Origin of the sequence: Actinosynnema sp. NPDC023794 (assembly GCF_040639675.1) — a bacterium.
Taxonomy (GTDB): Bacteria; Actinomycetota; Actinomycetes; order Mycobacteriales; family Pseudonocardiaceae; genus Actinosynnema; species Actinosynnema luteola.
In genome coordinates, this window is sequence record NZ_JBFAFR010000030.1 from 1 (window position 1) to 110,497 (window position 110,497).

94 protein-coding genes, 4 tRNA genes and 1 pseudogene are annotated in these 110,497 nt (G+C 72.3%); 29 read left to right on the plus strand and 70 right to left on the minus strand.

All coding sequences use genetic code 11. From position 1 onward, the window contains the following. Window positions 1-253: 253 nt before the first annotated feature. The gene (locus AB0H12_RS36455) at window positions 254-628 is read left to right on the plus strand and encodes an IS3 family transposase (protein WP_499629102.1); all 375 of its coding nucleotides are present in this window, start codon (window positions 254-256) and stop codon (window positions 626-628) included. Between the two features lie 163 nt (window positions 629-791). On the opposite strand, the gene AB0H12_RS36460 is transcribed toward AB0H12_RS36455, so the two are convergent. The 21 genes from AB0H12_RS36460 to AB0H12_RS36560 all read right to left on the minus strand — a co-directional run bounded on the left by AB0H12_RS36460 (window position 792) and on the right by AB0H12_RS36560 (window position 29,499). Beyond that, window positions 792-2,105, minus strand: coding sequence for a DUF6519 domain-containing protein (locus tag AB0H12_RS36460; RefSeq protein WP_499629103.1), 1,314 nt, complete (start codon window positions 2,103-2,105; stop codon window positions 792-794). A 13-nt stretch (window positions 2,106-2,118) separates the two neighbouring features. Continuing rightward, a complete protein-coding gene (locus AB0H12_RS36465) occupies window positions 2,119-4,227 on the minus strand; it encodes a hypothetical protein (protein WP_499629105.1) in 2,109 nt (702 codons plus the stop codon). Then, window positions 4,224-7,997, minus strand: coding sequence for a putative baseplate assembly protein (locus tag AB0H12_RS36470; RefSeq protein WP_499629108.1), 3,774 nt, complete (start codon window positions 7,995-7,997; stop codon window positions 4,224-4,226). Before AB0H12_RS36470 ends, AB0H12_RS36465 begins: the two co-directional genes overlap by 4 nt. Next, entirely contained in the window at window positions 7,994-11,149 is a 3,156-nt protein-coding gene (locus AB0H12_RS36475; RefSeq protein ID WP_499629110.1) for a putative baseplate assembly protein, read from the minus strand. Before AB0H12_RS36475 ends, AB0H12_RS36470 begins: the two co-directional genes overlap by 4 nt. Continuing rightward, window positions 11,146-11,517 (minus strand): GPW/gp25 family protein, encoded by a 372-nt coding sequence (locus AB0H12_RS36480; RefSeq protein WP_230572084.1) that lies wholly within the window; start codon window positions 11,515-11,517, stop codon window positions 11,146-11,148. Before AB0H12_RS36480 ends, AB0H12_RS36475 begins: the two co-directional genes overlap by 4 nt. After that, complete coding sequence (locus tag AB0H12_RS36485) at window positions 11,514-11,846, minus strand: PAAR-like protein (RefSeq protein ID WP_230572085.1); 333 nt, start codon at window positions 11,844-11,846, stop codon at window positions 11,514-11,516. The genes AB0H12_RS36480 and AB0H12_RS36485 overlap by 4 nt, the downstream gene beginning before the upstream one ends. 9 nt (window positions 11,847-11,855) lie before the next feature. Beyond that, a complete protein-coding gene (locus tag AB0H12_RS36490) occupies window positions 11,856-12,365 on the minus strand; it encodes a phage baseplate assembly protein V (protein ID WP_230572086.1) in 510 nt (169 codons plus the stop codon). A gap of 10 nt (window positions 12,366-12,375) precedes the next feature. Next, complete coding sequence (locus tag AB0H12_RS36495; protein WP_499629112.1) at window positions 12,376-13,506, minus strand: hypothetical protein; 1,131 nt, start codon at window positions 13,504-13,506, stop codon at window positions 12,376-12,378. After that, complete coding sequence (locus AB0H12_RS36500) at window positions 13,499-13,834, minus strand: LysM domain-containing protein (RefSeq protein WP_499629114.1); 336 nt, start codon at window positions 13,832-13,834, stop codon at window positions 13,499-13,501. The genes AB0H12_RS36495 and AB0H12_RS36500 overlap by 8 nt, the downstream gene beginning before the upstream one ends. Window positions 13,835-13,845: 11 nt before the next feature. Further along, the gene (locus AB0H12_RS36505; protein WP_499629116.1) at window positions 13,846-14,478 is read right to left on the minus strand and encodes a hypothetical protein; all 633 of its coding nucleotides are present in this window, start codon (window positions 14,476-14,478) and stop codon (window positions 13,846-13,848) included. Then, window positions 14,475-14,912, minus strand: coding sequence for a hypothetical protein (locus AB0H12_RS36510; protein ID WP_499629118.1), 438 nt, complete (start codon window positions 14,910-14,912; stop codon window positions 14,475-14,477). Before AB0H12_RS36510 ends, AB0H12_RS36505 begins: the two co-directional genes overlap by 4 nt. 82 nt (window positions 14,913-14,994) lie before the next feature. Next, the gene (locus tag AB0H12_RS36515) at window positions 14,995-20,748 is read right to left on the minus strand and encodes an eCIS core domain-containing protein (protein WP_499629120.1); all 5,754 of its coding nucleotides are present in this window, start codon (window positions 20,746-20,748) and stop codon (window positions 14,995-14,997) included. After that, complete coding sequence (locus AB0H12_RS36520) at window positions 20,745-20,981, minus strand: hypothetical protein (protein ID WP_499629122.1); 237 nt, start codon at window positions 20,979-20,981, stop codon at window positions 20,745-20,747. Before AB0H12_RS36520 ends, AB0H12_RS36515 begins: the two co-directional genes overlap by 4 nt. After that, on the minus strand, window positions 20,978-22,804 hold the full coding sequence (locus AB0H12_RS36525) for an ATP-binding protein (protein WP_499629124.1): 1,827 nt from the start codon (window positions 22,802-22,804) through the stop codon (window positions 20,978-20,980). The genes AB0H12_RS36520 and AB0H12_RS36525 overlap by 4 nt, the downstream gene beginning before the upstream one ends. 5 nt (window positions 22,805-22,809) lie before the next feature. Further along, the gene (locus AB0H12_RS36530; protein WP_499629126.1) at window positions 22,810-24,021 is read right to left on the minus strand and encodes a Pvc16 family protein; all 1,212 of its coding nucleotides are present in this window, start codon (window positions 24,019-24,021) and stop codon (window positions 22,810-22,812) included. After that, window positions 24,018-24,677 carry a hypothetical protein gene (locus tag AB0H12_RS36535; RefSeq protein ID WP_499629128.1) on the minus strand — a complete coding sequence of 220 codons (660 nt, stop codon included), beginning with the start codon at window positions 24,675-24,677 and terminating at the stop codon, window positions 24,018-24,020. Before AB0H12_RS36535 ends, AB0H12_RS36530 begins: the two co-directional genes overlap by 4 nt. Next, complete coding sequence (locus AB0H12_RS36540) at window positions 24,670-25,374, minus strand: T4 family baseplate hub assembly chaperone (RefSeq protein ID WP_499629129.1); 705 nt, start codon at window positions 25,372-25,374, stop codon at window positions 24,670-24,672. The genes AB0H12_RS36535 and AB0H12_RS36540 overlap by 8 nt, the downstream gene beginning before the upstream one ends. A gap of 3 nt (window positions 25,375-25,377) precedes the next feature. Next, window positions 25,378-25,902, minus strand: coding sequence for a phage tail protein (locus AB0H12_RS36545; RefSeq protein ID WP_499629131.1), 525 nt, complete (start codon window positions 25,900-25,902; stop codon window positions 25,378-25,380). 8 nt (window positions 25,903-25,910) lie between these two features. Further along, window positions 25,911-27,752, minus strand: coding sequence for a phage tail sheath subtilisin-like domain-containing protein (locus AB0H12_RS36550; RefSeq protein ID WP_499629132.1), 1,842 nt, complete (start codon window positions 27,750-27,752; stop codon window positions 25,911-25,913). A 723-nt stretch (window positions 27,753-28,475) separates the two neighbouring features. Beyond that, window positions 28,476-29,123: a hypothetical protein gene (locus tag AB0H12_RS36555; protein WP_499629134.1), complete on the minus strand. Its 648-nt coding sequence runs from the start codon at window positions 29,121-29,123 to the stop codon at window positions 28,476-28,478. 133 nt (window positions 29,124-29,256) lie between these two features. Next, window positions 29,257-29,499: a helix-turn-helix domain-containing protein gene (locus AB0H12_RS36560; protein WP_499629137.1), complete on the minus strand. Its 243-nt coding sequence runs from the start codon at window positions 29,497-29,499 to the stop codon at window positions 29,257-29,259. Window positions 29,500-29,787: 288 nt separating this feature from the next. On the opposite strand from AB0H12_RS36560, the gene AB0H12_RS36565 reads away from it, so the two are divergent. After that, on the plus strand, window positions 29,788-31,218 hold the full coding sequence (locus AB0H12_RS36565) for a recombinase family protein (protein WP_499629139.1): 1,431 nt from the start codon (window positions 29,788-29,790) through the stop codon (window positions 31,216-31,218). Window positions 31,219-31,478: 260 nt separating this feature from the next. Then, window positions 31,479-32,876, plus strand: a complete 1,398-nt coding sequence (locus tag AB0H12_RS36570; RefSeq protein ID WP_499629279.1) for a recombinase family protein — start codon at window positions 31,479-31,481, stop codon at window positions 32,874-32,876. Between the two features lie 5 nt (window positions 32,877-32,881). On the opposite strand, the gene AB0H12_RS36575 is transcribed toward AB0H12_RS36570, so the two are convergent. Further along, window positions 32,882-32,964: transfer RNA gene (locus AB0H12_RS36575), tRNA-Leu, on the minus strand. 374 nt (window positions 32,965-33,338) lie between these two features. On the opposite strand from AB0H12_RS36575, the gene AB0H12_RS36580 reads away from it, so the two are divergent. Continuing rightward, entirely contained in the window at window positions 33,339-33,581 is a 243-nt protein-coding gene (locus AB0H12_RS36580; protein ID WP_499629141.1) for a hypothetical protein, read from the plus strand. Window positions 33,582-33,662: 81 nt separating this feature from the next. On the opposite strand, the gene AB0H12_RS36585 is transcribed toward AB0H12_RS36580, so the two are convergent. Beyond that, complete coding sequence (locus AB0H12_RS36585) at window positions 33,663-33,974, minus strand: zinc-binding dehydrogenase (protein WP_499629143.1); 312 nt, start codon at window positions 33,972-33,974, stop codon at window positions 33,663-33,665. Window positions 33,975-33,982: 8 nt separating this feature from the next. Next, entirely contained in the window at window positions 33,983-34,294 is a 312-nt protein-coding gene (locus tag AB0H12_RS36590) for a hypothetical protein (protein ID WP_499629145.1), read from the minus strand. A gap of 222 nt (window positions 34,295-34,516) precedes the next feature. Between AB0H12_RS36590 and AB0H12_RS36595 the strand changes: the two are divergent. Beyond that, a pseudogene (locus tag AB0H12_RS36595) lies at window positions 34,517-34,928 on the plus strand (winged helix-turn-helix transcriptional regulator). Window positions 34,929-35,310: 382 nt separating this feature from the next. On the opposite strand, the gene AB0H12_RS36600 reads toward AB0H12_RS36595, so the two are convergent. The 7 genes from AB0H12_RS36600 to AB0H12_RS36630 form a co-directional block, all read right to left on the minus strand. Then, a complete protein-coding gene (locus AB0H12_RS36600) occupies window positions 35,311-36,561 on the minus strand; it encodes an arginine deiminase (protein WP_499629146.1) in 1,251 nt (416 codons plus the stop codon). 16 nt (window positions 36,562-36,577) lie between these two features. Further along, window positions 36,578-38,017, minus strand: coding sequence for a basic amino acid/polyamine antiporter (locus tag AB0H12_RS36605; RefSeq protein ID WP_499629148.1), 1,440 nt, complete (start codon window positions 38,015-38,017; stop codon window positions 36,578-36,580). A gap of 13 nt (window positions 38,018-38,030) precedes the next feature. Next, window positions 38,031-39,515, minus strand: a complete 1,485-nt coding sequence (nhaC, locus tag AB0H12_RS36610) for a Na+/H+ antiporter NhaC (protein ID WP_499629150.1) — start codon at window positions 39,513-39,515, stop codon at window positions 38,031-38,033. Window positions 39,516-39,695: 180 nt separating this feature from the next. Next, entirely contained in the window at window positions 39,696-40,655 is a 960-nt protein-coding gene (locus AB0H12_RS36615; RefSeq protein ID WP_499629152.1) for a calcium/sodium antiporter, read from the minus strand. 87 nt (window positions 40,656-40,742) lie between these two features. After that, on the minus strand, window positions 40,743-41,924 hold the full coding sequence (locus AB0H12_RS36620) for a hypothetical protein (RefSeq protein ID WP_499629154.1): 1,182 nt from the start codon (window positions 41,922-41,924) through the stop codon (window positions 40,743-40,745). A gap of 76 nt (window positions 41,925-42,000) precedes the next feature. Further along, window positions 42,001-43,446 (minus strand): class I adenylate-forming enzyme family protein, encoded by a 1,446-nt coding sequence (locus tag AB0H12_RS36625; protein WP_499629156.1) that lies wholly within the window; start codon window positions 43,444-43,446, stop codon window positions 42,001-42,003. 40 nt (window positions 43,447-43,486) lie between these two features. Then, on the minus strand, window positions 43,487-45,268 hold the full coding sequence (locus AB0H12_RS36630; protein ID WP_499629158.1) for a glycosyltransferase: 1,782 nt from the start codon (window positions 45,266-45,268) through the stop codon (window positions 43,487-43,489). Between the two features lie 67 nt (window positions 45,269-45,335). On the opposite strand from AB0H12_RS36630, the gene AB0H12_RS36635 reads away from it, so the two are divergent. Continuing rightward, entirely contained in the window at window positions 45,336-46,352 is a 1,017-nt protein-coding gene (locus AB0H12_RS36635; protein ID WP_499629282.1) for an alpha/beta fold hydrolase, read from the plus strand. On the opposite strand, the gene AB0H12_RS36640 is transcribed toward AB0H12_RS36635, so the two are convergent. Further along, entirely contained in the window at window positions 46,342-47,502 is a 1,161-nt protein-coding gene (locus tag AB0H12_RS36640; RefSeq protein ID WP_499629161.1) for a serine hydrolase domain-containing protein, read from the minus strand. The two genes, AB0H12_RS36635 and AB0H12_RS36640, sit on opposite strands and share 11 nt — an antisense overlap. Beyond that, entirely contained in the window at window positions 47,499-49,070 is a 1,572-nt protein-coding gene (dacB, locus tag AB0H12_RS36645; RefSeq protein WP_499629163.1) for a D-alanyl-D-alanine carboxypeptidase/D-alanyl-D-alanine endopeptidase, read from the minus strand. The genes AB0H12_RS36640 and dacB overlap by 4 nt, the downstream gene beginning before the upstream one ends. An 84-nt stretch (window positions 49,071-49,154) precedes the next feature. On the opposite strand from dacB, the gene AB0H12_RS36650 reads away from it, so the two are divergent. Both AB0H12_RS36650 and AB0H12_RS36655 read left to right on the plus strand, forming a co-directional pair. Beyond that, complete coding sequence (locus AB0H12_RS36650; protein ID WP_499629165.1) at window positions 49,155-49,829, plus strand: response regulator transcription factor; 675 nt, start codon at window positions 49,155-49,157, stop codon at window positions 49,827-49,829. Continuing rightward, window positions 49,826-50,992, plus strand: coding sequence for a sensor histidine kinase (locus AB0H12_RS36655; protein ID WP_499629168.1), 1,167 nt, complete (start codon window positions 49,826-49,828; stop codon window positions 50,990-50,992). The genes AB0H12_RS36650 and AB0H12_RS36655 overlap by 4 nt, the downstream gene beginning before the upstream one ends. Here the strand turns inward: AB0H12_RS36655 and AB0H12_RS36660 are convergent. The 5 genes from AB0H12_RS36660 to xynA all read right to left on the minus strand — a co-directional run bounded on the left by AB0H12_RS36660 (window position 50,956) and on the right by xynA (window position 54,276). Next, entirely contained in the window at window positions 50,956-51,435 is a 480-nt protein-coding gene (locus AB0H12_RS36660) for a SitI3 family protein (RefSeq protein WP_499629170.1), read from the minus strand. The genes AB0H12_RS36655 and AB0H12_RS36660 overlap by 37 nt on opposite strands. 21 nt (window positions 51,436-51,456) lie before the next feature. After that, window positions 51,457-52,701, minus strand: coding sequence for a CdiA C-terminal domain-containing protein (locus tag AB0H12_RS36665; protein ID WP_499629172.1), 1,245 nt, complete (start codon window positions 52,699-52,701; stop codon window positions 51,457-51,459). Beyond that, complete coding sequence (locus AB0H12_RS36670; RefSeq protein WP_499629174.1) at window positions 52,698-53,009, minus strand: type VII secretion target; 312 nt, start codon at window positions 53,007-53,009, stop codon at window positions 52,698-52,700. Before AB0H12_RS36670 ends, AB0H12_RS36665 begins: the two co-directional genes overlap by 4 nt. 14 nt (window positions 53,010-53,023) lie before the next feature. Next, complete coding sequence (locus tag AB0H12_RS36675) at window positions 53,024-53,494, minus strand: YbaB/EbfC family nucleoid-associated protein (RefSeq protein WP_499629176.1); 471 nt, start codon at window positions 53,492-53,494, stop codon at window positions 53,024-53,026. 104 nt (window positions 53,495-53,598) lie between these two features. Next, complete coding sequence (xynA, locus tag AB0H12_RS36680) at window positions 53,599-54,276, minus strand: endo-1,4-beta-xylanase XynA (RefSeq protein WP_230572024.1); 678 nt, start codon at window positions 54,274-54,276, stop codon at window positions 53,599-53,601. Between the two features lie 524 nt (window positions 54,277-54,800). Between xynA and AB0H12_RS36685 the strand changes: the two genes are divergently transcribed. Then, a complete protein-coding gene (locus tag AB0H12_RS36685) occupies window positions 54,801-58,796 on the plus strand; it encodes an nSTAND1 domain-containing NTPase (protein ID WP_499629179.1) in 3,996 nt (1,331 codons plus the stop codon). A gap of 3 nt (window positions 58,797-58,799) precedes the next feature. Here the strand turns inward: AB0H12_RS36685 and AB0H12_RS36690 are convergent, their stop codons facing one another. The 11 genes from AB0H12_RS36690 to AB0H12_RS36740 all read right to left on the minus strand — a co-directional run bounded on the left by AB0H12_RS36690 (window position 58,800) and on the right by AB0H12_RS36740 (window position 67,286). Next, window positions 58,800-59,030: a hypothetical protein gene (locus AB0H12_RS36690; RefSeq protein ID WP_499629181.1), complete on the minus strand. Its 231-nt coding sequence runs from the start codon at window positions 59,028-59,030 to the stop codon at window positions 58,800-58,802. A 41-nt stretch (window positions 59,031-59,071) separates the two neighbouring features. After that, window positions 59,072-60,796, minus strand: coding sequence for an ABC transporter ATP-binding protein (locus tag AB0H12_RS36695; protein WP_499629183.1), 1,725 nt, complete (start codon window positions 60,794-60,796; stop codon window positions 59,072-59,074). Then, window positions 60,793-61,239, minus strand: coding sequence for a lasso peptide biosynthesis B2 protein (locus AB0H12_RS36700; RefSeq protein WP_499629185.1), 447 nt, complete (start codon window positions 61,237-61,239; stop codon window positions 60,793-60,795). Before AB0H12_RS36700 ends, AB0H12_RS36695 begins: the two co-directional genes overlap by 4 nt. Beyond that, window positions 61,236-61,493, minus strand: a complete 258-nt coding sequence (locus AB0H12_RS36705) for a lasso peptide biosynthesis PqqD family chaperone (RefSeq protein ID WP_499629188.1) — start codon at window positions 61,491-61,493, stop codon at window positions 61,236-61,238. Before AB0H12_RS36705 ends, AB0H12_RS36700 begins: the two co-directional genes overlap by 4 nt. 12 nt (window positions 61,494-61,505) lie before the next feature. After that, a complete protein-coding gene (locus AB0H12_RS36710; protein WP_499629190.1) occupies window positions 61,506-63,338 on the minus strand; it encodes an asparagine synthase-related protein in 1,833 nt (610 codons plus the stop codon). Between the two features lie 16 nt (window positions 63,339-63,354). Then, window positions 63,355-63,468, minus strand: a complete 114-nt coding sequence (locus tag AB0H12_RS36715; protein WP_498780837.1) for a keywimysin-related RiPP — start codon at window positions 63,466-63,468, stop codon at window positions 63,355-63,357. Window positions 63,469-63,781: 313 nt separating this feature from the next. Next, window positions 63,782-64,162 carry an STAS domain-containing protein gene (locus tag AB0H12_RS36720; protein ID WP_499629193.1) on the minus strand — a complete coding sequence of 127 codons (381 nt, stop codon included), beginning with the start codon at window positions 64,160-64,162 and terminating at the stop codon, window positions 63,782-63,784. A 52-nt stretch (window positions 64,163-64,214) separates the two neighbouring features. Next, window positions 64,215-64,634 carry a response regulator gene (locus AB0H12_RS36725; RefSeq protein WP_499629196.1) on the minus strand — a complete coding sequence of 140 codons (420 nt, stop codon included), beginning with the start codon at window positions 64,632-64,634 and terminating at the stop codon, window positions 64,215-64,217. Further along, window positions 64,631-66,118, minus strand: coding sequence for a PAS domain-containing sensor histidine kinase (locus AB0H12_RS36730; protein WP_499629199.1), 1,488 nt, complete (start codon window positions 66,116-66,118; stop codon window positions 64,631-64,633). Before AB0H12_RS36730 ends, AB0H12_RS36725 begins: the two co-directional genes overlap by 4 nt. A gap of 54 nt (window positions 66,119-66,172) precedes the next feature. Next, the gene (locus AB0H12_RS36735; RefSeq protein WP_499629201.1) at window positions 66,173-66,565 is read right to left on the minus strand and encodes an ATP-binding protein; all 393 of its coding nucleotides are present in this window, start codon (window positions 66,563-66,565) and stop codon (window positions 66,173-66,175) included. A 70-nt stretch (window positions 66,566-66,635) separates the two neighbouring features. Continuing rightward, complete coding sequence (locus AB0H12_RS36740; protein WP_499629202.1) at window positions 66,636-67,286, minus strand: response regulator transcription factor; 651 nt, start codon at window positions 67,284-67,286, stop codon at window positions 66,636-66,638. A 220-nt stretch (window positions 67,287-67,506) separates the two neighbouring features. Between AB0H12_RS36740 and AB0H12_RS36745 the strand changes: the two genes are divergently transcribed. Beyond that, window positions 67,507-70,398, plus strand: coding sequence for a hypothetical protein (locus AB0H12_RS36745; protein WP_499629204.1), 2,892 nt, complete (start codon window positions 67,507-67,509; stop codon window positions 70,396-70,398). Between the two features lie 82 nt (window positions 70,399-70,480). Here the strand turns inward: AB0H12_RS36745 and AB0H12_RS36750 are convergent, their stop codons facing one another. From AB0H12_RS36750 to AB0H12_RS36770, 5 genes are all read right to left on the minus strand, one after another. After that, entirely contained in the window at window positions 70,481-71,662 is a 1,182-nt protein-coding gene (locus AB0H12_RS36750) for an MFS transporter (protein ID WP_499629206.1), read from the minus strand. Next, window positions 71,659-72,435 carry a DeoR/GlpR family DNA-binding transcription regulator gene (locus AB0H12_RS36755; protein WP_499629207.1) on the minus strand — a complete coding sequence of 259 codons (777 nt, stop codon included), beginning with the start codon at window positions 72,433-72,435 and terminating at the stop codon, window positions 71,659-71,661. Before AB0H12_RS36755 ends, AB0H12_RS36750 begins: the two co-directional genes overlap by 4 nt. Before the next feature lie 63 nt (window positions 72,436-72,498). Next, window positions 72,499-73,992, minus strand: coding sequence for a discoidin domain-containing protein (locus tag AB0H12_RS36760; RefSeq protein WP_499629209.1), 1,494 nt, complete (start codon window positions 73,990-73,992; stop codon window positions 72,499-72,501). Window positions 73,993-74,119: 127 nt separating this feature from the next. Continuing rightward, window positions 74,120-75,388: a multicopper oxidase family protein gene (locus tag AB0H12_RS36765; RefSeq protein ID WP_499629212.1), complete on the minus strand. Its 1,269-nt coding sequence runs from the start codon at window positions 75,386-75,388 to the stop codon at window positions 74,120-74,122. Window positions 75,389-75,456: 68 nt separating this feature from the next. Beyond that, window positions 75,457-76,275 carry a cupredoxin domain-containing protein gene (locus tag AB0H12_RS36770; protein ID WP_499629214.1) on the minus strand — a complete coding sequence of 273 codons (819 nt, stop codon included), beginning with the start codon at window positions 76,273-76,275 and terminating at the stop codon, window positions 75,457-75,459. Window positions 76,276-76,473: 198 nt separating this feature from the next. Between AB0H12_RS36770 and AB0H12_RS36775 the strand changes: the two genes are divergently transcribed. Next, a complete protein-coding gene (locus tag AB0H12_RS36775; protein ID WP_499629216.1) occupies window positions 76,474-77,379 on the plus strand; it encodes a hypothetical protein in 906 nt (301 codons plus the stop codon). A 27-nt stretch (window positions 77,380-77,406) separates the two neighbouring features. After that, the gene (locus AB0H12_RS36780) at window positions 77,407-77,931 is read left to right on the plus strand and encodes a hypothetical protein (RefSeq protein WP_499629218.1); all 525 of its coding nucleotides are present in this window, start codon (window positions 77,407-77,409) and stop codon (window positions 77,929-77,931) included. Between the two features lie 9 nt (window positions 77,932-77,940). On the opposite strand, the gene AB0H12_RS36785 is transcribed toward AB0H12_RS36780, so the two are convergent. Then, the gene (locus AB0H12_RS36785; RefSeq protein WP_499629221.1) at window positions 77,941-79,410 is read right to left on the minus strand and encodes a cellulose binding domain-containing protein; all 1,470 of its coding nucleotides are present in this window, start codon (window positions 79,408-79,410) and stop codon (window positions 77,941-77,943) included. Between the two features lie 108 nt (window positions 79,411-79,518). Beyond that, window positions 79,519-79,986 (minus strand): nitroreductase family deazaflavin-dependent oxidoreductase, encoded by a 468-nt coding sequence (locus tag AB0H12_RS36790; RefSeq protein ID WP_499629223.1) that lies wholly within the window; start codon window positions 79,984-79,986, stop codon window positions 79,519-79,521. A 257-nt stretch (window positions 79,987-80,243) separates the two neighbouring features. Between AB0H12_RS36790 and AB0H12_RS36795 the strand changes: the two genes are divergently transcribed. Continuing rightward, on the plus strand, window positions 80,244-81,938 hold the full coding sequence (locus AB0H12_RS36795; protein WP_499629225.1) for an HAL/PAL/TAL family ammonia-lyase: 1,695 nt from the start codon (window positions 80,244-80,246) through the stop codon (window positions 81,936-81,938). On the opposite strand, the gene AB0H12_RS36800 is transcribed toward AB0H12_RS36795, so the two are convergent. Together AB0H12_RS36800 and AB0H12_RS36805 are read right to left on the minus strand one after the other, a co-directional pair. After that, the gene (locus AB0H12_RS36800) at window positions 81,939-82,859 is read right to left on the minus strand and encodes a CU044_5270 family protein (protein WP_499629227.1); all 921 of its coding nucleotides are present in this window, start codon (window positions 82,857-82,859) and stop codon (window positions 81,939-81,941) included. After that, a complete protein-coding gene (locus AB0H12_RS36805) occupies window positions 82,852-83,427 on the minus strand; it encodes an RNA polymerase sigma factor (RefSeq protein ID WP_499629229.1) in 576 nt (191 codons plus the stop codon). Before AB0H12_RS36805 ends, AB0H12_RS36800 begins: the two co-directional genes overlap by 8 nt. A 417-nt stretch (window positions 83,428-83,844) precedes the next feature. Here AB0H12_RS36805 and AB0H12_RS36810 point away from each other — a divergent pair, with 417 nt between their 5' ends. The 5 genes from AB0H12_RS36810 (at window position 83,845) to AB0H12_RS36830 (ending at window position 90,502) form a co-directional block, all read left to right on the plus strand. Beyond that, window positions 83,845-87,027: a LamG-like jellyroll fold domain-containing protein gene (locus AB0H12_RS36810; RefSeq protein WP_499629232.1), complete on the plus strand. Its 3,183-nt coding sequence runs from the start codon at window positions 83,845-83,847 to the stop codon at window positions 87,025-87,027. 143 nt (window positions 87,028-87,170) lie between these two features. Beyond that, window positions 87,171-87,713 (plus strand): ClpP family protease, encoded by a 543-nt coding sequence (locus tag AB0H12_RS36815; protein WP_499629284.1) that lies wholly within the window; start codon window positions 87,171-87,173, stop codon window positions 87,711-87,713. A gap of 312 nt (window positions 87,714-88,025) precedes the next feature. Beyond that, window positions 88,026-88,982 (plus strand): phosphotransferase family protein, encoded by a 957-nt coding sequence (locus tag AB0H12_RS36820; RefSeq protein ID WP_499629234.1) that lies wholly within the window; start codon window positions 88,026-88,028, stop codon window positions 88,980-88,982. Continuing rightward, on the plus strand, window positions 88,979-89,617 hold the full coding sequence (locus tag AB0H12_RS36825; protein ID WP_499629237.1) for an alpha/beta fold hydrolase: 639 nt from the start codon (window positions 88,979-88,981) through the stop codon (window positions 89,615-89,617). The genes AB0H12_RS36820 and AB0H12_RS36825 overlap by 4 nt, the downstream gene beginning before the upstream one ends. A gap of 111 nt (window positions 89,618-89,728) precedes the next feature. Continuing rightward, complete coding sequence (locus AB0H12_RS36830) at window positions 89,729-90,502, plus strand: class I SAM-dependent methyltransferase (RefSeq protein WP_499629239.1); 774 nt, start codon at window positions 89,729-89,731, stop codon at window positions 90,500-90,502. 45 nt (window positions 90,503-90,547) lie between these two features. Here the strand turns inward: AB0H12_RS36830 and AB0H12_RS36835 are convergent, their stop codons facing one another. Together AB0H12_RS36835 and AB0H12_RS36840 are read right to left on the minus strand one after the other, a co-directional pair. Then, window positions 90,548-91,336 carry an MOSC domain-containing protein gene (locus tag AB0H12_RS36835; RefSeq protein ID WP_499629241.1) on the minus strand — a complete coding sequence of 263 codons (789 nt, stop codon included), beginning with the start codon at window positions 91,334-91,336 and terminating at the stop codon, window positions 90,548-90,550. A 330-nt stretch (window positions 91,337-91,666) separates the two neighbouring features. Beyond that, window positions 91,667-92,338 carry an AIM24 family protein gene (locus AB0H12_RS36840; protein WP_499629244.1) on the minus strand — a complete coding sequence of 224 codons (672 nt, stop codon included), beginning with the start codon at window positions 92,336-92,338 and terminating at the stop codon, window positions 91,667-91,669. Window positions 92,339-92,591: 253 nt separating this feature from the next. Here AB0H12_RS36840 and AB0H12_RS36845 point away from each other — a divergent pair, with 253 nt between their 5' ends. Continuing rightward, on the plus strand, window positions 92,592-93,284 hold the full coding sequence (locus tag AB0H12_RS36845; protein WP_499629246.1) for a class I SAM-dependent methyltransferase: 693 nt from the start codon (window positions 92,592-92,594) through the stop codon (window positions 93,282-93,284). Window positions 93,285-93,422: 138 nt separating this feature from the next. On the opposite strand, the gene AB0H12_RS36850 is transcribed toward AB0H12_RS36845, so the two are convergent. Beyond that, the gene (locus AB0H12_RS36850) at window positions 93,423-93,692 is read right to left on the minus strand and encodes a helix-turn-helix transcriptional regulator (protein WP_499629248.1); all 270 of its coding nucleotides are present in this window, start codon (window positions 93,690-93,692) and stop codon (window positions 93,423-93,425) included. Window positions 93,693-93,778: 86 nt separating this feature from the next. Between AB0H12_RS36850 and map the strand changes: the two genes are divergently transcribed. Next, the gene (gene map, locus AB0H12_RS36855) at window positions 93,779-94,603 is read left to right on the plus strand and encodes a type I methionyl aminopeptidase (protein ID WP_499629250.1); all 825 of its coding nucleotides are present in this window, start codon (window positions 93,779-93,781) and stop codon (window positions 94,601-94,603) included. A gap of 353 nt (window positions 94,604-94,956) precedes the next feature. Here the strand turns inward: map and AB0H12_RS36860 are convergent, their stop codons facing one another. Continuing rightward, window positions 94,957-97,152, minus strand: coding sequence for a rhamnogalacturonan lyase family protein (locus AB0H12_RS36860; protein WP_499629253.1), 2,196 nt, complete (start codon window positions 97,150-97,152; stop codon window positions 94,957-94,959). Between the two features lie 836 nt (window positions 97,153-97,988). Between AB0H12_RS36860 and AB0H12_RS36865 the strand changes: the two genes are divergently transcribed. The 4 genes from AB0H12_RS36865 (at window position 97,989) to AB0H12_RS36880 (ending at window position 100,989) form a co-directional block, all read left to right on the plus strand. Further along, window positions 97,989-99,467: a family 43 glycosylhydrolase gene (locus tag AB0H12_RS36865; RefSeq protein WP_499629255.1), complete on the plus strand. Its 1,479-nt coding sequence runs from the start codon at window positions 97,989-97,991 to the stop codon at window positions 99,465-99,467. Between the two features lie 473 nt (window positions 99,468-99,940). Beyond that, window positions 99,941-100,342, plus strand: a complete 402-nt coding sequence (locus AB0H12_RS36870; RefSeq protein WP_499629258.1) for an ATP-binding protein — start codon at window positions 99,941-99,943, stop codon at window positions 100,340-100,342. A 162-nt stretch (window positions 100,343-100,504) separates the two neighbouring features. Then, window positions 100,505-100,849 carry an SPW repeat domain-containing protein gene (locus AB0H12_RS36875; protein WP_499629286.1) on the plus strand — a complete coding sequence of 115 codons (345 nt, stop codon included), beginning with the start codon at window positions 100,505-100,507 and terminating at the stop codon, window positions 100,847-100,849. Window positions 100,850-100,854: 5 nt separating this feature from the next. Next, entirely contained in the window at window positions 100,855-100,989 is a 135-nt protein-coding gene (locus tag AB0H12_RS36880) for a hypothetical protein (protein WP_499629260.1), read from the plus strand. Between the two features lie 139 nt (window positions 100,990-101,128). On the opposite strand, the gene AB0H12_RS36885 is transcribed toward AB0H12_RS36880, so the two are convergent. Continuing rightward, window positions 101,129-101,404 (minus strand): hypothetical protein, encoded by a 276-nt coding sequence (locus AB0H12_RS36885; protein WP_499629261.1) that lies wholly within the window; start codon window positions 101,402-101,404, stop codon window positions 101,129-101,131. 259 nt (window positions 101,405-101,663) lie between these two features. Here AB0H12_RS36885 and AB0H12_RS36890 point away from each other — a divergent pair. From AB0H12_RS36890 to AB0H12_RS36905, 4 genes are all read left to right on the plus strand, one after another. Continuing rightward, window positions 101,664-101,737, plus strand: a tRNA-Ala gene (locus AB0H12_RS36890). A gap of 10 nt (window positions 101,738-101,747) precedes the next feature. Then, a tRNA-Ala gene (locus tag AB0H12_RS36895) sits at window positions 101,748-101,819 on the plus strand. A 26-nt stretch (window positions 101,820-101,845) separates the two neighbouring features. Further along, the gene (locus tag AB0H12_RS36900) at window positions 101,846-103,180 is read left to right on the plus strand and encodes an SDR family NAD(P)-dependent oxidoreductase (RefSeq protein WP_499629263.1); all 1,335 of its coding nucleotides are present in this window, start codon (window positions 101,846-101,848) and stop codon (window positions 103,178-103,180) included. Between the two features lie 5 nt (window positions 103,181-103,185). Next, on the plus strand, window positions 103,186-104,337 hold the full coding sequence (locus AB0H12_RS36905) for a leucine-rich repeat domain-containing protein (protein WP_499629288.1): 1,152 nt from the start codon (window positions 103,186-103,188) through the stop codon (window positions 104,335-104,337). Here AB0H12_RS36905 and AB0H12_RS36910 read toward each other — a convergent pair. From AB0H12_RS36910 to AB0H12_RS36920, 3 genes are read right to left on the minus strand one after another with little or no spacing between them, the layout of a single operon-like run. Next, a complete protein-coding gene (locus AB0H12_RS36910; protein WP_499629265.1) occupies window positions 104,328-105,149 on the minus strand; it encodes a hypothetical protein in 822 nt (273 codons plus the stop codon). The genes AB0H12_RS36905 and AB0H12_RS36910 overlap by 10 nt on opposite strands. Further along, window positions 105,107-106,177 carry a hypothetical protein gene (locus AB0H12_RS36915; RefSeq protein WP_499629267.1) on the minus strand — a complete coding sequence of 357 codons (1,071 nt, stop codon included), beginning with the start codon at window positions 106,175-106,177 and terminating at the stop codon, window positions 105,107-105,109. Before AB0H12_RS36915 ends, AB0H12_RS36910 begins: the two co-directional genes overlap by 43 nt. Then, window positions 106,177-107,616, minus strand: coding sequence for a vWA domain-containing protein (locus AB0H12_RS36920; protein ID WP_499629269.1), 1,440 nt, complete (start codon window positions 107,614-107,616; stop codon window positions 106,177-106,179). Before AB0H12_RS36920 ends, AB0H12_RS36915 begins: the two co-directional genes overlap by 1 nt. A 13-nt stretch (window positions 107,617-107,629) precedes the next feature. On the opposite strand from AB0H12_RS36920, the gene AB0H12_RS36925 reads away from it, so the two are divergent. Next, window positions 107,630-107,705 (plus strand) — tRNA-Gly (locus AB0H12_RS36925). 87 nt (window positions 107,706-107,792) lie between these two features. Here AB0H12_RS36925 and AB0H12_RS36930 read toward each other — a convergent pair. The 4 genes from AB0H12_RS36930 to AB0H12_RS36945 form a co-directional block, all read right to left on the minus strand. Beyond that, on the minus strand, window positions 107,793-108,629 hold the full coding sequence (locus tag AB0H12_RS36930) for a hypothetical protein (RefSeq protein WP_499629271.1): 837 nt from the start codon (window positions 108,627-108,629) through the stop codon (window positions 107,793-107,795). A 113-nt stretch (window positions 108,630-108,742) separates the two neighbouring features. After that, the gene (locus AB0H12_RS36935; RefSeq protein WP_499629273.1) at window positions 108,743-108,940 is read right to left on the minus strand and encodes a hypothetical protein; all 198 of its coding nucleotides are present in this window, start codon (window positions 108,938-108,940) and stop codon (window positions 108,743-108,745) included. Then, window positions 108,937-109,749 (minus strand): hypothetical protein, encoded by an 813-nt coding sequence (locus tag AB0H12_RS36940; protein ID WP_499629276.1) that lies wholly within the window; start codon window positions 109,747-109,749, stop codon window positions 108,937-108,939. Before AB0H12_RS36940 ends, AB0H12_RS36935 begins: the two co-directional genes overlap by 4 nt. 2 nt (window positions 109,750-109,751) lie before the next feature. After that, on the minus strand, window positions 109,752-110,264 hold the full coding sequence (locus AB0H12_RS36945; RefSeq protein ID WP_499629277.1) for a SigE family RNA polymerase sigma factor: 513 nt from the start codon (window positions 110,262-110,264) through the stop codon (window positions 109,752-109,754). Between the last annotated feature and the right edge of the window lie 233 nt (window positions 110,265-110,497).

Below are 110,497 nucleotides of genomic sequence, written 5' to 3' on the forward strand. Positions count from 1 at the left end.
GTACCTCATCACCCCTGCGTAGACCCCATGCCGGTCACAACCGCGCAGGACACGCCGAGAACCACGCGATCAACCCTGGTCTTTCAAGATCTGTATCTGGGTGGCCGCCCGCCGTACGGGTACATGCTGGTCGACGCCGGGCCGCACCCCCAACCGTGCGGATGCCCGGTGGGGACGGCGGGCGTGGAAGCTGGCGCCAGACCCGCGGACCGCCCCGCACGTGAAATGGATCTTCGCCCGCCGGGTGGAGGGGATGTCGGTGGCCGGGATTGCCCGCCTGCTCAACGAGCGGGCTGTGCCGTGTCCGTCCGCGGCCGATCCGGGGCGGAACCGGCATCGGTCGGGGGAAGGGTGGGGTGCGCCGACCGTGGCCACGATCCTGGAGAACCCGCGTTATACCGGTCGGCAGGTCTTCTCCACGCTGAAGATCGAGCTGGTCTACCGGCGCTCCTGGCGCACCCGCGACGAAGCCGAGAACGACCTCTTCGCCTACATCGACGGGTTCTACAACACCGAACGCATCCAGAAGGACCTCGGCTGGCTCAGTCCCGACGAGTACGAAGCCGCCTGGCACGCCGCCCAGGCCGAACCGACTACCATCCCGGCATCACCGACCCGATCCAGGTAACAACCACCCCGGGTTATCGGGGGAATCTCAGGTTGCCTTCGGCAGGTCATATGGGGACGGCGCAACCCGCCATCCTCGGCGATCTACCGCGCGGCGAGCGCACGCTTCAAATCCGAACGCAGAACTCAAGGTGCCCGAACGCTCGGTGCAGGATCTGGAACGCTTACTCCACCGAAGCGGCCAGGGGCACGAAGGCCCGCCGCAGATCCCGCGCCCGCCCCCCGTCGACGAACGCCAACGGCGCGTAGTGGTGCGACTCCCCATCCGGGACCCGCGACAACGGCCGACCACGCCCGTCCCGAGCCCACTCCACATCCCCGGTGACCGTGCGAGCAGGGATCAACCAGTAGTCACCGGGCCGCAACGTCCCACCCTCGAACCACACCTGCACACCGTCCTCCAGGTCCAGCCACTGCCCCTCCACCGCCTCGACCGCGCCGCCGACCGGCTTGGCGGGCCGGTGGTCCCACCGGCGCAGGAACGGGTGCCTGCCCGCCGCGCCGACCGCGACCGCGCCCTCCAGTTCCACACGCAGCCGCTCGGTGTCCACGTCCACCACCCGCAGCAGGTCCGCAGGCTCCTCGCGCGCCACTGTCGCGTCATCGAGCAGTTCCACCCAGTCGCCGATGTCCAGGTCGAGCTTGCCGTCGCGGCCCGCGTCCGACAGCATCACGGAGCCGCCGTCCACCGAGGCCACGCCGAACACCACCGAGCCGTTCTCCCGCGACCACTTGAACGTCCGCTTCGGCGTCACGCTGTGGATCTCCAGCCGGTAGAGCTGGTTCTCCTCGCCCCGGTACCGCGAGTCAGGCGCGGCCAGGCACGGGCTGTCGTCGCCCTTGGCCGGCCGCTCGGTGCGCGCGGCAAGCCGCGCGGTGGAGTTCTGCTCCCCCACCCAGGGGGCGAAGTCGTCGGGGGTGCAGGGGAGGGCCAGTACCTGCCAGGTCACCTTGAGCCGGGCGGCGGTGTCGGGCAGCGACGGGCCCAGCGCGGTCTCCCGGATCGCCGGGTCCTGCACGTACGTCACCAGTCGCTCGGTCACCTTTAGGTAGGCCACGAAAGGCTTGTTCGGCAGGTTGTCGGTCTCCGGCCGCTCCTTGTCCCGGTAGGCGTCGGGCTGGTCCCAGTAGGTCCAGTTGGGCGGGGGCAGGGTCGAGTGCTTGTCGTCCTCGACCGGAACGCCCGCGGCGGGCCGGGTGGCGTCGACCAGGATGCCGTCGACGTAGTAGCGGCCCGCGGAGATGACCAGGTCGGCGGGTTCGCCGTCCTTGGTCCGGTACTGGATGCCGAAGCCGAGCGCGTCGGCCGGACCGCCGTGCGGGCCGATCAGGTCGGCCGCCAGGGTGCGCTGCCGGTGCAGCTCCAGCAGCACCTGCTCGTTGGCGTCGGAGTCGAGCTGGACCCGGCCCTGCTGGGCGAGCACCGCGGAGTAGCGCCGATCGGGTCGGAAGCCCAGCTTGGAGAAGTCGCCGTGCATGGGGCCTTTCCCTTCATGAGACGAAGACGATGCCGGCGGCCGTGCCGGCGGGGAGGAACTCCTCCAGTCGGGCCCGGAGGTTGTCCTCCCGCTGCGGCTGGAACAGGTCGTGGAACGCGCCCAGCTCGGCCCCGTCCTCGGCGCCGCGGGCGATCTGCGGCGGACAGCCGGGGGCGAGCTGGGCGTAGCCGGGTGTGCCGTAGCGGGTCCTGGTGAAGCGCGGCCGGTGCTCGGACTCGCACCGGTAGCGCCGCGGCGTGCGCGATCCACCGGGCACGTAGCAGAAGCGCAGGCAGCCGATGCCCCGCCGGGCCACGTGGACGAAGCCGTCAAAGATGCTGTTCTCGGCGATGCGGATGGCGTGCGCGTGAACCTCGCCGATGACCGTGGTGTTGCTCAGGGAGAGCACGGCGTGCGCGTGCGAGCAGTCTGGACCCGCCAGCGCCTCGCGGTCGCGGCCGGTGGCGTCCAGGATGCTGTCCGCGATGTGGATTTCCAGCGGTTCGGTGCGCACTTCGTTGCCCTGGACCAGGATCGTGCCCAGGATGCTGCGCTCGACCTGCACGCAGGCGGTGGTGTTCTCCAGCACCAGGCTGGGTTCCTCGGGCTGCACCGGGTGGCACTGCGGGTCCAGCGTCCAGCCGGGGACCAGCGTGCTGTGCCGGATGACCACCTGCCCCACCGGTCCGCTGACGTGCACGCCGCGCCCGGTCACCAGCAGCCCGTCGAGCACCACGCGCGGCGGTCCGGGCGTGCCGCAGCCGTCGCGGTCCCGGTCGCCCTCCGCGGCCCGGATGATCAGCGCGTCCGGCCGGTTGCTGTACCAGTCCAGCAGCCGGATCACCGGCCGCGCCTCCTCCGCGGCGCGGACCTCCAGCCGGTCGCCGTGGTCCAGCACGAACTCGATCTGCTCCTGGTAGGCCAGGCTGCGGGTGATCTCGATGACGGCGTCGGCGGGCGCCTCGCCGGAGGCCTTCTCCCGCCGCCAGCGGCGGTAGGCGTCCATGATCTCCGACTCGTCCTCGTCGGGGCCGACCCGGTAGACCCGCGCGCCGGGCCGCTCGGGCCGCACCCGCGGGTACTCGCCGCCGCCCATGTCGTCGCTGAACCCGTGGTGGTAGCTCACCCACACCCCGCGCTTGGGCGCGGTGCGGGTGCCGAACGCGATCCGCCCCAGCACCGGGTCCACCACCACCTGCTTGCGCTGCGGCCGGTACCGCCACCGGGACAGGTCGGCCACCACGATGTCGGCAGGCGGCACCGGGCGGTCCTCGCCGTCGCGCCAGATCTGGAAGCTCTTGCCCGGCCCGTAGTGGTCGGCCAGCCGGTCGCGCAGCGCCCGGCGGCGGATGAAGCCGGGCACGTTGGCGGGCGTGGCGATGTGGGTCGGCGAGGGCTCGGGGACCGGCTTGGTCAGCAGCGGGGTGTCGTTGCCCAGGATGGAGAAGGTGTAGAGGCTGCGCGCCCGGTCGATGCAGTACGCGGGCGCCTTGGTGATCGACTGCGGCTTGAGCCGCCACGCGAACAGCCCCACGCTCGCGGGCGTGCGCCCCCGGCCCGCCAGGTGCGCGAACTCGTCGAACGCCGAGTCCACCAGGTCCAGCTCCGCGCCCCGGCGCAGGTCGACCGTGCGCGCCGGGGAGGCCAGGTGCCGCGCGGCGGCCCGCGCCGGGCTGCCGGGGTAGAGCCGCACCGGCTGCGAGCCCGCCAGCAGCGGCCCGAACTCCACCGCCCGCGCGGGCCACTCGGCCACCGTGCGCGCGGTGTTCTCCAGCAGCGGCAGGGTGCCCTTGCGCCGCCGGTTGGTCACCGTGGCCGCCACGTCCACCCGCGGCGCCAGGCGGGCCGCCAGCAGCCGGGCCGAGGCCCCGCGCCCGGACACCGCCTCCTCGTACCCGCGCAGCGCCCGATAGCCCACCAGGTCGCCCAGGTAGGGCACCGCCCAGTCCGCGCAGGTCTCGATGAACCAGTTGTCGTACAGCTGCTCCAGGTCGGTCTCCACCAGGTCGACCTGCTCGGTGATGACGCCCAGCAGCGCGCGCAGCGCCCCGCCGCTCTCCGCGTCGCGCCTGCGGTGGAACTGGGGCAGCAGGTCGAACAGGCGGTCGGGCTGCCGGCTCATGACCGGACCTCCTTGAGGATCAGCGTGTCCGGCACGGCCGGGGACAGCAGCGCCAGCTGCGCGGGCCGCACGCCGCGGAAGACCACCACCGAGCGGTCGGCCAGCGGGTCGCCGGTGGTGATGTCCGGGTTGAGCCGCAGCAGCTCCGCCACGGTGATGCCGTGCTTGGCCGCGACCGCGGTCAGCGTCTCCCCGCCTGCCGCGACCCGGTAGCGGGTCTCGTCGAACACCGCCTGCCGCGCGGGCACCACGGTCCTGGGCTCGCTCAGCGAACCGGCCAGCGCGTCCAGCTCGACCGGCGTGACGCTGCCGGGTATCCCGGCGAACACGTCCACGTCCACGTGGTCGACGCCGGGCACGGCCTGCGCGGTGGCCAGCACCTCCGACAGGTAGGCGGGCTGGCCCAGCTCCCGGTTGCGGAAGCCCAGGCGCTCCAGCAGGGCCGCGCGCACCGCGGGCTCCAGGACCTCCCAGTAGTGGTCCGGGTGCACCCCGATGTTGGCCGAGACCACCAGCAGCACCGGCTCCCGCACCGCCACCTCCACCGGCAGGCCGGTGTCGCCGTGCGCGGCCAGCGCGGCGCGCAGCGTGGTGACGATGTCGGAGTCGTCCTGCAGCGCGATGTCGTCCACCCCGGCCACGGTCAGGTGCACCACCTGCCGGACGCCGTTGAACAGCCGCCGCGCCGAGGCCCGCCCGATGCCCGCCCGCGCCCGCGCGAAGTCCTCGTGGTCGGGCACGGAGACCAGCCGGTCGAACGCGGTGACGCTGAGCGGGATGTTGCGGCGCAGCAGGCCCGCGTCGTCGCGGTCCGCGCCGCCGTGCGCGGGCAGCGGGTTGGTCACCCCCGACACGCCCAGCGGCCGGGTGGTCAGCTGGGTGATCCGGCCCGCGCCCACGTTGCCCGCCTCGCCAAGGCCGACCCGGTAGCGGGCCCGGACGTTCTCCACGCCGGTGGGCAGCCGCGCGCCGCGCACCCCGTCGCCGAAGGCCACCACCAGCGAGCCCTGCTCGCCGGGCCGGGTCACGAAGACCCGCTCGGTGGGGCCGCGCCCGGCGAAGCTGTCCACCTCGCGCCAGCGCACGCCGTCCACCCGCACCTCCAGCGTGCTCTGCGCGCCCAGCGGGTTGTCCGCGGCCAGCCAGGTCAGCGGCCCCTGGCGGAGCAGGAACTCCTGGTTGGCCCGCCCCTCGTCGCCGCTGCCGATCGGCTCGTCGCGGCCCGCGCCGTGGGTGGCGCGCACGACGTTGGCCAGCAGGCGCACCGTCTCCCGCCGGTAGGTGTAGGCCAGCGGCGTGGCCAGGGTGAGCGTGGTGTGCACCTTCTCGCCGGGCCGCCGCTGGTCGTGGTCCTGCTCGACCGCGGCGATCATGGCCAGCTCGGTGCCGGGCACGCCGGTGGGCCTGCCGGGCAGGTCGGTGCGCTCGCCGGTGACCACCAGCCAGCGGCCGGGGGCCAGCCCGTCGTAGAGCTCGGCCAGCTCGACCTCGCTGCCGGACACGTCGTTGGTGATCGGCTCCTCGGCCAGGGCCAGCCGCTCGCCGCGCAGGTAGACCGTGGTGTCGCGGATGTCGGACAGCCGGGTGTCCTGGGCGTCCAGCCACGGCCGGTCCAGCACCAGCTCGGTGACCTTGCCGCTGATCCCGAAGCCCTGCTTGGCGATCGTGCGCACCCCGGAGACCCGCGCGATGACCCGGTGCATCCCGCCGGTGGCGGAGCCCGGCTCGGCCTTGCGCGGCCGGTCGACCACCACCCAGCTGCCCACGCCCACGCCCTCGTAGACCGCGTCCAGGGTGAGCACGGTGGCGGGCAGGCGGGCCCAGGTGGAGGTGGTGACCGACACCGAGGGCCGCTGCGCGCCCTGCGCCGGGGTGGTGCGGGTGATCACGATGTTGGTCCACCGCTCGGTCAGCGGGTCCCAGTCCCACAGGTCCTGCCGGTCGTTGGCGACCAGCACGACGGGGGCGCCCAGGTCGTCGGGCAGCGTGACGGTCACCCGGTCGTCGGCGTTCACCTTGGACACCGCGATGCGGTGCGCGGGCAGGTGCGGCTGGGTCTCCAGGGTCACCTCGCCGTCGTCGGCCACGGTGTGCTTGATCCGCCCCGGACCGAAGTCCTGCTCGCCGTCGGTGGTCAGGTCGTCGATGGTGTCGCGCCAGGCGTTGGCGTCGAGCTCGAAGACCAGCGAGGCCGTCGTCGGGGTGTCCTTGGGCCCCGCCGCTTCCTCCTCGGGGTCTTCGGGCTCCTCGGCGACGTCGTAGAACACCGTGACCGCCAGCTTCTGCGGCACGTCGAGGTCCCACTCGACCTGCCGGGCGGGCTGGTCGGGCTCGATCACCGTCTTCAGCGGGGCGGTGGCCGCGAACGGGGTGGCGACCTGACGCATCGCCAGCAGCTCCTGCAACGCCAGCGGCGCGCTCAGGTCCACCCCGCGCCACGCTGTGTAGAGGTCGTCCTCCAGCCGCGGGTCCAGCGCGGCGAGCAGCTGGGCGGCCAGGTCCGATCCGGGCGCGTAGAGCTGGCCGACGCTGCGGCGCAGCTTGCGCGAGCTGCTGGGGGAGCGGCTGGGCGGGGTGCGCAGCGCACCCAGCAGCGCCCCCAGCCCCAGCAGCGCCGGGCTGCTCGACGGGGGCGTCGAGTCCAGCGCCAGCGCCTGGTACAGGGTGGGCTCCTGGTCGGCGTCCGGCTGCGGCGGTTCCAACTCGCCCGCCTTGGCGTGCTGGTCGGCGATCTCGGCCCGCACGTCCTCCAGCCACTTGCGCACGTGCGTGTAGTGCTCGGCCACGGCCAGCGCCTCGGCCAGCCGCTCCAGCACCTCGGCCAGCCGCCGGGCGTACCTGGTGGGGGTGGGCAGCTCGCCGGGGTCCTCCGGGGTGGCCCCCAGTGCCGCGCGCAGGGGCACCAGCACGCCGTCCACGAAGCGCTTGAGGATCACGCTGCGCCGCACCACGTCGCCGGGGTCGGCCAGCAGCGCGTCCAGCCACTGCTGCAGCGCGGCGCGCAGCTCCTTGAGGTCGTCCAGGACCGGCGGCGGCTTGCCGACCGTGGTGGTGTCGCGGTCGCGGTCGAGCGAGACCTGCGCCACGTCCTCCAGCACCTGGCTGCCCGCCTCGCTGCCGAACACGAACAGCAGCCGGTCGCCCGGCTTGAGGTTGGTGGTCACGCCCTGGAGCTGGACCGCCCGCCGGTCCCGCAGGTCGTCCGCGGTCAGCTGGTAGGGCCTGCTGGTGCGCACCCGCAGGTTGTTCCAGGAGTGCCGGGCCACCAGGTCCTCGACGCTCTCGAAGGCCTGCGGCTCCTCGCCGGGGCCGGGCACGCTCTGCGCCCGCGCCCCGCGCGGGACGTGCGCCTCCAGGTCGCGGCCGGGGGTCGAGTCGGCGTCGACGGTGTAGGACAGGTAGGTGCCCGCCGCCACGCCGGGGCGCGGCAGGTGGCCGACCAGGCGGCCCAGCAGCTCCAGCGACCGCTGCTCGGTCGCGGTGCGCAGGTAGCCCTCGTCGGCGATCCGCTCGGTGTAGAAGGTGAGCAGGTCGGCCAGCACCGCCGAGGCGTCCAGCAGGCCGATCGCCGGGTCGTCGAGCGCGCGCGTGGTCAGCGCGTTCAGCGGTCGGTAGCCGGGGCTGGACAGCCGGGCCAGCATGGTGGCCAGGAACTCCGCGTGGGTGCCCACCCGGTGCGCCAGCGCGGCCTGCGAGGGCGGGGTGAACACCTCCACCGGGGTTCGCGCGGACGCCGCCGCGCGGCAGTCCTGGCAGCCGCAGCCGCTCATCGCCCACCTCCCAGCACGATGGCCAACCGGCCGTTCTCCGGGCGGTCGGGGTCGTTGTCCAGTTGCGCGACCTCCAGCGGGCCCAGCCGCAGCAGCCCCGCCTCCAGCGCGCCCTCGTCCTGGCCGAACTGCCTGCGCAGCGCGGTCACCCGCGCGGTGAGCACGCCGGGCACCGCGGCCGCGGCGGCCACCAGTGCGCTGACCCGCACCGGATCGCCGAAGGTGAGCCGGTCGGGGTGGAAGAACCCGCGCCCGCCCAGCGCGGCGGTCAGCGCCGCCAGCACGTGGCCGCGCTGGTAGCCCTCGGCCACGCACACCGCCAGGCCCACCTCCAGCGGCACCAGCACGGCGGGGCCGACGCTGACCTGATGGCCGATCCGCCGCACCCGCGCCAGCGCCTGCGCCACCGCGTCGAGCAGCGCGGCGTCCGGCTCGTCGCGGCCCACCGGGTCCACGGCCACCTGGACCTCCCGGCCCGACCCGGTCCACCGCACCCGCGCGGCGGCCCGCTGCACGCCGGGCACCCGCGCGGCCAGCGCCGCGTAGTCCTCGGCGGTGACCGCGCGCAGCAGCTCCCGGCGCAGCCCCAGCGGCGCCAGCTGGCGCACCTCGTCGAGCGTTTCCGGCTCCACGCCGCCGACCGCGGCCAGCGGGTTGCGCACCCGGTCCACCGCGTCGTGCTGGTCCCCGCGGCACAGCACCAGGTGGTTGACCGCCTCGGCGCCGACGTTGCCCGCGGTGCCGTTGCCGACCCGGTAGCGGGCGCTCAGCCGCTTGCCCGGCGGGGGAGCGGCGCCGTGCGCGCCGTCGCCGAAGCGCAGCGCCAGCTGCCCGGACTCCTCGACCTCGCCGACGAAGTGCCGGTCGCGCGGCCCGCTGTCGAGCAGGTCGCGCCGCGGGGTCCACTCGGCGTCGTCCTCGCCCCGCAGCAGCACCGCGGGCAGCGCCGTGCGCGCGTCGGTGAGCAGCGCCGACCTCGCCGAGCCGCGCAGCGCCGCCTCGTCCGGGGCCAGGCCCGCCGCGTGCTCGCCGCCCCAGCTCTGCGCCAGCTCCCAGGCGATCCCGTCGTCGAGCACCCCGCCCGCCAGCGCGCGGGCGCGCAGCACGTCCAGTCGCCGGGTCTTGGCCGCCAGCAGCTCGGCGCGCCGGGCCAGCAGCTCGCGCAGCGCCCGCTCGGGCCGCTCGCCCAGCCGCAGCTCGGCCAGCACCCGCTCGCCGTACAGCACGGTCAGCGCGGCCACCTGGTCCCTGCTGGGGCGCCTGCCGCCGCGCACCTGCCGCCACAGCTGCTCCAGCCAGGCCCGCACCCGCTCCGGGATGGCGGCCAGCAGCCGGGCCTGGCCCGCGGCGACGTGCGCGGGCAGCGGGAACGGCGCCCGCTGCGTCACCGGCGCCTGCTGGAGCACCGGCCGGAAGCGCGGTCGCACCGCGGGGTAGGTGATCTGCGCCAGCAGCGCGCGCAGCGCGGCGTGCTGGTCCTCGGCGGTGTCGGGCACCACCACCTCCCGGTCGCCGTCCAGGTCGAGCACCAGCCCCGCGCGGTCGGTGGTGCCCTCGCCCAGCAGCCCCACCAGCTCGTGGACGTGCTCCGCGGTCAGCGGCTCGCGGTCGCCGGTGCGGCCGATGAGGTCCTGGACGAACGCGACGACCGGATCGACCGCGTCGTCACCGCCGCAGCCGAACTCCGGCGGGTCGCAGGTCGGCGGCACCACCGGCGCGGGCGGCACGGTGATCACCTCCACCGGGCCGCCGCACGCGTCGACGCTGCGCCCGTGGTCGACCAGCACCACGTTGCCGCGCGCCACGCTCACGTCCGGGATGGGGCAGCAGTCCTGGCCGCCGCGCGAGGACAGGCAGGCGGTGAAGGCCAGCGCGTCCTCGACGTCCCAGGTGACCTCGACCACCGGCTGGTCGTAGAGGTCGTCCACCCCCGGGGTGACGCTGAGCAGCCGCACCGCCTGCCGGTGCGCGGGATCGGCGTCGGCGGGCGCGCCGCTGTCCGGGCCGACGACCTCCTCGATGACCAGCACGTCACCCGGCCGCAGGCGCAGCGCGCGCCGCTTCGGGCGGGTGCTCTCGGCCTCGGCGTCCCCGGCGTCCCCGTCCTGCTCGCTGTCGTGCTCGGCGTGGTGCAGCCACTCGTCGCGCAGGGTCGCCGAGGTGGCGCCCTTGCGCAGGCTGCACTCCTGGTCGCCCCACGTCCAGAAGCGGATCTCGTTGTGCGCCGGGAAGATCCGCAGGTCGCCGGGGTCGACGGGCTCGAAGAACTCCCACGTCGCCGAGGTCGGCAGCTCCGCCACCACCTCCTCGGCCACCACCGGCCCCAGCTCGGGGCGGCGCAACGGGTCCACGTAGCTCAGGTCCACGGCCAGGAAGCGGAAGTCGCCCGCTTGCAAGGTGGCCTCGCGGCACGCCTCCAGCGCCACGAACGTGCGCGCGTTGCAGCCGTCGTGCATCGCGTAGTCGACCAGCCGGGCGTGCCTGCGCACCGAGGTCCGCCTGCGCGCGGTGTCCAGGTACGCCTCGGTGGCGATGGCGTCCTGCTGGTAGCTGAGCCGGTCGCCCACGTAGGCCAGCAGTTCGGCCACGGTGACGCCCAGGTCCGGCACGTGCCGCTCGACCCACCGCGGTGTGGTCAGCGTCAACCGGTCCAGCAGCAGTTGGCGCAGCGAGGCGTAGTCCCGCGCGGTGTAGTTGATGACCGGCCGCGGACCCGGCGGCGGTGGCGCGGCCCGCTCCGGCAGGCAGTCCAGCTCCGTCGGGCACATCCGGCGGAAGTCGAAGTCCGCGCCCGCGTAGCGCGGGTCGAAACCGGGGTAGGGCTCGGTGCCGGGCAAGCCGTGCCCGTCGGCCCGGACCACCGAGAGCCGGTAGGTCGAGCTGTCGCCGGGCCGGTCGACCCGCACGCGCACCCGGTCGTCCAGCTCCGGGTCCTCCTCGTCGTCCAACCGCACCGACACCGCGACGATGCCCCGGACGCGGCGACCGCCGTCGATACGGATGTTCTCCGGGCCCAGCTCGCGCGGCGCCCGGCCCAGGAAGGTGACGGTGAGGGTGCGCCCGTCATCGGAGACCTCCACGCCGTCGACGCCGTTGCGGTGCTTGGCGCGCACCCGCGCCCGCCTGCGGTCGGTGCGGCAGTCCTGCGTCATCGGTCGCCGCTCCTCTCGAACGTGTCGGTGCGCCGGGTGCCGGTGGGGCGCACGACGTAGACCAGGTGCACGCGCAGGGTGCTGTCCTCGCTGACGACCTCCAGCGCCTCCACGTCGATCACGTCGCCCAGCCACCGCTGCAGGCTGGCCTGGATGGACAGCCGCAGCGCGGAGGCGAACTCCGGGCTATTGGGCGCGAAGACCAGGTCCAGCAGGCCGCAGCCGAAGTCCGGCCGCATCACCCGCTCGCCGGGGCTGGTGAACAGCAGCTGCTCCACCATGTCCCGGACGTGGTCGTCGTAGCCGCGGTCGGCGGTGCGCCCGCGACCGTCGACCCGGAAGGGGAAAGCGATGTCGGTGCGGGTCATCGTCCCACCGCCCTTTGCTGCACCACGACGACGTTCGGCGGCCCCTGCGGGACCTGTTCGGCGCTCTGGCACAGGCCCACCGAGCTCTGCAGCAGCGCGGGCTGGCCGTCCAGGGTGATCCGGGCGGAGGGGGTGACCCACTTGATCGTCACGCACGGCTGGGGTTTACCGCTGACGTTGAAGGCGCAGCCCGCGATCGTGTGGACGTCCGCGAGCGTGGCCACCGGCTGACCACTGGCCAGCACGCGCGTGCGCGAGGGCAGCAGGGTGGCCTGCCCGCCGTGCGGGCACATCACCGTCGCGTTGACGTGCAACAAGTTTCCGGACATCGTTCCCCCTCAGGTGACGGCGAGTGCGCCCTGGTTGATCGAGACCGTCGGCCCCGCCAGCGAGATGGAGGCGCCCTGGCCGTTGCTGATGACGATCCCGCTGTCGTTGACCGTGATCATCGCCCCGGTCGCGGTCTTGAGCGTGATGCCGACACCGGGCACGTCCGACAGCACGATCGAGTGCTGCCCCAGCGTCTGCAGCACCATGTTCGGCGAGGCGGGCAGCCCCGCGTCTGCGGGCGCGGGCAGCTCCGCCTGGCTGCCGTACCAGCAGCCGGTCCAGATCGGGAAGTCCTTGTTGCCCTGCTCGAACTCGACCCAGACGCCCGCCCCGACCGGCGGCACGACGTAGTGGCCCATCTGCGGCCCGGCCACCGGCAGGCACGGCAGCGCGAACGTGGACGGCGTCGTGCCGTACACGTCGGACACCAGCGCCTGGATGCGCCCGCGGCGCTCCGGGTCGACGTTGTTGAACACGGTGCCGCGGTACTTGCCGAGGTACCTGGTCGGTTCGGTCATCTGGCTCCCCTCACGGCCGGACCACTGGGGCCAGGGAGATCAGGCCTTCCCTGGCGAGCGTGAAGTTCTGGGTGTAGCTGCCGCGCTGGAGGTTGTGCGTGACGCTCTTGACGTAGTACAGGCCGTCGTAGGTGATGCCCGCGCCCCGCACGCCGACCAGCTCCCGCGCCCGCAGCACGTGCCCGTAGCGCACCACGTCGAGCTGCCCGGAGCCGGACACCGCGTCGGCGGACTCGGCGGCCTTGGCCAGCGCCTCGGCCAGCGCCTGCGGCGCGTCCTTCTTCGCGGTGTCCTTGATGACGGTCTTCTTCAGCGCGGGCGCGGGTTTGAGCGCCATCGGCGGGCGCAGCACGCTCACCTCCGGCACGGGCAGGGGCAGGGAGATCTTGGTGGCCGGGATCTGCACCATCACCTCCGGCTGCTCCCGCGCGGTGCCGTCGAAGCTGAACGTCATCTGGTCCACGTTGGACGAGGCGTCGGAGTTGACCGTCAGCGCGGGCTGCGGGACGCCCAACCGCACCTCCGGACCCCAGTAGGCCAGGCTCATCCCCGGCGCGGGACCCGGTTCGAGGTAGAAGACGTACCCGTTGGCCTTGGCGATCTCGTTGAGGTAGGCCAGGTCGGTGCCCTTCTGCGAGGGCGTCTGCTCGGTGGGCAGCTTCACCTGCGGGAAGATCTCCGGCACCACCGCGGGCACGATCCCGTAGGTGGCGTACTCCGCGATCACCACCGCCGCGCGGGTCGTTGGTGAGGTGGCCGGGAACTGCCGGTTCTCCTTCTCCTCCAAGTCCATCAGCACCGTCAGGTCCTCGCCGGTGACCGTCAGCGTGGACTGGCCGGGCTCGTTGCTGATCCCGACCTCCTGGCGGATGCAGATCCCGTCCATGATCACGTTCGGCACGCCGCGCACGGTGACCACGAGCACCACGCGCGTCTCCGGGTCGAAGAACCCCGCGGGCAGCAGCGCGCTGCGCAGCACGCCCAGCCTCGACAGGTCGAACGCGAGCTGGAATCCGCTGCGCTGGCCCGCCGAGACGGTCACCTGCGCGGACAGCAGCGCGTCGGTGACCTCCCGCGGCACGGGCACCGGGATGCGGCGGCCCATGAGCAGGGTGAGGTGGACGGGGGCGAGGTCAGCCATTCGGCATCGCGATCCTGAGCAGGCGGCCCGGTGTGCCGGTCAGCTCCTCCGGACTTAGCACCGGGTTCGCGTCCGCGATCCGCCACCACGCCTCGGCGTCCCCGAAGTACCGGTGCGCCAGCAGGTCCGGCCGATCCCCCTCGCTGACCTCGTGCTCGGCGATGGCGGTCGTCGGTGGCGGCGGCAGCAGCCTGCGCGCCAAGTGGGGCACCTGCCCGCCGTCCGCGGTCACGTGCACCGCTGTGGGCACGCCGTAGTAGCGGCTGCTGCGCGGGTACGGCGTGGGCTGCGGCACGGCGGCGGCCATCGCGTCCGCGGGGTTGGTCATGGTGTGCTCCCTCAGATGTTCCGCAGTCCCAACGCTTCCAGCCGCCCCGGCACGGCGGAGCCCGCGAACCGCTCCTTCTGCGACAGGTAGGCCATGTAGAGGTCGGCCCCGCGGTGCCCTGCGGGCAAGTCGTTCACCGAGAGGACGCGCAACCCGATGCTGACCGTGGCCCGGTACGGGTTCAGCTCGGCGTCGAAGGCCTCCTCGGTGATGGTCAGCTCGGTCAGCCGCACCGGCATGACCCGCTTGGCACCCCAGACGAACAGGGTCAACGGGGTCTCGATCGGGGTGATCTCCAGCGTGCCCAGATTCGCCAGGCGCAGGTTGGTGTTGATCTGGGCGGTGGTGGGGTGGACCAGCATCTCCAGCGTGGCCAACTGCGGGTGGATGCCGAACTCGCTGGGGACATCGGGCTGGTCGGTGGCGTCGATCTCGGCCGTGAACCGCCAGGTCTCGATGGCCGGTCCCTTGAGCCGCAGCGCTTCGGTGCGGTCGCCCTGCTCGGCGCCGGACGCTTGCGGGGCGAGGCTGCGTTCGAGGGTGTCGGGGTTGAACTGCATGACGATGACCCGGCGCGTGCCCTGGTCGGGATCGACGACGATTCCGGCGCGGACCGGCTTAGGGATGTCCAAGTATCGGGTCACGAGGTACCCCCGACCGCGTCCAGCCCGTCCAAGACCATCCGAGCCCTTTCCCGGATTGACTTGTTCGGGTCGTGATCGGCGAGTTCGTGCAGCGTGGAGAGGTAGGCGGGCCAGGGCGAGTACGTGATCGACCAGAGAGCGACCTGGCGGAGCGGGTCCTCGGTCGAGCGGAGTTCCCCGTCGAGCACCCGGAAGATCGACCTGTCGACCGTTGCCGGGGCGGCGAGGCCAAGGCGGAGGACAGCTCGCGCGCGCGCCTCGATGTCGTCCGCTTCGCCGAGGGAGTCCACCAACTCGTCATACGTCCACGGATCGAACTCTCGACGCAGGTGGAGGCCCGGCGCCATCCTCCAGGTGAGTTGGCGAATCGCGACAGATTCGCGTTCGTCGTCCCCGGTGGGTTGCTCTGGCCACTCGGGGGCGCTGGTGTACAACCGAACCAAGTCCTCGGCCGGGCAGGCGCGCAAGACCAGACGTCGTGTGCGGTGTGGTCCCCTGGTCATCCTCTGGCCTCGATCACGGTAGTAGGTTCTTGTCGCCAAGACCGAATATTTTCAGAATCCGCGCCCTGATCTGCTGTTTCAGCTGGTTCACCTTGCTTTCCGCGGATGACTCGTCGTCGACCTTGATGTCCATCCGCTCCACCCATGCCTGGATGACCTGGATCTCGCGGTTCATCAGGAGTTGCGCCCCCTTGCTCGGTGCTCTCTTCGTCTGCTTCTCGCGGTTGAGGAACCTCTTGGCCTGGTCCGCGTGGAGTTGCGAATCCTCGGGGGCCATGGGCAGCATGCGCAGCGCTTCTGTGAAGTCCATCTTGCCCTGTGCCGCCATGTCGATCGCCATGGTGTGCGTGACCAACGAGGCGGGGTTGCGCATGCCTTCGACGTGGAGCGTCCAGGCCGCTGTTTCCAGCGCGAGGCCGGCGTGCTCACCGACCGGCATCCTACCGCCCATGGCCCCTAGGACATCTCGCGCGACCTGCTGCTTCCTGCCGGTGAGAGAAACGTCCTTGCGGAGTTGCTCGTAGGAGAGAGCCTCCTTCCTGTTATTGTAAGGGTTGTACATCAGCACAAGCATGTTGCGCGGCTTGCCTCCGCGCCCCTGCATTCGCTCCACTTCGACCGGGCCTTGCTGCACGCCTGGAAAGCGGATTATGTCTCGCCCCCACAGGGGCAGTCCCTTCTGCTCGGTCAGGTGGGCGTTCAGATCGGCTCCGGTGGCTCCTGCCGGGACACTCGTGACCCGCTTGGTGACCGTTTCCCCCTTCTTCCGGGCCGGGAACTTCTCGTCCTTGGATGCAAGTTGCGGCGGCTCACCTGTTTCAGCGGTTTGCTGCGCCTCCCGCTTGCGGCTGATCTCCTCGCCGACCTGTCTGATGTACCTCAGCAGGTCGTCGACGTCCACGGTGATGCCACCGATGACGGCAGAGCCGGGGTTGAGGACCGCGTTGATCGTGAATTTCTGCTGCCCGTCGGCTTTGAGCGAGGTCAACCGGTACCACGCGCGCATCCCGCCCAGCGCGGTCCCGAGCGCTCGGCCTGCGACCCCCAGATCGAGCAGGCGCTTCAGCTTCGGCTTGATGCGGGCGACGATCAGCTGGAGCCGCTTGTCCTTATCGTCCGGCTTCGGGTTCTTCTCCCGGGCCTTCTTGTCCTTCTTCTTCAGCTTGTTTTTGATGCGATCGCGGTAGTCCTTGTACTTGTCCCGCAGCTTCTTCGCGGTGTTCTTGAGCGACTTGCCGATCTTGCTGTTCGAGACCTTCTTTCCGACCTTCTTCAGCGTGGTCGCGACCCGCTTGACCCCGCTCGCCACGGCGTTCTTCGCCTGGTTCAGGCGCCCCCGAGGCGATCCGGCCGCAGGGCGGCCGGGGCGACGGCGGAAGGCGGCACCCGCGCGCTGCGCCCCGCGCCGAGCTGCGTTGACCGCGCGACCGGCTGCCTTCCGAGCACCCTTCCCGGCCCGCTTCAACCCGGCCATGATCTTCTTGGCCATCCCCTTGAGCGCGTTCCCCACGCCCTTGGCCGCTCCGGCCAGCTTGGCCATCAGGAAGTTCGTGATGAACTCCAGCAGCGCCACCACGCCGGCCGCCACCGCAGCGGCGAACAAGCAGGCGGCGGGGCCGGTCTTGACCGCCTTCACGAAGGCGACGAAGGCCCCGATGGCAGCGATGATCTTGCTGATCGACCCCCATGCCGCCATCAACCCCTGAACGACGGCGAGGACTGCGCCGGCGGCGGGGACGATCAGGGAAACCAGCCGCTCGACGACGACCGCCACGATCATCATGGGCAGCGCCGCGATGATCGCGTCCCAGACCATCTTGCCGATCTTGGTTATGTTGATGCAGCCCTTGACCAGCACGTCGATCACGCTATTGCCGAGCCCGATGATGGCCTGGACCTTCTCGTTGAACCACTGCCGCACGGCCGTCTTGATGGCGTCCCACAGGTGGTTTTGGATGCCCTCGACCGCTGCCGCGCCGAGCTTGCCCAGCCACGTCCCCACCCCCACGGAGGCGATGTCGGCGACGATCGCGGCGAACTCGCCGAGCATCTGGATCGCGGCCTTGGCGAACTCGATCGCGGCGTTGACCGCGCTGCGGACCAGCTCGACCGCCGCCTTGAGGCCCTTTTCCAGCAGGCGCAGCAACCCGGTCAGCGCCTCGGCGAGCTTGTTGAGCAGGAACTCGACGCCCGCCTTCAACGCGTCCGCGAGCTCGTTGACCGCGGCGATGGCCGTGTCACGCGCGGCCTCGATGCCCTTGCGTATTCGCGCGGCCAGCTCGGGGAAGAACAGCGCCAAGGCGTCGCAGAGCTTGAGCAGGATGTCGGCCAAGGCGTTGATCAGACCGATGATGGCGTCACGCGCGGCGTCGATCAGACCGGTGACCACCGAGGCGAAGGTCTTGATGATGCCGTTGACCACCGCGACGGCCGCGTCGAAGATCGCGGTGATCGCGTTGAGCAGGCCCTCGAAGAAGCTCTTGACCTTGGAGGCGATCCAGCCGAAGAAGCCGCCGTCGGACTCCTGCTTCTTGGCCTCTTTCTCCTTGCGCGCCTTCTCCTCGGCGTGCTCGCGCTCGTCATCGATCTTGTCGTTGTCCTCCTGCCGGCGCTGCTCGACCTCCTCGTCGGTGTCCTCCTTCTCCTGGTGGATGCCGGTCCGCGACGCCTCGTGCTCCTTGGCGGCCTCGCCGTTGCTCTCCTCCACCTCAGCGTCCTGCTCGGCCCGCCACCCCTCGCGCTGCGCCTGCACGTCCGCGGCCACCTTGCCGCGCTCGTCGGCCTGCGCGGCGCTGTTCTCCTGGACCTGCTGCGCCACCCGGGCCTCGTGGTCGGCCTTGGCCTGCGCCTCGCCCTGCTGCTTGGTCTGCCGCTCGGCGCCCATCCGGGACTGGCCCTGCACCACGCCGGCCTGGATCTCCGCGCCGCGCTCCTGCTGCGCGACGACGGCGACGCCCTGGTCGGCGCCGCCCGCCTGAGCCGGGCCACCACCCCCGCCACCCTCCGCCGAGGGCACCTGGGCGGTCAACGTCTCCGGCGGCGCGTTGGGGAAGACCTGGTCCTCGCCCAGCGGCTTGGCGGACTCCTCGCGGCCCGCGGTGTGCAGGGTCGTGGAGGCGTCGCGCAGCTCGGCGGTCTGCTCGTCGGTGCGCGCCGGGTCCTGCTCACCGGTCAGCTCGACCTGGGGCGCGGGGCCGACGGTAGTGTTCAGGGCCGGGTCGGTGGTGAGGACGCTGTTCACCGCGTTCTGGACGTCGCGGACCTCCTGCTCGGACATCTCGCCCCGGGCGTTGCCGGTGACGTTCGGGCGCGGGGTCCGTTGCGCCTGGTTCCCGCCCTCGACGTGCTTGGCCTCGGCCTGGCGCTGCTCCTCCGCGGCCCGAATCTGCTTGGCCTTGGTCAGCTCCACCTGCACCGGGTCGCCGGGTGGGGCGGCCTCGGGCGGTCCGGTCAGGATCTGCGGCGCGCCGGACGGGCGGGTGGTCGTCGGGGGAGCGGCCCGCAACGCCTGCTGCTCCTTCGCGACGTCGTTCGCCGCCGCCGCGTCCACCTGGGACAGCGAGGTCTGCAGCTGGTCCGGCGGCAGGGGTGCCACCGTGGTTAGCGCCGCCTCGGGCGGCTGGCTCGACAGGTCCGGAGGGGGTGCCTGCTGCTCCTCGGGAGTGGGCGCGGCTGCACCACCGCCTCCGCCTCCGCCTCCGCCACCGCAGCCGCCGCCACCGGCAGCGGCTTCGGGCTCGGCCGGGGCGGGACCACCGTCACAGCCGCCACCACCGGGTTCCAGCGACGCCTCGGGAGCCGGGCCCGCACCCAGCTCGCCGTCGGCCACGTCCGGCGTGGCACCTGGAGCGTCGACCGCGCCACCGGTCGGACCCGCGCCGCCAATAGGACCGCTGGGAGCCGCACCACCCGCCAGGTCCGGACCGGCCTCCCCGGCAGGATGAGGACCGGTTTCGGGACCACTCTCGAACGCGGTGGGTCCGGGGGGCTCCGCCAAGACCGCCGCACCGGCGGGTTCGGCGGCCTCCGCCCGGCCGTTGTCCGCGCCCACCGGACCGAGGGCTTCGGGTGCGGCGGTGGATGGCTCGGCGGTGGGTTCCGGGCCGACCTCGGCGTCCAGCGGCTGCTCGGCGGGTACCTGGTCCTCCTCCTCGCGCTCGGTGGTGGGCGGGGATTCCGGCGCAGGTTCCGGTGCGTGTTCGGGCGAGAGCGCCTCGGCCCGCTCCGGCGGTTCCTGCTCCTCGGTCTGCTCGGCCCTGGTGGGCGGCGGGTCGGGGAAGCCAAGCGCGTCCTGCTGGGGCGGTGGCGATCCGCCGGCGGGCAGCGTGATCCGGTCGGCGGTCGGGACGTTGGAGACGTCGAGGTCGGTGGCGGGCAGGTGGTCCTCGGGCTTGAGCTCCGGCTGCGCGGGACGCTCCTCGTCCTCGGCCCTGGGTTCCTCGGGCTCGGGGACCGGCACCTCCTCGTCTGCCGAGGACTCCAGGCCGATCGGCTTCTCCTGTTCCTCGACCCGCTCGTCCGTCTCCGGCCGGTCCAGCAGGCCGTGCTGCACCAGCGGGCTGTCCGGCGCCTGCGCGGCGGCCTCCACCCGCTCGGGGGCCACCTGGCCCTCCTGCTGCGCCATCGGCGCGACCTCGGGGGCGGGCGTGGCACCAGCCGGGGGTCCCTGACCCGGCGGTGGCTGCGCGCCCGGCGCGCTGGGCTGCTGCGCGGCGGGAACCTCTTCGGGGGGCGCGCCCTCCGAAAGGGCTTCCTCCTCGGCGGGATTCTCCTGCTCGCCTTCCTTCTTCTCGCCCCCCTCTCCGCCTTCTTCCTTCTCCTTCTCGGGCTTCTCCTCTTCCTCCTCCGGTGCGGTCTGCTCGGGCGCGGGCTCGCCAGGGGCGGGTTCCTCGGGCGAGGGTTCTTCGGGCGCAGGCTCCTCGGGGGACGGCTCCTCAGGCTGTGGTTCTTCGGGCTGGGGCTCCTGCGGCGTGGGCTCCTCGGGCACCGGCTCGGGCACGTTCGGCGTCTCCACCGGGCCGGGCGTGCTCTCCGCCTCCCGCACGTACTCCAGCACCCGCGCGTACTCCGCCGAGGACAGCCGCCGCTCCAACCGGATCAGCACGTCCTCGCGCAACTCGGGGGTGAACCGCGCCAACTGCGCCCGCACCCGCCGCGACGAGTCGGTGGGGTCGCCGCGCAGGCTGCGCAGCACGCCCGCCACCAGCCGGTCCACCAGCGTCGCCGGGTCCAGCCGCTCGGTGCGCAACCGGTCGGCGTTGACCGTGGCGTAGCGCAGCCACGCCGCCCCTTGCGCCACCGGGGACACCGGCTCCTCAACCCGGTCCGACCGCGCGACCCGCTCGGCCTCCTGCTCCACCGGCTCGCCCGGCATGGACACCGAACCGGTGTCGCGGCCCTGCACCAGCGCGCCCAACGGGTGCGGCACCTGCGCGGTGTGCAGCAGCTCGTGCACCAGCAGCCGCTCGCCGTCGGGGGTCTCGGGGCGGAACATGCCGTGCCCGAAGAAGATGTCCTGCCCGACGGTCACCGCGTCCGCGCCCAGCAGCTCGGTCAGCTCGGCCGCCTCGCGGTCGTGGTGCACGCGCACCGCGGCGAAGTCGTGGCCCAGCCTGGACTCCAGCTCCCGGCGCAGCCCGAGGTCGATCGGGTGGCCCGGCGCGGCCAGCACCTCCCGCAGCTCGCGCGGCTTGCGGGTGAACGCCGACGCGCCCTCCTTCTTGGGCTTGCCCGGCTCACCCGCCGGGCGCGCCACCGCCCGCGTCACGGCGCACCCCTGCGAAGTCCGCTGTGGACCGAACGGGCCAGCGCCACGCCCAGCAGGCGCGCGGAGGAGGTCCGGGGCACCACGGGCAGCCCGGCGACGACCTCGCGATCCACCGGCACCACCGGGGCGCGCCGCAGCAGCCGGGTCAGCTCCCGCTGGAACGACTCCACCAGCAGGTCCGCGTCCAGCCGGTCGAACCCGGTCAGCACCAGCTCGTCGATGCGCACCCTCACACCCACCCGGCCACCTCCGTGGAAGTCAGCGAGCGGTCCAGCTTCAGGTACTCGGTGCGGGCCGCGGCCAGCACGTGCCGCATCCCCAGCGGCGCGGCCTGCTCGGCGGCCAGGAACGCCGCGGACAGCGCGATGTTGCGGATGCTGCCGCCCGCCACGGTCAGCTGCGCCAGCTTGCCCGCGTCCACGCCCTCGGTGGGGGTGTCGGCCGGGATCACCCGCCGCCAGATCTCCGCGCGCTCCACCGGGCCGGGGAAGGGGAAGTCCACCACGAACCGGATGCGCCGCAGGAACGCGGTGTCCAGAGCCTTCTTCATGTTGGTGGTCAGGATCGCCAGGCCCCGGTAGGACTCCATGCGCATCAGCAGGTAGCTGACCTCGATGTTGGCGTAGCGGTCGTGGCTGTCCTTGATCTCGCTGCGCTTGCCGAACAGCGCGTCGGCCTCGTCGAACAGCAGCAGCGCGCCGCCGCCCTCGGCCGCGTCGAACACCCGGCGCAGGTTCTTCTCGGTCTCGCCGATGTACTTGCTGATCACCTGGGACAGGTCGATGACGAACAGGTCCAGCCCCAGCTCGCCCGCCAGCACCTCGGCGGCCAGCGTCTTGCCGGTGCCGCTGCCGCCGGCGAACAGCGCGGTGACGCCCAGCCCGCGCCGCAGCACGCTCTCGAAACCCCACTCCTGGTAGACCCTGGAGCGCTGGCGGACGTGCGCGACGATCTCGCGCAGCACCTGGCGCTGCGCGTCGGGCAGCACCAGGTCCGCGGCCACCGCGCGCGGCTCGACCCGCTGGCCCAGCTCGTCCAGCGCCATCCGGGCCTGCTCCAGCCCGGCCCGCCAGGCCAGCTCCGCCGGGTCACCCGAGGCCCGCCCCACCGCCGCCCCGGCCGCCCGGATGACGTGCGAGGGCAGCGAGAACTGCGCCACGATGTCGCGCAGCCGCCGCTCGGGCACCGAGGAGCCGCTGCCGTTGAGCGCGGACCGCCACAGCGCGCGCTGCTCGTCCCGGGTCGGCCGGGTCACCGGCACCCGCGGCCAGGTGCGCTGCCCGGAGGGCACCGGGTCCAGCGCGGAGACCACCACCGGCACCGCCAGGCCGTCGACGAACGAGCGCACCGCGGCGTGCTGCGGCCCGGACACCTCGACCAACAGCGCGGAGGGCAGCAGCAGGGCCTCGCGCTCCCACAGCCGCGACAGCGCCTCCCGCTCGGCCGCGCCGGTGGGCACGTCCTCGGAGGACATCGCGTGCAGCGCCACCCCGGCCTGCCGGGCAGCCGCCGCGGCGACCTCCCAGCGGGTCTGCTGGTCGGCGCCGACCAGGTGCGCCTGCGGGCCCTCGGACCAGCGCGCGGCCAGCGACTCGGCCACCGACCGGTGCGACTCGGGCAGGTCGCGCGGCACGTCGACGCGGGTCAGCGTGCCGTGCAGGCGGCTGTCCACGTAGGGCACGCCGACCAGGAAGTGCAGCACCCGCTCGTCCAGGCGCAGCCGGGCGGCGGTGAGCACCGGCTCGGGGTCCACCTCGACCAGCCGCCACCGGCGCAGCGGCGCGACCGGCGTGGCCGCGCTCCAGTGCGCCTCGTCGAACGCGGCGAAGGCGTGCGCGAAGGTCGGCACGGGCGCCTGCGGGCGCAGCTCCGCGGCGGCGGCCAGCAGCAGCACCTTGCGCTCGAACGGGCTCAGCCCGAAGCACGAGCACACCGCGTCCAGGGCGCTGAGCCCGTCACCGGGGGGTTCCTCGCGGCCCGCGAGGACGGCGTCGACGGCGGCCAGCAGCGCGCGCCGGTGCCGGTCGCCGTCCCCCTCGAACCCCTCGTCTCCCACCGCGCTCACCCCGCGATGTCGACGGTCGGCCCGGTGAACGCGCCGTCGGCGAAGGTCAGCGGGCTCTCCGCACCGTCGACCTGCACCCGCACCAGGTAAGTGCCCGCGCCCACGTCCCGGATCGGCACCACCTGGGCGGTGCCCAACGGCAGCGGGAACGGCGCGCTGAACTGGTGTCCGCGCGCCCGCCCCACCGGCGTCCGCTCGTCCAGCAGCAGCGTCACCCGCTGGTCGGGCCGCACCGGGATGTCCAGCTCCACCCGCAGCGCGCCCTGGCCCTCCGGCGCGGCCTGGAGCACCTTGGGCCGCCGCACGTAGGGCGCGGCGTTGGACTCCAGCCAGGGCCGCGCGGAGTCGCCGATCGGCACGTCGTAGCGCAGCAGCACCGGGTGGACGCCCGCGGGCAGGTCCGCGGGCTGGGCCAGCACGACCACGTCCTTTCGCGACCGCACCACCTCCGCCTCGACGCCGCCGACCAGCGCGCTCAGGCCGGGGCGGCCCAGGTTCGCGCCGCGCAACACCAGGCGCCGCTCGGCGGTGATCGGCCCGTCGTCGGGCGGAGTGCCCTCGGGCGCGTCGGGGGCCAGCGACAGCACCTCGTCGATGACCGGCCGGGAGAACGCGGTGACCGCGATCTGCCTGCGCAGCACCGGTTTGCCCGACGTGGGCAGGGACTGCCCGTCCAGCAGCACCGCGGTCGCCTGGTAGGGCACCGACAGCGCGTAGGGCGTCTGCAGCATCGTCGACCACAGCTTGGACAGGTCGTCGAGGTCCATCTGGGTCGGGGTGAAGCGCACCAGCTGCGGCGAGGCGGCCAGGTCCGAGCCCAGCAGCGGCGGGCTGCTCACCGCGTCCTGGATGTCCGAGCGGGTCAGCACCGGCTGCTCGTGCAGCGCGGCCACCACCGCGCCCAGCAGCCGCTGCGGCACGAAGTCCGACTCGTCGCCGTAGAAGCTGATCAGGTAGTGCAGGTCGATCGCGGCCTGCGGGCGCTTGAGCACCGTGCCGTCGCCCGCGCGGGTCACGGTGTCCCGGTTGCGCAGCGCGGCGTTGGGCACCACCTGGTACAGGAAGACGGTCACCAGCGCGTCGGAGGTCGGGTCGGCGGGCGGCTTGGTGGCGGCCACCGTCGCGCCGACCTCCACCGCGGCCACGGCACGGGCCAGGAAGGTCTGCAGCGCCCTGGTGGCGGTGGCCACGGCGAGGAAGTTGCTCATCGGCGGTCGTCCTCACGGGCGAGGTAGCGCTCCAGGCTCAGCACCGGCTCGGCCCGCCGGACCCGCGGGCGGGAGGACCGCCCGCGTTCCGGCTCCGCCGCGGTGACCTCGACCCGGCCGATGGACACCTGCACCAGCGGCTGCGGTGCCGGTGCGGCCACCGGCGCGAGCGCGGGTGCGGGGGCCCGCCGGGGTTCGACCACCGGTGGCGGAACGACCACGGTGGTGTGCCGAGGGCGCAGCTCGGCGACCGGGGCGGCGGGCCGCCCGGTCACCTCCAGGGTCGTGGAGTGGTTCTCCACCAAAGGTTCCCGGACCACTTCGTGCCGCGTGCGCTCGGTGCTGATCACGGTTTCGGTCACCCTCACCGGCATGGGGCCCGGTGCGGGCGGCCCGATCTCCGGCGGCGCTTGCGCTGCCGGGGGAGCGGGAACCCCCGGTGTGCCACCGGCCGGTCCGCGCGGCCCCTCCGGACCCCGCAGCCCTGTCGCGGGCCGCACGACCGGTGCGGGCGCAATGGGCCAGACCTCCACCTCGGTTTCCGGTTCAGCGTCGAACCGCTCGTAGAGCCGCGGCAGCCGCGGCCGGACCACCGGGTCGGCCGCAGGCAGGCCCGGTACGCTGCGCGCGAGCAGCCGGTCGAAGTGGTCAGCCATGGCCCACCAGCTCCAGGTAGTGCTGGCGCCGGGCCGGGCTCAGCGCCAGCACCTCCGGCTCGGTCCAGCCGTAGGCCGTGGCCAGCGCGTGCACCTCCAGCAGCAGTGCCCGCGCCCAGGCGTCGAGCTCGGCCCACAGGTGGGAGACGATGTCGATGGTCGCGGTGTTGTGCCGCCCGCACTCCACGCAGGGCATAGCCACCCACACGTCCGCCGCCGGGTCGGCCTCGGCTGCGGCGGCGGCCAGCAGCCCGACCACCTCTGCGGGCGGTTCGGCCCGCAGAGGTCGCCCGTCGCGCTGCACGGCGAGTGCGCACCGGGCCAGCAGCACCGCCCTAGCCGCCGGAGGGTCGGCCGCTGCGGCGAGTAGGTCGGCCGAGTTGGGCAGGCGCATCCGCACCCGCCACCCGCCAGACTCGACCTCCACCACGTCCTCGGCGGGCGCCGGGACGCGCAGCACGTTGGCCACGTCGAAGTCGAACTCCTGCTCGGTACCGCAGCCGGGGCAGGCCAGCAGCCCAGGCAGCCGCTCGCCGAACAGCGCTCGCCGCAGCCCGAACAGCAGCCGGTCGCGCGCGCCGACCGCGAGCTCCGCCGAGCGCTCGCCCGCCAGCGCCTGCAGCAGCAGCGCCCGGTGCACCGGTCCGGCCACCAGGCCCGCCTCCCACGTCGCGAGCAGCTCCGCCGGCGCGCGCATGGGTCAGGCCGGGAACTGGATGGACGGCTCTTCCGGCTCGGCGACCTCGTAGTCCCGGTCCCAGCCCTCGTGCTCCAGCTTCAGGCTCTGGATGGCCACGGCATTGGCGTTGGCGTCCAGCTCGCCGACGACCTGGTACTCGGCGACCCAGGCCCGGTAAACCTTGTAGGCCACGGCCACCTGCCCGGCCTCGTTGAGCACCTGGATCACGATGTCCTTGCGGAAGTCCCGCAGCGACGACTCCGACCCCCGGCCCTGCCCGACCATCCAGACCTTGTTGGCCCAGCGGTCGAATTCCACATCGTGGGTGATCCCGCGCTCCAGCGTGATGGCCTCGAACTCGGTGCGCCCGGCGGATTTTCGAGGTGAGCTGGCATCACCGCCGCTGCGGTGCTTGACCACCTCGGTGGTGCGCTTGAGCGGGCTGATCTTCGACACGCCCGCCACCGGGCGGCCGTCCCACAGCACGAGGAACTTGAAATTCTTGTACGGGTCGAACCGCTGCGGATTGACGATGAACTCGGCCATGCGAACCCTCACACCTCGATCTGCCCGGCCAGCTGCTCGATCTGGATGATCACGAACTCGGCGGGCTTCAGCGGAGCGAAACCGACAAGAATGTTCACGATTCCGGAGTTGATGTCGTTCTGCGTGGTGGTGTCCTTGTCGCACTTGACGAAGTACGCCTCGCGCGAGGATGTGCCCTGGAACGCGCCGCGTTCGAACAGCGAGTTCATGAACGCGCCCACGTTGAGCCGGATCTGCGCCCACAGCGGCTCGTCGTTGGGCTCGAACACCACCCACTTCGTGCCGCGGTACAGGCTCTCCTCGATCATCAGCGCCAGCCTGCGCACCGGCACGTACTTCCACTGCGAGGCCAGCGCGTCCGCGCCGTCGAGGGTGCGCGCGCCCCAGACCACCGGCCCGATCACCGGGAAGGAGCGCAGGCAGTTCACCCCGAGCGGGTTGACCAGGCCGTTCTCCGGGTCGTTGAGCGGCACGGTCAGCGCGCGGGCGCCCGCCAGGCGCGCCTCGGTGCCCGCGGGGGCCTTCCAGACCCCGCGCTCGCTGTCGGTGCGGGCCATGATCCCGGCGACCGTGCCGCACGGCGGGAAGGCCCGCAGCCGCCCGGTCAGCGGGTCGGTCTGCTCCAGGTGCGGGAAGTACAGCGCCGCGTGGTCGCTGCGCACCGGGTCCAGCTCGGTCAGCCCGGCGCGGGCCCGGTCCAGCGTCGTCCACGTCGCAGGGCTGTCCACCAGCAGGAACATCCGCTTGTCCGCGCACAGCCGCTCGGCCGCGGCGAGCACCTGGACCTGTTGGTCGATCGAGTCGAACCCGCACACCTCGGGCAGGCACAGCAGGTTGACGTCCTCCACGTCGCGCAGCGCGTGGATGCCGGTCTTGTCCAGTTCCGAGCCGATGATGTCGTTGGGGCCGGGCAGGTCGCCGTCGGTGCCCTTCTGCGTGGCGCCGACGGCGTAGGCGGTGGTGTTGGGGGAGGCGTTGAGGTTCAGCGCGGTGGCCACTTCGCCGCTGAACTCCAGCACGGTGGTCGGGTCGTCGGAACCGGAGACGACCTGCAGCCGGTTGCCCATGGGCGTCACCCGCGCCGCGCCGAAGGTCCTGGACCGAGGCTTGTCGGGGATCGCGCGCAGCGCCTTCTCCAGCGCCAGTCCCAACTCCACCACGTTCGCGGGCTGGCCCGCGATGCGGGTCTTGTAGATCTCGGTGCCGCCCTTGACCTTGACCTCCAGGTCCTTGTCCGGGATGGCCGGGACGTCCGTGCCGAACGGGCCGGAGACGGTGCCGTTCGGGTCGGGCCGCAGCATCGGGCCGTCCCCGCCGGGCGAGGAGACCTCGATCAGCGCGGAACCGGAGTTGACCACGTCCACGACGTAGCGCGGGTGGTCGGGGTCGGGGGAGACGTCGCTGAAGGTCTCGTTGCCCACCCGCAGGGTGAACGTCTCGTTGGGCGTCGGCGTGGCGTAGTCGACCGAGACCCGCAGGGCGTTGCCCCAGGCCCCCGGCTCCTTCGCCGCGACGACCAGCGCGTCCCCGGGGGACTGGGACGGGTCGGAGCTGTTCTTGAGCGTGGAGCTGGCCGTCGCCGAGCCGGAGGCCACCCGGACCACCACGCCGATCGACCCGCCGTTGAGGAAGAACTGCTGTACGGCGTAGCTGACCGGGCTCTTGGCGGCCAGGCCGCCGAACCGCCGCTCGAAATCGGCGAAACCGGTGATCGTGACCGGCTGGTCCACCGGCCCCTTGGCGGTGTACCCGACGAATGCGGTCACCGAAGTGGACACCGCGGTGATCGTGCGAACCCGACTGGGCAATTCTTCGATGTAGACACCGGGATAGGTCGGTGTGACAGGCATGTGCGCTCCACGGTCCTCGGCACGCTAGTGGTGAGAGGCGTGGGCGGGCGACACCCAGCTCCCCCCGTTCCCCAGCGCTCACGCGCCATCGGATGGGATCGATACTTGCCCCGTCCGCCGTTCGCGTCAAGAGATTACGCCGTGTACCGCTATTGATTACCCCGTATGGCTGATGATCGACAAGTGGCGTGCCTCGACCCGGAGTTGATACGGGCAATGGGGCCGTTTGTCCGGCTTCTGCCGTGTAGTCGTTGAATTCGCTGTCGAATGGCCCGACGAGGTGTCGAGCCGGTCCCACTGCCCTGGGGGACGGGTGCGAGTGCGGGGTCGGCTGCCCTCGCGAATACCTCGGAGGACATGCCCGGCGCGGCGTGAGTGGGTGGACCGCCGATGCGATCGACGCCCGAACGAGGCGAGGCGCATCGATCTGCTCCTCGGTACCGTCGCTGTGACCGGCGCCGCGCAAGGCCTCGGCCGAACCCGCCGTGGCGAGAGCTCCCGGCGCGCCATCTTCAATGCCGCCCTCGCGCTGGTCGGGAGGCGGGCTGCACCGCCACCACGATCGAGGACACCGCCGCCAGGGCGCGTTCAGCAGTCGTCGACGTGTCGTGCCCGTCCCGGCCCCTGCGCGTCGCGTGGTCGATAGCGGTCGTGCTGCCGGCAACCGCCGAGCGCACCGCGTGCGGGCAGCCCCCCTGCCCGCACGCGGTGCGCTCGGTTCGATCAGCCGTTCTGCAGGTACACCGACAGCCAGACCGACGAGCTGGCCGTGTTGGTGTAGTTCTTGACTTGGATGAAGCGCGTGCCGGCGGGCACGTCGAGGTTGTCCCAGGTCTGGTTGACCCGCATGCCGCCGCGCAGGCCGTCGCGCACCATGAGCACCGCGAAGCGGCCGCTGCCGTCCGGTTCGAGGGCGACCGGGCGGGCCTGGTTCTCGGCCAGGTACTGGTAGGCCTGGAGCTCGGTGATGCCGTGGTACCACCACCACGTGAGGCCGTCGACGCCGCTGTTCGGGATCATGATCGCGTCGTAGCGGCCGCCGCCGATGGGGCCGAGGTCGACCAGGCGGCAACCGCAGTCGCCGAGCTTCTCGGAGATCGTGGCCGGGGTGACGTTCAGCCACCACCACCAGCTCTTCGCCGCTTCGCCGGTGTTGTCGACCCACGCGGCGGCGAAGCGGGTCTCGCCGTCGACCGTGTGACGCTCCAGGTCGATCAACCGCTTGTCCGGCTTGGCGCTGATCTTGCTGCTCAGGCTGGCGCCCGTTTCGTGCGTGGTCCACGAGAATGACCCGCCGGGTGTCCGGGTGTACGCGGCATTGTTGTTCACCGACACCACGGAGAACCGCTGCCCCACGGCTCTACGTTCCATCTTCCCTGCAGCGACGGGGCTATCCGGCCGACTGCGGCATCGACATTAGAACGCCGTCGCCTCGACGGGCATCTCGTGGTGACAGGGGGATGTCGCGATGCAGCCGGATGCAGCGAGCGGTGAGGCGAGTTCGTCAGGGCATCGGCGAGTGGAACAGTTCGGGCGGCTGAACGCCGAGTGCGTCGGCGAGGACGAAGACGCGGTCGAGGCTGGGTGAGTGTCTGCCGTTCTCGATGCGGCTGACGGTCTTGCGGTCGAATCCGCCTGCCTCGGCCAGCTGTTCCTGTGTCCAGTTGCGTTGCAGGCGCAGGGCCGCGATGCGGTGGCCGAATTGTGTCCGGTTCTCCGTGAGGTGCGGGTGGTTCGGCGCGGGCATGGGATCCAGTCTGGGGCTTCGGGGCATGGATCTCGCTGGACGGGCCGGCTCGTCGCCGTCGCGCCGACTACACCAGGCATGTCGGGCCCGCCGATGGAAGCAGGGCAGGGTCCGACGCCGAATTTTCGCTGGGGTCCCTGCTGCCCGGCGAGTTGACCGGCAGGTGGTGGCCTGTTCGGGTGTATGTCCTGCTCTGTTCGGGTGGTGCTCGGGCGGTCCCGCGTCAGCCTGGTGGTGCGGAGCGGTCACGCAGGGCGTCCCCGTTCCTCCACGATGAAGGCGACAACGATGATCACGTCCAGGACCGACCAGGATCTGCTCGACGGCTGGTTACAGGCCAAACAGCGCCGAGGCGAGCGGAAACGCTCGCAGGACCCGTACCTGCACCTCGGGTTGCGGTTCGCGTTCTACGGGCGGATGTCGACCTCGGAGCATCAGGATCGGCATACCTCGCGGTTGTGGCAGCGGGAGATGTCGGAGCTGCTGGTCGAGGGGTATGGGCTGATCGTGGCGGAGTTCTTCGACGTGGGTGTGTCGCGGCGCCGTCGGTGGTCCAACCGGCCGGAGGGCGCGCGGTTGCTGGAGGCGTTGGCGGATTCGGACCGTGGGTTCGAGGCGGTGGTGGTGGGGGAGTACGAGCGGGCGTTCTACGGCCGTCAGTTCGACGAGATGGTGCCGCTGCTGGGGGCGGCGGGGGTGCAGATGTGGCTGCCCGAGGTTGCTGGCCCGGTGGACCTGGATGACGGTGAGCACCGCCGGTTGATGCGGTTCTTGGGGGCGCAGTCGCAGCGTGAGGTGATCCGGGCGCGGAACCGGTCGCTGCGGTCGATGAAGGTCCAGGCCGAACTCGGCCGCTACCTGGGCGGGCGGCCACCGTACGGGTACCTGTTGGTCGACGCGGGGCCGCATCCCAACCGCGCCGACGCCCGGTGGGGACGGCGGGCATGGAAGCTCGCGCCGGACCCGCGGACCGCCCTCCACGTGAAGTGGATCTTCGCGCGTCGGGTGGAGGGGATGTCGGTGGCGGGGATCGCCAGGGCTCTCAACGAACGCGGGGTGCCGTGCCCGTCCGCTGCCGATCCGGTGCGGAACCGGCACCGGTCGGGGGAGGGGTGGGGTGCGCCGACGGTGAAGACGATCCTGGAGAATCCGCGTTATACCGGTCGGCAGGTGTGGAACCGGATGGCCAATGATCGTGACGAGGTCGACCCGCGGACCGGACGGCCGGGCCAGTTCCCGAACCTGCCGGAGGACTGGGCGATCTCGCTGGACATCGCGCACACGCCGTTGGTGGGCATGCGGGAGTTCACCGACGTGCAGAAGGTGCGCGCCCGACGTCCGAACGGCGACGGCGGTGAGCGGCGGTACCTGCTGGCGGGGCTGGTGGTGTGCGGGGTGTGCGGGCGGCGGATGGATTCGCACTGGGTGAACGGCCGTCCCGGCTACCGCTGCCGGCACGGCTACAACAGTTCTCGTCCGCGTCCGGCGGGCACTCCGCGTCCGCTGTACCGGCGGGAGGACCGCCTGCTGGAGAACATCGCCCTCGCGGTGGCGCCCGACCGGCCGGTATGCGCCGAGACCGGTGCTGCGGCTGTCGCGTCGTGGAACGAGGGCACTCGAGTGATCTGCGGACGGGACAGCGTCGAGATCCGCGACGACCACGACGAGCACGGTCCCCGGGCAGCTGTCGGAGGGCGGCGGCGGAGGACCACGGTCTGATCCGGTTGTGCTGGTTGTCCGCACCATGGATCGGCACCCGCGTCAGCGGGTGGAGAGGGCCGTGGTGAGCGTGACGGGCCGGTCAGTGGTCCATCGATCAGGGATTGGGGCCTGTTGGCGCTTCGTCGGGCTGGCGCGCCGCCGCACCGGACCACGCTGCGGACCCCCGACCGCGACCACCATGAAATGATCATGATTTCGTGGTGGCACGGCACAAAAGGGCGGCGATGATGGCGGGTCGGGACATCCTGATGGCGTGGATGGGTCGGCAGGAGAACACGCTGCGGGGAAGTCACACCGGCTGTCCCGAGCCCGCGGGTGGTCTGCGGTTCGCGTTCTACGGCCGCACCTCCACCATCGACCACCAGGATCCGGAGACCTCGAAGGCGTGGCAGATGGAGGTGGCCTCCGAGGCGATCGCCGGGCATGGCCGCATCGTGAAGGTGTTCTTCGACGCCGGGCAGTCCCGCCGCGGTGCGTGGCGTGACCGCCCCGAGGCCGCCGAGCTGCTGGCGGCGGTGCGCGACCCGAACCGGGGGTTCGACGCGATCATCGTGGGGGAGTACGAGCGCGCGTTCGCCGGGGACCAGCTGCCGCGGCTGCTGGCGCTGTTCCGCCGCTACGGCGTGCAGGTATGGCTGCCCAAGTCCGACGGCCCGATCGACATGGACAACCCCGAGCACCGAGCCCTGGTCAAAATGCTAGGAGGGCAGTCGCTGCGCGAGGTCGTGCGTGCCCGCCATCGCGCGATGGCCTCCATGCGCGTACAGACTCTGGAAGGGCGCTTCCTCGGCGGCCGGGCACCCTACGGCTACATGCTCGTCGAGTCCGGCGCACACCCCCGGCTCGCCGACGCCCGCCGCGGCCGCATGACCTACCGCCTGGAGGTCGACCCCGAGACCGCGCCGGTCGTACGGTGGCTGTTCGCCGAACGCCGGGCCGGCCGCAGCGTCGACAGTCTCGTCCGCGACCTCAACGACCGCGGCGTGCCGTGCCCGGCCGCACACGACGCCGAGCGCAACACCCACCGCACCCGCCGCCGCTGGACCGCCGAGACGGTCACCGTGATCCTGCAGAACCCGCGCTACACCGGCTGGCAGATCTGGAACCGCCAAGGCGTCGACCACGACCACACCACCCCCACCGACCGCAGGCGCCGCCGCATGGTCAAACGCAACCCGACCGACCGCTGGGTCGTCTCCCGACAGCGCGCCCACACCCCGCTGGTCGGCGAACAAGACTTCGTTGCCGTACAGCGACTGCGCACCCGACGCGCCACCACTACCGGCGAGACCCGCGAGTACCTGTTCGCCGGTCTACTGCGCTGCGGAACCTGCGACCGACGCCTGGACTGTCACTGGGTCAACGGACGCGCCGGCTACCGCTGCCGCCACGGCCACACCGGACCACGCACCGACAACCGGCCAGCGACCCTCTACCTCCGAGAAGACCACCTGATCACCAGGATCGGCCGCGCCTTGCACCTGCCCGCCGCCGCGAGCCCGCGCACCGTGGCCGACCGGATCCGCGTGAACCGGGCGGTGGTCGTCTGCCACGCCGACGCGGTCACGGTCGACGGGACGCTCACCGGTCCCACGTGGGAAAAGGAAAACCCCACGGAGCCGGTCCACTATGCTGGAACCAACCCCATGGGGTAATAATGTGTCCGAGGGGGGACTTGAACCCCCACCCCCTTTCGGGGACTAGCACCTCAAGCTAGCGCGTCTGCCATTCCGCCACCCGGACTCGGCTCTCGCCGTGGTGTGCGCATAGATTACATGATCGTCTTCCGTGGTCCAAATCGGGGTGGTTGGTTGGATGGCGGAGAGTGTTTCTCCAGGTCAGGCGGGTGGTGGTGCAGTGGGGTGTTCGGGGTGGCGGCGAGGTGGTGCGTCTGGTCGGTGGCGGTCGAGGTAGTCGTGAAGGTGGGGGAGGGTGCTGGGGTGGGGGAGGGGCCGGTGGGGCAGGACTGTCGGGGGTGGGGGTGGTCGGTGAGGGCACGTGGTGGCGCATTGTGTTGGCCCTGTCGGCGTGGGGGGTGGGACCTGGGGCCACGGTCGAGTTCATCGTCAGCCTATCGGGCACTGGTATTTGTTGATCCGAACGGCGACGCTGGCGCGGTGACTAATGATGTTCCACCTCTCATCTACGACGACGTGACGGATCTGGTGCCGGTCATGCTTCCGGCCGACGTCGCGACTCGGCTTGACATCGAGACCGAACGTACCGCGCTGGTGCTGAGGAACCGCGTTCCTGTCTCGGTTATTCGCGCCACACTGCTCGCAGTGGGCCTGGATCGGGCTCACGTTGCGGCCAGTGCCCTGGTCGCGCGAGCGGCGAATACGGAATTGCAAAACCCCTGATCGGGTAGCGTCACGGCGCTGCGCCCGCCGGTCCCGTGTTCTGGTGAGCACGGGACCGGTTCGTGTTTGGCGGGATTGTTGTTACGGGAGCAGGAGCCAGCGGCCGCGTTGTCCGCCCGTTGCGACGTTGTCGTAGGCGGCCAGGGCTTCGGTTAGGGGTACGCGGGCCGCGACTCGCAGTTCGAGGACGCCGGTGACGGCTTGGGTGAGGAGTGCGGTCAGTTGGGCGTTGTCGGGAATGACGCTCACGATGCCGATGTCGATGCCCCGTTCGGGCGTCGCCGGGGAGGCTGACGGGACGCCGACGAACGTGCCGTTGTCGCGGACGGCGGCGAGGGCCGTGGCGTGGAGGACGGCGCCGTCGAGGACGGCGTCGAAGGTGGCGGTCGGCACGGTGGTGGTCAGGTCGTGGGCGCCGGGCCTGAGCGCGAAGTCGCGGTCGGAGTCGCGGGCAGTCCGGTGACGGCCCAGTCGGCCTGGGCGGCCAGGGCGACGGTGTAGCCGCCCACCGCGCCGGCGGCACCGGTGACCAGCAGGGTGCGTCCGTCGGCCGGGTCCAGGCGGCGCACCAGTTGAGCTGCGGCTTGGGCGTTGAGGGGCAGGGTCGCGGCGCCGACCGGGTCCAGGTCGGCGGGTAGGAGGGCGGCGGCGCGGGCCGGGACGACGGCCTCCTCGGCGTGGGCGCGGACCGGGGCCGTGAAGTCGGGGTGCACGGCGGCGATGGGGTCGCCGACGGCGAAGGTGGTGACATCGGCGCCTGTCCGGTGAGGACGCCGGTCAGGGGCATGCCCAGGCCGACCGCGCCGGTGAGACCGAAGATCGCCCTGGCCGGGCCCCGGGCGATGAGGGTGTCGACGGATGCCGCCGTGACGCGGACGCGCAGGTCGTGCGGGCCGAGAATTGGAAGCGCGACTTCGGTGAGTGCGGGGGAGGAGGTGCGGGGTTGGGAGACGAAGGCGAGCGTCACGGGCACTGGTGACGAGGCGGCACGATTCGATGCGTTCACGGCCTCGTGTCCCAGTCGGCGGTTGCTTGACACGATTGGTGACAAGTGGGCGAGTCTGGTGGTTGTGGCATTGGGGCCCGGGGTCGGATGCGGTATTCCGCGCTTTCCGCGCGGCTCGAAGGGGTGAGTCAGAATATGTGACGCAGACGTTGAGGGGACTGGAGCGGGACGGGCTGGTGACGCGCACGGTCATCCCGTCGGTCCCGGTCCGGGTCGACTACGAGCTCACACCGTTGGGCCAGTCATTGTTGGAGTCGATTTGCCACCTCAAGGAGTGGGTCGAGTCGCACATGGCCGAGGTCGATCGGGCGCGCGAGGAGTACGACCGGAAGATCGCTTGAGAGTTATTGACGAAGAAGGCAATGGCCGGATCCCCGCTGAGACGCCGTAGCGGCATTCGGTGTGGCCCGGTGCCCGTGTGCGAGGACGGGGAGTTCGATCTCGGCGATGTTGAGCCATGACCCCTGTCTGGGGTGTGGTGGATCTCACGTCCAACGTCCCGGCCCTCCCGATGTGCACCGTGCCGCCCGGGAGGTGGGGTGGGGCGATAGAGGCTCCAGCCCAGATCACCGGACACCGCAGAATCGAACTGGGTGAGCACGAACGCCTGCGCCACCACCACGAAGGTGCTGGGGGAAGTGGGAGTAGCGGACCACTCCTTCGATCGCGCATGGCCGGGACCCGTCTGGTAGGCGCACCATGCCGTTCCGCGTGCGGGCCGGGTCAGTAGTCGATCGGGTCGCGGGAGATGGGGCAGGTCATGCAGTGGCCGCCGCCGCGGCCCCTGCCGAGTTCGGCGCCGACGATGGTGATCACCTCGATGCCCGCCTTGCGCAGCCGCGAGTTGGTGTCGGTGTTGCGGTCGTAGGCGACGACCACGCCGGGTTCGACCGCGACCAGGTTGTTGCCGCTGTCCCACTGGCTGCGCTGGGCGGTGTAGGCGTCGCCGCCCGTTTCCACGATGCGCAGCTTGGGCAGGTTGAGGGCGTCCGCCACCACGTCCACGAAGGACTGCTTCTCCTCCGTCACCTCGATCGGGTCGCCGGGGCGCAGGGTGAACGGGTGGATGCCGTCCACGATGTCAGGGAACGTCGTCACGCAGTCGCGGTCGGCGAAGGTGAAGATGGTGTCCAGGTGCATGGCCGCGCGCAGCTTCGGCATGCCGGCGACGATCACGCGTTCGGCGGCGCCCCGCTCGAACAGGGTGGCGGCCAGCTGGGTGATCGCCTGGCGGGACGACCGCTCGCTCATCCCGACCAGCACCACGCCGTTGCCCACCGGCATCACGTCACCGCCCTCCAACGTGGACAGGCCCCACTGCCGCTCGGGGTCGCCCCACCAGACGGTCGAGCCGACGAAGTCCGGGTGGAACTCGTAGACCGCCTTCATCAGCAACGTCTCGTCGTGCCGCGCGGGCCAGTACAGGGGGTTGAGGGTCACGCCGCCGTAGAGCCAGCACGTGGTGTCGCGGGTGTAGAGGGTGTTGGGCAGAGGCGGCATCAGGTACTCGGGCACGCCGGTCGACTCGCGGGCGAGGGCGATGTAGCCGGGGCGGAAGTCCGGTGGCAGGTCGGCCGTGGACAGCCCGCCGATCAGGAACTCCGCCAGCCTGCGGTGCTCCAGCTCCTCCAGGAACGCGCGCGTGTCCTCCACCAGGCCGATCCCGACCTCGTCGGCGACGATCTTCCGGTCGAGCAGCCAGGTCTTGGCGCCCGGCACGTCGAGGGTCTCGGTCAGCAGGTTGTGCAGCTCCACGACGTCGACCCCGCGTTCCCGCAGCTTGGCCATGAAGTCGAAGTGGTCGCGGACGGCGTTCTGCACCCACATCACGTCGTCGAACAGCAGGGCGTCGCAGTTGGTCGGGGTCAGCCTGGCGTGGGCGAGGCCCGGCGCGCAGACGAGCACCTTCCGCAGCCTGCCGACTTCGGAGTGCACGCCGTACGCCGCGGACGGGCGCTGAGCCGTGTCGGTCATGTCCTTGTCCCTCTCGTTAGATGACGATCAGACCGGTGGCGAGGCCGAGCACGCCGAGCACGGCCAGGACGACCGCGAGGATGAACAGCGCCAGCTCGGCGGCGGAGAACACGCGCCTGCCCTGTTCCCGGCGCGCCATCACGAACAGGATCGTTCCCGGCGCGTAGATGATGAACGACAGCAACAGGAACTCGATGCCGGCCGCGAAGATCAGGAACGCGGTGTAGACGACCGCGAGGGCCGCGACCGCGACCTCCTTGCCGCGCCCGCCGCGGTCGTGCTCGTCGGTCCCGCCGCGGACCCCGATCCGCAGCGCGTACCCGGCCGCCAGCAGGTAGGGGATGAGCGACAGCGAGCTGCAGAGCTTGAGCGTGAACGTGAAGGCGTCGTCGGAGAACACCGTCACGACCAGCACCGCCGTGATGAGGGTGCTCGTCATCACCAGCGCCGCGATCGGCACGCCCTGGCGGTTCTCGCGCCTGAGGAAGCGCGGCATGTCGTCGTCCTTCGCGGCGACGAACAGCACCTCGGCGGCCATCAGCGTCCACGCCAGGTAGGCGCCGAGCACCGAGACGATCAGACCGAGGCCGATGAACGCCGAGCCCCACGTGCCCACGACCGACTCCAGCACGCCCATCATCGACGGCTGCCGCAGCCCCGCGAGGTCGTCCTTGCCCAGCGCGCCGTAGGACAGCAGCGTCACCGAGGCGAACAGGGCCAGCACGCTGAGGAAGCCGAGCACGGTCGCCCGGCCGACGTCGGTGCGCTTGCGCGCGTACCGGGAGTAGACGCTTGCTCCCTCGACGCCGAGGAAGACGAACACCGTGACCAGCATCGTCGACTTGACCTGCTCGAACAACGCGCCCGCCGACGGTTCGGTGCCGCCCCAGAAGTTGGCCGAGAACACGTCGGCCTTCAGCGTGACGGCCAGGATCACCACGAACACCAGGATCGGCACCAGCTTGGCGACCGTGACGATCCGGTTGATCGCCGCCGCCTCCTTGACGCCACGCGTGATCACGTAGTGGAAGGCCCACACGCCGACGGCCGAGATCGCCACCGCGATCACGGTGTTCCCCTCGCCCAGCCCGGGTATCACCGTGCCGAGGGTCGACTTGATCAACACCCAGTAGCTCACGTTGCCGACGCACGCGCTCGCCCAGTACCCGAAGGCGGAGAAGAAGCCGGGGAACTCGCCGAACCCGGCCTTCGCGTAGGCGTACACCCCGGCGTCGAGCTCGGGCTTGCGCACCGCGAGGGTCTGGAACACGAACGCGAGCATGAGCATGCCGACGCCCGCGACCACCCAGGCGACGATCGCGCCGAGCACACCGGTGGCCTGGGCGAAGTTGCGGGGCAGCGAGAACACCCCCGCGCCGACCATCGAGCCGACCACCATCGCGGTCAGGGTCAGCAACGGCATCTGCTGCGACTTCCTGGCTTCCGTCACGGTCATCGTCGTCACCTGTTCACGCGTCGGCCGGTTCGGGACCGGCAGGTCGCACTCGTTCGATCCGGAAGCCGGTGAACCCGTAGACCAAGCTCAGCAACGGGCTGGCGATGTTGAAGAAGCAGAACGGCAGGTACAGCAGCGTCGACACGCCCAGCGCCGCGCTCATGAACGCGCCGCACGAGTTCCACGGCACCAACGGCGAGGTGACCGTGCCGCTGTCGGCGGCCAACCGCGACAGGTTGGTCGGCGCGAGTCCCCGTCTGGCGAACTCGACCCGGAAGACCTTGGACGGCAGCACGAGCGCGATGTACTGGTCGCCCGCGACGACGTTGAGCCCGAACGCGGTGGCGAACACGGCGACGAACAGCCGCCCGGTGCCCTTCGCCGCGCGGATCATCGGGTCGATCAGGCGGTTGATCAGGCCGAACTCCTCCAGCACGGTACCGAAGGTGACCGCGCCGATGATCAGCCACAGGGTGAGCAGCATGCTGTCCATGCCGCCGCGGGACAGCAGCCGGTCGACGTCGCCGATCCCGGAGTCCAGGGTGAACCCGGTGGCCAGCGCCTGCCACACGGCCTGGATCCCGGTCCGCACCGGGTCGAGGCCGGGCGCGGCGACGAAGGCCCGCACGACGTCGTGCTGGGTGAACACGGCGAGGAGCCCGGCGAAGAGCGCCGAGGTCATCAGGGCGAGCGACGCGGGGACCTTGCGGGCGGAGAGGACCGCGAGGAGCACCAGCGGCAGCAGGTTGAGCGGGGTGATCCAGTAGATGTCGCCCAGCGCGTTCAGCTCGGAGGCGGTGTCGCCCGCGTCGGTCGGCGCCGGTCCCCAGAACAGGCCGATCAGCGCGAACAGGGTGAACGCGAGGCCGAACGCGGGCAGCGAGGTCCACGCCTGGCGTTTGATGTGCTCGTAGACGTCGACCTTGGCCAGCTGCGCGGTGAGGACGGTCGTCTCGGACAGCGGGGAGAGCTTGTCGCCGAGGTAGGCGCCCGAGATGACCGCGCCGGCGGTGATGCCCGGCGACAGGCCGAGCATCAGGGCGATGCCGACCAGGCCGACGCCGATCGTGCCCGCCGTCGTCCACGAGCTGCCGATCGACATCGCGACGATGCCGCAGATCAGCGCGGTCGCCGCGTAGTACCAGGTGGGTGAGAGCGCCTGGATCCCGTAGTAGACCAGCGTCGGGATCGTGCCGGACAGGTTCCACGTGCCGATCAGCGCGCCGACGGCCAGCAGGATGAACACCGCGCTGGTGATCGAGGTGAGCGCGCGTTGGTTGGCGGCTTCGACCTCCGCCCACCGGTGGCCGTTCTTGAGCACGACGAGCGTCGCGACCATCGCGCACAGGACGAGCGCGACCTGGATGGGGCCGTCGAGCGCGCCCAGTCCGAACAGGGCGAGCGAGCCGCCGATCAGCGCCACCAACGCGACCAGCGGCACGGTCGCGTCCACGAGCGACGGTGCGCGGACGTGCCGGTGGCTGCCGGTGTCGGTCATGTGCGCCTCGGCGGGCCGGGCCCGAGCACGCGGACCTCCGGTCGCGGCGCCCGCGGCCGGTGATCTTCGTGAGCAGGATCCGGCATGGCCCAATCACGGTAGGTCGGGGTCGGTGGGCGCGCAAAAGGGTCCTACCTGCATCGACGGCAAACGCCCCGATCGGGTGACGAGCTCGGGGCCTCACAGCCGCGTCGTGAGCAGCCAGGCCGTGTACACCAGGTAGGCCGCCACGAAGGCGCCGCCCTCGACGCGGCTCAGCCGTCTGCGGGTGAAGAAGGCGGGCACGCACACGACGGCGGTGGCGACCATGAGGACCATGTCCAGGGCCAGCACGTCGTCGGGCACCGGGACGGGCCCCGGTGCGGCGAGGATGGTCGGCCCGAGGATGAGGGCGATGTTGAACACGCTGGAGCCGAGCAGGTTCCCCAGGGCGAGCGAGCGGTCGCCGCGGAAGGTGGACACGACCGTGGTGACGAGTTCCGGCGCCGAGGTGCCGATCGCGACCACGGTCAGGCCGATGATCGTGTCGCTCGCGCCCCAGATGCGGGCGATCCGCACCGCGCCGTCCACGAGGAACTCCGACCCGATGACGATGACGGCCAGGCCCGCGACCAACAGGAGCACCTGAGGGCCCACCGGTCGGGCACGGGCGCTCGTCGTGGCGGCCGGCGCGCCTCGCGACGCCGCTGCTTGCCGTCTGGTGTGGACGACCATCAGCCCGAGGTAGGCGGCGCCGTAGACGCACAGCCACACCCCGTCGGTGTTCGTGAGCGAGCCGTCGAGCGCCAGCACGAGGAGCAGGACCGCGGCGCCGGCCATGATCGGCAGGTCGAAGCGCAGCGTCCTGCGTTCGAACACCACCGGTCGGATCAGCGCGCTCAACCCGAGGATGAGCAGGATGTTGACCAGGTTCGTGCCCACGATGTTGCCCACCGCGAGACCGGCGTTGCCCTGTCCGGCGGCGTTGATGCCGATCGCCAGCTCGGGCAGGCTGGTGCCGAGCGAGACGACGGTCATGCCGACCACGAGCGGGCTGACGCCGAACCGGGCGGCGAGCGCGGTGCCTTGGCGCACCACGAGCTCGGCGCCCGCGATCAGCATGGCCAGCCCTGCCAGCAGCGCCGCCGTGGAAGTCGCCACGGACCCTCCCCGGGCAACTCGACTGCGTCAACGGCCCGTGCCAGATCGTCATCGGCGCGGCGGCGACGCGCAACCGCGGCGACGGGCCTAGAGGGGCCCGGTCGGGCGACGCCCGTTCGTGAGGTCGGCGACCTGCCCGGGGGTGAACGGCGGGTCGAGGAGGTCGGCCCGGAGGGCGTGGCAGCGGAACATGTCGGCGATGTAGTGCATCCGGTCGGGCAGGTCGGACCAGTCGCGGGCGGCGGTGTCGAGGAGGCTGTCCGACGTCGGGTCGACGGTCTGGAGCAGCGCGAGCAGCTCGGGGTGCGACAGCCGGGCGAGCAGCGGCGGGAACTCGGCGGGGAGGTCCTCGCCGAGGTCGAGCAGGCCACCGCCCGGCAGGGCCAGCGTCATCAGGTGCTCGGTGACCGCTCGCCGGACCAGCGCACGGGTGTGCTCGGCCAGGTGCTCGCCCGCCAGGCGCACGGGCGTGCGTCGGCCGAGCACGGTCAGCAGCACGCGTCGCAGCCACTTGACCACGCGGTTGCCCGGCAGCAACAGGTCGAGCAGCCGTCGTTCGACCTCGCCCGGGTCGATGACCGGGGCCTGGAGCGCGGCGGTGATCTCCGGTTGGAGGCGGGTCTGCTCGTGCAGGCTGACCTCGATGTTGGCCAGGAGCAGGAGCTCGGCCCGCTCCTTCTCCTCGACCGCGGACATCGCCTGGTGGTAGCGGGTGAACGCCTGCCGCAGGTAGCGCTGGCCGTCGGGCGGCTCGCCGGGGCGCAGCGCGGCGCAGAACCGGTCGACGTCGTCGGCGGACTCGACCAGGAAGCGGGCGAACTCGCGGGCGATCTCCTCGAAGACCTTCAGGTTCCCGCGCGCCGCCGCGTCACCGGCCGCGTCGAACCGGGCGGTGGTCAGCACGGCCTGGCGCACCAGCCGTTCGGCGTCGTCGAGGACGCGGCCCGGGACGGCTCGCCGCAGGCCGCGCACCAGCAGGTCCACGGCGGCAGCCGCCTCGGGCGAGGACTCCAGCATCCGTTCCAGCGTGCGGGCCAGGTCCTCGTGCCGGATGGTCCGGCCGACCTGCTTGGACGCCCAGACGGCGAACGTGCACCAGTTCGCGGACCCGCCGGTGCGGTCCGCCAGCGCCCGGGACAGCTCGTGGTAGCAGTGGGTGATCAGGACGTTCCGGACGACGGGGTCGGCGTGCGCGGCGATCCGGTCGACGTCGCCGACCGTGGGCGGGACGCCGCCGGGTGCCCGCACGTCGCCACTGGTTCGCGTCATGGGTGGTCGACCTCTCTGCCCGGGGTGTACACGTGATTCGTCGTCACGAGGGCGACGAATGTGACACCGATCCGGGTCAGGGCCGCCAGGTCCGCACGACGTGGCGGCGCAGCTTGCCCGAGCCGGTGCGCGGCAGGGCGGGCACGAAGACGATCCTGCGCGGGGCCTTGTACGCCGTCAGGTGGCGGCGGGCCAGGGCGATCAGCTCGTCGGCCAGGTCGGCGTCGTCGAGCGGGCCCTCGGCGCGGACGACGTAGGCGCGCAGCTGGACCGATCCGTCGTCGTTGGCGACCGCGCAGACCGCCGCTTCGCGCACCAGGTCGTGACCGACCAGGAGGTGTTCGACCTCCAGCGGGTGGACTTTGATGCCGCCCACGTTCTCGATGTCGTCCAGGCGACCGGTGACGGTCACGTAGCCGTCGTGGTCGATCGAGGCCAGGTCGCCGGTGGCGTACCAGTCGTCGGTGCGCTTCGCCGTGCCGTCCTCGTGGACGCCGAGCGTGATCGTCGGGCCGCGCACCTGCAGGCGGCCGACCACGTCCGGCTCGACGGGATCGCCCCGGTCGTCCACCGCGCGCACTTCGTACGGCGGCAGGGGACGTCCCGCGGTGCCGACGCGGCGCGCCGTCCGGGTGTTGTGGGTGAACGCCTGGCCGACCTCGGTGGTGCCGATGCCGTTGAGCAGGCGGTCGCCGAGGACCTCCATCAGGCGTTCTTCGAGCGCGGTGGAGAGGACCTCGCCACCGGTGGCGGCGATGCGCAGGTTCGCCAGGCGGTCGCTGCCGGGGTGGGCGATGAGCCTGCCGTAGAACGTCGGCACGGCGAACAGGGCGGTGACGTCGTACTTGTCCACGATCGCCAGCACGTCGTCCACCAGCGGCGCCTCCGGGTTCAGCACCACGCGGCTGCCGCTCAGCAGCGGGAAGAACAGGGAATTGCTCAAGCCGTAGGCGAAGTACATCTTGGACACCGAGTGCACGACGTCGTCCGGCCCCAGCTCCAGCGCCGGCACGGCGAACGAGCGGTGGTGGATGACGGGGTCGCCGTGCAGCTGCGGGCACAGGCGGGGCACGCCGGTCGTGCCCGAGGTGAACGTCGCGTACACCTGGTCGTCGAGGGCACGCGGCACGACGGGGATCGGCTCCGCGCCGTCGAGCTCGGCGAAGGTGGTCACCGGGAACCCGGCCGCCGAGAAGCCGGGTCTGCCCACGACCAGCGCGGGCCCGGCGGCGCGCAGCACCTGGCGCAGTTCGTCGGGGTGCAGCCGGGGGTTGACCGGCACGGCCACGGCGCCCGCGTGCGCGGCGCCGAGGAACGCCAGGACGAAGTCCGGCCCGTCGTCGAGCACGAGCGCGACCCGGTCGCCGGCCCGCACGCCCGAACCGGCCAGGGCCCCGGCGACACGGCCCGCACCGGCGTACACCTCGGCGTGCGTCAGCACGGCGCCGTCGACCTCGTAGGCGGGCAGGTCCAGCCACCCTCCGGCGTCGGCTCCGGCACGCAGCACGTCGACCAGGTTCATCCCAGGCCCTTCCTGCTCGGGTCGCCCGAGGGCGGGAACGTCACGGGGTCGTGCGGAGCGCGGCCACTTCCGAACGCCACTCCAGCACCACGTCGAACAGGCCGGCGACGGCGTCCAGCTCGGTCAGCGGCGCCGGTCCGCCGCGCAGCGCGCCGACGAAGTCCGCGTACGCGCCGCTCACCGGCGGCGCGACCAGGTCCGCGGCCAGTGCGGCGCCCGTGGTGGAGAAGTGCAACCGGGGTTCGCCCCAGCCGAGCTCGATCGTCCCGGTCACCCCGCCCGCCACGGCCACGGCCCGCACCCGGGACCGGGTCGCCTCCACCGTCCGCACGTCGGTCACGGGCACGCCGAGCACCCGTTCGACGGCGTCCAGCGCGTCCGGGCCGAGTTCGGTGACGACGTCGTGGCCCTCGGGCCGGTCCAAGCGCACCGCGAAGCCCTCCGCGCCGCCTTCGGCGACGGCCTTGCCCAGCTCGACCAACTCGGGGTGGTGCGCCCAGGGCAGGTCGACCGAACACCGGCCGGGCGCCTGCCGCGCGGCCTCGACCAGGCGTGCCAGGTCGTCCACGGCGCGCTTGCCCAGCAGCACGTGCAGCCCTCGGCGCAACGCGGTCAGCGTCGCCGCGGTGTCCGGCGCACCCACCACGACACCCTCCGCGGGGACGGTCTCCACCAGCCGCGTGCCGTCGCGCAACGCCCACGGCGCACGGTGCGCGCGTGCTGCGGGCAGCAACGCGCGCACATCGGGATCGGCCACGCCGACCACGCGCACGCCGCGCACCGCCGGCACCGCGTCCGTGCCGACGACCAAGACCCGCACGTCGGCGGGTTCGGCGGAGGCCAGCGCGCGGTCGCTGGCGAAGAAGCTGAGGTCGGCCGAGGCGGGATCCGGGTCGCGCGGCGCCGACACGCGCGGCCGGTCGAGGTCGGAGTAGTCCTTCTCGACCGGCACCCACGCGAGGTCCGCGGCCGGGTGCGTCGGGCCGGTCGCGAAGATTTCGGCCCACCGGCCGCGGATCACGCGCATGTGGCGCTTCCAGATGGGCAGCTTGTCGTGGCCGACGTGGTTGAACGTGGTGCCCTCGAAGTGCCGCATCGCCACCGACCCGACGTAGCGCAGCCGTTCGCCGTCGGCACGCAGGCGGCAGCACAGGTCGACGTCCTCGCACAGCGAGACCGGGTCGAACGACTCGTCGAACCCGCCGACCCGGCGGAACGAGCTGTGCCGCACCATCAGCGCGGCGGTGGGCGCCCACGACTGGTCGCGGTGCTCGCGGTGCTCCGCACCGAGGGGCTTGCCCCGCCCGACGGGTCCGATGTGGCCGTCGGCGGTGGACGCGCCGCCCGCGCACTGCACCAGCTCGCGGTCGCCGGGGTAGAGCAGCAACGGCGACACCGCGCCGAGCCCGGGGTCGGCGGCCAGTTCGGCGGCGAGCACCTCGACCACGTCGGGGTCGTCGACGAGCACGTCGTTGTCGAGGAAGAACAGGAACTCGCCGCGGGCTGCCGCCGCGCCGACGTTGCGCCGTTCGCTGCCACCGCGGTCGTCCTCGTGGCGCAGGACCGTGAGCGCGCGCGGGTGGTCGAGCGCGGCCAGGTGCTCGGCGGTGCCGTCGTCGGAACCGTTGTCCACCACCACGATCTCGAACTCGCCGGACGCGCGGGCGAGGGACGCCAACGCCCGGCGCGTGTACTCCAGGCGGTTGCGGACCAACATGACGACCGAGACCAAGCCCGGCAACGGGGTCGGGTTCACACTGCGCCCTTCACCGACGGGGATCGCCAAGACGCGGCACCGCGCTGCGCCGGTCGAGCACGACATGGGTGGGGTGGTGCCCGCGCGCGGCGGTGGCGTCGCCGCCGACCACCTCGTCGATCGTGATTCCACTATGGTGGAATCCGACTGCGGTGAATCAGTGGTGGTCGTGCGGAAATCGGTGACAACCACCCGCCTGCCGGCGAGCTGGATCGTTACCGGCGCTGATCGTAGAGGGTGTTCGGCGGGTGCGCCAGCCCGTGACTCGGACTTCCGAAGGGAAACCGTGGACGTCATCGCCGACCTCGCGATATCCGGGCACGAGCCCTACTTCCTCAATGATCCAGAACAACATGGTGAGCCCATTCGGACGGCATTGTTCTGCCATGCGGCGGGCTTTACCGGCCTCGTTTGGCGGTCGTGTGTGAAAAGTCTGCGGACGCGGGTGCGCGCCGCCGCCCTGGACCTGCGCGGCCACGGTTGCGCGCCGCCGTTGGCCGAGGACGAGGACTGGGGCGTGTTCGCCGACGACGTCCTCGACGCCGCGCGCGCGGTGGGCGCCGGCCCGCTGATCGGCGTCGGCCACTCGTTGGGCGCGACGTCGTTGCTGCTGGCCGAAGCACGGGCGCCGGGCACGTTCGACCTGCTGGTCTGCTTCGAGCCGATCCTCGCGACCCGGCACGACCCCGCGTTCGCCGAGGCGGCGGCCCGGCGGCGCGCGGTGTTCCCGTCCCGGGCCGACGCGCTGGCCCGGTGGTCCGCCCGGCCGCCGCTGTCCCGGCTCGCGCCGGACGTCCTCGCCGACTACGTCGAGTCGGGACTGGCCGAGGAGCCGGGCGGCCGGGTGCGGCTGCGGTGCGCGCCGGAGGTGGAGGCGCAGCTGTTCCGGACCGCGATCTCGTGCCCGTGGCGGGAGGCGTTGCCGTCGGTGCGGTGCCCGACGGTGTTCCTGCGCGGCGGTGAGTCGGTGGTGGTGAGCGGCGACTCGCTCGCGGCGGCGTGCGCCGAACTGCCCGCGGGACGGTTGGGCGAGGTGCCGGACCTGGATCACCTGGGTCCCCTGGTCCGGCCCGGCGTGTTCGCGGAGGTCCTCGACGGGCTGCTCGCGGACTTCCGCGACCGGCCCGCCTCCCTCGGGACTACGCCGTGATGAGGTGCCGGGCCAGGCCGACGATCGGGTTGACGCTGGTGTCGTAATTGCTCAACACGACCGCCACCCAGCCGAGATCGGGGAAGACGTCCAGCCGGGTGGCCGTGCCGGGGCCGCTCCCGGAGTTCCCGACGACGCGCCGGCCGCTGGTGACGGTGTGGCGGAACCCGTAGCCGTAGAACTCGGCGTGGCCGGGCGGGTCCGCCGGTGGCAGGGCGACCTTGCCGCCGGTGACGAGTCCGGTGAACGCCGGGCCGAGCAGCTTGTCGGCGGTGAGCGCGTGGGCGAAGGCGAGCAGGTCGGACGCGGTGGCGTACGCGCCGCCGGCCGGGCCGTAGCTGAACGGCGCGTGCGGCGTGGTGATGAAGTCGCCGCGGGCGCCCGAGGGCAGCGTCCAGTAGGGCCGGGCGATGGTGTCGTCGGTCTGCACGCGCGGTCGGCCGTGGAAGTCGGCGCGGGACATCCCGGCGGGGCGGAAGACGTGCCGGCGGACGTGGTCGAAGACGGACTGCCCGGACACCCGCGCCACGATGGCGCCGAGCACGGAGAACCCGTCGTTGCTGCAGGTGTGGCGGGTGCCGGGCGCGAACTGCCGCGGTGTGCGGCGGATGATCGCCAGCGTGCCGTCCAGGACCTCGTCGAGGCTGGTCCACTCCAGACCCTGCGGTGGTCCGGCGCCGAGGGCGGGCCGGCCGATGCCGGACGTGTGGGTCAGCAGGTGGTGCACGGTGACGGTGTCGGCGATCTCGGCGGGGAAGCCGTCGAGGTGGGCGCCGAGGGTGTCGTGGAACGCCATCCGGCCCTGCCGCACCAGCTGCGCGATGGCCACCGCGATGAAGGTCTTCGTGATCGACGCGAGGCAGAAGGCGGTGTCCGGGCCGTTGGGCAGCTGCCGTTCCCGGTTGGCCATGCCGTGCGAGCGCAGCAGCACGGGGCGGCCGCGGTGGGCGAGCAACACCGTGCCGGAGAACTCGTCCCGCGCGGCCCGCTCGGCGATGAACCGGTCGAAGGCCCCGCCGGGGCGCAGGTCTTTCGGCGGAGCGGTGTCGGCCGGATCGGGCACGGTGTCGGCCGGACCGGGCACGGCCACGAGCGCGCCGCCGGCCAGCGCGCCGAGCAGGACTGATCGTCGTGGCGTCGGACGGGTCATCGCGGGCTCCCGCCGAGCGTCTCGTACACGGCGGTGGCGATCTCCGCCATCGCCTCCTGCGCCTGGCCGGCGAGGCCCGCCGCACCGCCCGAGGTCGTCTCCTGCGTCATGAACTGGGCGAAGGTGAGCCACCGGCCGTTCGGCAGCTCGACGTACCCGGCGACGGCCTTGTGGACCGACGCGCCGCCGGTCGGCGCGGTCATGACACCGGTGCCGGTCTTGGCGTAGACGTGGCCCGCGGCCGGCGACGTCGGCTGGTTGCCGCCGATGGTGCCGTCCCGGCCCATGACGGGCAGCGCCCGGTGGTAGCGGTCGAAGTGCGGCCGTTCCTTCATGTGCGCCAGGAACTTGGTGAACGTGTGCGCGGTGTACCTGCCGTCCGCCGCGCCGGCCGGGTCCGGGTCGAGGCCCGCGGCGCGGAACAGCTCGCGCCGGTACCGCTGGTACGTCGCCTTCGATGTGACCGGGCCACGCCCCGCGATCGCGCCCACCAGGTAGGGGAACGTGACGGTGTGCACGTTGGAGCTGGCCTTGAGCATCACCTTCACCTCCTCCGACAACGGCACCGAGACGTGCTCGGCGAGCGGAGCGCCCCGCCACTTGGTCGCGGTCTCCGCCGAGACACCGCCCCGCACCCGCACACCGTGGTCGTGCAGCGCGTCGGCGAACACCGTGGCGGCGAACAGCGACGGGCTCGGCACGAAGTACGCCACGTGCCGCGGCGGTCCGCCCAGCGCGACGTCGCCGGTGACCGTGGCGGTGTGGGTGCCGTCGGGGTGCGTGACGTCGTCGGTGAGCCTGAGCGGCCGTGCCGGTCCGGCCGCGGGCACCGTCGTGACCTGGCCGGTGAAGCGCACGTAGCCGGTTTCCGGCGCCGCCCGCACGACGGCCGGCGCACCGGCGGTGACACCCGGCGTGACGACGGCGTGCACGACGTGGTCGTTGACAATGATCGGGGACACCGTGATCTCCGCGCCGCCCAGCGCGACGCCTTCCCGCGCCTCGCGGAACAGCGAGCTGTCCACCACGACCCGGCCCTCGACGTGCCGGACGCCCGCCGACACCTGCCGCGCCAGGTCCCGGATCTCCCGAAACGGGTCCGGCAGCGGAGCGCCGCCCGGGTAGGTGGGGTCGGGCTCGGGCACGGCCGGCGTGCCGTCCGGTCGGGTGCGGCCGGACAGCAGCAGGTCGCCGCCCGCCACCAGCACCAGGTCGCCCCGGAGCACCCCGCGCACGACCGGGCCCGTCCGGTGCGCCCTCGTGCGGAACCGGTGGTCGGGGCCGAGCGCTTCGAAGGCCGTGCCGGCGATGAAGACCTTGAACGCCGACGCCGCGACGAACAACTCGTCCGGGCTCATCGCGTAGAGGACTTCACCGGTGTCGGGCGCGTGGAAAGCCATGCCCCACCGCGATCCGGCGAAGACCGGACGGTTGACGATCGCCCGGATCCGCGCCTCCAGCGCGGGCGCCGCGGCGTGGGCCCTGCCGCCGAACACGCCGGTCGCGGCCAGCGGCACGGCGCCCAGCACGCCGAGCACCGTCCGCCTCGACGGTGTGGTCCCGGTCATCACATCTCCCCATCGACGAGCGGTGTGCGGTCGCGGTCAGTACTACCGGCCGACCCCGATCGGGAACCGATCACGCGGCCATACGTGTTCCATAGGTCCGGGCGACGGGTGCTGCTGGTGGAGGACGAACAGCCGCTGGCCGGTTACATCGCCGCCGGGCTGCGCAAGCACGACTGCGCGGTCGACGTCGCGCTGGACGGCCGCACGGCCCTGGAGAAGGTCGACCTGGCGCCGTACGACGTGGTGGTGCTGGACCGCGACCTGCCGGTGGTGCACGGGGACACCGTGTGCCGGCGGGTGGCCGAGCTCGGCACCTCGCGGATCCTGATGCTGACCGCGTCCGGCGCGGTGCAGGACCGGGTGGACGGGCTCGGCCTCGGCGCGGACGACTACCTGGGAAAGCCGTTCGCGTTCACCGAGCCGGTCGCCCGCGTGCGTGCCCTGGCCGGACGGACCGGCCCCGCCCGGCCGCCGGTGCTGCGCGCGGCCGACGTCGTGCTCGACCCGGCCCGGCGCACCGTCGAGCGCGGTGGCCGGCTGCTGCACCTGACCCCGAAGGAGTTCGGTGTGCTGGAACAACTCCTGGCCGCCGGCGGCGCGGTGGTGAGCGCGGAGACGTTGCTGGACAAGGTGTGGGACGAGCACGCCGACCCGTTCACCAACGCGGTGCGGATCACCGTGGGCACGGTGCGGCGCAAGCTCGGCGAGCCGCCGGTCGTCCACACCGTGACCGGCGCGGGTTACCGGATCGAGCCGTGAAGGTGCCGGTCTCCGCCCGCGGGCGGCTCGCGATCCTCTACACCGCACTGGTCTTCGCCGCGGGGGTGGTGCTCGCCGTCCTCACGTACTTCCTCGTGCGCCGCGGTCTCGAGGGCCGGCCGAAACTCCTCATCACGTTCGGCGGCGCCGGCGGGCGGCCACCGACCGAGGCAGCGGCGGCGTTCGAGACCATCGACCGGCTGCACGACGAGATCCTGGCGCAGCTGCTGACCCAGTCCGCGATCGCCCTCGCGATCGTCACCCTGCTCGCCGCCGTGCTCGGTCGGCTGGTGGCGGGGCGGGTGCTGCGGCCGATCCGGGCCATTTCCGGCACCGCCCGTCGGCTGTCCGCGGAGAACCTGTCCGAACGGGTGCCGGTGACCACGCCCGCCGACGAGCTGGCCACGTTGGCGGAAACCGTGAACGGCATGCTCGACCGCATCCAGTCGGGCATCGCCGACCGCGACCGGCTACTGCACGGTCAACGCATGTTCGTCGCCAACGCCGCCCACGAGCTGCGCACACCGCTGACCACCATGCGCACCGCCATCGACGTGACCCTAGACGGCCGTCCCGGAGCCGACGAGCTGCTCGTCATGGCCGGTGACGTGCGCGACGCGATCGCGTGCACACCAACGCACCCTGGACGGCCTGCTCACCTGGCCCGCTGCCACACCGGGCCGTCCGGGCAGCACGCGATCGACCTGGCGGACATCGTGGCCGACCTCGTCGACATCGCGCCCGGGGACGTCGAGCAGCGCGCCGACCTGTGCCCGGCGCCGATCACCGGCGACGCCGTCCTGCTGGACCGCATGGTCGGCAACCTGGTCGACAACGCCGTGCGCTACAACGACAAGGGCGGCCACGTCACGGTGACCACCGGCACGACCGCCGGACACGCCCGGCTGCGCATCGCCAACACCGGCCCGCACGTCGACCCGGACGCGGTGGACGAGCTGTTCGAACCGTTCGTCCGGGGCACGGCGACGCACACCCGTGCCGACGGCCCGGGGTTGGGCCTCGGCTTGTCGATCGTGCGCGCCGTCGTGGAGGCGCACGGCGGCCGGCTGCTCAACACCGCGCGTCCGACGGGCGGCCTGGACATCACCGCGCTGTTCCCGGCAGCTCACTCGTCCGGGAACGCGGTGGTCTCGCGGCGGTAGGGCCGGCCGAGGAGGGCGAGGCGGTCGGGCGGCCAGAGGTCGTCCCGGTCGTTGACCAGCAGATCACCGCCGCGTCGCACCAGCCAGATCGTCTCGAAGTCGTGGTGCAGCACCGCGTCGCCCGGAACCCTCGCCAGCAGCCCGGCCACCAGGCGGACGACATCGCCCTGCTGGCGGCCGATGTCCGTCTTGGCCAAGCGGCAGGCGACGCGCACGGTGGGCGCGGCGCCCAGGACGTCCAGCACCGGGTTCCACGGCTTGGGCCTGTCCTCCACGACGCGCAGCCACGTGCCGCCGGTCGTCACCGCGTCCTCGCCGAGCAAGCGGTCGCCGGCGACGACCGGGTCGAGCAGCCCGGCGGCGACGCCGACGTCGCGCAACGCGTCGGCGACCTGCCCGACCGGTTGCGGCGTGGCGAGCGCGAGACTGTACGAAATGGACACTGGGCAATCCTCTGTCGCGGGCTAGGGGTACAAGTGAACCACGGCGCCGTTCTTGTCGATGACGATGACTTCCTTCAGGCCCTCGATCGGCCAGTCGTGCATCTGGCGGCGCAGCCCGTCCACGTCGACCGGGCTGTCGGCGAGGTTGACCACGACCCGGTCGGTCTGGCCGTCCTCGACCTTCTCCGCGATCCGGCTGTGGATGTTGCGGGGGCTGCCCGTCACCGGTGCGATGTTGTCGAAGATCCGGCCCTCGATCCGGTAGTCCGGGTTCTTGGCCCCGGGGACGTGCGGGTTCTGCTCGACGTCGTACCCGGCCCGGGCGAGGGTGGTCGCCGACTCGTTCTCCCGTTGCAGCGACCGCTTGGTGTCCGCGTCGTGCTTCGGGTCGATCTCGGTGCGCGTCCCGCCGGGCTGGGCGTCCGGGTCGGGGGAGCGGGACGGCCCGGTGGGTCCGTCGCCGCTCGGCGTGGGCTTCTTGCCGGGGCCGTCCGGCGGCTTGCCGCCGTTGCCGCCGCGCCGCAGGTCGTCCATCTTCTTGCGGATCTGCTTGAACAGGTCGCCCAGGCGGCGCAGCAGGGGCATCAGCTTCTGCATGGTGCGTACGAGCTGCTTGACGAGCTGCGCGATCCGCGCCGCCCACTTGGCGGCGGCGGCCGAGGCCTGGACCGCGGCGGCGGGCAGGCCGATGATGGTCAGCGCTTCCGCCGCCCACACCGCGAGGCGTCCCACCAGGTCGGCGATCAGGTCGCGCACCGTCTCGCGGACCACGCCGACGACCACGCCGGCCAGCTCCACCGCGCTGCCGAGACCGGAGGCGGCCTGGGCCGCCGCGCCGATCACCGCCACGGTGTCGGCGGCGCGGGCGCGGTAGGCGTCGGCCGCCTTGCCCGCCCACGCGGCGGTGTCCGCGGTGTGCTCGGCGCCGTAGGCGGTGTGCACCTCGCCGACGGCGGTCGCGATGTTCTTCCACGTCCGGGCGTGCGCCGCCACGACGTCGGCGTTGCCCGCGAGCTTGTCCAGCGCCTCTCTCAGCGGACCGACGTGCTCGATGATGAACGAGACGAGGCTGGACGCCACCGAGCCGAACGGGTCCATGACGACGCTCAGCGCTTCCAGGCCGGTGCCCGCCGCGCCCAGCCCGATGTCCACCCAGTCGCCGCTCTCGATGCCCTGCACCAGGTCGCTGACCGATTCGGCGATGCCGATGCCGGTGTAGGACCGGGTCGAGTCGCGCACCGGCGCGACCAACGGGTTACCGGTCACCGCAGCCCGCCTTCGATGGCGGCGAAGCCGCGCACGGCCGCCGCGTCCTCGGAGTCGTAGTCGTCGGCCGTGTCGCGCAGGTTCTCGGCCACGGCCCCGAGGCCCTCGCGGGCGGCCTTGAGCGCCTCGTGCGCGAGGGCTTCCACGTCGTTGAACAACGGCGGCAGGAACTGGCAGATGACGCCGTAGGCGCCGTCGGGCATCACCTGTGCCGCGGCGTCCACCGCGGCGCCCAGGCTCGTCGCGTGGGCGTCGACCTTGCCCGCGTGGGCACGAAGGTCGCCGCCGATCACCTCGAAACCGGCCATGATCCCCCTTCGGGTCAGCTCTGGTCGAAGACGGAGTCCTCACCGAAGTCGTCGTGGTCGGTCGGCCTGCGCCGCGGCGGCTCGGTGCGCGGGTCGGGTTCGCCCGACCCGGCGAACTTCTGCGCGTAGTAGCCCGCGATCCGCTCGGCGCCTTCGTCACCGAGGGTGTCGCCGGCGATCTCGCGGACGCGCGAGGTGATCTGGGCCTTCGCCCGGTCCAGCGCGATCAGCAGCTGCCGGCTCAGCTCGTCGGGCGTGCCGCGGGCGAACTGGTCGGTGAACCGGGCGTCGACGAGCGCGCCGTCGGCGTCCACGGTGACCGTGACGACGCCGTTCGGGCTGGTGGCGCTGATCCGCACGCCGTCGACCCGCTGCTGGAGCTGCTGGTACCGCTCGGCCTTGCGCTCGAACGTGGCGACCCACGCGTCCAAGCCGCGTTCGACCTCGGCTGGGTCGCCGCCGACTAAGTCACCCGGCACGGTCATGGGTCGACCATACCGACGGATCGCCGTCCGCGGGCCCATAACGGTGTGCGGACAGCGCAGTGGCGCGACGGCTCCGCTGCCGCCGCGCCACCGGGTCCGGGTTCCTAGCTGACGGTGATGTTCGAGTTGCCGCTGCTCTGGTAACCCTCGGTCGCCATGATCATGTAGTAGCGGAAGCTGCCCAGCTGCATGCCGGCCCGGCTCCACGCGTCGAAGTGGTTGCCGGTGGTGATGGTGCCGCCGACCCTCCGCTGCTGACGGACGCTCCAGAACTGCGCGAACGTCTTGGTGCCTTCGACGGACGGGGCGTTGTAGCGCATCGTGTGGTAGATGTCGTACGTGCCGCCGTCGCTGGTGACCGTGCCCCGGTGGGTGCCCGTGGGCCGGTAGTTGCCCCAGCTGTCCACGATGTAGTACTCGACGAGCGGGCCCGACGTCCAGCCGTAGAGGCACAGGTAACCGTTGCCCGAGGGGTTGAAGCTGCCCGAGTAGCGCACGGTCCGGCGGGACCCGGTGCTCCAACCCTTGCCGCACACGAAGTTGCCGGTGTTCCGCCACGAGGTGCTGTACTGCCCGCCCGACCCCATGGTCATGGAGACGGTGTTCTGGGCGTCGGTCCAGAACGAGTAGTAGTAGCCGTTGTGCGTGCCCGTCTGGTTCGTGGTGACGGTCTGGGCGTGGGCGGTGCCGGGCAGGATCAGCCCGGAGCCGAGCGCCAGGGCTCCGGCGCCGCCGATGAACGTCCTGCGGCTGATCGGGTGCGCAGGGGCGTTGTCTTCCATGGGTTTGCTTCCTCCTCGTTGAGGCCAGCGAAGGGCCACCCGTCGTGCGGCGGGACCGGCAGGCCGGCGGTGGCCGGAATGGCGGCCACGGCGCTCCCGGGGTGTCGTACACTGCGATCAGGCGTTCACCGTGTCGTCGCATTCGACGGTCGGTTGCCTCCCCAGTCGCGTGGGTGACCCGATCGACATCGGTCAAGGGTCTGTCGATGCAGACAGTGTTTGGCCGACTCCGGCGTGCTGTCAACGATTCTCGTAAGGTTGCGAAACCCTTATCGTGAAATTGCGCAAGTTCGTCCGCCTCGGGCATGTCTTGAATTCATCGGCCCTGGTGTCGGCATTGCCGGGTCCAGTGGCTCCTCGGGGTCGGTGAAAAGTTTCGGAAACCTATCGAACGCCGCGGGGTGCGGAGCGGTGGTCGGTCGATCCCGCCGGCCGTCTCAAGATCACCCGATCGTGCGTGGCATTCGGGTGTACGTGTTGGGAAGAATGGCCCTGGGGATGGTGGTGCTCGGGGGGATGTGACGATGGCGTCTGCGCGTGCGTTGCCCGCGGCTGTCGTGCGGGTGCGCGACGGTCGGGGGTCGGTGGTGGGCGCCGGTTTCCTGGTCGCGCCGGACCTGGTGTGCACGTGCGCGCACGTGGTGGGCGACGGCGCCGGGCCGCCGCCGGGGCCGGTGCGGGTGCGGGTGGACTTCCCGATGTTGCCCGGCGTGCCGGCCCGCACGGCGCGGGTGGAGGCGTGGCGGCCGGTGCTGGCCGACGGTCGCGGCGACATCGCGCTGCTGCGGTTGACCGAGCCGCCGCCGGAGGGCTCCGCCACGTTGGTCCTCGGCGCGGCGGAGAACCCGTGGGGCCAACGGTTCCGCGTGCCCGGGTTCCCGGCGGGCCACGAGGACGGCGTGTGGGTCGGCGGCAGCCTGCGCGAGCGGCAGGGCACCGGGTGGGTGCAGATGCAGGCCGACGACGGGCCGCGCATCGCGCGCGGGTTCAGCGGTTCGCCGGTGTGGAGCGAGGACCTGGCGGCGGTGATCGGCATGACGGTGGCCGCCGAACGCGGCTCGGGCACCGCCTACCTGATCCCGTCGGAGGCGCTGGTCGAGGTGTCGGGCGCGGTGGCCCCGCCGTGCCCGTTCCGGGGCCTGCGGGCGTTCCGCGCCCAGGACGCGCGGTACTTCTTCGGGCGCGACGACGAGATCGACCGGCTCGCCGAACGGGTGGCGCGGCAACGGGTCGTGCTGGTGGTCGGGCCGTCGGGGTGCGGCAAGTCGTCGTTGGTGGACGCCGGGCTCCGGCCGCGGCTGGAGGCGGAGGGCACGCCGGTGGCCCTGGTCCGGCCCGTGCCCGGCCAGACCGCGGCCGACCTGCTGGCCGTGCTGCGCCCGGTCGCCGCGCCCGGCGCGGTGCTCGTGGTCGACCAGTTCGAGGAGGTCGTCACCACCGACCCGGCCACCGCGCGGGAGGTGCTGCGGCTGCTGGACGAGCTGACCGCCGCGCCGGACGGACCGCGGGTCGTGCTCACCCTCCGCGCGGGTTCCCTGGAGGGGTTGCTGGCGGCCGGGGGAGTGCCGGCGCTGGACGACGCGACGATGTTCCTCGCGCCCCTGAGCGGAGACCGGCTGCGACAGGCCGTGGAACGGCCGGTGGCGCTCACCCCCGGCGTGGCCTACCAGGACGGCGTGGTCGACCGCGTGCTCGCCGACGCGCGGGACGGCACGGGCCTGCTGCCGCTGGTCGAGTTCACCCTCACCGAGCTGTGGAAGGCGCAGGAGGCCGGTCGGCTCACGTTGCGCGCCTACGACGAGCTCGGCGGTGTCGCGGGCGCGTTGGCCGGCCACGCCGAGCGGTTCTACCGCGACCTCGACCCGGCCGAGAGGGAACCGGTGCGGCGGCTGCTGGTGCGCCTGACCCGACCCACCGACGACGGCTTCGCGTCGCGCCCCACCAGGGTGGACGAGGTGCCCGACGACCTGCGCCGGGTGGTGGACGTGCTGCTGGGCGCACGGCTGCTGGTCGTCCGCGAGGACCCGGGCCAGCCGCGGGTGCTCGCGCCGGCGCACGAAGCCCTGCTGCGCAACTGGCGGACCCTGCGCGGGTGGCTGGAGGCCGACCGCGAGTTCCTGGCCTGGCACGCGCAGGTGCGTGAACGCGCCGACCAGTGGGAGCGCGAGGGTTGTGACCGGAGCCTGGTGCTGCGCGGCGGGCAGCTCGCCGCCGCGCGGCAGTGGCTCGACCAACGGTCGGCCGACGTGGACCGGCGTGAGCACGACTACGTGGCCGCCGGTCAGGCCGTCCAGCGCCGGTCGACCAGGACGCGTCGCGCGGCCTTGGCGGTCATGGCGGCGCTGCTGCTGGTGTCGGGGCTGCTCACCGCCCGCACGGTCTCGGCCAACCAGGAGCTGGACACCACCGTGCGGCGGCAGGGCGCGCAGCTGCTGTACGACCTCGCCGAGCGCGAGGCCGGGATCTCCGCGATGAGCGCGCTGCAGTTCGCGCTGGCGTCCTGGCGGCACGACCCGGCGATCGGTTATGGCGCGCTGGTGCGGCAGCAGGCCGTGCTCCACGACGTGGCCGAGGTGGACGTGGACCGGTTCGCCGTGCCGATGGAGGTGATCGCCACGACTCCGACCGGCCACGTCGCCGTGTCCGCCACCGCGTCCGGTGCGCTGACCGCGTGGCGCGACCCGTGGGGCGACGCGCCCGAGTCGTGGCCGCTCGGCACGGTCGACGGCGTGGAGGGCATCCGCGTCAGCGACGACGGCACGCGGGTCGCGGTGGCCGACGCGGCGTCGGCGATCCGGGTGTGGGACCTGCGCGAGCGCGGCGAACCGGTCCTGGTGCGCCCCGCCGCCGCGGAGCCGGACCCGCTGGACGACGCCGGCCTGGAGATCTCACCTTCCGGCGGGCACGTCGTCCTGGTGAACAAGTCGCTGGTAGAGGTGTGGGACGTGGCGCGGCGGTCCCGCGTGGAGGGGTTCGCGCCGCCGCCGACCGAGGTGCTCGGCGTCGCCGCGGTGGACGACGAGATGGGCGCGGTGGCGTTGCTCGAAGCGCGGGCCGACGGCACGGTGTTCGCCGTGCGGTCGCTCGAGACCGGGGCGGAGGTGCGTGCGACGCCGGGCCCGTCCGCGACGGCCCGCCAGGGGCGCATGGTGCTGTCGTGCGCGCACGACGTGCTCGCCGGTCGGGACGTGTTCAGCGGCGCGGAGGTGTTCCGCCGGGCCGCGCCGGACTGCGGCGACGTGGCCACCGACCTCACCGGCGAGTACCTGGCGTTCGACCCGGGCGTCGAGTCGGGCAGCTTCGGCCTGGTGACGTACCTCGACCCGCGTGACGGCCGGGCCTACCAGTCCTCGACGCCGAGTTCGGACCTGACCGCGGACCAGGAGGTCGGCGGCGGCACGGTCGTGCTGCGGTCACCGGACGGCACACCCGACATCCGCCACGTGCGCGGTCGGGCGGTGGTGCGGATGCGACCACCGCGCCTGGTCGAGGAGATCGGCTCCCAGCAGTCGGCGTACGCGGGCACGACCGACCTGGTCAACCCGGCGTACAGCGAGGACGGCTCGCTGATGGCGGTGGTGGAGGGCGCGAGCGACCAGGTGCCGGGTTTGTCGCTGGTCGACACCCGCACCCGGCGGCGGCTGGCGCACGTGCCGGACCTGCTGCCGCCGGGCCGGTTGTTCCTGCAGTTCACCCCGGACAACGCCCGCCTGCTCCTGTTCGACGGCCCGGAGCTGCTCGTGCTGGACACCCGCGACCTGGCGGAGCTGCGCCGGGTCCGGCTGCCCCGGCCCGCCGAGCTCGGCGACCAGGACGACCGGCTCTGGCGGCGCTCGGTGGCCGCCGTGGACGACCGCACCGCCGTCACCCTGTACGCGGGGCTGCTCACCCGGTGGAACCTCGACAGCGGCTCGCCGATCGGCGAGCCGCTGCCCGTCGGCGACACCGCGCGCGAGCTGCTGGAGGCGGCGGAACGCGGCATCGTCCTGCGCACACCTGATCCCGACAGGGTCCTCGTCAACACGCCGCACGGCCAGCGGTGGTGGGACCTGGCGGCCCGGACCAAGGGCGACGAGATCGCACCCGAACCGGACTCGACGATGTTCGCCGCTGCGCTGCACCGTCCACTCATCGCGATCCAGTACTCGTCGGGCCGCGCCTACGTGCACGACATGGTCTCCGGCGCCACGTCGGCGGCGATCCCGCTCACCGCGCACGTGACGCCCCTCGGGTTCACCCCGGACGGGAAGCTGCTCGCCTCCGGCGAGGACGAGCTGATCCAGGTGTGGGACCCCGGGACGGCCCGCCTGCTCGGCGAGTTCCGGCTGCCCGACGACACGGTCGGACCGGTGATGGCCGGCTCCCGGCTGATCGCCGCGAACAAGCAGGGCTTCGTGTCGCTGGACCTCGAACCGTCCCACTGGTTCCCGGCCCTGTGCGCCGCCGCCGGTCGCGACCACACACCGTCCGAAGTGGACAGGATGCCGCCGGGCGTCGACCGGGGCAACCCCTGCCGGTGACGGTCAGCTCGGGTCGCCCGGCGCGGGGTCGGTGGGGCGGTCCCAGGACTCGGTGGTGAGCTGGGCCAGGGTGGAGCTGGTCAGCTCGGTGACGAGCAGGCTGCGGGACAGGGGGAGCAGGCGGTGCGCCTTGCAGTGCTGGGTGGGCAGCACGGTGACCTCCTCGCCGACGACCTCGGTGTAGCCCGGGTCGAACGTGACCCGCACGACCACGTCGAGCACGTCGTTCGCCACCGGGGGCCATGATGCCGTGCACCTCGTCAGACCACGTCCTCTCACGTCGCGAGTCGCCGGTACAACTCGCTGTCGCACAGCAGTTGCGCCGGCGTTCCCCGTGCCGCGACGCGGCCACCGTCGAGCAGCACCACGCAATCCGCGCTGCGCAGCGTCGACGGCCGGTGCGCGATGACGAGCAGTGCGCATTCGGCGGCGACGCGGGCGACGGTCTCGGCCAGGACGGCTTCGGTCATCGCGTCGAGTTGCGAGGTGGGTTCGTCCAGCAGCAGCAACGAGGGCCTGGTCAGCAGCGCGCGGGCCAGCGCGACCCGCTGGCGTTCCCCACCGGACAGCGTGCAACCGCGGTCGCCGACCTCCGTGTCCAGCCCGGCGGGCAGGCGGGCGACGAGGCCACTGAGGTCGGCGAGGCGCACCACGCGGTCGATCTCGGCCACGTCGGCGCCGGGGTCCGCGTAGGTGATGTTGTCCCGAAGCGTGCCGTGCAACACCGGGGTGTTCTGCTCCACGAAAGCGAGGCGTGCCCGGCACTGCGCCCGGCTCAGCTCGCGCACGTCGCGGCCTTCGAGCAGGATCGACCCGCCTTGCGGGTCGTAGAAGCGCTCGACCAGGGCGAGGACCGTGGACTTCCCCTCTCCCGACCTGCCCGCGAGCGCGACCAGGGAGCGGGGCGGCACGGTGAACGACACGCCGCGCAGCACCGGGCGGTCGGGGTACTGGAACCGCACGTCCCGGAACTCCAGCACCGCGGTCGCCGGAGCAGGCTCCACGCCGACGGGGGAACTCTCCCGGTCGTCCTCGACGGGCAGGGCCAGGACCTCCCACACGCGCTGCAACGCGCCCATGCCGCGCTGGATGGTGGTCACGGCGTGGAACGCCGACGCCAGCGGAACGGCGAGGTAGCTCGCGTACAACAGGAACGCCACCAGATCACCCAGCGAGGCGGCATCGCGCGCGACGCGGACGCCACCCACGAGCAGCACCAGCAGGAGGGTGCCGTTGGCCGCCAGTTCGACGGCGGGGTCGGCGATGCAGGCGAGCCTCGCGGTGCGCACGCCGGAGCGGTAGGCGGAGTCGGCCTCCCGGCCGATGCGCTCGGTCTCCCGCTGCTCCGCACCGCTGGCACGCACGGTCCGGATGGCGCCGAGCGCGCGGTCGAGGTCGGCCGCCATCGCGCCGACACTGGCCTGGGTCCGCTCACTGGCCGCGCGCATCCCGCGCACGGCGCCGACCACGAGCAGCGCGCCGGCCGCGACGGTCACGAACACCAGGACGAACAGCGTGACGTCGAGCCACACCATCAGGGCCACGATCCCGGCCGTGGTGAGGACACCGGTGACCAGGTCCACGAACGACTGGGCGACCACGTCCCGCAGCACGGTCGTGTCGGCGCCGGTCCGGGACACCAGGTCGCCGATCCGGCGTTCGTCGTAGACCGGTATGGGCAGCTTCAGCAGGTGTCCGATCAGCGACCGGCGCAGTCCCAGCACGATGCCCTCGCCCGTGCGTTCCAGCAGGAACCGGCCGAAGGCGCCGAGGAGCGCCTGGGCGACGAACAGGGCGGCGAGGGCGGTGAGGAGTCCCCACGCCGTCCGGCCCGTGCCCGCTTGGGTGATGGCCTCCCGCGCGACCAGCGGCTGCGCCAGACCCAGGACCGCGCCCACCAGCGTGAGCAGCACGGCGACCAGCACGGCCTTCCGGTGGGCGCGCACGAGCCCGAGCAGATCCCTGACCCGCGCGCTCGGCGCGTCGGGCCCGCGGCTCATCCTCCGGACCTCCGCGATGGCGCCGGTGGCACCACGATGAGGCGGATGAAGTAGTCGGCGGGCAGCTGCTCGTCCACCATCCGACCGTCCACCTCGACCCAGGCGTGCGCGCCGAACGGCGGTTTCTTCCGCGCGCCGGTGCACCACGTCGGCCAAGTGCCCGTCATGCGGCACAGCAGCGCCGTCGCCAGCGAACGGGGCAGGCACCCTTGCGGTCCGGCGCACGTGAGGCTGGTCGCGAGCACCGCGTCGCGTGCCCGTTTCGCCTGGGCGTAGGTGGCGGGTCGGGCTCCGCGGCGCAGCACGGTGAGCACGTTCCGGATGCGTGCCGGTGACAGCCGCGCGATCGGACGGACCGCGGCGACCGCCAGTCGCGCGGCCACCCGTCGCGGCAGCGCGATGCCCCGGCGAGGGGGCCGGGTGATGGCGCCAGGGGTGGTCACGACGTGACCAGGTCGGCCGAGCGCAGGCTGTCGAGCAACGTCTCGACGTCGTTCCTCGCTTGTGGTTCGTCCACTTCGAACTGCTCGGTCAGCGCCTGCACCGCCTCGGCGGGCGTGCGGCCGGCCATGAGCAGGCGCACCACCTCCGCGCCGGTCGGGTTGAGCTGCCAGTACTCACCGGTGCGCTCGTCGAGCAGCACGGTGCCGTACTCGGTGTCCGCCGTGGACACACCGTCGCGGATCCGGAGGGGCATGCCGATCTCCCTTCAGGCGGGGGTGGTGGAGCGCGCCAGGGCGCGTAGCCAGACCTCGCAGCCGATGGTCGTGTAGAGGGTGGCCCTGCTCAGGTCCGGTGTGGACGGTCGGACGGCGAGCGCCCGGAGCTGTCGCGCGTCGACCAGTCCGAGGTCGGCCAACCGGGAGTCTTCCCACAACGCCAACAGGTCGCCACGGTGCTCGCGCAGGCCCTCGGCGTCGTCGAGGGCGGATTGGGCTTTCGTGGTGCGCTCCAGGCACTCGTCGGCGACGACGCCCCGCATCGCCTCCTTCAGTACGGGCTTGTAGGCCCACGGGGTGACGCGGTCCTCGGGCCGCACGGACACGAAGGCCTCGATCACGCGGTCGTCCATGAACGGAGACGTGATCGGCAGCCCGGCGCTCGCGGTGATCTGCTCCCAGTGCCGGATGATGCGGTTGCTGCTCCGGATCTGCTCCAGGTCGGCGTGCAGCCCTCTCGTCGGCGCCAGTGGTCGCGCGTCCGCTGCGGCGGCCAGCAGGGCTTCACGCGCCAGGTCCACGGCCTCTTCCGTCACCCACGGGAAGAGCCGGGGCGGCATGCCCCACCCGAGACCGGTAGCGGCGAGGCCGGCCATGGGCGACCGCAGGTCGTCGGCAGCGTCGGCCAGCCAGGCGTGATAGGGCCGGTTGTCGGCCAACGCGCGGATCATCGGCATCCACGGCGAGTGCCACAACGAGCGATAACCGCGCAGTCGTCCGAGCGTGAACAGCGGTCGGCGGCGCATCAGCGTGTGGTGGTAGGCGTCCGAGCACCAGGCGACGTGGTCGCCGCCGATGCCGGTGAGGTGCAGGCGCGCCCCCTTGGCCGCGAGCCGGGGCAGGTGGGCCGACAACCGCGCTTGGTCCATCACGCCGATGGTGGGCTCGTCCACGGCGTCGTCGATGTCCCGCAATCCCGCGTACACCAGGGGAGACCGTTCGGCGGGCAGGCTGTCGTGGACCACGCCGGGCAGGTGCGCGGCGGCGCGTCGGGCCCACGCGAAGTCGTCGTCCGCGTCGTCCAGGCCGGGCCAGGTGAAGGCGATGATCTCGGCGTTCCCCCGGGCGGCGAGGAAGCACACGGACGTCGAGTCCAGGCCTCCCGACAGGTCGCAGCTCACCACGCCGCCTTGCCGGGTACGCGCGTCGACCGCCTCCGCGAGCGCCTCGCCCGCCCGGACGGCACCGTCGGCGATCGACAGCGAAGGCTCGGGCGGCTGCCACCAGCGGGACTGGCGGGTGCGGACGCCGTCCGGCTCGACCACCAGGTAGTGGTCGGGCGCGACCGAACGCACTCCTCGCCACATCGGGGTGTCCGCCAAGGGGTGAGGCACGGGGAACAGCAGCCGCACCGCGACCTGCTGCTCGTCGAGTTCCGCCCCGGCGAGCCCGGCGAGGAGATCGGCGCGATCGGCGACGACGGTGACACCCGCGACGACGGCGTGGAACACCAACCGCATCCCGGAGGCACTGCCCTGGACCCGCAGCCGCCCGTCCACCGAGGCCACGAGGTGGAAGCTGCCGGGCAGCCGACGCGCCAACCGGTCGAGGTCGGCCACGTCGCGCAACCGCTCGGCCTCACGGGTGAGTTCCGCCGCCGTCACCGGACAGCACCCGATGACGGCCAGCCTGGTCCGCCCCGCCTCGGCCACGGTGATCTCGCCGCCGGGTTGCCGGGCCACCAGCCACGGCCGTCCCGAGGCGTGCGTGACGATCAGGTCGGCCGCGCCCCGGAATGGGGCCACGGCGAGCGCGCCCTCGCGGTCCGGCAGGACCGCGAAGCCGACGTCGCCGTGGCCCGGCGTGCGATTCGGCGTCGACATCAACGCGTCAGCGGGGTCAGTTCTTGCTGAAGATGAGGCGGTCCCGGCCGTTGCGCTGCAGCAGGCCGGTCACCTTCGAGAAGGCACCTGAGCGGATCAGGACCGGTGCCTCGTACACGCGCTTGGTCATCGTGTGTCCCTTCTCATGAGGATTTTTCGAGTGGCGCCGTCCGGTGCTTTCGCGAGCCGGTGGACGACTGCGCGCACGTGGCGGCGTCCACGCCTCATCATGTAACCCTCGGCGGCTACCGCACGCCGATCCCCGACAGGACCACTCGTACGAGGAAGATGCCGCCCGTGACCACCGTGGAGGCGCTCGAACGCTTGTGCGCTCGGCGATTCCGGCGAAGGCCCTCGGCTGCGGTCGATCTTGTCGGCGCGGTGTCGACGGGACGACCGCGCGCAGTGCCGACCGTCGGATCAGGCCGACCCGATCTGGCGACTCAGTCCCGGTGGACGCCCTGGGTCGACGCGACCGACGCCAGCGCCTCGTCGACCGAGTCGAACACCGTCAGCAGCGACCCGAGGGCGGTCAGCTGGATCGGCCGCAGCACGGCGCGCCCGGTCGCGACGACCGCGAGGGTGTCGACACGACCGCGGACCTCCAGCAGCAGCGACAAGCCGGCGGAGCTGAAGAAGCTCACCCCGGAGAGGTCGAAGACCAGGGCGGACGGGTGCTCGACCAGCTTCGACACGATGGTGGCGCGGACCTCGGGAGTGGTGTCGATGTCCAGCTCACCTGCCACGCCGACGACGAGGATGTCGCCCTCTCGGGTGACACGGACGTCGAGGATCGGTGAGGGTTGCCCCATCGGCTCGGCCACGACGTCTCCCGGGTGTGATGCGGTGTCGAACCACAGTTGTACCAGGCCGACGCTACGTGCCGGGTAGCGGAGACGCACCCCTGCGACCGTCGCGCCCCAGCCGTCCCAACCGGCGGACGGCCGCCACGATGTCGCTGTTCGACACGCCCTTGACCAGGTGCTCGCCGACACCGGCCGAGGTGAACTCGCGGAACGCCTCGCGATCGGCGAAGGCCGTCAGCGCCAGGATCCCGGTGTTCGGCGACCGGAGCCTGATCTCCCGCGCGGCCCGGCCACCGCCACCGCCGGGCATGCGCACGTCGAGCACGACGACGGCGGGGCAGTGGCGCTCGACCAGCTCGATCGCCTCGTCCGCGTCCCGTGCCACCGCGACGACCTCGAAGTCCGGCTCGGCGTCGAGCACCTCGCGCAACGCGTCGCGGATCATCGGGTCGTCGTCCGAGATCACCACGCTGAGCGTCGGGTCCGTCACGGCTCACCGCCGGGTGAGTCCGGGATCCAGAACCGCACCGCCGTGCCGCCGTCGGGGCCACGTCCCACCGACCACCAGCCGCCCGCGGTCTCCGCGCGCTCGCGCATCTCGATCATGCCGAAGTGGTCGAACGCCGGTCGGTCGGACGGCACGCCCGCGTCGGTGTCGACGCCTGACCCGACACCGACACCGACGCCGTTGTCCGCGACCTCCACCAGCGTGCCGCTGTCGACCGAGGTCAACGACACCTCGACCGCGGACGCCCGCGCGTGCTTGCGGATGTTGACGAGCGCTTCCTGGCAGATGCGGAAGATCGTGATCGCGGACTCGGCGGGCGGCTCCTGGTCCAGCGCGTGCCGCAGCCGGTAGGTCATGCCCCACGGTCCGGCGACGTCGGTGAGGTAGTGGTCGAGGGCCTGCGCCAGGCTGTGCCGGTCGAGTTCCGGCGGGCGCAGCCGGAACACCAGGTTGCGCAGCCGTCCGATGGACGCCCGCACCGCCTCGTCCAGCTGCCGCACGACGGCGGCGTCCTCGGCGGGCAGCCGGTTGGCCAGCAGTTGCAGCCGCATGCCGACGGCGACCATGGACTGGATCGAATCGTCGTGCACGTCCCACGCGATGCGGCGCCGTTCCAGCTCCTGCGCCTCCACGAGGTGGCTGACGAGCCTGCGCTGCTCGGTCAACGTCCGCTCGACCCGTCGGTGTTCGGTCATGTCGCGGGTGACCTTGGCGAACCCGCGCAGGCGGCCCGCCTCGTCGGTCAGGGCGGTGATGATGACGTTGGCCCAGAAGCGGCTGCCGTCCTTGCGCAGCCGCCAGCCCTCGTCCTCGAACCGGCCGACCTCGGCGGCCACTTCGAGCTCGCGCCACGGCTTGCGCGCCACCAGGTCCTCGGGCGGGTAGAAGGTCGAGAAGTGCTCGCCGACGATCTCCTCGGCCGAGTACCCCTTGATCCGCTCCGCTCCCGCGTTCCAGCTGATCACCCGGCCGGTCGGGTCGAGCATGAAGATGGCGTAGTCGATCACGCCCTGCACGAGCAGCCGGAACCGCTCCTCGCTCGCCCGCAGCGCCTCCTCGGCCCGCATCCGCTCGGTCATGTCGCGGGTGACCTTGGCGAACCCGCGCAGGCGGCCGGACTTCTCGAACAGGGCGGTGATGATGACGTTGGCCCAGAAGCGGCTGCCGTCCTTGCGCAGCCGCCAGCCCTCGTCCTCGAACCGGCCGACCTCGGCGGCGACCTCCAGCTCGTACCACGGCTTGCGCGCGTCGAGGTCCTCGGGCGGGTAGAAGGTCGAGAAGTGCCGGCCGATGATGTCCTCGGCCGAGTACCCCTTGATCCGCTCCGCTCCCACGTTCCAGCTGATCACCCGGCCCGTGGGGTCGAGCATGAAGATGGCGTAGTCGATCACGCTGTCCACGAGCAGGCGGTACGCGTCCTCGGCCGGTGGTTCGAGCGTGGGCTGGGCGGGGTGATCAGCGGCCATGGCGTCACTGTGCACGATGCTCTGCCGCGGTGCCACGGGCCGGCGCTCCCGACGTCAGAACGCGACGTCGGCGGTCATCTCGCACCACACGACCTTGCCGCCGCGTTCGGCGTGCGCGCCCCAGGCCGTGGTCAGCTGCTGGACGAGCTGCAGGCCCCACCCGCCGACGGTGGCGGTCAGCCGTGGGCGCGGCAGGACGGGGCTGCCGTCCTCGACCTCGACCCGGAGCCGGCGCGCGTCGCCCGCCAGCCGGATGACGGGGATGGTGGCGGTGTGCCGCAGGGCGTTGGAGACCAGCTCGGAGGCGACGAGCACGACGTCGCCGTGGTCGCCGAGGTAGCCGAGGTCGGTGAGGGTCTTGCGGACGAAGTCGCGGGCCAGGCCCGCCGCTCCCCGGTCGATCGGCGCGCTGAACTCGGCGACCGGGCCAGACACCGAGAGGTCCACGTTCGTACTGTGCGGCATCGGGCGGTCCGCGCCCAGACGCACCGTCACCGCTGGCACTAGTGCAGCTGCACTAGTCGAGCAGGCCGTCGCGGCGGGCGATCGCCACCGCCTCCAGCTTCGACCTGGCGCCGAGCTTCTCCAGCACCCGCTGCACGTGGTTGCGCACGGTGTTGCGGGCGACGCCCATGCGTTCGCCGATCTCGTCCGTGCTCGCGCCCTCGGCCATGAGCAGCAGCGCCTGGCGTTCGCGGACCGTGAGCGGCACCCCGTCGCCCTTGGCGCGGCCGGTGAGCTTGTCCAGCACACCCGCGAGCAGCCCGCCGTTGAACACGACCTCACCGGCCGCCACCCGCAGCACGGCGTCGGTCAGCTCCTCCAGGCGGGCGGACTTGAGCACGAGGCCCGCGGCGCCGGCCTCGGCGGCGCGCGCGGCGACGGACACGGTCGCCTCGCCGGTCAGCACCAGCACCCGCGCGCCCCACTCCTCGAAGCCGGCGATCGCGTCCAGGCCGTCGCCGTCGGGCAGCCTGCGGTCCAGCAGCACCACGGCTGGTCGGTGCTTGCGGACCTCGACCATCGCGGCGGCCACCGAGCCGACCGTGGCCACGACCTCGACCTCGCCCGAGTCCGCCCAGGCCAGCCGGATCGCCTCGGCCACCAGGTGGTGGTCCTCCACCAGGACCGCGCGGACGGGTCGGGACGGGTGGGATGGGTGCGCCATGCTGTGGAGATCCTCGTCGCTGGTCCGGCCACCCACCCTAGCCCTTCCGGGTCAACCCGGTCCGATCACCACGCTCGAAGATCGGCACGCCGTTCGCCGGGGACCTGCCCACGTGCCGCTCAGCCCGGTGGGTAGGTTCCAACGGACCGTCGCGTCTCGTCGACGTGAAACTGTCCGGCCGCCCTCCGGTGGCGTCGAGGGCGGGTCCTAGGCTCGGCGGGTGGCAGGGGGTGGCATGGCGGGCAAGCCGAGTCGGAGTTGGCTGTGGTGGCTGTCGGCGGTGGTGGCGATGATCGTGTCGACGCCCTGGTGGGTGCCGCCGCTGAGCCGGCTGGTGGGCTGGTTCCTGTCGTTGTCGTTGGAGGAGCAGGACCAGCGCGCCGGTGTGATCGGCATGGTGGCCGGGGTGGTGGGCTTGGTGCCCGCCGTCATGGGTCTGCTGGTGAGCCTGGCCGCGTTGCGGCGGTCGCGTGGGCCCGGGAACCGGCCCGAGCCCGCGAGGGCTGTCGGGAGTCCGGTGCGCGACGTCCCGCCGTCGGCGCTGGAGGTCCGGCGCACGCTCAAGCCCCGCCCGTCCGACTCCGGCGAACTGCCACCCTACTTCCTCCGTGCGCACGACGCGCTGTTGGACGGCGTGGTGGCGGGCGCGCTCGCCGATCCCGCGGAGTCGGGCATCGCCGTGCTGGTGAACGGATCGACGTCCGGCAAGTCCAGGGCGCTGTTCGAAGTGTTGCGACGCCCGGTCGGCACGCCCGCCGGGCGGTGGTGGCGCCGGAGGCCGACCAGCCTGGCGCGGGCCGGCTGGCGGATCTGGCCCGCGGGCCAGGTGCTCTCGGCCCGGGACTTCCTCGACCAGCTGTCGGGGGTGGGTCCGCGCACGGTGGTCTGGCTGAACGAGGCGCAGCGGTACCTGATCGACCCGCCGCCGGACGTCGCCTCGGCGATCGCCGCCGGGCTGCGGGCGCTGCTCGCCCGGCCGGAGAGCCGCCCGATCCTGGTGCTGGGCACCCTCTGGCCGCAGTACCACGACCAGATCACCAGACAGGCGCGCGAGGGTGAGCCGGACCGCTTCGCCGACGCCCGTGCGCTGCTGGCCGGGCACACGATCCGGGTCCCCGGTGAGTTCAGCGGCGCCGACTTGGACGCCGTTCGCGCCAGCACCGACAGCCGGGTCCGGCAGGCGGTCGCCGCCGCCGACGCGGCCGGCGGGGGGCAGGCCGCGAAGGTGGCGTTGACGCAGTACTTGGCGGGCGTGCCCGAGCTGATGGACCTCTACGAGCACGCGCCGCCTCATGTGCTCGCGGTCGTGCACGCGGCGATGGACGCCCGCCGCCTCGGCTTCGTGAACGAATGGCTGCCGGTCGAGATGCTCCGGCACGCCGCACCCGCCTACCTGGACGACTGGGAACAACGCGACTACCTGGGCGACCCGGAGTGGTTCGCCAAGGCGGTGGAGACGCTCACCTCGCCCCGCACGGCAGCCGCCGCACGCGTGTTCCACCGCCGGCCGGCCCTGCCCGGGAACGCGGCGAACGAGACCGTCCGGCTGGACGACTACCTCGAAGACCACGGCCAGCGCACCCGCCGGTACCTGGTACCACCCCGGGGCTTCTGGGACGCCGCACGTCAGCACGCCGCTGTGGTGGACGTCGCGTTCCTCGCCATGCACGCCCGCGAACGCCATCGTCTGAGGATCGCCGCCGCGCTGCGTGGTCGTGTCGCGGAGGAGGGCGACCCCGGGCTCGTGGCCATGATGGCGATGGAGTCGGAGCTCCTCGGGAACAGCGGTGAGGCGGAGGAGCTGTACCGCCGGGCGGCCCGAGCGGGTTACCCGCTGGCCGTGATGCGAGTGGACCACTTGTTGCGTCAGGAGAACCGGACGTCGGAGGCCGACAACGCCCTTGAGCGTGTCGCGGAGGCGGGCGACGGTTGGGCGCTGGCGCGTTGGGCCAGGCGTCGGGAGGAACTCGGAGCGCACGCCGAGGCGGAGGAACTCGCGCTGCGCGCGGCCAGAGCGGGCGACCGGTTCGCCCTGGGCAACCTGACGAGGGCACGTGACGAGGCGGGTGAGGCCGAGGGCGCGGAACGGTGCGCGAACCGGGCCGCCGATGCTGGCTTCTTCGAACCGCTGAAGTGGTTGGCGTCGGCTCGGGCTCGACGAGGGGACTGCGCGGCGGCGCGTCGCCTGGCGGTGCGTGCCGCGGCGAACGACCCCGACGTGCTGTGGGAGGTCGCCGACGACCTGGAGGGGGTGGGTCACCGAGCCGAAGCCGAGGAGATGGCCGCGCTCGCCGCGGATGCGGGCCGTCCCGGTGTGTACTCCACGTTGGCGAGGTCGCGGCGCAGAAACGGCTACGAGGCCGATGCCGATCGGCTCGTGCAGCGCGCCGTCGACGCCGGTGACGGGTTCACCTTGTCCGACGAGGCACTGAAGTCCGAGAGGAACGGCGATCACGCCGAAGCCGAGCGACTCGCCTACCGCGCCGCCGACTGCGGTTCTCCTCGCGGACTGAGCGAGATCGCCGCGACGCGGAAGGAAACCGATCCTGATGCGGACGTCGACGACCTCCTCCAGTACGCGGCGGACGCCGGTGATCCGGACGCTCTGGCGTGGTCGACCGAGCGGCTTGAACGAGCCGGTGACCACGTCGGTGCCGAACAGGCGGCGATCCGAGCCTTGGATGCCAGTGGGATATCGGTCGTGGCGACCGGAGCGCTGGTCAAGCTGATCACGCTGCGCGAAGCGGCCGGCGAGCACGACAGCGCCGACGCCCTGGCCGCACGGGGGTTGGGATCCCGCTGGACCGACGGCTTGGTGACGTTGGTCCAGCTCCGGGAGGAGTCCGGTGACCGCAGGGGAGCCGAGGAGTCGGCCTTCCGAGGGCTGGAAGCCGATTATGAAGAAGGTGTGAAGCGATTGATGTACCTCCGCTACGGGGACGGAGAGTGGGACCTCGCCCTTCGGGCCGCCAACGCCGGGAAATCCGGCCTCCTGGTCGAGAGGGCGGAGAGCCTGCGCGACGACGCAGTCGACGAAGAGGCCGCAGACCTCTACGACTGGGTCGTGGAGTTCGGCCTGGAACCGGACGGATCCGCGTCCCCGCGCTGGTGACCGGAGGGGTTCGAGGTCGGTCGCGCCCGGTGGTCGGCGTCGAGCGGGCCCGGGTGGCTGAGCGGCTGTCAGGCGACGCTGGTCAGCGCGACCCGATCTGCTCCTCGGTCGGAGCCGGGCGCGGTGCGAGGACGCCGGCGAAGCCCACCGCCAGCAGGCACAGCCCCACCGGCACGAGGAAGGCAACGTTCAGCGGGATCCAGTGGGCCAGACCGCCGATCAACGCCGGACCCGCGAGCAGACCCACGTAGCCGAGACCGACGACCCGGGCCATCAACGCGCCCGACGACCTCTTGTCCAGGTTGCCCGCGGCGGAGAACAGCTGCGGCACGCTGCCCGAGAGCCCCAGGCCGAACAACGCCCAGCCCGCGAACGCCAACCACACCCACGGCGAGAACACCACGAGCACGAGCCCGAACGCGGCCAGCGCCGCCCCGTACCGCACGATCGCGACCGGCCCGACGAGCGCGGCGACCCGGTCGGTGGCGAACCGGCCCACGGTCATCGCCACCGCGAACGACCCGTAGGCGAACGCCGCCGTGCTGGTGGACGTGCCGAGGACGTCCTCGGCGTGCAGCGCGGCCCAGTCGTTGGCGACGCCCTCGGCGAGCATCATCGCGAACGCGATGGCGCCCAGCAGCCACACCAGCTTGGTCGACGGCTTGGTCGCCGGCGCCTCCGGCGAGGCCGCTTCCGGCTCGGGGCGGCCGTCCACCAGGAACCGGCCGGTCAGCAGCGACACCACGATGGTGAACACGCCGCACGCGCTCAACGTCACCGTCGTGGGCACGTCGGCGCTCAACGTCACCGCGCCGACGACCGCCGCGATCGCGCCGCCGATCGACCACATCGCGTGGAACGACGCCATGATCGGCCGCGGGTAGGCCCGTTCCACGACCACGGCGTGGGAGTTCATCGCCACGTCGATCGTGCCGTTGCCGAAGCCGAAGCACGCCAGGGCCAGGCCCAACGTCCACCACGACGTGGCCAGGCCCGGGAAGAACAGGGCGATGCCGAGGAGCACCCCGGCCGCGGGCAGGAGCTTGCGCTGGCCGAGCCGGTCGGCGAGCGGACCGGCGACCTGCATGCCGACGAACGCCGCCGCGCCGAGCACGAGCAGCAGCCCGCCGAGGGTGCTGTGCGAGATGCCGGTCGCGCGTTCGACGTTCGGGATGTGCACCACCCACAGGCCGACGGCGAACCCGTTGAGGGTGAAGTAGATCCACGTCGCGACGCGTGCGGCGCGCGGCAGGGCGGTCGTCACAGGTTCTCCAGTCGTTCGGCTACGTGCACGAGCACCCCGCGCGCGGACAGCTCGCGGCGCAGGTCGGCGGGGGAGTCGGAATCGGTGACCAGCACGTCCGGCCGGTCGGCGGGGCAGACGTGGGCGAGCGCCGTGCGGTCGAACTTCGTGGCGTCGGCGAGCACGATCGTGCGGCCGGACACGGCCATGGCCTGCTGCTTGACCTCGGCGTCGGCCAGGTTGTGCGCGGTGAGCCCGGCGACCAGGTCGAACGCGCACGGGCTGAGCACGGCGACGTCGAACCGCAGGGCGCGCAGCGACGCCAGCGCCAGCGGGCCGACCATCGCCAGCTCACCGGGTCTCGGCTCACCGCCGGGCAGCAGCAGCCGCACCTCGGGCGCGTCGAGCAGCTCGCGCACCGCGTGCAGGGACAGCGGCATGACGGTGACCGGGCGACCACGCAGCAGCTTGGCCACCTCGACCGCCGTCGTGCCGCTGTCCAGCACGATCGTCTCGCCGTCGCGGATCAGCCCGACGGCCGCCGCGGCGATGGCGCGCTTCGCGTCGTTCGCGGTCGCCGTGCGCGCGGTGAACGGCGGCTCGACGCCCGCCGGGCTGAGCGGCACCGCACCGCCGTGCACCCGGCGGAGCACACCGCCCGCCGCGAGCAGGTCCAGGTCACGGCGGATGGTCATCTCCGACGCGCTGGTGGCCGCCGCCAGCTCCGCCACGGCGACCTGCGCGCCGGAGCGGAGCCGTTCGATGATCACCCGGTGGCGGTCGGCGCTCTTCACGTGAGCAACGGTCGCAAATCATGTGCGTTCGAACAAGCGAATTGTGCTTACGATCGCATTCGGTCAGGTCGAGTAGACCTCCAGCTCGTTGACCCGCACATAGCCGGGCTGGTGGGCGGGGCCCTGCGAGGCGCTGATCCGGACCAGTCGCGAGGTCCGGGCGGGGAAGATGAGGGAGACGCTCAAGGACGTGTTGTCGGTGACGTCCGCGACGGTGACGAACGCCGTGCCGTCCCAGACCTGCACCTGGAACGCCCGGATCGGGTAGCCCTCGCTGGTGTGGACGACGACCCGGCGGACCGCCTTGGCGCTGCCGAAGTCGACCTGCACCCACTCCGGACCGGTCGGCGGCCACGTGCCGGGCGCGTTGGCCCAGCTGTGCGCGCCGCCCAGCAGGGTGTCGCGGACGCAGTCGTTCACGCGCCCGGGGGAGTAGCCGACGTGCGTGCTGGACGCCGACGCGATGCTCGCGCACGCCAGGTTGCCCGTCATGCCGTCGCCGCCCTGGCTGCACGTGGTGAACCGGACCTGACCCGTGTCGTACTCGCGGTGCGTGGAGTCGGCGAACCGCACCACGGCGTGGCCCGCGTTGTCGTCGCGCCGGCTCCAGGTGACGTTCGCGTCGATCGTGCCGCCGGGGGTCGGGATGGACAGGGGCACGTCGACCTGCGGACCGCCGTCCTCCTCGTACCACTGGTAGGCGAGCACGTCGCCGTGCGCCGAGCGGTCCCACGTGGTGACGAAGACCCCGGACGACTGCCACGAGCCGATGTCCTCCTGGTCCACGCCGGGCAGCGCGATCCGGCGCAGGACGGTTCCCGCGGTGGTGATGACCAGCACCCGCATCTCCCGCTCGCCCTCGAACCAGCTGCCGAACGCGGTGCGGTCCGGCACGCGCCACTGGTGCAGGTGCTCCAGACCGTTGTCGCGGCGCGACCCGGTCGGGTCGCACACCGCCTGTCCGCTCACCTCCTCCGCCTGGAGGGCCGGCAGGGCGGAGGTCGGTTCGTGGACCGAGAGCACCCACACCTCCTTGGTCGCGGCGTAGCCCTCGTCGATCGCGTACGGCAGTTGTCGGACGCCGCCGGTGGGGGAGAGGACGTAGCCGGGAGCGCTGGTGGCCCGTTCGTCGGCGGGCGCCACGGTCAGCACGACGTTGTCACCGGTGGTGACGCCCTCGTCGGCGTTGGGGATGTGGATCTGCGGCTCGTAGGAGAAGCCGTTGACGCTCCGCAAGCTCGCGACCGCGGTCTTCAGCTCGACCCACCACGGCTCGTACGGGTTGACGACGTAGGAGTCCTCGGCGGCTTCGACGACCTCCCGCAACAGCGCGTCGGTGTCGCCGTGGGATCGGCTGCCGGCGAGGTAGCGCACGAGCGCGCGGAGTTGACCGTTGGCCGAGGCGGTCAGCACCGGCTGGACCAGGGCTTGCAGCTTCTGGTTGATCACGGTGTCGTCGGTGGGCGCGGCGGCGGCGGGCAGTGGTGCGACGGCTGCGAGCGCAGTGCCGACGAGCAGGGCGGTGAGCGTGGCGGCGATGGATCTTGTGCGTCTCATGGACGAGAACCTCCCCAGGTTTGCGTAACCGCAACGCTCCCGTTCCGGCCGCACGGCCGCCATCCGCCGACCCGGTCGTCCGCACCGCTTCGCCCCGGATCGCCGCCCGGGCCCGGGTTGAGGGCTGTCACCCGAGGACCTCGATCACTCCCATCATGCCCAGGTCCTCGTGGGAGGCGATGTGGCAGTGGTAGACCGTGCGGCCCGGTTCGCCGCGGAACGGGACGGCGATCGTGACCGTGCCGCCCGGTGGGACGTTGACGGTGTCGCGCCAGGCTCGCAGGGGTTCGGGAGCGCCGTTGCGGGACAGGACTTGGAACGAGTAGCTGTGCAGGTGGAACGGGTGGTCGGTGGTGTGCTCGTTGACGACGTCCCAGACCTCCAGCGTGTCCAGGCGGGCCTCCAGGTCCACGCGGTGGTGGTCGAAGGTCTTGCCGTCCAGCGTGAAGTGGTCGGTCCCGGCGCCGCCGAACACGATCCGGCGGCGGCGCGCGGCTTTCGCCTCGTCCAGCGCCTCCACGTCGCGCAGCCGTGCGGGCAGGGCGACGGGCGGCAGGCCCGCCGGCACGTCCAGTGCGGCCAGGCGGAACGCGGTGCTCGCGGCGCCGCCCTCGCCGTAGGCCGAGTACGGCAGCGCGGTGAGTTCCAGGCGACCGGCGACGGTGGTGTCCACCAGCACCTCGGCGCGTTCGGCGGGCGCCAGCAGGACTTCGGCCGGCTCGACCGGCTCGGCGACGAAACCGCCGTCGGTCGCGACCAGGTGCACCGGAGTGCGCTCACCTGATCGCAGCACGCCGACCAGCAGGTGATCGCCGGCGGTGGCGTTGAGCAGGCGTAGTCGGGTCCGGCCGCTGATGGGTGCGAGCACGGGCCGCACGGCGCCGTTGACGCTGATGTCCTGGCCGGTGCGGGTGAACATGAGCAGCCGGTCGTCGCACGACTTCAGCAGTTCGTCGGTCGCGCCGGTGACGACGATCGGTCCGGCCAGGCCGGCGAGCAGCTGTCGTTCGACGTCACCGTGGGCGTGTGGGTGGTACCAGTAGGTGCCGGCCACGCCGTCGGGCACGGTGAACTCCTGCGTGCTCGTCGCGCCGGGCGGCAGGTGGGTCAGCGGTGCGTCCACCGCCGGTGCGAGCGGCAGGCCGTGCAGGTGGAGGCTGCTGTCGGCGTCGAGGTCGTTGCGGAACCCCAGCCGCACCCGGTCGCCTTCGCGGAGCTTGACCAGCGGGCCGGGCGCGGAATCGTTGTAGCGCAGGGAGTTCCCGGCCGCGGTGGCGACCAGTTCGCCGCGCAGCACGCCGTCCGCGCTCGCGTGCAACGGCAGGGTGGGATGCTGGGGCAGTGCCGGGCCGTCGGTGGGCCCGGGCGCGGCGAGGGTCGCACGCAGGAGCGGCACACCGCCCGCGACGAGCGCTCCGGCGGTCAGGCCGCCCGCGATGCGCGGTCCGACGGGACATCTTCCGCTCAGCCATGGTGGTGCGCCCCGTAGGACGTCTCGGGCGCGGCGGCGGACGTCAGCGCGTCCTCGGTGACGGTCAACCGGCCGACCATGCCCTTCTCCTCGTGGTCACCGGCCGCGCAGTGCACCGCGTACTGGCCCGGTCGGGCGTCCACGACGGCGATCCGGGTCCGACCACTGGGCACCTCGATGTCGACGCCCAGCTCGGTGATCGTGAACGTGTGGTTGTCGTCGGTGTCGTTGGTGAACTTGAACGCCACCGGCTGCCCGCGACCGACGCGCAGCTGGGCGGGGGAGAACTTGAAGTTCGTCATGTCCACGGTCGGCAGCGCGGCGAGCTCCTCGTCGGTCAGGGACCCGGTGTCGTCGGACTGCGGCCACACCACCAGCAAGGTCGCCGCCAACGCCACCCCGACGGCCGCGCCACCGCCGAGCCCGACGAGCCGCTCTCCGTTGCCCGCGCTCGGTCGCAACATCAGGACCAGCGACGACACCACTGCCACCCCGGCCGCCGCCACGAGTGCCGCCGCGACCGCGAACGGCGGCACGTCACCGGGGCGGACCAGGTCGAACGAGAGGTCGACCGGCCGGATGAACACGACCAGGGCCGCCACGGCGATCGTCACGACCGGCGCGACCCGGACCCGTTGCCACAGCAGTGCGGCTGCCGCCAGGGGGAGGACCGAGAGGGCCGCCATGCCCGGGTTGGGCCGGCCGGCGAGGGCCAGGAAGGCGATCGCGTTCGCCACCGCCAGCACCGCGGAGGCGGTCAGGGCGGTGGTCGGCGAGGACGTTCGGCGTTCGAGGGCAGCAGGGGCGCTCACGACGGCTCCAGGTTTGTGATTGGTCAGTCACTCACTATTTCTACAGCTCACCGTGCGGAGGGATCCATGTCAAGCGAAGCTGAGAAGGGGGTGTGTACGCCCTGATGAGTGTTCAGTCACTCTTCGAGTGGGTAACGGTAGTCAGAACCGCGCCGATGACATGCGTACACGTCCGTCCGGTGTTAGAGGGGGTGCCTCATGGAGGACCCTGCAGCAGGTCTGTTCGTGCTGAAGGCCGAGGTTCCGGTCGTCGTCACCGGCGAGCAAGACCACCAGGCGTGGCTGGCGAGGTATCCCGTCGCGCCGGGCGGGAGCTGGCGCGTGGTGGTCGAACTGGCGTGGTGCACGATCAACTCCGGCAAGTACCAGGGCCAGTACGCCATCGAAGTCAGGTTGGACGGCCGGCGGGTCGGCGAGCTGACGTACCTGATGTCACGGCGTTACGCGGACATCATGGGCCAGGTGATCGACGCCGGTGAGAAGCCGGGCTGCGAGGCGGTGGTCAAGGTCGGCGAGCGCGGCCACGAGATCGTGGTCCACCTGCCGCGCGACCCGTCGGCCGCGGTGCCCCCGGAGACGTTCACCCCTCCGGTGAAACGGAAGTCCCGCCGTCCGGTGTGGATCGCCGCCGGTGCGGTGGTGTTCCTGTTCGTCGTCATCGGGACCCTCGTCGAGGAGCGACCGTCCACAACGGACTCGGCTGCCACGCTGAGCACGACCGCGCCCGGCACAACAACCACCGTGCCGCCCACGACTACGACCGCCGCCACCACCACCACGACTACAACAACCACCACAACAACAACAACGACCACGACCGTCGAACCGGCACCGCAGCCCAACCCGCAGCCGAATCCGGAACCCAACCCCCAGCCGAATCCGGAACCCAACCCCCAGCCAAATCCGGAACCCCAGACCCCGCCACCGCCCGCGCCGAACCAGGGCTGCCACGCCAGCTACGAGCCGTGCGTGCCCATCGCGAGCGACGTCGACTGCAAACCCGGCAAGGGCAACGGCCCCGCGTACGTGACCGGCCCGATCAAGGTCATCGGTCCCGACGAGTACGGTCTGGACTCCGACAAGGACGGCATCGGCTGTGAGTAGGGCGTTACCGAGGAAGGGTTGAGTGTCATGGCGAGGAAGTCGGGCATGTTATCGGCGTTGGTGCTGATGGTGGCCGGGAGCGTGGTCGCGACGACCGGCGCGGCCGACGCGGTGGCCGTGGAGCAGGTTTGCGTCGGCACGTGGGCGGTCACCTACGACCCGCCCATCACGAACACGCCGCAGGTCGTGCGCGGCAACCTCACCGGGGTCTTCCCCACCTGCACGAACCTGGTCGCGCCCAGCGGGTCCTACGGCCAGGCGTTCACCGACACCGTGTCGTGCGCGACGCTGCTCACCGCCGGCGCGGCGTCACGCACGTACACGTGGAGCAATCCGCTGGCCGCGCCGACGACGTTCGCCTACAACTGGACGGTCAGCGACGTCGCCGGCCAGGCCGTGATCACCAACACGGGCCTGATCACCAGCGGCACGTTCGCGGGCGCGAGCGCGGAACAGGTGGCCGTGCTGGTGACGCCGGACGTCCTGCAGTGCGCCGGCGCGGGGATCTCCAGCCTCACCGGCCCGACCACGCTGACCGTCTTCCGCCCCTAGTCGCGCCGGTCACCAGTCGAGCGGGAGGGTGGCGATGTAGTCGGTGAGCATGCCGCTGATGAGCCGGTGGTCGTTGAGGGAGAAGTGCCAGTCGCAGCCGAGCCGGTCGAGCCTCGGGTCGTCGTAGTTCCAGAAGCGCACGAGGTCGTCGCCGCCCGCGTTGCGGGTGGTGACGACCTGCCGGGCGGCTTCGGCGAACAGGTTCGTGGCGCTGACCACGATGACGGTGTCGGGGCCGTACTGGGCGCGGAGCTTGTCGAGGAAGCCCAGGTACGCGGTCCGGTAGGCGGCGGTCAGGCTGTCCGGGGTCCACGGCTCGCCGGGGTTGATGGCGGTGGAGAAGTCGTTGGTGCCCAGGCCGACGACGACGAGCTGGGGACGCCACGTGTCGGGGTTGCGCCACACGTCGCCGGGCACGTTCTGCAGGCCGCGGTCGTAGTAGGTGCGGAAGGTGGTGTCCGGGTCGCTGCCGTTGTAGTTGCGGACCATGCCGCGGCCCGAGTGGGCGTTGACCTGGTAGTCGGAGCCGAGGGCTCGGGCGGTGAGGGGACCGAACGCGAGGTCGGTGTTGGTGTTGCGGTCGACGCCGCCGTTGGCCGAGCAGTCACGCGTGGTGGAGGTGTTGCCGTAGCCGGCGGTCAGCGAGTCGCCGATGAACTCGACCTGGCGGGTGCGCGCGGCGGGCTTGGCGAGGATCTCGCCGCCGGCGGCGGGCAGGAACCCGCCGAACTCGCCGCTGGCCCAGGCGCTCTCGGTGCGCTTCACCAGCCGGACGGTGTGCTCGGCGTCGGCCAGGCCGTTGATCCACCGGGTGACCCGGCCGGGCGTGACCAGCGAGGCGACGTTCCGCCCGTCGACCTGGACGTCGTAGTCGTTGGCGGCGTCGTTGAGCACGATGCCGACACCGGTGCCGCGGAAGCGGCTCTCGAAGTAGACACCGGGCCACGTGTACCGCGCCGCGTCCGCGGTGGCACGGACCCGGCCGACGGTGTGCGTCCGGCCGAGGATGTCGGACACCGGCGGCGTGGTCGTGGTCGTGGTGGTCGTTGTGGTGGTCGTTGTGACGGTGGTCCCGGTGCACGGGGTGCCGTTGAGCGCGAAGTCGACGGGCACCGGGTTCGAGCCGGTCCACGAGCCGTTGAAGCCGAACCCGGCGCTCGCGCCCGTGCCGAGGCGGCCGTTCCAGCTCACGCTGTCGACCTGGACCCGCGCGCCGGACTGGCTCGCCGTGCCGTTCCAGAGCTGGGTGACCTTCTGACCGGCGGCGAACGTCCACGTCAACCGCCAGCTCGGGACCTGGTCGCCGAGGTTGGTGACGCTCACGTTCGCGCCGAAACCACCCGACCACTGGTTGGCCACCTGGTAGGTGACGCGGCAGCCGACGGCCGCTTGGGCGGGCACGGTGACGGCGGTCAGGGCCGCGGTGACGCCGACGACGGCCACGCCGGCGATCGCCGACCGATAGCGGGTGGTGTGCACCTGTTCCTCCACGATCCGGTCCGACACTGGGCCTGGGAACGCTCCCGGGCGACCGTAGCGAAGATGTTGCGCAACGAGAAGGCGTGGCGGGGAGCGTATCGATTGGTGTCAGGCCCGATCGGCACGGATCAGCGCGACCACCGGGATCGTGCGGGTCACGCCGGCCTGGTAGTCCGCGTAGAAGGGGTACCGACCGACCACCGTGCCGAACGCCTGATCACGCTCCGCGCCGTGCAGGACGACCGCGTCGGCGGCGAACTGCTCGCCTGCCACCTCGACGGTGACCTCGGGGGTGGACACCAGGTTGTGGTACCAGTCCGGGTGGCGCGGCTTGCCGAAGTTGCTGGCCACCACCAGGTAGCGGTCGCCGTCGCCGTAGCAGAGCGTGAGGATGCTCCTCGGCTTGCCCGACCGCGCGCCGGTCGTGGTCAGCAGCAGCAGGTCCATGCCGGTCATCGCACCGCCGACCCGGCCGCCGTTGGCCCGGTACTCCTCCAGGACGGCCGCGTTCCACGCGAAGACCTCCTCGCGGGACGCGTCGGGGGACGGAACCTTCTCGCTGGCCTTGGTGCTCACCCGTGCTCCTCCTCGCTGCGGTTGCGTGGTCCGGGGACCTGGTCGTGCGCGAGCTGTCGGTACCGCCGGACCGCTTCCCATCAGACCGCACCCACCCGTTCCAGCCCACCCCGGGGTCCGACGGGCAGGATCCGTCGATCTCGAGCCGTGTCCGTCACCCGATCGTTCGGTTCCCGCGCTCACGCCCGGCCCAGGAACGCTCCCGGTGCCAAGATCCCGGGCGTGAACCCGGTCCGCGAGCGAGGGTAGGAGCACGAATGCAGGTCCCGTGGCGGTTTCTGGTCGTCCTCGCCGTCGGCGCCGTCACGGTGTCGAGCACGGCCGCCGCGCCGGCCGACGTGGTGACCCGGCAGCACGCGCCCGCGCTGGAGCTGGACGGCGATTCGTTGACGTGGTCGCAGTTGGTGGAGGTGCTGGAAGCCGACCGCGTCACCGTCCGCCTCGGCCTGAAGGCCCGCCAGGAGATGGTCAAGACCCGACAGGGCGCCGAGGCGGCGCTCGCGGCCGGGCAGCGCGTGTACGGGTGGAACCAGGCGTTGGGGCCGTTGAAGGACCAGCCGCTGCCCGAGGCCGACCGGGTGGAGTTCCAGCGCCGGGTGCTGCGCTCGCACGCCGCCGGTGTCGGCCCCGCGCTGGACGACCGGGTGGCGCGGTTGGCGTTGGTGCTGAGGGCCAACACGATGGCACGCGGCGCGATGGGGGTGCGGCCGGAGTTCGTCGACCGGATCCTGGAGCTGGTCAACGCCGGCGTCACGCCGCGGATGCCGGAGATCGGGTCGTTGGGCACCGGCGACCTCCAGCCGATGGCCGCGGCGGGTCTGGTGCTCACCGGCGAACCCGCGCCCGCCCGCTTCAAGGGCCGGGAAGCGCCCGCGCCGGAGATCCTCGCCGCGGCAGGCGTCGCGCCCACGTTCCAGCTGGCGCAGGGCGAGGCGTTGCCGCTGATCAGCGGGAGCAGCGTGGTCACCGCCCGGTACGTCGACGCCGTCGTGCGCGCCGAACGGCTGATCGACACCTACGACGGCGCGTTCGCGTTGTTCCTGGAGGCGACCAGGGCCGAACAGGGCGCGTTCGACGCCCGGACCCACGACGAGCGGCGCATCCCCGCCGAGGTGGAGGCCGCCCGCGTCACCAGGGCGTTGATCTGCGGCACGGGTTGGATGACCGAGGAGGGGCGCAAGGCGATCAGCGACGAGGGCCCGCGCATCCAGGACGCCGTGTCGGTGCGCGCCACCCCGCACATCGTCGGAGCGCTGCGGCAACGGCTGACCGACGCCCGCGGCCACATCGAGCGCGAGGCCAACGCCTCCACGTCCAACCCGCTGGTGTTCGCCAAGCCTGGCGGCGGCCACGAGTTCGTCATGGGCGGCAACTGGGACGCCGCGCTGCTCGGCCACGAGATCGACTCGCTCAACGCCCAGATCGCCGACCTCGGCGTGCTGTCGCAGGAGCTGTCCGCGCGGCTGCTGTCCGACAAGTGGAGCTACCACCTGCCGGCCAACCTCGCCGGGGGAGAGGTCGGCCTGAACTCGGGCATGGTGCAGGTGCAGACCGTCGCGGTGGCGCTGGTGCCGGAGATGCAGCAGCTGGCCACGCCCGCCGGCACGCTGTCCCGTCCGGCGAAGTTCGGGCAGGAGGACCACAACACGATGGCGATGGCCTCGGTCCGCGCCCTGCACGCCAACCTCGACCGCCTGGAGACGGTGCTGGCGGTGCACGTGATGATGGCGGCCCAGGGCATCGACCTGATCAAGGACAAGATGGCCGCGTTCCCGTTGGGCAGGGGCACGGACCGGCTGCACCAGGCCGTCCGCCGGCACATCGCGCCCCTGGCCGACGACCGCTACCTGACCCCGGACCTGGAGAAGGCGACCGACCTCGTGCGCGGCGGCGAACTGAGCCGCGAGGTGCGCGCCGCCCTCTCCCCGGGCCAGGACAAGTGCGCGGCCTGACTACTCGGGCAGGGTGTCGGTCCACTCGGCGTCGACGCCGGCGCCGCCGAGGTCGGCCGTCGCGTAGACCCGGCTGTCGAAGGTGATGAACATCGACGTCCCGTTCACCCGGCCGGTCGCCGGGTCGACGACGAGCCGCTCGCCCCTGGGCAGCTCCAGGCCCTGCCCACCCGGCACCGCGCCGGTGCTCTCGACGTCCGGGTACGAGGCGATGGCGCGGAACGCCGCGGCCCGGACCTCGGGCGGCGCCGGCACGGTGGACACCAGCGCGATCAACGAGTAGAACGTGGCCTCCGCCCGGCCGACGGCGGAGAGGCGCCCGCCGGCGCTCGTCCGCGCGTCGGCGTGCTCGACGGCCTCGGCGATCCAGGACTTCAACGCGCCCGGGTCCGTCGGCAGGGCGCGCAGTTCCTCGAGCGACAGGTCGACGGCCACCAGCGGGAACGGTTTCGGCCGGCGCTCGCCCATCGGGACGACCTTGCCCCCGGTCCTCACACCCCGGAACCACGCCCGGCCGTCCGGGTTGATCCAGTACTCGTCCACCCGGGCGCGCTCGCCCGCGAACCTCGCGGTCACGTGCCAGTAGGCGCCCGATCCCTCGGGGGAGCGCCCGGCCGAGGTGGCGGCGGCGAGGAGGATCTCCGGCGCGCTGACGGCTGCCGCCGGCGGGCTTTCGGTCGGCGTGCCGGTGCCCAGCGCGGTCGCCGGGCCGCCGGGCGGGGCCGGCAGGGTCGAGAACGCCAGGGCGGCGGCAGCCGCGGTGACCGTCAGCCCGACGCCGACGGTCAACCACCCGGCCCGCTTCCGGGAGGCACGGCCTCCCCGCACCCGGTTCTGCAGCAGGTGCCGGCTGCGGTCGACGACGTCCTGGGACGGGTCGTCCGCGGCCAGCGCGGCGCGCAGCGCCTGCAGGTCATCCATCGAGGGCCTCCGGGTTGGTGAGGGCGGAGTTGAGCTTCTTGCGCGCACGGGTGAGCCGGGAGCCCACCGTGCCGGAGGAGATGCCGAGCGCCACGGCCACCTCCTGGTAGCCGAGCCCGCCGAGCGACACCAGGAGCAGCACGTCCCGTTCGCCCTGCGACAGCCCGGCCAGCGCCTTCGCGAGCAGCGGGCGCAACCGCCGGGCCTCGACCGACGCGACCACCGCGTTCTCGTGCCCCTCGACGTCCGGTTCGACGTCGACCCGCGCCAGCGCCCGGTAGTGGCGGGCCTCCTTGCGGCGGTGCCGTGCCACCAGGTTCGTGGCGATGCCGAACAGCCACACCCGCACGTCACCGCGTTCGGCGTCGAACGTGCTCCGCCGGTCGAACGCGATCAGGAACGTCTCCGCCGCGATGTCCTCCGCGGTCTGCGGGTCCAGGCGGCCGGCCACGTACCGGTAGATGGGCGCGAAGTAGCGATCGTGCACCTCGGTGAACTGTTCCGGTTCCCGCAGGAACCGGGCGGCGAGCTCGGCATCGGTCACCCGCTCGCCCGTTCCCGCCGTCATGCGTTCGCCTCTGACATGTGGGGCCTTCCAGCCGACGACCAGCTTTCTCCCACACTTCGCCGCACGCCCGCTTCTTCTTCCCACCAGGCTCCGAGGGCTCCGGCTCAGGCCCGTGCTGCCACCCTGCGCACGGGCGCCGGCCGAACCGGGTCGACGGCGGCGGGTCCAGCGCGGCGTCGAACCGCGCGCACCGACACCGCGTGAGCCGGATCCGCTGATCGACCGCGACCGCGGTGATCCCGTGCGCGTTCAGCTCACCTCGGACGGAGGTGTTGGTCCGGACCTTTGTGGGAGATTGAGTGATGCCGCTGTGGGAGCGCTCCCAAATGTGAGGTTTCCTGTTGTCTTTTGCGGGGGTTCGTGGATAGATGAATGGCGTTGTGATGGGCCTCATAGTCGAGCCCCGAGGAGAGTTCCATGCCCCGTGCCGCCAGACGGCTGTCGGCCCTGCTCTTGGCACTCCTGCTCGCCCCCGTCGTCACCGCGACCGCGACCGCCGCCGCGCCACCCGCGCACGGTCTCAAGGGCGAGTACTTCCGGATGTCCGCACCCGGCGCCCGCGACTTCGCCGAGTCCGGCGGCGCCACCCTCGACCCGAACGTCGACTTCGCCGACCTGACCGGCACGTTCCAGCAGCTCACCGGCCGCACCGAGCACACCACGGCCCGCTGGACCGGCAGCCTCACCGCGCCCGTCACCGGCGACTACACCTTCCACGCCATCGGCGACAACGGCTTCCGCCTGTTCCTCGACGGCGCGCCGGTCATCGACCACTGGGTCGGCGACTGGGACGTCGAGCAGCACAGCGCGCCGGTCCACCTCGTCGCGGGCGAGCGGCACGACTTCCGGATGGAGCTGTTCCAGGACGTCGGCGGCGCGAACCTGCGCCTGCGCTGGTCTACGCCGACGCTGGCCAAGCAGCCGGTGCCGGAGACGGCGTTCCTCCCGCCTGCCGACTTCCCGGTCTACCCGGTCGGCCTCACCGTGTCGCCGGACGGCAGGAGGCTGGAGGCCGCGTTCGACCAGCGCGTGCACCACCTCGGTGACCTGAAGTCGCACCTCGAGGTCGAGGTCGACACCGTGCCGTTCCCGATCGGGTCCGCCGCGGTCGACCGCCGCGACCGCACCAAGGTCGTCGTGCGACTCGGCGCGACCATCCAGAAGCCGCAACGGGTCCGGGTCACCTACGACGGCGACGGCGGCCTGGTCGTCGGCGCGGACACCGTGCCCCGGATCATCCGCAGCGCGACCAACACCTCCACCCAGCGCCTCCGGACCGAGTGGGGCGAGCGGGTCGACGAGGACCACCCGCTGCCCGAGTACCCGCGTCCCCAGCAGGAGCGCGACGAGTGGCTCAACCTCAACGGCCAGTGGGAGTTCTCCGCCGCCACCGCGGGGCAGCAGCCCGCGTTCGGCCGCGGCCTGCCCGAGCGGATCACCGTGCCGTTCCCGGTGGAGTCCCAGCTCTCCGGGCTGGAACGCCACGAGGACCACATGTTCTACCGCCGCCTGTTCGAGGTGCCGCGCGACTGGCGGGTCGGCCGGGGCCGGCGGCTCAAGCTCAACTTCGGCGCGGTCGACCACCACGCCAGGGTGTGGGTGGACGGCACGCTCGTCGCCGAGCACACCGGCGGCTACACCGCGTTCACCGCCGACATCACCGACGCCCTGCGCGGCGGCGGCCGGCACGAGCTGATCGTCGCGGTCACCGACACCACCGGCGACAACCAGCCGATCGGCAAGCAGTCCCGCAACCCGGGCGGCATCGTCTACACGGCGTCCTCGGGCATCTGGCAGACCGTGTGGCTGGAGCCCGTGCCGGACAAGGCGATCGACGACGTGAAGACCACGCCGGACACCACCAAGGACACGCTCACCGTCCGCGTGTCGTCGTCGACGGCCTCGGCGAACGCCAAGGTCACCGCCACCGCCCGCGACGAGCGGGGCACGAAGGTCGGCACGGTCACCGGCGCGCCGAACACCGACCTGACCCTGCCGGTGCCGAACCCGCGCCTGTGGAGCCCTGACGACCCGTACCTGTACGACTTGGACGTGACCCTGGAGGACGGTCGCAGCAGGGACGAGGTCGAGAGCTACTTCGGCATGCGTTCCATCGGTGTGCGCGACGTCGCCGGCTTCCCGAAGCTCGTCCTCAACGGCGAGCCGGTGTTCTCGCTGGCCATGCTGGACCAGGGCTTCTGGCCCGACGGCCTCAACACCGCGCCCAGCGACGAGGCGTTGGCGTGGGACATCAAGGCCCAGAAGGACCTCGGGTTCAACGCGCTGCGCAAGCACATCAAGATCGAGCCCGCCCGCTGGTACTACCACGCCGACCGGCTCGGCCTGCTGGTGTGGCAGGACTTCGTGAACGTCAACGTCACCGACGAGACCGGGCAGCAGGCGTTCCTCACCGAGGGCAGGCGTGCCATGGAGCAGCTGCACGACTCGCCCGCCGTCATCGGCTGGATCGTGTTCAACGAGGGTTGGGGCGAGTGGAACCGGGAGGAGACCGGCCGGATCACCGAGTCGGTCAAGGCAGCGGACCCGTCCCGGGTCGTCAACGCGCACAGCGGCGTCAACTGCTGCGCGTCGAAGGGCGACTCGGGCAAGGGCGACGTGATCGACCACCACGACTACAACAACACCGATCCGGCCTGGCCGGACGCCACCCGCGTCGCGATGGACGGCGAGCACGGCGGGATCACCCTGCGCACGCCCGGCCACCAGTGGCCCGGCGCGCCGGCCGTGATCTACAGCGGTGTGCCCGACAAGGCCGCGTTGACCGCCAAGTACGTGTCGAACACCGAGGCGTTCTACCTCGACGCGGCCGGCGCGGAGCTGTCCGGGTCGGTCTACACGCAGATCACCGACGTGGAGACCGAGCTGAACGGCCTGTGGACCTATGACCGGCGTGAGATCAAGGTCGACCCGGGTCCGGTGCGTGAGATCAACGAGCGGGTCGTCTCGGCCGGCGCCGCCGCGGCCGAGCGCACGTACGACGGCAAGGGCTCCTGGTCGTTGGACGGCAACGGCGACGACACGGGCGGCGCGCCCAACCCGTTGTCACTCACCGGGGACGCGGCGTGGACGACCGGCGTGCGAGGGCAGGCGCTGACGTTCGACGGGAACGGCGAGTACGCCCAGACCGCCGGACCGGTGCTCGACACCACCGGCTCGTACTCGGTGTCGGCGTGGGTGAGGATGGACTCGCTGCCCGGCAACTACGCCACCGCCGTCAGCCAGGACGGCCGGCGCGTGGAGAACCCGTTCTACCTCCAGTACGGGCAGGGCCGGTGGGCGTTCAGCGTTCCCGGCGGCCGGCGGGCCACGCTGGCCGCCACGCCGGAACTCGGCCGCTGGTACCACCTGGCCGGCGTGCGCGACGAGGCGGCGGGCGAGACGCGCCTGTACGTCGACGGTGTGCGTGCGGCGGCGATCCCGATCGGGCCGGACGAGGTCAGCACCGGGCCGTTGACCGTCGGCCGCGCCAAGTACGCCGGCGTGCGCGGCGACTTCTGGCACGGCTCGGTCGACGAGGTCCGCGCCGTGGCCCGCGCCCTGACCGACGCGGAGGTGGCGGAGGAGCACGCCGCCCGCTGACCGGGCACGTGAGGACGAAGGGCTGCGGGGCGACGTTCCCGCAGCCCTTCGTCCTGCCTGTCGGGTCTGGCAGCTTCAGGCCACGGATCCGGCCGGTGGTCCTTCGCTCCTTAAGGTGAGTGGATGATCTCCCCCTCGAAGCCATGCTGAGCGGGCACGGCGCCCGGCGACTGCTGCGGGAACGCGTGGTCCTGCTGACCTCCGAGGTCGACGACGCGGAAGCCAACCGGATCGTCGCCCAACTCCTGCTCATGGAGCAGGCCGACCCGACCGCGGACATCCACTTCTACATCAACTCGCCGGGCGGCCTGGTCACCGCGGGCATGGCGATCTTCGACACGATGCGGCTCATCCGGCCCGACGTGGTCACCTGGGCCGCCGGCTTGGCCGTCGGCATCGCCCAGGTCCTGCTGTCGGACGGCGCGCCGGGCAAGAGGTACGCGCTGCCGCACGCCAAGATCATGATGCGGGCGCCGGCGGGGCCGCCCCACCCGACCCCGCTGCAGCTCGACCTGCTCGACCGGACGAGCAAGGAGATGACGGCCATCGTCGCGGCGCAGACCGGCCAGTCCGTCGAGCAGGTCGCCGCGGATGCCGCCCGGGGCAGGTGGTTCACCGCGGAGGAGGCCCTCGCCTACGGTGTGGTCGACGGGATTCGCGACCGGCTGAGCCGCGACTCGCAGTGATCCACCGAGGTCTTCAGCGCTGGTCGCTCTCCGGCAGGTCGTCGCGGACTCGCACGTCGCGCAACGCCGCTCGGTGGCGGTGATCTCCGAGCAGTGCCGGCGGTGCACCTCGTACGTGCGGTCGAGTTCGATCCGGTGGTACACCCCGGTCGGCTCGCCGAAGCGGAGGTCGCGGGGTCCTCCGCCGGGTCGGCGCCACCTACCGGTTCCGCCACGACCTGCTGCCGGCTCACCTCACCGCACGCGAGTGAGGCTGCCCGGTTCCCGCGAAATCCGGGTGCGGGCACGGGGGAGGGCGGGTGTACTCCCCTCATGGTCGAATACCGCCAGCGCCACTCCGACGAGTGGGTCGCGTACTTCACCCGTCGGGGCCACCGCGCGCCACGCCCTCTGGCCGCCGGGGTCGAAGGCGCCGTCTACCGACTCGACGAGGGCCTGGTGGCCAAGGTGTGGAGCGGCCGGCCGCCGGCGGACCTCGACCTCTCGCGCCGGGTCTACGCGGACATCGCCCGGCACCGGTTGCCCTTCGCCACGCCGGAAATCCTCGACAGCGAGGTCCACGACGGCGTTCTCGTCACCTACGAACGCGAGCTGACCGGGACCCCGTTGCGCCCCGACCCCGTCATGACCTCCGCCGAACGCGACCTGCCCGCCACCGAGACCGCCGCGCTGCTGACGGTCCTGCGCGGCCTCGCCACCGTCCCGGGCACCGAGGCCATGCGCGAGCTCACCGTCCAGGGCGACGACCGGCCGCTCTGGCAGGGGCACACGCGCTTCCCCGACGCGCTCGCCGCCCTCGTCCGCCGTGCCGCCCGCCGCCACGGCGACCTGCTCGCCGGCCACGTCCCGGGCCTGCCCGCCGTGGTGGACCAGGTGCTCGCCGCCCTCACTGCCCTGCCCGACCCACCCGTCACCGCCGTCCACGGCGACCTCGTCCCGCCCAACATCCACGTCGACCACACCGGTCGCCCCACCGCCGTCCTCGACTTCGGCTTCTTCACCACCGCCGGCGATCCCGCGTTCGACGCCGCCGTCACCGCCGCCGTGTGGGACATGTACGGACCACACGCCCACCACCACACCGCCACCCTCACCCGCCTGTTCGCCGAGGAGCTCGGCCACCCCGTCGAGACCCTCGCGCTCTACCAGGCCGTGTACGCCCTCACCACCTACGACCTGTTCTCCTCCGACGGTGGCGACGGCCACTTCCACTGGTGCGCCGCCCTTCTCCGGAGGACGGCGACCGAGGGTGGCAGGCTGTGGGCATGAGCACCTTCGTGTTGATCCACGGCGGCGGTGGCAGCGGTCGGGACTTCGAGCGCCTCGAACCCGAGCTGCGCGGGCGCGGGCACGACGTCGTGGCCCCTGACCTGCCCATCGACGACCCCGCGGCCGGGCTCGCCGAGTTCACCGACACCGTCGTGGACGCCGTCGGAGACCGCCGGGACCTCGTCGTGGTGGGGCACTCCTACGGGGGCTTCACCGCACCGCTGGTGTGCGCCCGGCTGCCCGTGCGGCTCCTGGTGTTCCTCGCCGGGATGGTGCCCGCGCCGGGGGAGGCGCCGGGTGACTGGTGGGACAACACCGGGTTCGAGCACCCCGAGGGACTCGACGACACCGAGGTGTTCTTCAACGGCGTACCGGCCGACGTCGTGGCGCGGGCCCAGGCGCACGGCCGCTCGCAGGTGAGCGCCGAGTTCGCCGAGCCCTGGCCGCTCGACGCGCTGCCCGACGTGCCCACCCGCGTGCTCCTGTGCCGGGACGACCGGTTCTTCCCGCCGGAGTTCCAGCGGCGGGTCGCGCGCGAGCGGCTCGGCCTGGAGCCGGACGAGATCGACGGGCCGCACTGCGTCCCGGTCAGCCACCCGGCGGAGCTGGCCGAGAGGCTCGTCTCCTACCTCTAGCCGGTGCGCCGTGCCGGGCGGCGCGAGTCGTACGGCATCAACGGCCGGCCGTAGCTTCCTGGTCTTCGTCTCGGAGGCCGTCCAGCCGCAGCACGGCGGTAGCGTGGAGGAGTGGGAGAACGATCACTGCTCGGCTCGTCGTTCGGCACGGCGGCGGCTGCGTACGCCGAGCACCGCCCGGACTACGCGCGGGCCGCGGTGCGGTGGGCGGTGGAGTTCGCGCCCGGCCGGCGGGTGCTCGATCTCGGCGCCGGAACCGGCAAGCTGACGGCCGCGCTGGTCGCGTCGGGCGCTGACGTCGTCGCGGTCGAGCCGGACGCGGCGATGCTGACCGAGTTGCGCCGCGCGCTGCCGGACGTCCGTGCCCTGGCGGGCAGCGCCGAGGCGATTCCCCTGCCGGACGCGTCGGTCGATGCCGTGCTGGCCGGCAACGCCCTGCACTGGTTCGACCTGACCGTCGCGGGGCCGGAGATGGCCAGGGTCCTCGCGCCCGGGGGTGTGCTGGCGGGCCTGTGGAACGTGCTGGACGACCGGGTCGACTGGGTCGCGGGACTCGCGCGGGTCAGCGGGAGCGCGGCTGTCGGCCCGCGTGACGCGGTGAGCAGCTGGCGCGCGGCGACGGCGGGCGCGCACCTCCCGGTGACCGGGTCGGACGTCCGGTTCGGCTCACCGGAGCAGGCGGAGTTCCCGCACGGGCAGCGGCGCACCGCCGACTCCCTCGTCGCGACGCTCGCGACGCGCGCCGGGATGCTCGTGATGCCGGACCAGGACCGAGAGGCCACGCTCGGCGCGATCCGGGCTTTCCTCGCGAGCCGCCCGGAAACCGGCCGAGGCGGGTTCACCCTGCCGATGATGACCGGAGTGCTCCGCACCCGGCGGCTCTGAGGCCGGGACGCCCCCTGGGCCGGTGTCGTTCGACCGGTTGGCGGGTCAGTGCCATTCGGTGACGGTGACGGTGTCGCCGACGGTGATGTGGCCGGGGGTGAGCACGGCGGCTTTGAGGCCGAAGCTGACGCCGTCGGGCTCGCGGCGGTAGTCGGCCAGGGTGCGCAGCGGTTCGGGGCCGACGCGGACGCCGGTCGTCTGGTCGACGAGGGTGACCGCGCAGCGGATGGCCAGTTCGCCGAAGCCGATCTCGGTGTCGCCGATCGCCATCCGGGCGACCCGGTCCTCGGTGTGCGGTTCGGGCCAGCCGCTGATCACGATGTTGGGCCGGAACCGGTCCATCGGCACCGGCTCCGCGCCTTTGCGCGCGATCCGGGCGTTCAGGGCGTCCAGTGTGGACAGCGAGAGGACCAGCAGGGCGGTCGGGTCGGTGCTGTTGCGGGCGCGGTTCGCCCGGTCCGGTTCGCGCACCAGGCGGACCGCCTTGCCGACCGCGTCGGACAGCCACTCCGCCGCCTCGTCGCCCTGGTCGATGCCGGACCCGGGCCACTTCTCCACGTCCACCGGCCGTGCCGTGCCGTCCGCAGTCATGTCCAGCACCAGCTCGCCGGCACCGGGCGCGCTCAGCGCCAGCTTCGCGCCGTCGTGCAGCAGCCGGACCCGGACCGCGGCCAGGCGCGGCGCCTCGCCCTGCCAGACGATCCCGCCGTCCGCCCCGACCGGCGCGTACAGCCGATCGTGGACCAGCCCGGTCCGGGCGACCTCGGCCCGCTCCACGACGACACCGCCACACCCCTTGACCGGGTACAAGGCCAGCCCGGAAACGGTCACCATCCGGTCAAGGTACCGGCCGTCACGAGCCCGGCACCACGATCCGCGACGAATCTCCGGGACGTGTGCGAACGTTCGGCCGGCCGGCGTGCCCGTTGCCCGCGTTCGGCTCCGCCGATCCGCCGCCGGACGGCCCGACAGCGGTCTCGGGGCCGAAGGCGGTGGCTCCGGGTGTCGTGCGCCCAGTCGAGCAACGGCCCGCGCGCCGGGAACTCGTCCACAAAGGACACCCTGTTCAATCCCCGGGGGCCGGCCGGCGGACCGCTGCGCCGGTAGCGGTCTGACCAGCGGCGCCCGCGGCCGGGCGGGCTCACGGCCCGGCCGCGGTGCGCGTCACTGCTTGGGCGGTGCGGGGTGGCCTTCCGACGCCTGCACGACGACGATGCCCTGCCCGGACAGCGCGAGCTGGTACGCCTCGCCGGAGCCGCGCCCGATGGCCGCGCCGAGCTTGGCGGTCCTGCGGATCGAGGACTGCAACGAGGTGGACCACAGGACGGAGGACTGCATGTCGACGTACGTGGGAACGTCCACGTTCAGCACGACCGGCGTGCCGAAGGCGGTGACGGCGAGCGCGCCGGTGCCGGTGAACGTCGTGTTGAACAGGCCGCCGCTGAGCATCGACGCGCCTTCGACGCGGTTGATGTCCCACTTGAGCGTGCTCTCGAACGCGAGCACGTTCTTGCCGTTGACGGTGACGCCCTCGTTCTCCAGGTAGAGCACGAACACCTCGTCGGCGTCCTGGGCGAGGAACACGTCGCCGCTGCCGGACACCTTCATCAACGACATGCCCTCACCGGTGAGGGCCTTCTTGAACAGCTTGCCGAGGCCGCCGCTGCCCTCGTAGGCGAAGTCGACATCGCCCTGGTAAGCGACCATCGACCCCTGCTTGGCGAAGAAGAACCCGCCGCTGCCGGTGAGGTCCACCTTGAGCATGCGGTCGTTCTGCAACTGGAAGCTGCCCGGCTCGACGGACCGCTCGGCGTGGTTGAACAGTGAGCTGCGCATGCCCCGATAGTGCAGGTGATCACCGGCGGGCGCACCACCGGGGTCACGCCGGGTGGCCGACGAGGCGGTCCTCGCGCAGCGGGAATCCGGCACGTGCAGCACGCGGGCGGCCCAGGCGGGCAGCCACCAGTTCACCGGCCCGCCACCGCCGCGGGCACCGGCACCGACCTGATCAGCGTCGCCCACCGGGCTGGCGGAGGGCGGCAGTGGAAAGTCGATTGCCCCGTTCCCGGCCCGCGTTATGCTGCGGCCAATGACCGACGATGCGCTGACCGCGGCCGGGCAGGACTGGGAAGAGCAGGCGCGGAACTGGACCGCCTGGGTGCGCAAACCGGGCTTCGACTCGTACTGGCGCTACCGTGACGCGTTCTTCGAGCTGGTGCCGCCCGCCGGCCGGGCAACCCTCGACCTCGGCTGCGGCGAGGGCCGGGTGTCCCGCGACCTCGTCGAGCGCGGGCACCGGGTCACCGGCATCGACGCCTCGCCCACCCTGCTGGACGCGGCGCGACAGGCCCACCCCGGGGGTCGGTACCTGCTGGCGGACTCGGCGGACCTCCCCTTCCCGGACCACAGCTTCGACCTCGTCATCGCGTACTGCGTGTTGATGGACGTCGACGACCTGCCGGGCACCGTCTCCGAGATCGGCCGGGTGCTCGAACCGGGTGGCAGGCTCTGCCTGGCGGTCACCCACCCGATCACGAACACCGGCAGCCGCCGTGACGGCGTGTTCGTGCTCGACCGCCCGTACTTCGGACGTCACCGCTTCGAGGAAGAGGTCGAGCGCGACGGGATGCGGATGAAGTTCCAGGGGTGGAACCACCCGCTGAGCGCCTACACCACGGCCTTGGAGGACTCCGGTCTGCTCATCGAGGCCCTGCGGGAACCGCAGGTCGACAACGACGCGGTCCCCTGGCACATGTGGATCAGGGCGGTGCGCCCGCGGTAGTCCGGATTCCCGCCCGTCCACCCCAGTGCGAGTCGGTGGTATCGATAGCTTCAGTGTTGACTAAAAACAACACCTCTGGGCAGCGATCTCCCAGCTGCCAGGAATGGCGCGCGGTAGGAACCAGTGCCGGTCGGGCGGCTACGAAACGGCTTTCAGCGGTTGGTCGGCGCCGCGCCAGGTGGCCGCCAACTCGTGCAGCGGCACGTCGAGCGCCTCGCTGAGGCGGACGATCGTGCCGAACCCGGGTGACGGCAGGCGTCCGGTCTCGATCTTGCGCAGGGTCTCCGGCGAGATGCCGGCCGCGTGCGCGACCTCGCCCGGGTCGCGTTCCGCTCGCGCGCGGCGCAGCAGGGCGCCGAGGCGCCTGCCGGCTTCGATCTGCTCGGGGGTGAGCGGTTGGCGGACCATGCGCCCAGGATAGGGTTGGTATAGTTATACCCGCAAGTGCTAGGGTGACGGTATAACTATACCAACACCCGGGGCGAGGTCATGTCGTGATCGAGTTGAAGACGCCGGCGGAGATCCAGCGCATGCACGTGGCCGGGCGTTTCGTCGCCGAGGCGCTCTCCGAGGTCGGCCGGCTCGCCGAGGTGGGCGTCAACCTGCTGGACCTCGAGCACCACGTGCGCGGCATGATCGAACGGCGCGGGGCCGAGTCGTGCTACTGGGACTACTCGCCGTCCTTCGGGAGCGGCCCGTTCCGCAACGTCATCTGCCTGTCGGTCAACGACGCCGTGCTGCACGGCCTGCCCCACGACTACACGCTGCGCGACGGGGACGTGCTCAGCGCGGACCTCGCGGTCGGCATCGACGGCTGGGTGGCCGACTCGGCGCGCACGGTCATCGTCGGCACCCCCGCCGAGGAGGACCTGCGGATCATCCGCGCCACCGAGGAGGCGTTGGAGGCGGCGATCCGGGTGGCACGTCCGGGCAACCACCTGGGTGACATCTCGGCGGCGATCTGGGCGGTGGCCCGCGATTACGGCTACCCGGTCAACACCGAGTTCGGCGGCCACGGCATCGGCCGCACCATGCACGAGGACCTCCACGTGTCCAACAAGGGCCGGGCGGGTCGCGGCCTGAAGCTCCGGCCGGGGCTGACCCTCGCGCTCGAACCGTGGTTCACGCGCACGACCGATCGGATCGTCTACGACGACGACGGCTGGACGATCCGGTCGGCCGACGGCTCGCGCACGGCCCACTCCGAGCACACGATCGCCATCACCGAGGACGAACCCCTGGTGCTCACCCGGCGTGGCTCGGAGGACCCCGCGACGATGCCCGATCCCGCCGGTCGGCCATCCGCGGAGCATTCCTGAGGATTCGCCGGACCGCGTGCGCGGGCACCTGCCACGTCAGTAGCGGGCGGGCATCCGGGTGGTAGGCGCGGACGAACACGCGGTTGACCCCGGCTTCGTGTCGACGTAGGACTTGTGGACGCTGCCAGTCGGTCGTGTCCGCCTCCTTGTCCCGGCGGGCTGGACGGACACGATGCCGTACCGGGTGCAGAGCGGCAGCGTTGCGGTACCAGGTGATCTGCACCGCCACCGCGGACTCGCCCGAGCTGGTGATGTGGTTGTCGACGTCTGCCCGTCCGAGGAGGAGCCGCCCGCCGCCGGTGGGACGGCGGGGCGGCTCCCCGGTTCACGTGACGCGGCGGTGCCGGACGCGCCTACCTCGACGGGTAGGTGATGGCCGGGCGGGGCGGTGTGGCCATGTTCGCGCCGAGGAAGTAGTCGACGTGGTGGGACTGCATGTAGCCCTTGAGGGTCATGGCGTTGCGGTAGGCGGGGTTGTGGGCGAGCGTGTAGAGCCTGGTGTTGCTCGGTCGGTTGGTGGTGAAGATGATCAGTTCGTTGAAGGCGGCGTTGGTGTAGAGGACCTCTTCGCGCCAGTCGCCGAGGATGTCGCCGTAGATGACCGGCGAGTTGCCCTGGGCCGCGTCGACCGCGCCGTACTGCGAGGTCGTGAGCAGTCGCGGCACGCTGTTGGTGGTGGTGGGGCTGGTCGGGTTCCACTTCTCGAACTTGCCGTCGTTGAGCAGCTCCATGGTGGTGTCGCCGTCCCAGTACAGGCCCAGTTGCGGCCACGGCTGCAGTGACGTGCTCGACTGGGTGAGCCGGTTGGTCGCCGCGTTGTAGAGACCGGAGAACGCCCAGACCTCCATGCCGGGGTGGCGGGGGTCGATGTCGCCGGCCATGCCGCGGCCCACGTCGGCGGTGCCGGGTTCGGTGTGGCGCCAGATGATGTTGCCGTTGGCGGCGTCGTAGTAGTAGTCGCGCAGGCCGCTGGGGTTGACCTGCTGCACGCCGTAGCCCTCCAGCCCCGGACGGGCGGGGTCCAGGTCGGCGATGTGGAAGCGGTCGCCGTGCACGACGCCTGCCGGGCCCAGGGAGTAGCGCAGGCGGCCGTCGCCGTTGAGCACGAACCCGATCTCGGCGATCTCGTCGCGGCCGTCACCGTCGACGTCGATGATGCGGGTGTTGTGGCCGTCGGGCAGGTTCTGGTTGCCGCGCAGGAACTTCCACTGCATGGTCAGCGCGTTGCCGGTGAACCGCCAGGCGGCGAACATCAGGTTGAAGTCGCCGCTGCCGATCCGGTTCTTCATGAACGCCACCAGGCTGGGGTTGACGCCGTCGAGGTAGCCGACGCCGAAGCGGGCGTACATCGGGCCGTCGGCCAGGTAGTCGGTGGGCACCGGCGCGGTGGCGCGGGGCGCGCCGGTCATGCCGTCGAGGATGGCGATGTGCTGGCGGTTGTCGTTGCTGTCGGTGAACCGGACGCCGTTGCCGAAGGTGACGCCGTTGGCGATGCGCACGGCGACCTCGGCACGGCCGTCGCTGTCGAGGTCCTGGACGGTGACGCCGTCGTTGTGGCCGACGTCGATGGTGGCCGAGCCGCCCTCGATGTTGTTCTGGTTGGTGCTGTTGGGGCCCATGTCGACCTGCCAGAGGAACCGGCCGTCACGGCGGTAGGCCTCGATCTTCTGCGGCGAGGTCTGCCGGTCGAGCACGTAGTCGTATTCGCCGTCGCCGTCCAGGTCGCCGACCCAGAGGAACTTCACCGCGCCGCCGGCGCGCAGCGGCACCCGCACCACGGGCTCGACCGCGCGGTTCGCGGCCAGGGTGAACGCACCGCTGGGCGCCTGCTCCACGTCGTTGACCACCGGGCGCACCCGGTAGCTGTTGGAGCGGGTGGCGTTGGCCGTGGAGTCGGTGAAGTTGGTGCCGCCGGTCAGCACCGAGGAGTTGAGCTTGACCTCGCCGCCGCCGTCGGTCGACCGGTAGACGTTGAAGCCGATCCCGGTCGGGTCGAGGCCCAGCAGCCGCCAGCTGACGAGGACCTCGGTGCTGCTGGAGCGCACCGCCACCACGCCGCGGCCGAGGCTCTCCATCCGCCTGGCCCCCTCGGAGCCGCCGTCGGTGGTGGTGAGGTCGAGGTAGTCGATGTTGGCCAGCCCGCCGGTGGTGGTGGCGGCGAGCTGCACGGTGTTGGCGCCCGCGGTCACCGGGACGGTGAGCGTCTTGGTCGCCCAGGTGTTCCACGCTCCGGTGCCGTCGAACGCGGAGCCGGCCTGCACCACCGCGCCGTTGACGCTGATGTCCGCCGGCCGGTTGGTGGAGCCGTTCGCGTACCGGATGGCGAGGGTCGCGGCGCCGGCGGCGGTCGCGTCGACCGTGAACCGCGCTGACGCGCCGACCGCGCCGGTGGAGTCGCAGAACCCGGAGCCGGAGTAGCCGGAGTGGTTCGAGGCGACGGCGCCGTCACAGGTGGCGGGGGAGGCCTCGGCCTCGTACCGGGTCGTCGCGGCGTGCACGGCGGGCGCGGACACCACCGCCACCGCGATACCGGACAGGACTGCGGTCACGGCAACGACTGCGGACGTCTTTGTCGGTCGTCTCATGATGGTCCCTTGACGTGTCGGTGTGGCGCGCACCCCGACGATCGGACAGTTCGGTTGTGGCGGCGTGCGTCGATCCGGCGGCGAGCGCGCTGCGCACCAGGAAGCCGCGGCGGGCAACTGGGGGCATCGGTGCCTCCACGTCATGGAACGGCAGCGCGTACCGGTGACCGCGTGAAAACGGTTACCTCACCCGTAGCGAACCAGGCAGCCGGAACGGCTGTCAATACGCGGTCGTCGGGGTGAGTCCGGCCGGCATCAGCGACAATGGCCGTTCTGCACTCCGGGTGCACTGGTGAAAGCGTTTTAACGCTGGCCTGTCCGGCGTGACCTACCGCCTGGCTCCGCCGTCGTCGGCTCAGCGTGCGAGTTGTGAGCGTTAACCGATGACGTCCGTGCTCGGCGATCGGGTCTTGCTCGCGACGAAAACGTTGCGCTACGGTGCTGCGAAACGCTCCCGATCGTGTGAGCCCGGCATCCGGCGGTGAGCGTGGTCGGATCTTGCTCGCAAGGAGGCGAAGCGTGATTCTGCGGTACAAACCGATGCGCGGGCAGTGTTCTTCGGGCGAGACCTCCACCCGGTAGACCTCTTTGATCGAAGGGCTTCGCGACGGAGCCCGGCCCTCTCCTCCTGTTCTAGGCCAGCTCGCGAACCCTCGTCGCGAGCAGTGATCGCCGCCCATCGATGTGAGCGCTAACAGAGCTGGCCCTACTGCCGTGGCCGGTCAACGCTGGTCCAGCGGGACTCGACCGGCCGGTCGCGCGTCGTCCGACTCCACCCCGCTCCCCACCCAGGAGTTCCCATGATGCTTGCCCATCGGCGTGGTGCGGGCCGACGAGCCCTGTCGCTCGTCGCCGCCCTCGTCGCCGCGCTGTCCGTGGTCCTGGTGAGCCAGGACCACGCCGACGCCGCGCCCGGCCCGTCGTTCACCAACCCGGTCGTGCCGGCGCCCAACAGCGCCGACCCGACGCTGGTGCAGCACAACGGCCAGTACTACTACGTCGCCACGACGTGGACCTCCGACATCCTGATGCGGCGGTCGTCCACGATCGCCGGGCTGCGCAGCGCGCCGGAGACGCGGATCTTCACCGCGACCCAGAACGAGGGCTGCTGCACGATGTGGGCCCCACACCTCGAGCAGATCGGCAACCGCTGGTACGTCTACTACTCGGTGGAACCGCGGTCCGGGTACGGGGCGCGCCGCACGCACGTGCTGGAGAGCGCCGCGAACGACCCGGCGGGTCCGTACACCTATCGTGGCGTGCTCAACCTGATGCCGAACAACGGTTGGGCGATCGACGGCGCGGTGCTCAAGCTCAACGGAGCCCTGTACTTCCACTACTCGGCCTTCCACGCCGACGGGCTCCAGTCGATCTACATCGCGCCGATGAGCAGCCCGACGACGGTCTCGGCCCACGGCACCCGCATCTCCGCGCCCACCCTGGCGTGGGAGCGGCAGGGGCAACCGGTCAACGAGGGGTCGTTCGCCCTGCAGCGCGGCGGCCGGACGTTCCTGACCTACTCCGCGAGCTACTGCGGCACCGCCGACTACAAGCTGGGCATGCTGGAGTACCGCGGTGGCGACCCGTTGGCGCAGAGCTCCTGGACGAAGTTCGCGAACCCGATCTTCCAGCGCAACGACGCCGCCGGCGTCTACGGCCCCGGCCACCACTCGTTCTTCACCTCGCCGGACGGCACCGAGACCTGGATCGCCTACCACGCCAACTCCTCGTCGTCGCAGGGGTGCGGCACCACCCGCACCACACGGGTGCAGAAGATCTCGTGGAACGCCGACGGCACGCCCAACCTCGGCGTGCCGGTGTCCACCTCCACCGTGCTCCAGGGACCGTCCGGCGAGACCGGCGGCGGCACGCGCGTGCGGATCCGCAACGAGCACAGCGGCCTCTGCCTGGACGACTACAACCTCGTCACCACACCGGGCGCGGAGGTGCGGCAGTGGACCTGCAACAACCTGGCCGCGCAGGACTGGTACCTGAGTGCGGTCGGCAACGGCTACTACAGCGTCGTCAACGGCCACAGCGGCCTGTGCCTGGACAACAAGGACTGGGGCACGGCGGCGGGCTCGCCGGTGCACCAGTGGACGTGCAACGGCCTCGCCGTCCAGCAGTGGCGGCTGACCACGACCAACGGCACGACCACGCTGGTCAACCGGCACAGCGGCCTGTGCCTGGACAACAAGGACTGGGGCACGGCGGCGGGCTCGCCGGTGCACCAGTGGACGTGCAACGGCCTCGCCGTCCAGCGGTGGGTCGTCGGTTGACCACCTGAGCGGGCCACGGCCCGGCACGGGTGGCCGGCGGCCCCTCCTCCCGCCGGCCACCCCTGGCCGCCGTCACCTGCCCGAAGACCGGCTTTGCCCGGCACAGGGGCTGAGGGGGATCGTCAGGTGTTCGTCAGGTCGGACGGGCGCTGTTCGGGGCATGATGGTGTGGCGACTCGCGGGGGCGGTACCCACGCGAGTCGACCATTCTCCGCCCACCCGCGCGGTGGACGACCCGATCACCGCGGCGCGGTCCCGCGTTCCGCGCCGACCGCCGTGACGAGCGGGTTCCCCGCGCCCGGGCTGGACGACGCGGTCTGGCGGCTGCTGTGGAGCCGGGCGGTCGCGGACGGGTGGGGTGGCCGTGGCCGCGCGATCGGCCCCACTCGTGCCTGCGCTGCGCGGGGTGAAGCCGCCGGCGACCGCAAGGCGATCGTCAGGTTCGCCGCGGCCGGTTCACGGGATGCTGGAACGTGTACTCCGAGCGCCAACCTCGTGATCCGGCACGCGGCCACGACACCGTCGTCCTGGTCATGGAGGACCACGACTCCCCGCCGGCACCCGAGGTCGCGTCGTGGTTGCGGGACCGCGTCGGCGGTCGGCCCGGCCAGGACGTCCTGCGGGTGGGTGTGGTCGTCGGCGAGCTGCTGGACAACGCCCGGCGCCACGGCGAGCCGCCCTACGTGCTGGAACTGACGACGGACGCGTGGACCGACACCCTGACGATCCGGGTCCGCGACCACACGCCCCGGCACACCGCGCCGTGGTCCCTCGGAGCCGGGCTGCTGATCGTCGACGGCCTGGTGGAGCAGTGGGGCGTCGTCTCGGCGGCGGCGCACACGACCGTGTGGGCCAAGGTGCGGTTCGACGACTGACCTCCGTCCACCCGATCGCCTTCCGTCCGCCCGGGCACGCCGACCGGAACCCCGCACCAGGAGGTCACCATCGACCACGAACCCGACCACTCGTTCCACGCGGTCGGCCCCCGGCCACCGCGGCGTCACGCGATCGCCGCCCGGCTGAGCTCGGGTGCGTTCCTGCTCGGGCTGTGGCTGGTCGTGTCACCGTTCGCCCTGGGCTACGGCGTCGTCGGGACCTGGTTCACCGGCCACGGCAACGAGGTCGTCACCGGGATCGTCGTCGTGGTGGTCGCGCTGACCGGCGCGATGGCGCCCGCGGACGCCAGGTGGGCCGGTCCGGTGCTGGCCGCGGCGGGCGGGTGGCTCGCCGCCGCACCGTGGCTGATCGGCTACCGCGACCAGGTCGACCCCACTGCGGCGACGGTCAATGACCTGGTGGTCGGCGGTGCGGTCGCCGTGCTCGGCGTCACGGTCGCCCTGGTGATCCGTCCGCCGAGGACCGCGGACCGGGATGCCGGGTGATCGGCGTGCCCGGTTCGTCCCGGGTCGTCGTGCTCGTCGGTGACGGCGAAGCGGAGGACGTGGGGTCCGGTCGCTGGGTGACGGTCGGCGTCGGCGCGGGGTTCGCGGTGGAGGTGGTCAGCGGCTGCGGCTCGCGTTGAGTGGTGACGCCGCAGGCCGTGAGCAGGCCGCAGGCGACCAGCAGGAGTGCGGCGGTCCTCATCGTCCGACCTCCGGGATCTCCGCGCCGACGCCGGCACCCGGCCTCGGCTCGTCCGCTCGTCGGCACCGGCCCGGGTCTCAAGCCCGCGGGTAGACGCCGAAGTGGATGCGGCCGGCGCGGCGCCCGCGCACGTCCAGCACCTTGTCCGACAACGCCTGCGCCGCCCGGGGGTCCAGGAAGACGCGGGTGTCGCCGCGGGCGACGACCACGTCGTCGGCCGCCGGGTGCGGCTGGATCGACAGGTCGAAGTCCCGCTCGGCCTTGGCGATCCGCAAGCCGCCTTCGCGGCCGACCCCGGTGGCGGCGGTCAGCTCCTCGATGGCGCGGGCGGCCGTGTGGTCGATGTCGAGCACCGTCGATCTCCTCCGTGCTCCAGGGGCCGGTCACCGCCGACACTAGGTGCCGGTTGGAGGGGACGGGCTTCCTTGCGTTGCACCGCAAGGAGATTGTCAGGCGGCGGCTGTTCCGGCGATCCGGACCGCGCCAGCCGGTTCTCGGCGCCGACAGCATCGCGGGCACTTCGATGCGGACCACCGCCGCCGACGCCGAGGGCAGGGCGACGGACAGCCTGGCGACCTCGGCGCGGCTCGGAGATAGGATGCCGTCCAATGCCCAGGTCGTAGCGCAGAGGCAGGCGCTCCGCACTGGCAGTGCGGGTCACGCCGGTTCGAATCCGGCCGCCTGGGCAGGCTGTCCGGTCCCGTAGCGCAGAGGCAGACGCGCCGTCTCCGCAAGGCGGACACGCAGGTTCGAATCCTGCCGGGACCACGACGACCGGGGAGAAGACCAGCGGGATGGACGAGCACGAGCAGGCGGCGTTCCACGCGGCCGTCGCCAGGCTGCGCGCCCTGCCCGCCGACGATCCGGTGCGCCTGCGCGCGGAGCGGGTCGCGGAGTCGTTCGTCCGCGACGGCAAGCAGCGGCGGAGGAAGGTGCGGGCCGCCGAGCGCGCGGCGGCCGACGCGGCGGTCGACGCCACCACCGCCACCGGGGGCCACGATCGCCGCGAGGACGCCCCGCTGCACGTCGAACCGGCCGCGCCGGCGCGTCCGCTCGCCCGGCCCCGCCGCTGTTACGTCTGCAAGGCGGGGTACCGGCTGGCCGACGCGTTCTACCACCGGCTGTGCCCGACCTGCGCGGCGGAGAACGCCGAGCGCCGGGTGGCGCGCGTGGACCTGGCGGGACGCCGCGCGCTGCTCACCGGCGGCCGGGTGAAGATCGGCTTCCACCTCGCGCTGATGATGCTGCGCGACGGCGTGGAGCTGATCGTCACCACGCGCTTCCCGCACGACGCGGTGCGGCGCTTCCGGGCGGCGCCGGGCAGCGAGGCGTGGCTGGACCGGCTGTCGGTCGTGGGCATCGACCTGTGCGACCCGCGCCAGGTGCTCGGCCTGTGCGAGTCGCTGCGCGCCGAGGGCAGGCCGCTCGACATCCTGGTCAACAACGCGGCCCAGACCGTGCGCCGACCGCCCGGGTCGTACGCGGCCCTGGTCGGCGGCGAGACCGGCGTGCTGCCCGCGAACGTCCGCCTGGCGCCCGGGTTCCGCCCGATGCCCGTGCTGGGGAACACCCGCCAGGCGCTCACCCCCGTGCCGGCGGCGGGAGGGATGGCGGTGGACGAGGCCGGGTTGCTGCCCGACACCGCGCCGGTCAACTCCTGGTCGTCGCACATCGGCGAGCTGGACCCGACCGAGGTGTTGGAGACGCAGCTGGTCAACGCGCTAGCGCCGACCCTGCTGTGCGACCGCCTGCTGCCGCTGCTGCTGGCGTCGGCCTTCCCGCGCCGCTACGTCGTCAACGTCTCGGCGGTCGAGGGCCGGTTCGCGGTCCGGAACAAGACCGCCCGGCACCCGCACACCAACATGGCCAAGGCCGCGCTCAACATGCTGACCCGCACCAGCGGCCCCGACCTGGCCCGGCGGGGCGTGTACATGTGCGCGGTGGACACCGGGTGGATCACCGACGAGAACCCGGCGCCGAAGAAGGCCAGGCTCGCCGAACGCGGTTTCCGCACGCCGCTCGACGTCGTCGACGGCTCGGCGCGCGTCTACGACCCGATCGTCCGGGGTGAAGCGGGCGCGCCGGTCGCAGGCGTCCTCCTCAAGGACTACCGCGAGGTGGACTGGTGAGCCCGATGCGACCGCGCCCCGCCGGCGACCTCGAACCGCTGCTGTCGTGGCTGCGCACCGGCGGCACGACCGACCGGCGGTTGGACTTCCCATCCGGGACCGCGCTCCCGGACGGTCGTCTCGACCTGTGCAAGCAGGCGCTCGGGCCGACCGGGGCCAGGCTGGTCGCGGACGCGCTGCGCCCCGGCGTGGTCCGGCACCTGCTGCTGGGCACCGACGAGCTCGGCGACGAGGGCGCGGCCGAGGTGGCGGGCCGGGCCGTCGAACGGGAAGTGGAGACGCTGTACCTGGGTTGCAACGGGATCACCGCCGGTGGCGCCTGCGACATCGCGGACAACCTGCGCGCGTCGCCGCAGGCGTCCCGGGTCACCGGGATCTGGCTCAAGCGCAACCCGCTCGACGGCGGCGCGGGCGAGGCCGCGGTGGGAATCGTCGAGGCCGCCCGTTCGCTGCGCACCCTCGACCTGGTCCAGACCGGCCTGGACGCGCCGGGCCTCGCCGTCCTGGTGGACGCGCTGGTCACCGCCGCCGCGTCCGGGCGTCGGGTCGAACGCCTCTACGTCGGCGGCAACCCGCTCGGCGCGGAGGGCGCGGCGCACCTCGCCGTCCTCCTGCGCGCCGACGTGGTCAGCGAGCTGTACGTGTCCGCCGCGCGGCTCGGCGACCGGGGCGCGGAGACCATCGCGGACGCGCTCGTGCCGGGTGGGCGGCTGCGGCGGCTCTCGGTCGCCAGCAACGGCATCGGGCCGGCCGCCGCCACCCGGCTCGTGGTCGGGGCCGTGGCGGCGGGCGTCGAGGTGTGCGACCTCGGTCGGGTGAAGGCGGCGGGAGTCCTCGGCGCGCGGGACAACCGGCTGGACGAGGCCGCGACGACCACGATCGCCGAGGCGCTCGCGGCACGGCCACACGGGTTGCGGCACCTGGTCCTGAGCGACACGGGGCTGCGCAGCGGCGAGGCGCACCGGCTGCTCGACGGTGCGCTGCGGGCCGTCACGCCGACGCGTTTCGCGCTGGGGAAGGGCATCGCCACGAGCGTCCGGCGCCGGTTGGACGCGTTGAGCGCGGACATCCCTGACCGACCCGCGCCGCACGCCGACGTGTCCGCCGTGCGCAGCGTGCACCGGCAGCCACCGCCCGGCCCGCCCGGTCAGCCCTGACGCGCCATCCGCGCGAACGTCTCCACCCAGAACCGCTGCCGGTCCTCGGCGACACCCACCAGGTAGGTCGCCCGCAGCTTCGGCGGCAGCAGCGCGACCAGCCGGACCACCACCTTGCGGTGCCGCCGCAGTTGCGACAGCTCGGCGTTGGCGAGCACCTGGTGGACCACGTCGCTGTCGTTCGTGCCCTCGCCGGACTCCTCGCGCGACCGCCGCAGCCTGGCCTCCCACGCGTCGACGTGCCGCGCCAGCTCGCCGAGCCCGGTGACCGCGCGCCGCGCCAGGCGGTCGACCAGCGCGGTGAGCGGGACGGGCGCGTACTCGCCGTCACCGAGGTAGATCGTGGCCATCTCCAGCGGCAGGCCGCGGTCGTGCAGCTTCACCAGCCGCTCGATGGTGCGCTTCGTGATCCACGCCCGGCCGTCGTCGTCGATGTCGTGCTTCCACCACTCCAGCACGGTCTCGGCGACACCGCCGTAGGCGCCGATCAGCCACTCGTTGGCGGGGATGTCCTCCGGCTCGACGGTGAGCGACGCGGTGAACCTGGTCGCCTGCGCGATGTTGTTGCGCGACACCAGGAGTTTCCGGCCGAGGTGGTACGGCGGGTTCTGGATCGCGACCTGCGCGCGGAGGTTCTCGATCCGGCGGCCGGCCAACGACCACTCCTGCGTGATCTCCATCAGCTTCGCGAACGCCGCCTTGTCCTTGGGCCGGTTGTACTCGTCCCACACGATCGCCTTCGGTTCACCACCGGTGAACTGCCCGGCCATCAGGTTCTCCAACGTGCCGTCGCGGTCGGGATCGGCGCGCACAGATCCTCGACGTTGGTCACCGGCAACGAGAAGTACAGCGGCTCCCGGCCCAGTTCCTCGCGGATCGTCTGGCGCACCAGCTGGGTCTTGCCGCAGCCGGGCGGCCCTTGCAGCAGCACGCTCCACCGGTTGCGCACCGCGGCCCGCAGCACCCGCCGCACGGGGTCGGGGACCGTGGCCGGGTTCGGCACGCCGAGCGCGGCGGCGATCCGGTCGAGGACCTCCGCGGTGCGGTCGCGGTCCCGGCCGCGCCCGCCGTCCGCGTGCGGTTCCACCAGCCGCAACCGCTCCCCGTTGACCAGCGGCAACCCCCAGCGCAGCGGGAAGCCCTCGCGGGCGTTGGCGAGCACGTGGTCGACGGTGCGCGGCGACAGCAGCTCGCGCGTCGCCGGGTCGAGCGAGTTCCAGACGCCGAACACCCCGCGCAGGTCCCAGTCCCGGTACTTCGCCGCGAGCGTCGTGCGCCAGGCGGTGTCGTCCGCGGTGACGCGGGTGGTGACCACCCGGTCGAGGATCGCGAGGTCGCCGCGGCGGGTGGAGGTCTCGGCCAGGGACTCGTTGTCGCTGAGGAACACCCCGACGCAACCGAGGGCGCGCAGGTCGTGCTCGCCGAGCGTCCAGTCGCAGGCGATCTGCATCAGCTGCGACTGGATCGTCTCACCGGCCTGCAACGAGTCGTCGATCAGCAGCACGAACCGCTTGCCCGGCTTGAGCTGGCTCATCACCAACTGCCGCAGCACGAGCTCACCGGTGTCGGCGTCGCGCACCGGCGCGTTGATCAGCAGGTCGTCTGGCGTGAGGTTGGCCGCGGGCACGAACACCAGCTCGGTGTCCGGGTACGCCTCGGCGATGTGCGAGAAGAACGTGGCCGTCTTGCCGATGCCGTGCGCGCCGTACACCTGCCCCGTCTGCCCGATGTCGATCATCGCGTCGATGAACGCGGACAGCCGCGACCCGCCGGTCCAGCCCTCGGGCGGCACGGGGTAGGTCGCGTTGGGCCGCCACGGTCGGCTCTTGGTGTCGCTCATCAGCCTGCCGTCCGGGTCACTGGCCGCACGCGGTGGCAGGCCATCGGTGGGTCGTGGGCGTCCGGCCAGTCGTCGCCGCCCGGTGTGATCAGCCAGATCCACTTGTCGGGCTCGGCGGGCGTCACGTGCGGTGCGTGACCGTCGGTCAGGACGACGACCGCGTCGGCCCGTTCCTCGAACGGCACGCCGTCCAGCGCGGTGCGGCCCTCGACGTAGTCCACCACGGCCTGGAAGCTCGTGCCGCCGCCACCGAGCACCGCCTGACCGGGTTCGAACGGCATCACCACGGCGTCGAACGACAGCCAGTGCGCCTCGACGCCCTCGATGCGGCCGACCAGGTCGGTCATCCACCCGACCACGTCGTCCGGCATCGAGCCGGACGTGTCGTAGGCGATCACCAGCACCTTGTCGCGCTCCGGGCCGCGCCGCGACAGCACGGGGGCGTGCCCGAGCGCGGCCAGCACCGCACCCCGCTTCCTCGGGTACACCAGCCGTTCGCCTTGGCGCAGCTTGGACGCGAGCACGTCGACCAGCCACCGCTGCCACCAGTCGACGACGCCGGTCCGCGCGGTCGTGCCGCGCAACGCGCCCGCGCCGAGCGAGCCCCAGATCCGGGCGGCCCGCTCGGACGCGCTCGCGGTGCGGTCCATCAGGTCGAGCAGCTCCGCCTCGGCGCTACCGTGCCCCCGGCGTGCGGCGAGCAGGGAGTTGAGCAGCACCGAGGACGCGGTCGCGTCGACGGTCCGCTGGTCGGCCGGGACGTGACCGGGGACGAGGTGCACGCACAGGGGCGCGGGCACCGGCGGGTTGCGCATCCGCTTCAGCTCGCGGTACACGGCCAGGTCGGTGTCCAGGAAGTCGTCGTAGGGCAGTGGTTCGAGGCCTTGGGCGGTGAGGTCGGCGACATAGTCGGCGTGGACGTCCCTCGGGTCGACGCCGGTGGGCCGCCCGTCGAGCCGGGGGAGCGAGGTGCGGCGCAGCCGGACCATGGCCACGTGGTTGATCGCGACCTCGGCGGCGATGGCGAACACCGGGTCCGCGCGCAGTTCCGGTTCTGTGAACAGGTGCCGGTGCACCAGGTGGCGAGCCTCGTGGAACAGCACGAACTTGACGCCGTCCAGCCCGATGCCGACGAAGAAGTCCGGGTTGAACAGCAGCAGGCACGAGCCGTCACCGGAGGCGACGACCGCCGCCGTGCCGATCGCCGTGGTCGCGACCTGGTGGCGGCACTTGGAGAACAGCCAGGACGCCACCGCGGACTCGGTCAGCCCGAAGTCGAGCAGCGCCGCCTCCTTGAGCCGCTCGGCCTCGGTGACGACCGACGGCTCGGCCGGGCGCCAGGAGACCAGCGCCTGCCGATCGGTCAGGTCGACGACGTGCCGCTTCACGCTGCGCCGGCTGATGCCCCCTCCTCCTCCGCCCATCCGTCCGCTGGTCACCTACGATCGACGCGACGGGTCGTAGCGCAGGGGCAGACGCACCGCCTTGCCAAGGCAGATCACGCTGGTTCGAATCCAGCCGCCCGTCACCCAGTGCCGTGGCCTGCGACCTTCGTCGCGTGTTCCGGCGCCCGTCCGACCGTCGGAACACGGGGCAAAGGCCGCCGGCCACGGCACTAGACCAGGACGACCGCGCCGCACGTGCGCACCAGTTCCGGGGCCGTGCCGGTGAACGTCGGCAACACCTGGGCCAGCACTGCCCACGCCTCCGGGTTCGCGCCCAGCTCACGCCGGACGAGCGGCGTCAGGAAGTCCGCGGCCTCACGGGCGCGTTCGGGGAACAGGACCGTGCCGATCTGGAGCACGTCGAGCACGGACCGCGCGGGCGTCCAGCGTTCGACGTACTCGCGCGGGTCGCCGACGATGCCCGCGCGCGTCAGCCGGTGGGCGAACTTCGGGTGCGACCCGAACTGCGCACGCACCTCCGGCGGGCAGTCGACGCGGATCGACAGCGCCCACCGCGCGTACCCCGGCAGCGGCTCGACGCGGTCCGCGTCGACGATCTCGGGCCAGTCGGCCCTGCTCACCGCATCGGCCGCCACCCGTGCCGCGGCCATGGACCGCGCCTGCCGCAGCTCGCCGACCAGCCCGGACGGGCCGACGACGAGCGGCGGTGCGCGGTGGGAGCAGCCGGGCGTGTCGCACGTCCGCACCACCGGCAGCGGTCCGGTCGCCGTGCCGAACGGGACGCCGCGGATGATGTCGCGCCTGATCGCGTCGGTGGCGTGCGCGTGGTGGTAGGCCAGCGCGTTCGTGGTGGGATCGTCCCGCTCCACCATCCACAGCAGCACCGACGTCGGCGCCCGCAGCTGCTGGAGCCACCACGCCCACCACCGCGCGGGATTCGCCTCGGGCTCGCCGATCCCGAGCCGCCGCCGGACGGTCGCGGCGTCGTCCGGGTCGATCAGCGAGAGCAGGAAGTGCACCCCCGGGACGTTGTTCCCTCTGTCCACGCCCGGATTGTCGCACGGTGATCCACGGCGTCCACCTCGATTTGCTCCGCGGCAGCGGTCGACGGACCAGCCGTGTGCGGTGACGTCGGCGCGCGCCCGCAACGGCACGGTCGTCAGCCGAGTGGTCGCGTCGTCCAGGTCGACCTGTCGTCCGGTGTCGGCACCAGCCGCACGCTCCGGGCGACGGCGAGCGAGGCGTCGTCGCCGGCGACTCCGCCCCAGACGTCGACCGCGAACCCGGCGGTGACCCCGTAGATGGTGACCTTGCGCCCGTCGACCATCGCCGGGTGACCGTCCACGGTCCGGTTCACCCCGTTCCGCAAGGCCATCCGGTCGCCGTTCTCGACGGCGACCGCGACGCAGTCGACGCACTGACCCGCGTCGGCGGGGTCCTCGGCGGCGAAGAGGAGCCCGGTGCGCACGAACGGGTCGCCGGGTGGGCGCAGGTCCGCGGTGGTGCCGACCAACTGGTACGGCGCGGGACGGTGAACGGCATGGTCACCGGCTCGCCGGCGCCGACCCGCACGGCCAGCGCGATGCGGCGCGCGGTGTCGCGGTCCGCCTCGTCCTCGGTCCTGACGTCCTGGTAGCGGACGAACGCCCAGGCTCCGTCGGTCCACTGCCAGGCGAGCAGGTCACCGGACGGCCTGTCGACCCAGTAGGCGGGCCGGCCGTCCACGGGTTCGGTCGGGGTGCCGGTCTCCGGCCGCAGCACGCCGCCCTCGGCGTCCGCGGCCTGCCTGCCCGGGGCGTGCACGGTCACCGACCCCAGCCCCGTCCACCCGGCGTCGCGCACGCTGATCCGCTGCCAACGCCGTGCGGTGGTGTAGGAGTCGATGACGATCCCCGGCACGTCGGCGACCGCGACCACCCTCCGCAGCGGGTCGAAGTCGCGGGGCTCCGCGGCGCGCTGCGACGACGTGGCGGGATCGACGGAGGAGCCCGAGCCGCCCGGCGGCCCCAGGACGGGCACCAGGAACGCCACCGCGGCCACGAGCACCCCCGTGCCGACCCACCACGTCCGCACCCGCCCGCGTCCCACCCGGATCGCCCGGTCGATGTCCACCTCGGACGGTGGCAACGGGTCCTCGTCGCGCAGCGGGTCCAGCAGTCGGTCCACGATCAGGCCTCCTTCGCGGTGATGGGCAGCGGGCGCTCGTCGAGCAGCCGCCGCATGGTCGCCAGCCCGCGCGCGGTCTGGCTCTTGACCGTGCCGGGGCTGCAGCCGAGCGCTCCCGCGACGTCCTCGACCGACATGTCGAACAGGAACCGCAGCACCAGCACCACGGACAGCCGGCGTGGCAGCCGGTCGAGCGCGGCCCGCGGGGTGGCCCGGTCGTCGGCCCGGTGGTCCGGCTCGACGGCGACCTCGGGCGCGGAGGCGAACAACGACACACCCGACCAGCGCAACCGGCGCTCGTCCAGGTACACCCGGACCAGGATCCGCTGCACGTACGCGTCGGTGTTGTCGGCCGCACGCGCGCGCCGCCGGTTGACGTAGAGCTTCGTGATCGCCTGTTGGACGAGATCGTCACCGTGGTGCGCGTCGCCGCACAGCCGGTACGCGGACCGGCGGAGCCGGTCGAGGCCGGCCCGCACGTACTCCACGTACTCCCGTTCCAACGCCGCCTGCATCGTGCTCCTTCCGTCCCCCTACCCGTACGACGGGCCCGGGACGCCGGCGGGTTCTCGCTGCGGTCGGGTTCGTCGTCCGGCGGCCGGCGAGGGCGAGGTGTCAGGCGTTCGCCTGACATCACGGGCCCCGCGCTCCGCCTAGTGCGTTGACCACATAGGTTCGCCGGGTTGGTCAGGCTGCTCGTGGTCGGCCCCAGCGTTGGTGGCGTTCGCTGCGGATGCGGGCTCGTTCT

What these genes read in the sequence shown, in the direction of transcription:
- AB0H12_RS36535 (WP_499629128.1), bottom strand. Translation starts at nt 24,677, where the DNA reads ATGGCTGACCACTTCGACCGGCTGCTCGCGCGCAGCGTACCGGGCCTG.
- AB0H12_RS36815 (WP_499629284.1), top strand. Translation starts at nt 87,171, where the DNA reads ATGCTGAGCGGGCACGGCGCCCGGCGACTGCTGCGGGAACGCGTGGTC.
- AB0H12_RS36470 (WP_499629108.1), bottom strand. Translation starts at nt 7,997, where the DNA reads ATGAGCGGCTGCGGCTGCCAGGACTGCCGCGCGGCGGCGTCCGCGCGA.
- AB0H12_RS36900 (WP_499629263.1), top strand. Translation starts at nt 101,846, where the DNA reads ATGGACGAGCACGAGCAGGCGGCGTTCCACGCGGCCGTCGCCAGGCTG.
- AB0H12_RS36480 (WP_230572084.1), bottom strand. Translation starts at nt 11,517, where the DNA reads ATGACCCGCACCGACATCGCTTTCCCCTTCCGGGTCGACGGTCGCGGG.
- AB0H12_RS36945 (WP_499629277.1), bottom strand. Translation starts at nt 110,264, where the DNA reads ATGCAGGCGGCGTTGGAACGGGAGTACGTGGAGTACGTGCGGGCCGGC.
- AB0H12_RS36550 (WP_499629132.1), bottom strand. Translation starts at nt 27,752, where the DNA reads ATGCCTGTCACACCGACCTATCCCGGTGTCTACATCGAAGAATTGCCC.
- AB0H12_RS36455 (WP_499629102.1), top strand. Translation starts at nt 254, where the DNA reads ATGTCGGTGGCCGGGATTGCCCGCCTGCTCAACGAGCGGGCTGTGCCG.
- AB0H12_RS36685 (WP_499629179.1), top strand. Translation starts at nt 54,801, where the DNA reads ATGGCGTCTGCGCGTGCGTTGCCCGCGGCTGTCGTGCGGGTGCGCGAC.
- AB0H12_RS36905 (WP_499629288.1), top strand. Translation starts at nt 103,186, where the DNA reads ATGCGACCGCGCCCCGCCGGCGACCTCGAACCGCTGCTGTCGTGGCTG.
- AB0H12_RS36810 (WP_499629232.1), top strand. Translation starts at nt 83,845, where the DNA reads ATGCCCCGTGCCGCCAGACGGCTGTCGGCCCTGCTCTTGGCACTCCTG.
- AB0H12_RS36640 (WP_499629161.1), bottom strand. Translation starts at nt 47,502, where the DNA reads ATGACCCGTCCGACGCCACGACGATCAGTCCTGCTCGGCGCGCTGGCC.
- AB0H12_RS36850 (WP_499629248.1), bottom strand. Translation starts at nt 93,692, where the DNA reads ATGGTCCGCCAACCGCTCACCCCCGAGCAGATCGAAGCCGGCAGGCGC.
- AB0H12_RS36670 (WP_499629174.1), bottom strand. Translation starts at nt 53,009, where the DNA reads ATGGCCGGTTTCGAGGTGATCGGCGGCGACCTTCGTGCCCACGCGGGC.
- AB0H12_RS36475 (WP_499629110.1), bottom strand. Translation starts at nt 11,149, where the DNA reads ATGACGCAGGACTGCCGCACCGACCGCAGGCGGGCGCGGGTGCGCGCC.
- AB0H12_RS36540 (WP_499629129.1), bottom strand. Translation starts at nt 25,374, where the DNA reads ATGCGCGCGCCGGCGGAGCTGCTCGCGACGTGGGAGGCGGGCCTGGTG.
- AB0H12_RS36795 (WP_499629225.1), top strand. Translation starts at nt 80,244, where the DNA reads ATGCAGGTCCCGTGGCGGTTTCTGGTCGTCCTCGCCGTCGGCGCCGTC.
- AB0H12_RS36600 (WP_499629146.1), bottom strand. Translation starts at nt 36,561, where the DNA reads ATGACCGACACGGCTCAGCGCCCGTCCGCGGCGTACGGCGTGCACTCC.
- AB0H12_RS36775 (WP_499629216.1), top strand. Translation starts at nt 76,474, where the DNA reads ATGGAGGACCCTGCAGCAGGTCTGTTCGTGCTGAAGGCCGAGGTTCCG.
- AB0H12_RS36635 (WP_499629282.1), top strand. Translation starts at nt 45,336, where the DNA reads ATGGTGGAATCCGACTGCGGTGAATCAGTGGTGGTCGTGCGGAAATCG.
- AB0H12_RS36495 (WP_499629112.1), bottom strand. Translation starts at nt 13,506, where the DNA reads ATGGCTGACCTCGCCCCCGTCCACCTCACCCTGCTCATGGGCCGCCGC.
- AB0H12_RS36500 (WP_499629114.1), bottom strand. Translation starts at nt 13,834, where the DNA reads ATGACCAACCCCGCGGACGCGATGGCCGCCGCCGTGCCGCAGCCCACG.
- AB0H12_RS36710 (WP_499629190.1), bottom strand. Translation starts at nt 63,338, where the DNA reads ATGTCGACGCCGAATCGCACGCCGGGCCACGGCGACGTCGGCTTCGCG.
- dacB (WP_499629163.1), bottom strand. Translation starts at nt 49,070, where the DNA reads ATGACCGGGACCACACCGTCGAGGCGGACGGTGCTCGGCGTGCTGGGC.
- AB0H12_RS36465 (WP_499629105.1), bottom strand. Translation starts at nt 4,227, where the DNA reads ATGAGCCGGCAGCCCGACCGCCTGTTCGACCTGCTGCCCCAGTTCCAC.
- AB0H12_RS36825 (WP_499629237.1), top strand. Translation starts at nt 88,979, where the DNA reads ATGAGCACCTTCGTGTTGATCCACGGCGGCGGTGGCAGCGGTCGGGAC.
- nhaC (WP_499629150.1), bottom strand. Translation starts at nt 39,515, where the DNA reads ATGACCGACACCGGCAGCCACCGGCACGTCCGCGCACCGTCGCTCGTG.
- AB0H12_RS36865 (WP_499629255.1), top strand. Translation starts at nt 97,989, where the DNA reads ATGATGCTTGCCCATCGGCGTGGTGCGGGCCGACGAGCCCTGTCGCTC.
- AB0H12_RS36805 (WP_499629229.1), bottom strand. Translation starts at nt 83,427, where the DNA reads ATGACGGCGGGAACGGGCGAGCGGGTGACCGATGCCGAGCTCGCCGCC.
- AB0H12_RS36545 (WP_499629131.1), bottom strand. Translation starts at nt 25,902, where the DNA reads ATGGCCGAGTTCATCGTCAATCCGCAGCGGTTCGACCCGTACAAGAAT.
- AB0H12_RS36485 (WP_230572085.1), bottom strand. Translation starts at nt 11,846, where the DNA reads ATGTCCGGAAACTTGTTGCACGTCAACGCGACGGTGATGTGCCCGCAC.
- AB0H12_RS36760 (WP_499629209.1), bottom strand. Translation starts at nt 73,992, where the DNA reads ATGAGACGCACAAGATCCATCGCCGCCACGCTCACCGCCCTGCTCGTC.
- AB0H12_RS36780 (WP_499629218.1), top strand. Translation starts at nt 77,407, where the DNA reads ATGGCGAGGAAGTCGGGCATGTTATCGGCGTTGGTGCTGATGGTGGCC.
- AB0H12_RS36490 (WP_230572086.1), bottom strand. Translation starts at nt 12,365, where the DNA reads ATGACCGAACCGACCAGGTACCTCGGCAAGTACCGCGGCACCGTGTTC.
- AB0H12_RS36845 (WP_499629246.1), top strand. Translation starts at nt 92,592, where the DNA reads ATGACCGACGATGCGCTGACCGCGGCCGGGCAGGACTGGGAAGAGCAG.
- AB0H12_RS36835 (WP_499629241.1), bottom strand. Translation starts at nt 91,336, where the DNA reads ATGGTGACCGTTTCCGGGCTGGCCTTGTACCCGGTCAAGGGGTGTGGC.
- AB0H12_RS36565 (WP_499629139.1), top strand. Translation starts at nt 29,788, where the DNA reads ATGATCACGTCCAGGACCGACCAGGATCTGCTCGACGGCTGGTTACAG.
- AB0H12_RS36715 (WP_498780837.1), bottom strand. Translation starts at nt 63,468, where the DNA reads ATGACCAAGCGCGTGTACGAGGCACCGGTCCTGATCCGCTCAGGTGCC.
- AB0H12_RS36915 (WP_499629267.1), bottom strand. Translation starts at nt 106,177, where the DNA reads ATGAGCGACACCAAGAGCCGACCGTGGCGGCCCAACGCGACCTACCCC.
- xynA (WP_230572024.1), bottom strand. Translation starts at nt 54,276, where the DNA reads ATGGAAGACAACGCCCCTGCGCACCCGATCAGCCGCAGGACGTTCATC.
- AB0H12_RS36625 (WP_499629156.1), bottom strand. Translation starts at nt 43,446, where the DNA reads ATGAACCTGGTCGACGTGCTGCGTGCCGGAGCCGACGCCGGAGGGTGG.
- AB0H12_RS36840 (WP_499629244.1), bottom strand. Translation starts at nt 92,338, where the DNA reads ATGCGCAGCTCACTGTTCAACCACGCCGAGCGGTCCGTCGAGCCGGGC.
- AB0H12_RS36620 (WP_499629154.1), bottom strand. Translation starts at nt 41,924, where the DNA reads ATGACGCGAACCAGTGGCGACGTGCGGGCACCCGGCGGCGTCCCGCCC.
- AB0H12_RS36695 (WP_499629183.1), bottom strand. Translation starts at nt 60,796, where the DNA reads ATGAGCCGCGGGCCCGACGCGCCGAGCGCGCGGGTCAGGGATCTGCTC.
- AB0H12_RS36820 (WP_499629234.1), top strand. Translation starts at nt 88,026, where the DNA reads ATGGTCGAATACCGCCAGCGCCACTCCGACGAGTGGGTCGCGTACTTC.
- AB0H12_RS36530 (WP_499629126.1), bottom strand. Translation starts at nt 24,021, where the DNA reads ATGAGCAACTTCCTCGCCGTGGCCACCGCCACCAGGGCGCTGCAGACC.
- AB0H12_RS36560 (WP_499629137.1), bottom strand. Translation starts at nt 29,499, where the DNA reads ATGCCCGCGCCGAACCACCCGCACCTCACGGAGAACCGGACACAATTC.
- AB0H12_RS36730 (WP_499629199.1), bottom strand. Translation starts at nt 66,118, where the DNA reads ATGGCCGCTGATCACCCCGCCCAGCCCACGCTCGAACCACCGGCCGAG.
- AB0H12_RS36630 (WP_499629158.1), bottom strand. Translation starts at nt 45,268, where the DNA reads ATGTCGTGCTCGACCGGCGCAGCGCGGTGCCGCGTCTTGGCGATCCCC.
- AB0H12_RS36555 (WP_499629134.1), bottom strand. Translation starts at nt 29,123, where the DNA reads ATGGAACGTAGAGCCGTGGGGCAGCGGTTCTCCGTGGTGTCGGTGAAC.
- AB0H12_RS36675 (WP_499629176.1), bottom strand. Translation starts at nt 53,494, where the DNA reads ATGACCGTGCCGGGTGACTTAGTCGGCGGCGACCCAGCCGAGGTCGAA.
- AB0H12_RS36460 (WP_499629103.1), bottom strand. Translation starts at nt 2,105, where the DNA reads ATGCACGGCGACTTCTCCAAGCTGGGCTTCCGACCCGATCGGCGCTAC.
- AB0H12_RS36800 (WP_499629227.1), bottom strand. Translation starts at nt 82,859, where the DNA reads ATGGATGACCTGCAGGCGCTGCGCGCCGCGCTGGCCGCGGACGACCCG.
- AB0H12_RS36605 (WP_499629148.1), bottom strand. Translation starts at nt 38,017, where the DNA reads ATGACCGTGACGGAAGCCAGGAAGTCGCAGCAGATGCCGTTGCTGACC.
- AB0H12_RS36740 (WP_499629202.1), bottom strand. Translation starts at nt 67,286, where the DNA reads ATGGCGCACCCATCCCACCCGTCCCGACCCGTCCGCGCGGTCCTGGTG.
- AB0H12_RS36705 (WP_499629188.1), bottom strand. Translation starts at nt 61,493, where the DNA reads ATGCCCCTCCGGATCCGCGACGGTGTGTCCACGGCGGACACCGAGTAC.
- AB0H12_RS36570 (WP_499629279.1), top strand. Translation starts at nt 31,479, where the DNA reads ATGGGTCGGCAGGAGAACACGCTGCGGGGAAGTCACACCGGCTGTCCC.